We start from the raw sequence: 91377 nt of genomic DNA, 5'->3' as shown, positions 1-91377 counted from the left end.
CCCGAGCAGATCGCGGGCGAGTTGCGCACCCGCTACCCGGATGATGCGCTGATGCGGGTGTCGCACGAGACGATCTACCAGGCGATTTATGTGCAGAGCCGGGGCAACCTACGCGCGGAGCTGAAGCGTCAGGTGGCGCTGCGTTCCGGGCGCACCCGCCGCCGCCGCGCCGCCACCGCGGGCGGGGCGACCCGCTCGCGGCGGCCCTGGACCGAGGGGCTGCACATCTCGACCCGCCCGGCCGAGGCCACCGACCGGGCGGTGCCCGGGCACTGGGAAGGCGATCTGGTCATCGGGGTCCGCTCGGCCTCGGCGATGATCACCCTGGTGGAGCGGTCCACCCGCTACGTCATGCTCGGCGCGCTACCTGACGGGCGCACCTCCGAGGCGGTCATCGACGTGCTGTCCGGGCTGGCGCAGCGCCTACCCGAGCACCTGCGCCGGTCACTGGCCTGGGACTGCGGGATCGAGATGCGCCACCACGCCCGCTTCACCGTGGCCACCGGCTGCCCGGTGTTCTTCTGCGACCCGCACAGCCCCTGGCAGCGCGGGTCAAACGAGAACACCAACGGGCTGCTACGCCAGTACTTCCCCAAAACCAGCGCCGACTTCCGCGCCTACACCCAGGCCGACCTCGACACCGTCGCCCACGAACTCAACGGCCGCCCACGCAAGACCCTCGGATGGAAGAATCCCGCCCAGGCACTCGACGAGCTGCTCGTTGCAACAACCAGTTGAGACCGCCGATTCATCTAGCGACCTTTTCGGCCTTGATCGACGACCTGGGAGGCGTTCTAGACCCTCACCACGCCCATGATCAGGGAGTTGGCGCATTCCCGGGTTGAAAACGCCCGGGAACGCGCCAGACCCGTGATCATGCCCGCGGAACCGGCCTCCGGGGGCACCGCGCACCACGAGGGCAGGCCCCGGCCTGCCCACCTGTAGGCCCGGGTGGGGCCGCGGAGGCTCGCCTGTCAAGAGGCGCGCAGCGACGCCGCTGGCGCTCTTGACGGGTGAGGGCGGCCCCGCACGATGCGCGGCGCCACCGGAGACCCCAGGCCTGTGGTGATCACCGCGGCCGGGCCATGGCCTGCCCGACCCGAGCACTCGGCGTCGGTCAGCCGCCGCCGCAGCAGCTCGCGGGTGCCCGGGACATCCGCGGCTGGTGTGAAGCCTGCCGGCAGCGCTGGTCCTGCTCAGTTGTCCTGCTGGCGTTCGAGCATCAGCGCCCGCAGGGACTCCGGGATGTCATCGCCGAAGGTTTCCTCGAGGTGGTGGTTCATCACGTCGTCGGCCTGGCTCATGCGGGTGAACAGAGCCTGTTCGTAGGCGTCGAGGCCGGCCTCGAAGTCGTCGGGGTGAGCGGCGAGGGCGTCGGCGAGTTCGGCGCCGTCGCACATGGCCCAGTTGGCTCCCTCGCCGTCGGGGGCCTGCAGGTGTGCGGCGTCGCCGACCAGGGTCACTCCGGGCGTGCGCAGCCAGCGGTGCCCGTCGGGCAGGGCGAAGTGCGGGCGCAGGACGGGCGGGGTGTCGCTGTCGGTGATCAGCGAGGTGACCTCGGGAGCCCAGCCCTCGAATTCGGCGGCGACGCGGGTGGCAGCCGCGGCCGGGTCGGTGAAGTCGATCTGGTCGAACCAGTCCAGCGGCCTGGTGAGGGATGTGTAGGCGTGCAGGGTGTCGCCGCGTTCGCGGTGCGCGGTGATGGCACGGTCGGGTGCAGGGACGAACATCGAGCCGCCGCCGACCGCCTTCGCGGCGGCCGGGTGCCGCGTGTCGGCCTCGTACAGGTACGTCTCGACGAACGACGTGCCGGCGTACGCCGGGGTTGCCGCCGACAGCAGTGGGCGGATCTTCGACCAGGCGCCGTCCGCGCCGACGAGCAGGTCGGCGACGAGCGTGCGGCCGTCGGCGAAGGTGACCTCGTGGCGGCCCTCGTCGAGGCGGCGGGCACCGGCGACCTTGGTGCCCCAGCCCACCGTGCCAGGGGGGAGTGCGTCGAGCAGCATCCGCCGCAGGTCCGCGCGCTGGACTTCGGGCCTGCCGCCCTGTCCGTCGTCGGCCTTCTCGAACAGCACGGCTCCGTCCGGGCTCAGTGCCCGCATCGCCTGGCGGCCCTCCAGCACGATGGCGCGGAAGGCGTCACCGAGCCCGGCGGCTTCGATGGCGAGCTGGCCGTTGTAGTCGTGGATGTCGAGCATGCCGCCCTGCGCCCGCGCATCGGGCGAGGCTTCGGCTTCGTAGACCTGGACCGGTATGCGGTGCACGTGCAGGACGCGGGCCAGCGTGAGGCCGCCGAGCCCGGCGCCGATGATCGTGACAGCTTTCATGACGACTCCCTCTGACTGGCTGGATGCAGCCGCACACCCCGTTTGGTGCGACGCACCAAAATGGGACGCTACAACGTGGTGGTGCACTGCACCAAGTTGGCACAGCGCACCAAATATGTCACCATGGAGGCATGCCAACGCCGGCGCGCCGCCCTGCGCGGCGTAATCAGGTGCTCTCCAGGGAGCAGATCCTTGCCGCCGCCATCGAGCTGCTCGACCGGGGCGGGGAGGCTGCGTTGACCGTGCGGGCGCTCAGCGAGCGACTGTCGACGGGGGCCGGGGCGATCGCGTACCACGTGGGCAAGCGGGACGATCTGCTGGACGCGGCGACGGAGACGGTCGTGACGGCGGCGCTGGCCGCGGCGCCCGCTCCCGCGGCGTCCACGCCGGCCGAGGAGATCCGCGTGGCCGCCCTGGCCCTGTTCGATGCGATCACCGCTCACTCGTGGCTGGCCACGCGGCTGACCCTGCAGATCGTCCGCAACCCCGTCGGGCCGGTCACGGTCGGCATCTTCGAGCGGATCGGCCGGCAGGTGCAGGTCCTGGGGGTGCCGCAGGAGCGCTGGTTCGACGCGGCCTCCACGCTCGTGCACTACATCCTCGGCGCGGTCAGCCAGAAGGCCCGCATCCAAGGGGACACCTCCGGCGTCGACAGCGACGTCGACCGCGAGGAGTACATCGGCGCGGCCTCGGCGGGCTGGCGGCAACTCGCGCCCGAGGACTATCCGTTCATGCACGCCGTCGTCGGCCAGATGAGGGATCACGACGACCGCGAGCAGTTCCTCACGGGCATCGCCGTCATCCTCGACGGCCTCACCCGTCTGAATGCCCCGGAGCGCACTCCAGGCCCTTGATCACCACGTTGGAGCATTCCCGGGTCGAAAACGCCCGGGAACGCGCCGAACCCGTGACCATCGGCGTCGGACCGGTCTCCGGGGGCGCCGCGCGCCCACCGGGCAGGCCCCGCCTGCCCACGCGAACGCCCGCACGCTGCGCGGCGTCACCGGAGGCCCCGGACTCCAGCGTGCCGTGATCGCCGCGCCAGGTCAGGGAGCTGCCCAGCAGGCTTCGCGGGTGAGCCCGAAGCCTGCCCGACATGGGCGCGCAGCGCCACCAGGAGGCAGCCGCGGGAAGCAGCAGCTCGAGGCCGAGGCATCCGCGGCGGTCAGGACGCAGGGGCCGATTTCGCGGCGACCCATGGGCCGCAAATTTGGCCATGATCAGAGATTTGGCGCATTCCCGTGTCGAAAACGCCCGGGAATGCACCAAACCCGTGATCATGGCCGCGGAACCGGCCGGAGGTGGCTCCGCGCGCCAAGAGGGCAGGCCCCGGCCTGCCCGCGTGTATGCCCGGGAGGGCCGCAGGGGCTCAGGGGTCAAGGGGCGCACAGCGACGCCGAAGGCGCCCTTGACGCCTGAGAGGCAGCCCTGCACGATGCGCGGCACCACCGGAGGCCCCGGCCTGCCGGGGCGCGTGGGTCGAGCCGGGGCTCCCGTCAGCCTCCGCCGCAGCAGCCCCCACCGCAGCACCCGCCGCCCGCGGGCGCGGGAGCGGTGCCGCGCCCACCGACGGCGACCGTGCTGAGCAGCTTGACCGTGTCGTCGTGACCGTCGGGGCAGCGCGCCGGCTCGGAGGCGTCGGCCATGGGGCGGCTCACCTCGAAGGTGGAGCCGCACTCGCGGCAGCGGAAGTCGTAGCGGGGCACCCGCAGAGCTTACGTCCCGGCGGGGTGGCACCCCAGGGTTGCGCGCAAGTGAACGTTGCGTTCTCAAAGCGGGACCAGTATCGTCCTTAGAGAACGAGGCGTTCTCTAGAGGGGGTCGGGATGGTGCGTCGCGTGCTGCCGGGCCTGATGCTCGTGATGCTGCTCGGCGCCCTCGACCAGACGGTGATGGCGCCGGCCCTGCCCGTCGTGGCCGCCGACCTGGGCCGGTTCGACCTCATGCCCGCCGTGATCACGGCGTACCTCGCGGCCGCCACCGTCTCGATGCCGCTGCACGGCAAGCTCGGCGACCGGTTCGGACGCAAGCCCGTGCTGCTGGCCGCGATCGTGCTCTTCGTGCTCGGCGCGCTGCTCTGCGCCACGGCGGTGTCGATGCCCGCGCTCGTGGCGTGGCGGGTCGTGCAGGGCGCGGGTGGCGGGGGGCTCATGATCGGGGCGCAGGCCGTGCTCGGCGAGGTGGTGAGCCCCCGCGAGCGCGGGCGCTACCTCGGGCTGCTCGGCGGCGTCTACGTCGTCGCGGCGGTGGGCGGGCCGCTGCTGGGCGGGCTCGCCGTCGACCACCTCACGTGGCGCTGGATCTTCGCGCTCTACCCGCCGCTGGGCCTCGTGGCGCTGGTCGTCGTCGCCCGCACGCTGCGGCTGCCCGCTCCGGAGCGGCGCCCGCCGTTCGACGTGCTCGGCGCGCTGCTGCTCTCGCTGACGGTGACGGGGGTGGTGCTCCTCAGCAGCGGCGCGGGTGGTCTCACCCCGTTCCTCGCCGTGGCGACCGCCCTGGCCACGGCGGGCTGGTTCGCCACCGCCCGGCGGGCCGCCGACCCCGTGCTGCCGCTGCGCCTGTTCCACACGCGCGCGATCGCGATCCCGACGGCGATCAGCGCGCTCATCGGCTTCGCCCTGTTCGGCACGATCAGCTATCTGCCGGCGTACCTCCAGGTGGCGGGCGGCGCATCGGCCACCCAGGCCGGGCTCGTGGTCACCGCGCTGATGGCGGGCGTCCTCCTCACCACCACGGTCTCCGGCCGGATCATCACGCGCACCGGCCGCTACAAGGCGTTCCCCATCGCCGGCACGGCCACGGCGGCGGTCGGCCTCGGCCTGCTGGGCACCGTCGGACGCGCGACGCCGCTGCCGCTTGTGCTGGCCGTGCTGCTGCTGATCGGGCTGGGCGTGGGGATGGTCATGCAGGTGATGGTGCTGGTCGCGCAGAACGGCGCGGAGCACCGCGACCTCGGGGCGGCCACCTCCGCGGTGACGTTCCTGCGCCAGATCGGGGCAAGCACCGGGGTCGCCGCGCTCGGCGCCGTGATCACCGCCCGGTTCGCGGCGGCGCTTCCCCCGGGCGGCGACGCGCAGGTCGCCACCACCCTCGACCCGCAACAGCTCGCGCACCTGCCCGACGCCGTGCGCGACGCCTTCGGCACGGCCGTGCCCCCGGTGTTCGGTTCGGTCGCACCGCTGCTCGGGCTGGCCCTCCTGCTGGCGCTCGCACTGCCCTCCCAGCCGCTGCGCGACACCGCGCACGTCGGCGACAACTCGGAAAGGAGCGCTCGATGACCCACGCGCCCACCCGTCCCGCCACCGGGTTCGTGCTCCCGCTCTCCGCCGTCGGCCGCGACGACCTCGCGACCGCCGGTGGGAAGGGCGCCAACCTCGGCGAACTGGTCCGCGCCGGCTTCCCGGTGCCGGACGGCGCCGTGATCACCACGGACGCCTACGCGGCCGTCGTGGCGCACGCGGGCCTGGGTCCGGCGCTGGCCACGGCCACCGACGACGGGGGCGAGGCGCTGCGGGCGGCCTTCGCCGCGGCCGACGTGCCGGACGAGCTGCGCACGGCGATCCTGGACGCCTACGCGCTGCTCGGGAACGGTCCGGTGGCCGTGCGCTCGAGCGCCACCGCCGAGGACCTGCCCGGCGCCGCCTTCGCCGGGCAGCAGGACACCTACCTCAACGTGGTCGGCCCCGATGCGTTGATCGACGCGGTGCGCCGCTGCTGGGGGTCGCTGTGGACCGAGCGGGCGATCGCCTACCGCGCGCGCCGCGACGTCGACCCGGCGGGCGTGCGGATCGCGGTGGTGGTGCAGCGGATGGTGCCCGCAGCGTTCGCCGGGGTGCTGTTCACGGCCAACCCGGTGAGCGGCCGCCGCGACGAGGTCGTGGTCGACGCGAGCAGCGGGCTGGGTGAGGCCGTGGTGTCCGGGCTGGTCACGCCCGACCACTACGTGCTGGGCGGCGACGGCGCCGTGCGCGAGCGGCGGCGCGGGCTGCGCGAGGTCGTGGTGCGCGGGGTCGAGGGCGGCGGCGTCGAGCACAGCGCCGAACGGCACAGCACGCAAGAGGAGCACGACGAGCTCCCCGAGCCAGTGCTCGCGGAGCTGGCCGCGCTCGGCCGGAAGGTGGCCGAGCACTTCGGCCGGCCGCAGGACATCGAGTGGGCGTGGGCCGACGGGCGGGTCTGGCTCGTGCAGGCCCGTCCGATGACCGCGCTCCCGCCGCCGCCGATCCGCCTGTCCCGGTTCCAGCGCCGCCTCGGCCCGCAGATCGCCGAGTACCTGCCGGTGCGGCCGTACCCGATCGACATGAGCGGTTGGATCGAGCGGGGTATCGGCCGGATGGTCCGGCGGATGCTCGCGGAGATCCCCGGGTTGGCGCTCGACTTCGCCGACGTGCTGCCGGAGGTCGACGGTGTGGTGGACCGGTACGTCCCGCCGCACCCGCGGCCCACGCGGAAGGTGCTCAGCGCACCGGCCCGCATCCTGCCGCGTGCGCGGCGCTACCGACCGGCCGACTGGACGCGCGATCCCCGGTTCGTCCGGTTCGATCGCGAGGCGCGCGAGCTCAACGCCGTCGACGTGAGCGCGCTCGGCTGGGACGAGCTGCGCAGGGTGCCGCAGCGGGCGTTCGAGATCGTGGACGCCATCACCAATCTGCGGTTGGACTACCTGCCCCGGGCCGGGGTCGACCTGATCCGGTTGCAGGTGGTGAAGGTGCTGCTCGGCCACCGCGGGCTCTCCGGGCTGACGTTGGGCACCCGCACCCGCACCGAGGACGCCAACCGCGAGCTGCTGCGGCTCGCCGAGCGCGTGCGCGCCGAAGGGGCGTTGCGGGCCGTGTTCGGCCTCGAGCCGGAGGCCCTGGCGGAGCGGATCGCGCAGGATCCGGCGTTCACGGGCTTCCGGGCGGCGTTCACGGCGTTCCTCGACGAGTACGGCCACCGCGAGACGGCCAGCCCGCTGCTGATGTCCGCGCCGACGTGGAGTGATGCCCCCGCGTCCGTGCTCGGCATGGTGAAGGTGCTGGTGGAGGACGCCCGGCCGGCCGCAGCGGACGACCGTGGCGAGGAGGCCGAGCGCAGGCTGCTGGCACACCCGCTGCTGCGTCTGACCCGCTCCGAAGATCGGGTGCGGCGGCTGCTCGCGCAGGCCCGCGCCGGGATCGCCTTCCGCGAGGACAGCCACTTCCACGGCACCCGCACGCTCCCGCCACTGCGCCGCGCCGTGCTCGAGATGGGCCGCCGGCTGGCCGAGGCGGGGGTGCTGAACGACGCCGAGGACGTGCTGCACCTGCGCATCGAGGAGCTCGAGGCCCTCGGTGACCCGGCCACGCTGCCCCCGGCCGACGCGGAGCGGGTGCGCGCCGCGGTGCGCGCCCGGTCGGCACGGCGCGCCGAGCTGACGGGCGTGCCGCTCATCGCGCCCTCGGTCCTGTTCCCCGACCGCGGGCCTACGGGGGACGCGCTGGTCACCGGCACCCCGGCGAGCGGCGGGCGCGCCACCGGGCCGGTCCGGGTGATCCGCGAGGCCGCCGAGTTCGGGCGGCTGCGCAGCGGCGACGTCCTCGTCTGCCCGTACACCAACCCGTCGTGGACACCGCTGTTCCAGCGGGCCGTCGCCGTGGTGGTGGACGCGGGCGGCAGCGGATCGCACGCCGCGATCGTCGCGCGGGAGTACGGGATCCCGGCCGTGATGGGCTCGGCCACCGGCACGAGCGACCTCGTCGACGGCCAGGTGGTGACGGTGGACGGCGACACCGGCCGGGTCACGGGAGACTGAGTGCCGTGAGCTCCCCGGCCCGGACCACCACGGAAGCGGACGTCGACCACCGCAAGCGGCCCCGCAGGCGCGGGGCCGCCCTGGAGACCGCGATCCTCGAGGCCACGCTCGCCGAGCTCGGCGAGGTGGGGTACGCGCGGCTCTCGGTGGAGCGGGTGGCCGAGCGCGCCGGTGCGAGCAAGGCGTCGCTGTACCGGCGCTGGCCCAGCAAGGTGGAGCTGGTGATGGACGCGGTGTACCACGTCTTCCCCGACGCCACCTCGCCACCGGACACCGGTAGCCTGCGCGGGGATCTCGTCGCCACGATGCGGGCGGTCGCCCACCGCCTGTCCGGGCCGGCGGGTCAGGCGATGGGCGGGGTGCTGAGCGACGCGCTCGGCGACCCGGACAAGGCGCACCGGGTGCGCTCCTACGCGCGCGGCAACAGCCAGGCGTCGATGCGGGAGATCGTGCGGCGCGCGGTCGAGCGCGGCGAGGTCGACCCCTCGGCCGTCACGGAGCGCAGGCTGGAGACCGGGCACGCGCTGTTGCGGTACCACTTCATCACCCGTGGCGTCCCGATCCCGGACCAGGTCATCGACGAGATCGCCGACGAGGTCATGATCCCGCTCCTGCAGCGTCCCGGGGGTGCACCACGGTGAGCTGGAAGCGGCCGCCCCGGTCGGCGGCGTCGCGCACCGCCGTGTTCACGTCGTCGAGCGCGAACCCGGTCACCGCGAACCCGGTCAGGTCGAGCAGGCCCGCCCTCGCCAGCGCGATCACCCGGCCGACGGCGCCGCGCTGGTGCATCCACTGGCCGCGCACGGTCACGGAGTTGCGCATCAGCCACGGGTAGGGCAGCGCGAGGTCGTCGCCTCCCAGCATGCCGACCCCGCCCATCAGCGCGACCCGGCCGTACTCGCGCACGGCCAGCACCGCCGCGCGCACCGCGGAGGCCGGAGCCGACGGCGGGAGCAGGTCCAGCACGACGTCGACCGGCCCAGCGGCCGCGCGCATCCGCTCGGTGTCCCCGTCCCCGGTCAGCTCGACCGTGCGCACCCGGGACCCGAACCGCTTCTCCAGCTCGGCGAGCATCGCGGCGTTGCGCCCGGGAGCGACGACGACACCGGCGCCCATTGCGAGCGCCGTCGCCACGCCGGCGCTGCCGAAGTTGCCGGTGGCCCCGCTGACCAGCACGGACTCCCCCGGCTGCAGCCCGACGGCGTGCAGCCCGCCGTACGGCACCAGGCACACGTGCACCGCGCACCACCGGGCGGCGTCGGCGGGGCCGATCGGCCCGAGCGGATGCACGTTCTCGGTGGGCACGAGCAGCCGCTCCGCGAACGAGCCCCGCCCGTAGTGGCGCTCCAGCGCGAGACCGCCCTCGCCGCGGGCGCTCAGGCCCTGCAGGGTGATGTCCGGGGTGAGCGCGTCGTCGCGGGACCGGATCGCCGGGTCGCACAGCACCCAGTCGCCGGGGGCGAGCCGGGTGGCGTCCGGACCGACGGACCGGACCCGCCCGACCGCGCCCGCCCCCGGGATCGCGGGCAGGGTGAGCAGGTAGTTCCGCTCGCCGCCGAGCACCTCGCCGGTGTAGGGCAGCACACCCGCCGCCGCGACGTCGACGACCACCTCCCCGGCGCCGGGCACCGGATCGGGCACCTCGCGCACGGCGAGCGGGCTTCCGAAGGACTCCAGGACAGCAGCTCTCACGGTGCCGATGCTCGGCCGCGCCGCGGAGCGCATTCAGGACCGGCACCAACCTGGGACGGGGCGGTCCTACCCTGGTGAGGTGCCCGAGCAGCTCGGCGAGTTCCTGCGGTCGCGCCGCGAGCGGCTCTCCCCCGAGGCCGTCGGCCTGCCGCTGCGCAGGCGGCGGCGCACGCCGGGCCTGCGCCGCGAGGAGGTCGCCGAACTCGCCGGGATCGGCGTCGACTGGTACGTCCGGCTGGAGCAGGGCCGGCCCGTGCACCCCTCGCCGCAGACCGTCGAGGCGCTAGCCAGGGCGCTGCGGCTCGACGACACCGACCGGCGGCACCTGCGGGCCCTCGCCGATGCCGGCATGCCACCCGCGTTCCGCCGCGAGACCGTGCCTGACGGGCTGCGGGCCGTGGTGGAGACCCTGGAGCGGCCCGCGTACGTCACCGGGCGGCGGTGGGACCTCCTCGTCTGGAACGCCGCGGCCGCCGAGCTGTTCGGCGACTTCCACGCGAAGCCGGAGGACGACCGCAACATCCTCGTGTACCTGCTCCTCGACCCCGCGGCCCGCGCGCTGTTCGGCGCCGGGTGGGCCGAGGTGGCGCGCCACGCCGTGGCCCAGTTCCGAGCGGTCCACGACCTGGCCGCACCGGATCCGGCGTTCACGGACCTGTCCGCGCGCCTGCGCGACGGCTGCCCCGAGCTCGCGGGGTGGTGGGACGAGCACCGGGTGGCCGCCCCGGGATCGGGCCGCAAGCTGCTCCACCTGCCCGGCGGGCCCGTCGCGTACGAGTACGTCACCCTGCAGGCCACCGACGATCCCGCGCTGCGGCTGTCGGTCTACAGCAGGTCGGTGGCTCCGGTGCCCGGGGCCGACTCCTTCCGCACCCGCTCCGGGTAGGCCGCCGTGAACCTGATCATCCCCCAGAGCACCCCGATCGGGACGACCCAGTTGAGCAGCAGGTCGGCCATGTGCGGCTGGGAGGCGTCCACCGCGTGCGCGTCGAGCGCCGTCACCAGCAGTCCCGACGCGCCGATCACCATGATCGCGACGCCCCACGCAGCGGAGAGCACCCGGTTGATCTTGTGGAACGTCGGTGTGCCCCAGTACTCACGCGGGACGGTCTGCCGCGCGTACTCCTCGGTGAAGGGCATCACCGGCACCGTCACGAGCGCGTAGAGCCCGAGCAGCACACCGACGAGCGGGCGCCCCCACTCGAAGAGCCACTGGTCCACCGCGGGGCCGCCCACGAACCCGACGACGGCGATCACGGAGAACAGCACGAACGAGCCGAGCGTCAGGATCTTGGGGCCGTGGTGGCGGTGCGCGACGGCCAGCGCGACCAGGGTCATCACCACCGCGATCGTCGCGCTCCACGCCACGCCGTTGGCGTCGAGCCGCTGCGCGGCGAACGAGAAGACGATCCACGGGAGGAAGCCGAGCACGAACCTGAGGTTGTCCATGGGAGATCACTCCTGCGTCGGCAGCCACGAGCCGTGCAGGCCCAGCGGCACGCGCGTCGGGATCCGCGCCCGCGCCACCGGCCCGCGGCCCGGCTCGGCCGCGGAGAGCACGAGGAACCAGCTCTCACCGTTGGCCCGGTTCGTCGCGAACGTCACCCACCAGCCCTGGTCGACGTCGCGCGTGCCCGGCCGCGGGGCGAACACCGGCTCGCCCACGGCCAGCTCGCCCGCGTCCCACTGCACCCGCTCCCCGCTGCGGGTGTCGAAGAAGTTGAGCGCGTCGTGGTCGCCGCCCACCAGGGGGCGCCTGCCGGTCTTGGCCGCGAGCGCGATCCGCTCGTGGGGGCGCCCGATGAGCCGGTCGTCGATGCGCGGCAGCTCCATCGACCCCCGGTCCAGCTGCTCGCGGCGCACCTCACCGGTGCGCGGTTCGATCCGCATCCTGGTGAGCCCGCCCTCGGAGGGGCCCGGGACGATCCCACCCGGCCGGCTCCACTCGACGAGGTCGAGGACGACCTGCTCGTCCTCGTCGAAGGCGTTGGCGGTGTGCCAGCACCAGAACGTGTCCGTGTGCGACCAGAGGATCGGGCCGCCGCCGCGCGGGACGAGCGCGATCCGGGTGCCGTCCTCCGGTTGCCACGAGAGCAGCGAACCGCCGGACAGCGCGGCCCGGAGGTCGAAGTACAGCGGGGCGAGGACCAGCACGAGGAAACGCTCGGTCAGCGCCATGTCGTGGATCATCACCGGCCGGTCGACGCCGCTCACCGGCGTGGGCGGTCTGGTGACGACGCCGTCCGGCCCGATGGTCGCCCACGTCAGGTACGGGGCCTCCAGCAGGTAGCAGAAGACGGCCATCTCGCCCGTGCGCGGGTCGACCTTCGGGTGGGCGGTCATGCCGGCCGGCAGCGCGCCGCCGAAGGTCTCCCGGCCCAGCGTCTCCAGGCTCGGCGTGAGGCAGTACGGGCAGTCGGACTCGGCCAGCGCCAGCAACCGCCCCCCGTGGCGCACCACGTTGATGTCCGGCAGCGCCTTGGGCTGCCCGGCCAGCTCCGGGCCCACCTCGGACTCGCCGGGCGTGTACCCCGTCATGAGACCGCCCCACAGCGCGCGGCCCGCCTTCTCCTCCTCCCGCAGGGCCTCCGTCATCACGAACCGGTTCGCGTAGCGCGCCCGTCGGTCCGAGAGCCACATCCCGTGCACCATGCCGTCGCCCTCGAGCGGGTAGACGTAGGAGCCGAGCGGGGTGAAGCGCGGGTTCGGCCCGTTCCGGAGGTACACGCCGTCGAGGTCGGCCGGCAGCTCGCTGTGCACCGTGAGGTCGGTGGCGTCCGTCTCCTCGATCACGGGCGCGAACGGCCCCTGCAGCTGCGGGATCGTCGTGACGTCGACGGGCGGCGGAGCCGGCGGGGACGGATCGGCGGTCGTCATCGGGCCTCCTCGTACCGAGGAGGCCGAGGGTGACAGCGACCGAGCCGGGGCACATCCGCCGTACGCAGGGGAACCCGCTACGGCGTCAGCCGGGCAAGACGATCTTCGCGAGCTCCGCCGACGAGGCCAGCAACGGGTGGGACGGCAGCACGCGCACCGTGTACCCCGTGAGCCCGGCGTGGGGCAGCTTGACCACGGACTCGAACCGCTCGCCCATGCCGTCCGCCGCGCCGACGTGCTCCATCCCCACCCGGACCGCGTCGACGAGGTCGTCGGACTCCCCGACCCGCCCCACCACGGCCTCGACGCTCACGTCGGACGGGGCGAGCCCGGCGAGCTGCACCGACGCCCGCACGGTCATCGGCGCGCCGACCTCCGGGGTGTCCGGCAGCCCGGACGCGTCGACGCCGGTGATCTGCACCTGCGGCCAGGACTCGTTGAGGCGCGACCGGTACGCCGCCAGCTGCCGGGCCGGGCCGTAGTCGTCGCCGGAGATCCGGGCGGCCGCGCGGGCGGCCGGGGCGTACCAGTCCTCGACGTACTCGCGCACCATCCGACCGGCCTGCACCTGGGGGCGCAGCGTGGTGAGCGTGTGGCGCACCAGCTCCACCCAGCGCGGCGGCACGCCGTCGATCCGCTCGTAGAACGCGGGCGCCACCTGGGTGGCCAGCAGTTCGTAGAGCGCGTTGGCCTCCAGGTCGTCGCGCCGCGCCGGGTCCTCGATGCCGTCGGCGGTGGGGATCGCCCAGCCGTTGGCGCCGTCGTAGAACTCGTCCCACCACCCGTCGCGGATCGACAGGTTCAGCCCGCCGTTCAGCGCCGACTTCATGCCCGACGTGCCGCAGGCCTCCAGCGGCCGCAGCGGGTTGTTCAGCCAGACGTCGCAGCCCCAGTACAGGTACCGCGCCATCGACATGTCGTAGTCGGGCAGGAAGACGATGCGGTGGCGCACCGCGGGGTCGTCGGCGAACCGCACGATCTCCTGGATCAGCGCCTTGCCGCCGTCGTCGGCGGGGTGGCTCTTGCCCGCCACCACGAGCTGCACCGGGCGGTGCGGGTCGAGCAGCAGGTCGCGCAGGCGGTCCTTGTCGCGCAGCATCAGCGTGAGCCGTTTGTAGGTGGGCACGCGCCGGGCGAACCCGACGGTGAGCACCTCGGGGTCGAAGACGTGCTCGGTCCACGACAGCTCCGGTGTGGACGCGCCGCGCTGCAGCCAGGCTTCGCGCACCCGCCTGCGCACCTCCGACACCAGCCGCGACCGCAGCGCCCCGCGCAGGTTCCACAGCATCTCGTCGGAGACGGGCTCCCGCGGGTTCGCGGTGGCCTGCCCCGCGTCGCCGAGCAGCGCGGTGACCTCGCGCGCCTCCCAGGTGGCGCCGTGCACGCCGTTGGTGACCGACCCGATCGGCACCTCGTCGGCGTCGAAGCCATCCCAGAGCCGGCCGAACATCCCCCGCGAGACCGCGCCGTGCAGCTGCGAGACGCCGTTGGCGCGCTGGGCCAGCCGCAGGCCCATGTGCGCCATGTTGAACATGTTGGGGTTCTCCTCGGCGCCCAGCGCGAGCACCCGGTCCACGGGCACGCCCGGCAGCATCTCCGCGGAGAAGTAGTGGCGCACGAGGTCCACCGGGAACCGGTCGATCCCGGCGGGCACGGGAGTGTGCGTGGTGAACACGGTGCCCGCGCGGACCGCGGCCACGGCCTCGTCGAACGACAGGCCGTCGCGCTCCTGCAACTCGCGGATGCGCTCCAGCCCGAGGTAGCCCGCGTGGCCCTCGTTGGTGTGGAACACCTCCGGCGCCGGGTGCCCGGTGGCGGCGCAGAACGCGCGCACGGCCCGCACGCCGCCGATCCCGACGAGGATCTCCTGCTTGATGCGGTGGTCCTGGTCGCCGCCGTAGAGCCGGTCGGTGACGCCGCGCAGGTCGGGGTCGTTCTCCTCGATCTCGGAGTCGAGCAACAGCAGCGGGACGCGCCCGACGGTGGCCTGCCAGACGCGCGCCTTCAGCGTGCGCCCACCGGGCATCGCCACCTCGACGAGCACCGGGGCGCCGTCGGTGCCCAGGAGCAGCTGCAAGGGCAGGCCCTGCGGGTCGAGCACCGGGTAGTGCTCGAGCTGCCAGCCGTCGAGCGAGAGCGACTGGCGGAAGTACCCGGAGCGGTAGAGCAGCCCGACGCCGATCAGCGGCACCCCGAGGTCGGAGGCGGCCTTGAGGTGGTCGCCCGCGAGCACGCCGAGGCCACCGGAGTAGTTCGGGAGCACCTCGCTGACCCCGAACTCCATCGAGAAGTAGGCCACGGCCGCGGGCACCGACGGGTCGGTCTGCCGTTCCAGCTGGTACCAGCGCGGCTCCTGCAGGTAGCCCGCGAGGTCGTCGGCCAGGTCCTGCACGGCGACCACGGTGTCGGCGTCGGCGGCCAGCTCGGCGAACCGGGCGGAGGAGATCTCCCCGAGCAGCCGGACGGGGTCGTGCCCGGACCGCTCCCAGGCGTCGGGGTCGAGCGTCGCGAAGAGGTCCTGGGTGGGGGTGTGCCAGGTCCACCGCAGGTTGGTGGCCAGGGTCTGCAGCGGGGCGAGTGCCGAGGGCAGCTGGGCCCGGACGGTGAACCTGCGAAGCGCCTTCACCCGGCAGACCATAGCCGGATTCGATTCCGGGATCGGTCCAGTCGTCACGTCGGCGGGTTGACACCCCGTTCGAACTAGAACTAGCTTGGTTGCAGTTCGAAGGGGGGCGGGTGGGTCTCAGCAGCAGGAGCGCGGTGGCGATCCACGCGCTCACGATGCTCGGACGCTGGGACGACCGTTCGCTGACGTCCGCCGAGATCGCCGACAGCCTGGCGAGCAACCCGGTTCTCGTGCGCCGCATCCTCGGCAACCTGCGCGACGCCGGCCTCGTGTGGTCCACCGAGGGGCGCGGCGGCGGCTGGACCCTGGCCCGCAGCCCGCGCGAGATCACCCTCCACGACGCGTTCACGGCCGTGGAGGAGGGGCCGGTCCTGTCGCGGCACGCCCATCCGCCCAGCGAGGCGTGCGCGATCGGGCGACACATGGAGGCGTTGCTCGAGAAGGAGTTCCGCGCCGCGGAGCAGGCCATGGAGGAGCGGCTCAGCCGCACCACCATCGCCCACCTGGTGCAGGAGGCGGTCACCCGCGAACGGGAACTGTCGGAGCGCTAGAACGGCGGAGGCATGCCCTCCGCCGTTTTCACACCCGAACTGTAACTACAACAGTGGCAGTTCTGCCGCGCGGAGGAAGCACGGGATGACGTCCACGACCGCACGAACCGACCCCGGACCAGCACTGCTCGCCGTGCTGGTGCCGGCGATGCTCGCCACGGTCGTCGCGAGCGACATGGTCAACCTGATGCTCCCGTCGATCGGGGCCGAGTTCGGGGCGTCCGAGGCGGAGCTCGCCTGGGTCGTCACCGGATTCCTGCTTGTGTTCGCGGTCGGCGTGCCCTTCTACGGCCGCGTGTCCGACCGGGTGGGCCTGCGCAACCTCTTCGCGTTCGCCCTGCTGCCCTTCGCCGCCGGGAGCCTGGTCTGCGCGCTCGCCCCCGCCCTGCCCGTTCTCGTGCTCGGCCGGATCGTGATGGGGGTGGGCGCGGCCGCGATCCCCGTTCTCTCGATCATCGCGGTGACGAGGTTGCTGCCTGCCGCGCGGCGCGGAAGCGGGATCGGGACCGTCTCCGCGACCACGGGCGTCGGCACCGCCGCGGGGCCGGCCCTCGGCGGCGGGATCGGCCAGCTCATGGGCTGGCCCGCGCTGTTCTGGCTCATGGTCGCGGTGGCACTGGTGCTGCTCCCCGCGGCGTGGCGCGTGCTTCCCGGCGATCCCCCGGCCGGAGCGGGCCGGTTCGACGTCCTGGGCGGCATCTTCCTGGGCACGGGTGCCGGGCTGGCGCTCCACGGCACCACCCAGGCCCAGGTGGCGGGGTTCTCCGCCCCCTCGTCCTGGGGCAGCCTCGCCGTGGCCGCCGTGGCCCTCGCGCTGTTCACGTGGCGCACCGTCCGCGTCTCGCAGCCGTTCGTCCCGCCCGCGCTGTTCGTCAACCGGGTCTACCGGTCCGCGGTCGGGGTCGCCTTCCTCGCCATGACCGTGAACCTCGGCGCGCTGGTGTTCGTGCCGCTGCTGGTCGTCGACGTCAACGGTCTCGCCCCGGGGGCGGGCGCGCTCGTCATGATCCCGGCCGGGGCCGCGGTGGCCCTCCTCTCGCCGTTGATCGGCCGCATCGCCGACCGCATCGGCACCCGCCCGCTCGTACTGGCAGGCCTCGCGGGCATGGGGCTGTTCGCGCTGGTCCTCTCGACCTTCACGGGCGGCGCGTCCGTGGTGCCCGCGGGAATCGGGATGCTCGGCCTCGGCGCCGGCTTCATCCTGGTGATGACCCCGATCATCAGCGCCGCGGCGGGCGCGCTGCCGCCCGACCAGGTCGGTGTCGGCCTCGGGATCCTCCAGGGAGCCCAGTTCCTCGGGGCGGGCGCCGGCCCGGCCCTGCTCGGTGTGCTGGTCAGCGCGCGGGAGCACAGCGGGGCCGCCGTCAACCCGCTGTTCCTCGCCCCCCAGGGCGTCGCGTACTCCGACGCGTTCCTGGCCATGGCCGCGGTGACCGCCCTCGCGCTGGTCGTCGCGTTCCATGCGTCCCGGGGCGCCGCGATGAGGCCGATCGACACCTGACGGGCGCTACCGTCGTCCGATGGACCTCGACGAGGCGCGTGCGGTCCTCCGCGAGCAGCACCGGGCGGTGCTCGCCACGCTCCGGAGCGACGGCACGCCGCAGATGTCACCGGTGCTGGTCGCCCTGGACGACGAGGGGCGCGCGCTGGTGAGCACCCGGGAGACCGCCCTCAAGGTGCGCAACCTCCGCCGCGACCCGCGGATGTGGCTGTGCGTACTACCCGACGGCTTCTTCGGACGCTGGGTGCAGGTGGAGGGCCGGGCCGACATCGTCTCCCTGCCGGACGCCATGGACGGCCTCGTGGACTACTACCGGCGCGTGTCCGGTGAGCACGAGGACTGGGACGACTACCGCGAGGCCATGCGGCGCGAGCGGCGGGTGCTGCTGCGCGTCGAGCTCCTCCGGGCCGGCCCGGACCGCTCCGGCTGACCGGCTCTCGTCATCGCAGGTGGCGGGAGAACCAGTCGACGGCGAGCCCACCTCCGCGGCCGCCGGCAGCTGCGGCGCGGGCGCGATGCCGGATCTCGGCGAGCCCGTGCCCCATGCCCGGCACGCGCACGACCTCGGCCGCGACCGACCGCCGCGCGAGCGCCTCGTGCAGCCGCCCGGCCGGCCGGGCGAAGCCGTCCACGTCGTCCTGCTCCCCCCACCACGAGGGGGGTGGCGGGGCAGGCGGCCACCTCGCCCGCGCGCGACGAAGTCCATCCGCTCCGCGATCTCCTGCGCGGCTCCGGCCACGGGTAGCGCACACCGAACCGGCGCCCCAACGCTGCACGCTGATCGGCCCGTACAGGTTCTGCACGGCGTCCTCGAAGCCGAGGCGCATCAGCGCGTCGACGCCCCCCTCGGGGAAGCGGGCCCCGGGCAGGGGCAGCCCGAGGTAGATCCGCCACGCGTCCAGACCGGCGAGCGGCAGCGCCGCGGCGAACGCCGCCTCGGTGCGCGGCGGGTCCATCAGGTGCCACGCGACGGCCACGGGCGCCGTCGCCGGGTCGCCCGCCGCCGGGGGCAGAGCGAGGAACGGAACTTCGACCGCGGCCTGCGCTGGCTGATCGCGGCGATCCTCACCGACGCGGGCCGGTAGGTGTCGAGCCGCACCACCGTGTCGCGGCCTCCGCACGGAAGTACTTCTCGGTTCGATCAACAGGCCCGAGCAGTACGTCGCAGCTGCCCCGCGACCGCGTTGTGCGTCTCGAGCGCTCACCGCTCCCGGGACCGGCCGTTGCCACACCCCACCGCGAGCAGCACCACACCGCTGCGGCAACCGACCAGAGGTACTTCTCGGTCCAGTCAACGTGGTCAGCACCATCTCGGCTGCGAGCAGCACAGCCCTGTCGCACCGACCGCGCGGAGGTACTACTCGGTCCGGCCAATCGGTGCGAGCAGTACGTCGCAGCTGCCCCGGCGACCGCGTTGTGCGTCCGGCGGCGGGAAGATCCGCCCCTGCCGGCGCCGCCGTCGCGGCACGGCCGCGGGAACCGGCGAACTGGATCCGGGAACGGCTGACCATGACCGTGCGCACCTGCGCCCGTCCGCCGTCGGGGTGGCGTTCTGAATCGTTGCGTGACCATCGGGTGAACGCGCGCTCCCCGTTCTGATGCAGGCCGGATCGGGTAGGTAGGTTTGTGACTTACGTGACGGGCGTGCAGCTGGGGGTGTGCCGATGACGGGTCGGCTCGGGATCGATGACGTCACACCCACCGTGAGCGGCGGGCGTCATCCGAGCAAAGCCGTGGTCGGTGAGGTCGTGCCGATCACGGCGGCCGTGTGGCGGGAGGGCCACGACGCGGTCGCGGCCAACGTCGTCTGGCGCAAGGTCGGCAGCGACGGGATGGCCCACCACGCCCGCATGACCCCGATCGGCAGCGGCACCGACCGGTTCGCCGCCACCGTGGTGGCCGACGAGCCCGGCCTGTGGACCTTCCGGGTCGACGCGTGGAGCGACCCGTGGTCCACGTGGCGGCACGCGGTCACCGTCAAGCTTTCGGCGGGCCAGGGCCCCGAGGAGCTGGCCAACGACCTGGAGATCGGCGCCCGGCTCCTTCAGCGGGTGGGCCGCCGCCCCGGCGAGCGCGCCCACCGCGACCTGCTCTTCGGCGCTGCCAACGCGCTGCGCGACACCGCGCTCCCGCTGCACGCGCGCGTGGCACCCGCGCTGTTCCCGGCCGTCGAGAAGATCATGACGGAGCGGCCGGTGCGCGAGCTCATCACGCGCGGGCGCCCCCAGCAGATCCACGTCGACCGCAAGCGCGCGCTGTTCGGGTCCTGGTACGAGTTCTTCCCGCGCTCCACCGGCGGGGTCGACGAGCAGGGCCGCCCGATCCACGGCACGTTCGTCACCGCATCCAAGGAGCTCGACCGCATCTCCGCCATGGGCTTCGACGTCGTCTACCTCCCGCCGATCCACCCCATCGGCACGGTGCACCGCAAGGGCCGCAACAACAACGTCAACGCGGGCCCCGGCGACGTCGGCTCGCCGTGGGCGATCGGCTCGGCCGACGGCGGCCATGACGCCATCGAGCCGGAGCTGGGCACCATCGACGACTTCGATGCGTTCGTCGACCGCACCCGCGACCTGGGGATGGAGGTGGCCCTCGACTTCGCGCTGCAGTGCGCCCCCGACCACCCCTGGGTGGCCGAGCACCCCGAGTGGTTCACCGTGCGCCCCGACGGCACCATCGCCTACGCGGAGAACCCGCCGAAGAAGTACCAGGACATCTACCCGATCAACTTCGACAACGACCCCGAGGGCATCTACGCGGAGTCGCTGCGCGTGGTGCTGCACTGGGTCGAGCACGGGGTGCGGATCTTCCGGGTCGACAACCCGCACACCAAGCCACCGAACTTCTGGCACTGGCTGATCTGGCAGGTCAAGTCCCGCTACCCGGACGTTCTGTTCCTCGCCGAGGCATTCACCCGCCCGGCACGGCTGTTCGGGCTGGCCCGCCTGGGCTTCACGCAGTCCTACACCTACTTCACGTGGCGCACCACGAAGCAGGAGCTCACCGACTTCGCGCTCATGCACGCCGAGCGCGCCGACGAGTGCCGCCCCAACTTCTTCGTCAACACGCCGGACATCCTGCACGAGTCGCTGCAGACCGGCGGGCCCGCGATGTTCGCGATCCGCGCCACGCTCGCGGCCACCCTGTCGCCCACGTGGGGCATGTACTCGGGGTTCGAGCTGTTCGAGTCGGAGCCGGTGCGCCCCGGCAGCGAGGAGTACCTCAACTCCGAGAAGTACGAGCTGCGCCCGCGCGACTTCGCCACGGCCCTCAACAAGGGCCGCTCCCTCGAGCCCTACATCGGCAGGCTCAACGAGATCCGCCGCGCCCACCCCGCACTCCAGCAGCTGCGCGACCTGCACTTCCACCAGGTCGACAACGACTCGATCATCGCCTACTCCAAGACCGACCCGGCCACCGGCGACACCGTCATCGTGGTGTGCACGCTCGACTCGCACGCCGCGCAGGAGGGCACCGCCTCCCTCGACATGCCGACGCTCGGCCTCGGTTGGGACGACCGGTTCCTGGTGCACGACGAGATCACCGGCGAGTCGTACGAATGGGGCCGCGACAACTACGTGCGCCTGGAGCCGTGGCGCAACGTGGCCCACATCTTCCGCGTGGAGCGGTAGGAGCCGGCTCGGGCGGACGACGGGGACCTGCCGGCCCGGCATGATCACGGCTTCGGCGCATTGCCGGGCGTTTTCGACCCGGGAACGCGCCAACTCTCCGATCATGGGTGTGGCAGCGGCCCGTATTGCGTGCCGCGGAACCCGATAGGCCTGGGTCTCCGGTGGCGCCGCGCATCGTGCGGGGCCGCACCTCACGCCTCAAGGGCGCCTTCGGCGTCGCTGCGCGAGCGCTTCGCGCCCCGTGACCCGTGAGCCTCTGCGACCCCTCCCGGGCAAGCACGTGGGCAGGCAGGGCCTGCCCTCTTGGCGCGCGGCACCACCTCCGGCCGGTCCCGCGGCCATGATCACAGGTTTGGCGCGTTCCCGGGCGTTTTCGACACGGGAATGCGCCAACTCTCCGATCATGGGCCGAATTTGCGCTCCGAGGTCGTCGCTCAAGGGGAAATGGTCGCTAGATGATCTCTGGGAGCGACCATTTGCCCTTGATCGCCGTGAGATCCGCCGTTCGGCCCCAGATCGCCGCGCGGGCAGTCGTCTCCAGGAGGCTGCCTGGTGGCGCCGCGCGCCAACGGGGCAGGCCCTGGCCTGCCCGCGAAGCCTGCCGTAGGGGCCGCAGAGGCTCGCAGGTCCAGGGTCGCGGTAGCGATCGCGAAGCGACGCCGAAGGCGCCCTTGACCTGGGAGGGGCGGCCCCGCACGATGCGCGGCGCCACCAGGAGGCAGCTTACCGACAGTCCCGTCAGCCCATCACAGGCCGTGATCCTACGGATGCGGTGCGCGACTCGTCTGAGGCGCCTCCCCCGCGCTCCGGGACGCCGGGGAGCTACGCTCCGACACAGCCGCCGAGCCACGTCCTGCACCCGGGTTCGACCCCGGGTAAGACTGGCCGGATGCCCCCTCCGCCATCCGCCCCCGCCCGGTAGGAACGCACGCCCATGTCGACCGACACCTCGGCCTCAGAGACCCGGCACACCGACGACGAGCAGCTCGTCGAGACCTCGTCCGACGAGTTCGGCCATGCGCGCCAGTTGGACGTCGACCGCGACTGGTTCAAGCGGGCCGTCTTCTACGAGGTGCTGGTCCGGGCGTTCTCGGACTCGAACCGGGACGGCACGGGCGACCTGCGCGGCTTGACGGAGAAGCTCGACTACATCCAGTGGCTCGGGGTCGACTGCCTCTGGCTGCCGCCGTTCTACGACTCGCCGTTGCGGGACGGCGGCTACGACATCCGCGACTTCCGCGCGGTGCTGCCCGAGTTCGGCACGGTGGACGACTTCGTGGTGCTGCTCGACGAGGCGCACAAGCGCGGGATCCGGATCATCACCGACCTCGTCATGAACCACACCTCGGACACGCACCCGTGGTTCGAGGAGTCCCGCCGCAACCCCGACGGCCCGTACGGCGACTTCTACGTCTGGGCCGACGACGACTCCGGCTACCCGGACGCGCGGATCATCTTCGTCGACACCGAGCAGTCGAACTGGACCTACGACCCGGTCCGCGGGCAGTTCTACTGGCACCGGTTCTTCTCCCACCAGCCGGACCTGAACTACGACAACCCGGCCGTGCAGGACGCCATGATCGAGGTTCTGCGGTTCTGGCTGGACCTCGGCATCGACGGTTTCCGGCTCGACGCCGTGCCCTACCTGTTCGAGCGCGAGGGCACCAACTGCGAGAACCTGCGCGAGTCGCACGAGTTCCTCAAGCGCTGCCGCAAGGTGATGGACGTCGAGTACCCGGGCCGCGTGATGCTGGCCGAGGCGAACCAGTGGCCGTCCGACGTGGTGGAGTACTTCGGCGACCCCGACAGCGGTGGCGACGAGTGCCAGATGGCGTTCCACTTCCCGCTGATGCCGCGCATCTTCATGGCGGTGCGCCGGGAGAACCGCTTCCCGATCTCGGAGATCCTGGCCCAGACGCCCGCGATCCCGTCGGGCTGCCAGTGGGGCATCTTCCTGCGCAACCACGACGAGCTGACGCTCGAGATGGTCACCGACGAAGAGCGCGACTACATGTACGCGGAGTACGCCAAGGACCCGCGGATGAAGGCCAACATCGGCATCCGCCGCCGGCTGGCCCCGCTGCTCGACAACGACCGCAACCAGCTCGAGCTGTTCACGGCGCTGCTGCTGTCGCTGCCCGGTTCACCGGTCCTCTACTACGGCGACGAGATCGGGATGGGCGACAACATCTGGCTGGGCGACCGCGACGCCGTCCGCAGCCCGATGCAGTGGACCCCGGACCGCAACGCCGGGTTCTCCACGTGCGACCCGGGCCGGCTGTACCTGCCGTTGATCATGGACCCGTTGTACGGCTACCAGGCCGTCAACGTGGAGGCGCAGCTCAACAGCACCACGTCGCTGCTGCACTGGACGCGCCACATGATCGAGGTCCGCAAGCGCCACCCCGCGTTCGGCCTGGGCGAATACCACGAGCTGGGCGGGTCGAACCCGTCCGTGCTCGCCTACGTCCGCTCGTACGGGGACGACGTCGTGCTGTGCGTCAACAACATGTCGCGCTTCCCGCAGCCGGTGGAACTGGACCTCTCCGCATGGCAAGGTTGCTGCCCCCACGAGTTGACCGGTGGCGTGCCGTTCCCGAAGATCGGAGAACTTCCCTACCTGCTGACCCTCCCGGGGCACGGCTTCTACTGGTTCTCCATCACCCCTGCGGAGGAAACTGGATGAGGCTCGACGAGGAGCTCCCCGAGCTGCTGCGAGAGTGGCTGCCGAAGCAGCGCTGGTTCGCCGCGAAGGGCCGGCAGGTCCGGTCCGTCGCGATCGCGGCGGCCACACCGCTGTGCACGGAGGGGGAACCCCTCGTCGACCACGTGCTCCTCGCCGTCGACTTCGCCGACCACTCCCCGGTGCAGCACTACCAGCTCATCGTCGCCCGGCGCGCGCACCTGCGCGGCGAGCTGGAGCACGTCGTGATCGGTGTCGTGGACGGCCTGGTGGCCTACGACGGGCTGTGGGACCCCGGGGTCACGGAGTGGCTGCTCGACGCCATCCGCACGGGCCGCACCGTCGGCGACATCGGGTTCATCCCGGAGCCGGACGCGCAGATCGCCGAGGGCGTGCCGGGGCGCGTGCTCGGGGTGGAGCAGTCCAACACCTCGGTGTCGTGGGGCGAGCAGTCGATCCTCAAGCTGTTCCGCCGGGTGCTGCCCGGGGTCAACCCCGACCTGGAGCTGCACCGGGCGCTGCGGTCGGTCGGCAGCAACGAGGTGGCTGCCCTGCAGGGCGCCGTGGAGGGCGTCCTGCACGGGGAGCCGGTCACGTTCGCGATGCTGCAGGACTTCGCCGCCAACTCCGCCGACGGCTGGGCCATGGCCCAGGCCAGCGTGCGTGACCTCTTCGCCGAGGGCGACCTGCGGGCCGACGAGGTGGGCGGCGACTTCGCGGCCGAGTCGTCCCGGCTGGGCGAGACGATCGCCGTGGTGCACGCCGAGTTGCGCACCGCACTCGCCACCGGCGAGGTTCAGCCGCGTGCGCTGTCCACGGCGTGGCACGAGCGCCTCGCCGCCTCGGTGCACGAGGTGCCCGCGCTCACCGAGCACGCCGCGGCGATCCACGCGGTCTACGACGCCGTCGCGGCCCTGCCCGGTCCCCTGCCCACCCAGCGCGTGCACGGCGACCTGCACCTCGGGCAGACCCTGCGCACCCCGCAGGGCTGGCTGGTGATCGACTTCGAGGGTGAGCCCGCCGCCCCGCTCGCGGAGCGCGTGCGCCCGGACTCGGCGATGCGCGACGTCGCCGGGATGCTCCGCTCGTTCGACTACGCCGCGTTCCACCAGCTCTCGCAGTGGGAGCACTCGGCCGACTGGGCCGACCCGGACCAGGAGTCCCAGCTGGTGTGGCGGGCCCGGGAGTGGGCGGAGCGCAACCGCTCCGCGTTCTGCGACGGCTACGCGCTGCGCTCCGGCACCGACCCCCGCGACCAGGCGGTGGTGCTGCGGGCGTTCGAGCTGGACAAGGCCGTGTACGAGGCGGTGTACGAGTCCCGCTTCCGGCCGGCGTGGGCCGCGATCCCGCTGGCGTCGATCCGGCGGCTCACGGCCGAGGCCCAGTCCGGCGTCTGAGGTCACGCCTGCGGGCACTGTGCACATCGCACAGCCCGGCCGGTCTCATCCGGCAGTTCACCCAGGGCCGCGGATCGGTGCGGACCCCACGGTCGACCCATGCAGGACGACGCGTTCCCCGCTGCCGGTCTCGACGGGCAGACGGCCGTGATCATCGGTGGCACCTCCGGCATCGGCCTCGCGACGGCCCGGCTCGCCGCGGCGCGGGGAGCCCGGGTCGTGGTGGGCTCACGCAACCCGGAGAAGGTCGACCGCGCGGTCGCTGCCATCGGACCCGCCGCCACCGGCCACCGGGTCGACGCCGGTTCCTCCGAGTCGCTGGAGGAGTTCTTCGCCGCGGTCGGGGCGCTCCACCACCTCTTCGTGCCCGCCGCCGACTACCGGACCGGCCGCATCGGGGACCTCACGATCGAGGAGGCCGAGAGCCCCTTCCGGGCCAAGTTCTGGCTCCAGTACCGCGCGGTCAAGGCGGCCCTGCCCCACCTCGAACCCACCGGGTCCGTCGTGCTGATGTCCGGGGCGGCGAGCGCCCGGCCCGCCGCGCCCGCGGCGGCCTACGTCGCGGCGAACAGCGCCGTGGAGGGGCTCGGCCGCGGGCTCGCCATGGAGCTCGCGCCCGTGCGCGTCAACACCGTCTCGCCCGGCACCGTCGACGGTGCGCTCTGGCGTTCCCGGCCCGACGACGTGCGCGAGGCCGCCTACGCCGGTTACGCGCGCTCCTCGCTCCTCGGTCGCGTCGCCGCCGAGGAGGAGATCGCCCACGCGGTCGTCTTCCTCATGACCAACACCTTCACCACGGGCTCGACGCTGTACACCGACGGCGGCTACACCTACCGCTGAGCGCGCGGCAGGAGTTCCTGTCGGTGCGCTCGGGCACACTCGTCCCCGATGACCGAGACGACCGGCGGGGTGGCGGAGGCCGAGCTCCCGCGCGCGCGGGCGGGCGACCACGAGGCGTTCCGGCGCCTCGTCGGGCCGCTGCAGCGCGAGCTGCACGCCCACTGCTACCGCATGCTCGGTTCGGTCCACGACGCGGAGGACGCCCTGCAGGACGCCCTGCTGCGCGCGTGGCGGAACATCGACCGGTTCGAGGGGCGCAGCTCCGTGCGCGCGTGGCTCTACCGGATCGCCACCAACACCTGCCTCGACACGATCGCCCGCAGGGGCAGGCGTGCGCTGCCGGTCGACATCGGCCCGGCGCTCGACCGCGCGGCCGTCGGCGACCAGCCGCTCACCGACGTCGCCTGGCTCGGGCCCTACCCCGACTCCGGCATCGCCGAGGGGCCCGCGGCGCCCCACGCGCGCTACGAGCAGCGGGAGAGCGTGGAGCTGGCGTTCGTCGCCGCGCTGCAGCACCTGCCCGGCAACCAGCGGGCCGCGCTGATGCTGTTCGAGGTGCTGGGCTACTCGGCCAAGGAGGTGGCCGACACGCTCGACACCACCCCGGCGTCGGTCAACAGCGCCCTGCAGCGCGCCCGCGCGGTGGTGCGGGAGCTGCAGCCGGAGCAGAGCCAGCAGCAGACGCTGCGCGCGCTCGGCGACACCCGGCTGCGCGAGCTCGTCACCGCGTACGCGAGCGCCCTCGAACGCGGCGACACCGACACCCTCGTCTCCCTGCTCACGGCCGACGCCACGTGGTCGATGCCGCCCCTGCCGAGCTGGTACCGCGGCACGGAGGCCGTCACCGACTTCCTCCTCCGGCTGCCGCTGCGGCAACGCTGGCGCCACCTGCCCGTCACCGCCAACGGCCAGCAGGCCGTGGCCTGCTACCTCTGGGACGAGGAGGCGGGCGCGTTCGTCGGCCGCATCATCGACGTCCTCACCCTCCGCGACGACCGCATCGCCGCCGTCACGGCCTTCATCGACGAGAGCCTGTTCCCCCGCTTCGACCTGCCGGCCTCCCTGCCCCCGGACCACCCGACCTGGGCCTAGACGGGGAACGGCGCCCCCGCCGCCAGGTCGGCGACCACCCGGTGCACGTCGTGCGTGACCGTCCAGCGGCTCACGGCGCACGCCGCCTGCGCGTACACGCCTGCGTCCGCGCTCGCGGCGCGCAGCCAGCCGTCGAGCGTGTCCGGCAGCGGCCCGGTGGGCGCGACGAGGCAGCGGTCGCCCTCCCCCGCGGGGCGCAGGTAGCGCGGGTCGTCGGCGACGAGCACGGCGAGCCCCTCGTCGAACCACTGCGGCACCGCCGCGCCGTCCAGGCGGGCGTGCAGCTCGACGTGCGTGAGCTCGTGCGCAGCGATCACCGGGTCGATGCCGCGCGGCGACAGCATCACGGCCCGGTTCAGCACGGCGACGCCGCGCTCCCCGCCACCGCCCACCCGCTCGTAGCACCCGTCGGACACGCACGCGAGGAACTGCGGGTCGCTGCGCAGGTCACCGAAGAACCCCGCCACCCGCCGCGTGCCCTCCGCGACGGCGTCGGAGACCTGCCGGCGCCGCTCCTCGTCCAGCCCGGGTTCGACGTGCAACCCCGGCCGGAGCCGCTCGAGCCCGTAGCAACCGGGGCAGGCGGTGGCCGCCACCGCCGGGTACGCCACGACGATCCCGGTCCCGGCCGCGAGCAGCACGGCCGCGATCCCACCCGCCAGCCACCGCAGCCCTCTCCCCCGCAACGCGCCCACCACTACACCGTATGGCGGACGGTGATCGGTTCGTCGCGCCCAGGACCGGCAACGGCGGGTCAGGAGCACTAGGGTGCGCCCGTGGATCGTGAGGAGAACCGGACCCAGACGATCAGCGAGCGGATCGATCCGTGCCCGCCGGACCCGCACACGATCGACCGCCTGCTCGGCGGCACGCACCACGACCCGCACTCGGTGCTGGGCGCGCACCCCCACCCGGACGGCACGCTGATCCGGGTGCTGCGCCCCCACGCCGACCAGGTGGAGGTCGTGCGCGAGGGCGGGAAGAGGGTCGAGCTCGCGCGGGTGCACGACTCCGGCCTGTTCTCCGGAGTGGTGCCGGGCCTGCCCGGCGACTACCGGCTCGCCGTGCGCTACGGCGACCGCGTCGACGTCGTCGACGACCCGTACCGCTGGCTGCCCACCCTCGGCGAGATCGACCTGCACCTCATCGGTGAAGGGCGCCACGAGCGGCTGTGGGACGTGCTGGGGGCGCACGTGCGCCGCTACGACACCCCCTCGGGGCCGGTCACCGGCACGAGCTTCGCGGTGTGGGCGCCCACCGCCCAGGGCGTGCGCGTCACCGGCGACTTCGACGGGTGGTCCGGCTGGGCACACCCGATGCGCGTGCTCGGCAGCTCCGGGGTGTGGGAGCTGTTCGTCCCCGGCATCGAGCCCGGCACCCGCTACAAGTTCCGCATCCTGGGCCGCGACGGGCGCTGGCGCGACAAGGCCGACCCGCTCGCCTTCCGCACCGAGGTCCCGCCCGCCACGGCCTCCGTGGTGGACGCCTCCGAGCACGTGTGGGGCGACGAGGAGTGGATGGCCGCCCGCGCGCTGCGCCAGGCCCACGCCGAGCCGATGAGCGTCTACGAGGTGCACATCGGCTCGTGGCGCCAGGGGCTCGGCTACCGGGAGCTCGCCCACCAGCTCGCCGACTACCTCGACGAGACCGGCTTCACGCACGTGGAGCTGCTGCCGGTGGCGGAGCACCCGTTCGGCGGGTCGTGGGGCTACCAGGTCACGTCCTACTACGCGCCCACCGCGCGCTTCGGCACGCCCGACGACTTCCGCTACTTCGTCGACCACCTGCACCAGCGCGGCTACGGCGTGATCGTCGACTGGGTGCCGGCGCACTTCCCCCGCGACGAGTGGGCTCTCGCCCGGTTCGACGGCACCCCGCTCTACGAGCACGCCGACCCGCGCCGGGGCGAGCAGCCGGACTGGGGCACGCTCGTGTTCGACTTCGGTCGCCGCGAGGTGCGCAACTTCCTCGTGGCCAACGCCCTGTACTGGCTCGACGAGTTCCACATCGACGGCCTGCGCGTCGACGCCGTGGCCAGCATGCTCTACCTCGACTACTCCCGGCCCGAGGGCCAGTGGCTGCCCAACGTCCACGGCGGCCGGGAGAACCTCGACGCGGTGGCGTTCCTGCAGGAGATGAACGCCACCGTCTACCGCAACCACCCCGGCGTCGTCACGATCGCCGAGGAGTCCACGGCCTGGCCCGGCGTCACCCGCCCGACCCACCTCGGCGGTCTGGGGTTCGGCTTCAAGTGGAACATGGGCTGGATGCACGACACGCTCGACTACGCCGGGCGTGACCCGATCTACCGGGCCTACCACCACAACCAGATGACCTTCTCGCTCATGTACGCATTCAGCGAGAACTTCGTGCTGCCGCTCTCGCACGACGAGGTCGTGCACGGCAAGGGCTCGCTGTGGCAGCGCATGCCCGGCGACGCGTGGAACAAGTCGGCGCAGCTGCGGGCGCTGCTGGCCTACATGTGGGCCCACCCGGGCAAGCAGCTGCTGTTCCAGGGCGGCGAGTTCGGCCAGGAGCGGGAGTGGTCGGAGTCGCGCTCCATCGACTGGCACCTGCTCGAGGACCCGCTGCACGGCGGCGTGAAGACCCTCGTCGGCGACCTGAACCGCACCTACCGCAACACGCCCGCGCTGTGGACGAAGGACACCACGCCCGAGGGCTTCTCCTGGATCGACGCCAACGACGCCTCCGGCAACGTGCTGAGCTTCCTGCGCCACGGCGTCGACGCCGACGGCAGGCCCACCGTGCTCGCCTGCATCGCCAACTTCTCCGGCAGCCCCAAGCGCGACTACCGCGTCGGCCTGCCTTTCGCGGGCCAGTGGCGCGAGGTCCTCAACACCGACGCGCAGGTCTACGGCGGATCCGGCGTCGGCAACCTGGGCGCCGTCGAGGCCGAACGCACGATGTGGCACGGGCGGCCCGCGTCGGCCGTGCTGCAGCTGCCCCCGGCCGGGGTGCTGTGGCTGGTGCCCGACCCGGGCGCAGGTGCCGTGCGCCGCCGGGCCGCGGCCCCCGCCGCGACCCACGAACCTGCTCCTGCCGCCGGCCCCACCGGCGACGAGCCGGACCTCGTCGCGGAGGTCCCGGCCACCGACGCACCCGAGCGGCCCGCGCCGGAGGCACCGCCGGTCCCGGAGCCCGCTCCGACCGACAGCGCCCCCACCCCGGCCACCACTCCAGCAGCCACGGCTGAGGCCCCGACCGGCCGGCCGGAGACGGCGCCGACCCCGGAACCGGCTCCCGCCGACGGCCCCCTCACCCCGGCCGCCACCGCCGGGGGCACTGCCGCCGAGCAGGCGCTCGCCACCGAGGCCGCCGAAGCGGGCGAGCCGCACGCACCGCCGGCTGCCACCACCGCTGCACCGGCGCGCGGGGTCAGCGCTCACGACGCCGCCGATGACACGACCGACGACACCCCGGCGACGGCCCCCGGGCCACTGGCAACGCGCCGCCCGGAGCCGGCCTCCACCGGCGGCGCGCCCAGCCGGACGGTTCCCGCCGCCGAGGCCTCCGAGTCGGCACCCACGGGCAGCGCGGTCAACCCGGCCGACGCCGGCGCCGAGGACGCGGCCGGCGACACCCGAGAGCTGGCAGGCACGCCCACTCCGACCCCGGTCGCCGCCGAGGCCCTGGCCGCCGCGCCGGCCCTTTCGCCGAAGACGGCACCCGCTCCGGGGCCGGCCTCCGGCGGCAGCGTCCCCGTCCCGGGCGCCTCCGAGAGCCCGGCCACCGAACGGGCTGCCACGCCGACGACCACGCCGACACCCGAACCGGCAGCCGCCGACAGCGCACCCACCCCGAGCGTCTCCTCGGCCGGTGCGCCGTCCACCGAGCGCGCCCCCGCGCCCGAGGTTCCGAGCCGGGAGGCGGCGTTCACCGGCGGCGCACCGGACCCGGCCGCCGAGGCCCCGGCCACCCGCGCCCCGCAGCGGCCGTCGGCGGTCGCCGGGCCGCCCGGCGTCGGCGCGGGCACGAGCGCGCCCACCGTCGAGCGGCGCACCACCCCGTCCGGGGGCGCGCACGGTGCGGACGAGTCCGCCGCCGCGCCGTGGAGCCCCGCGCGGGCGGGCGGAGCCCCGTCACCGGAGCCGCGGCCGTTCGCGGGCGGGTCGGCCGGTCAGTCGGGCACCGAGGAGGACACCGGCGCCGGTGCCCCCGCGGCCGCGGACGAGCGGGCCGACCGCACCGACGACGACAGCAGCACCGCCCAGTAGCCCACCAGGATCAGGCAGTAGAGCGAGCGGGCGACGTCGGCGAGGGTGTTGTCGGGCGGCCACTCGGCGTTCCACGACACCGGGATGACGGCCAGCGCGAGTCCCGCGGCCGTGAGCGCGCCCAGCCCGAGTGGCACGAGCGCGAGCGCGCCGGGGAACAGCAGCAGGAGGTAGTTGTGCCAGGCGATCGGGGAGAACAGCAGCCCGGCCGCCAGCACCGCCCACGGCGCGGTGCCTGCCGGGTCGATCCGGTCGCGCCGCCTGCCGATCCAGACGAGCGTGCCGACGAGCACCACCAGGCCCGCCAGCGTGCCGACCACCGACGGCACCCCGAACCGCACGGCCAGCCCGGGCAGGGACGCGTTGTCGACGGTGTCCGGCACCGGCTCGGTGAAGGCGATCTTCAGCCACTCGATCGCGCTGGAGGGCCCGGCGACGAGCGCCCCCGCGATCGTCGCCACCGCGGCGGCGGCGACGCCCGCGCGCAGCGGCGCCCACCGGCGCTGGACCGCGAGCAGGAGCAGCACCGGCGCGAGCGACGGCTTGAGCGCCACCGTGACCCCGTACAGCACGGCGGCGAGCACCGGCCGCCCGCGGCGCTCGGCGATCCAGCCTGCGACGAGACCCGTGAGGAGCAGCGGGTAGATCTGCCCGAGCACGAGCGTGCCGTGCAGCGGGGAGGAGGCCAGCACAGCGAGCAGCGCCAGTGCCGTGGCGGTGCGGGACAGCCGCACCTCCCTGGCCACCGCGAGCACCGAGGCCACCACCAGGAGCAGCGTGAACACCGCGAACACCCGGTAGGCGGTGAGCGCGTCCAGCCAGGCGAACGGCACCAGCAGCACGGTCAGCAGCGGCGGGTTGAGGTTGGTCAGCTTCGCCGGCGTGTCGTAGATGTCCGCGCCCGAGACGAGGGCCACCGCGGAGTGCCAGAACGTGTCGAAGTCGACGTGCAGGTCGCGCATGTCGGCCCCGGGCAACAGCGTCACCAGCGCGTCGGGGTGCCGGACGTGCAGCACCACGGCGGCGACGAGCGAGGCCAGCACCAGCAGTCCGGACACCACCAGCGCCCGCCGGCCCGGCTCTCGGTTCAGCAGGGACACGGTGCCTGACGCTATCCCGCCGCCCCCTGTTCGTCCGAACCGCTCCCCCGCAGCGGCCCGGCACGCGATGATGGAGCGCGTGCGCGCACCGACCAGCCGGCTCACCGCCCTCGTCGTCGCGGCCCTCATCCTGTTCGCGGGAGGCTGCAGCGTCGCCGTGCCCGGCAGCGCGCGCCCCACGCCGCCGCCCACGCAGGCGGCCGCCGCGCTCGCGGTGGGGCCCGGGCCGGCCGGCCGGGTCGCGGAGGCCGCCACCGAGGCCCTGCAGGAGTTCTGGCGCGCCGAACTCCCGGCCGCGTTCGGTCGCGAGTGGAGCGACATCAGCGACTTCGTCCCGGTGGCCACGCAGGACCCGGACGCCCCGGTGCCGCCGTGCGTCAACCGCGCGGCCGACGTCGCCGACCAGGCCTTCTACTGCCCGTCCGCCGACATCGTGGCGTGGGACGCCGACGGGTTGATCCCGGCGCTGCACGATCGGTTCGGCCCGGTGGGCGTGGCGGTGGTGCTCGCCCACGAGGTGGGCCACGCCGTGCAGTCGCGGCTCGGGCTGGACGCCGCGCAGGCCGGCGACCCGGAGCGGTTCCCCACGATCCTGCTCGAGTCGATGGCCGACTGCTACGCGGGCGCCGCGCTGGCCCACTTCGCCGACGACCCCGTCGCCGGCCTCCCGCTGGGCGCCACCGAGCGCGACCAGGCGATGCAGGCGCTCGTCGGCTTCCGCGATCCGCTCGGGGTGGCCGCGGTCGACGAGTCCGCCCACGGCAACGCGTTCGACCGGGTCTCGGCGTTCCAGGACGGGTGGACCGAGGGCGCCACGCTGTGCGGCGGCATGACGCTGGAGAACCGCACGTTCACCCAGCGCCGGTTCGGCTCGGAGGCCGACCTGGCGCGGGGTGGCAACCTGCCGTTGCGCGAGCTGCTCGCGTTCGTCGAACGGGACGCGGCCGAGTTCTTCGGCGGGCTGGCTCCCGCGTGGACGCCACCGCCGCTCTCCAGCGGCGCGGCCTGCCCCGATCCCGACCTCGTCGCGCAGGGGCCCGCCGCGTACTGCCCGGACGACGGCGGGGTGGCCGTCGACATCGCCGCGCTCCAGCGGCTCCACGACCAGGTCGGCGACTTCGCGGGCGCCACCGTCCTGGCGAGCCGCTACGGCCTCGCGATGCGCGACGCCAGCGGGCTGTCGGCCGTCGGCCTGCCTGCCGGTGCCGCCGCCACCTGCCTCACCGGGGCCTACACGGGCCGGTTGTTCGGCGCCGACGACGGGTTCCAGCTCTCCCCGGGCGACCTCGACGAGGCCGTGCAGGTGCTGCTCGCCGCCGACTGGGTGGCCCGCGACGCCGCCGGTGCCTCCGACCCGGCCGACCACGGGTTCGAGCGCATCGGCCGCTTCCGCACCGGCCTGCTCGAGGGCCCGTCGGCCTGTTGAGCTGGGGTTGACGCCGGTGCGGCCGGCGGTGAAACTGGCGCTCGTGGATCTCCGGACGGCCGAGCTGCTGCGGCGGCCGCTGTACGGGCAGTGCTACGACCGGGGCGACGCCGACTGGTAGGAGCGCGCTCGCGCCCGCCGTCCGTCCCGTCCTCCCGAGAGGTTCCCGTGTCCCCGTCCCCCGTGGCGGCGTTCGTCGCTGCCCTGCCCAAGGTCGAGCTGCACCTGCACCTGGTGGGCTCTGCCTCCCTCGACACCGTGCTCGCCCTGGCCCGCCGCCACCCCGGCGGCGGGGTCCCCACCGACCGCGACGAGCTGCGCCGCTTCTACGGCTTCACCGACTTCCCGCACTTCCTCACCGTCTACCACCGGGTGAACCGGCTGGTCACCACGGGCGCCGACGTCGTCACGCTGCTCGACGGGCTCGCCGCCGAGCTGGCGCTGCGCAGCGTGCGCTACGCCGAGGTCCAGGTCACGCCGGTGCGCAACCACATGGCCGGGATCGGCTACGCCGACCTCGCCGCGGCGCTCGCCGACGGCCGCGCGCTGGCGCGGGAGCGGCACGGCGTGGAGCTGGGCTGGGTGTTCGACGCCGACGCCGCGCTCGGGCCCGCCGGCGCGGAGGAAACCGTCGACTTCGCGGTCCGCCACCGGCCGGAGGGCACGGTCGGCATCGGCCTGGGCGGGCCCGAGGCCGGTGTCCGCCGGGCGGACTTCGCACCCGCCTTCCGCCGCGCCGTCGCCGCCGGCCTGCACAGCCTTCCGCACGCCGGGGAGACCGTCGGGCCGGACGAGGTGTGGGCGGCGGTCACCGAGCTCGGCGCGGAGCGGGTCGGGCACGGGATCGGAGCCGCGGGCGACCCGCGGCTCCTCGAGCACCTCGCCGAGCACGGCATCGCGCTGGAGGTCTGCCCCGTCTCGAACCTGCGCACCGGCGCGGTGCGGGACGTCGCCGAGCACCCGCTGCCCGCGCTCGTGGCCGCCGGGGTTCCGGTCACCCTCGCCACCGACGACCCGGGCATGTTCCACACCGACCTCGACGCCGAGTACCTGCTCTGCCACGAGGCCTTCGGGATGGGGGTCGCCGAGCTGGCCGCCATCGCCCGCACGGGTGCCCGCGCCGCCTACTGCCCCACGCAGCTGCGTGACTCCCTGCTCGCGGAGATCGACCGGGTGGAGGCCGCCCACGCCCGCTGATCAGGGGTAGGAAGATCGCGAGTATCGGTTGTCCATGGCTGTCACCGCGACCATGGACAACCGATACCGCGGATCATGCCGGGCTCAGAAGAGCGCCCGGGCCAGCGCGCGGCGGGCCGCGGTGACCCGAGCGTCGTCGGCCGGGAACAGCTCGAACAGGCCCACCAGGTGCTGGCGGACGCGTTCGCGCTCGTCGCCCGCGGTGCGGGCCACGGTCTTCACGAGACGGTCGAAGGCCGCCTCGGCGCGATCGCCCGCCACCTCGGCGTCAGCGGCGGCGAGCTGCGCGTCGACGTCGTCGGGCGCGGCGTCGGCCCGGGCCACCGACGACGGGTCGGCCGACTCGGTGCGCGCGAGGAACCGCACCTGCGCCAGCGCGGCGGCGGCCTGCTCGTTGGCCGGCTCGGCCGCCAGGATCTGCTGGTAGGCGGCTTCGGCGGCGGCGTAGTCGCCGCGTTCGAGGGCGTCCTCGGCGGCCGTGAAGCGCGGGTCCTCCGGCTCCTCTGCGGGCTCGGCGCCGGTGGCGCCCGCCTCGGCCTGGGCGATGGCGGGCATCCGCTCGCGCAACGCGTCGAGCAGGGCGCCGATCCACTGCTTGACCTGCGGCTCCGGCAGCGCGCCCTGGAACGCGTCGATCGGCTGCCCGCCGGCCACCGCGACCACCATCGGGATGGACTGCACCCCGAAGGCCTGGGCGATCCGCGGGTTGGCGTCGACGTCGACCTTGGCGAGGATCCAGGCCCCGTTGCCGGCCTCCGCGAGGCGCTCCAGCACCGGGGAGAGCTGCTTGCAGGGCCCGCACCACTCGGCCCAGAGGTCGACGACGACCGGCACCTGCAGGGAGCGTTCCAGCACGTCGGCCTGGAAGCTCTGCTCCGAGACGTCGACGACGAACCGGCCACCACCTCCGGTGCCGCCGTCGGGCGGCGCCGCCTGCTGGCGGGCGGCCGCCTCGGACCGGGCCTTCAACGCGGAGAGGTCGACCGCACCGGCCATCGCGCGCGACAATGCGGCCGTCTGCGCCGCCTGACGAGGATCGGGTCGAGACACGCCGTTCATCCTGCCACCGGCGGCCGCCGGCGCGCGCAGCCGCCGAACATCAGCCGATCGGGTCGAGCCGGACGGGAACTCCTCACAGCCGGTGATCACGCGCTGAATTCGTCCGATCGCGCTGCGCCACCGATCACCGGACCGGGCGAGCACCAGACCAGCGGGCCACTCGTTGAGCATGTAGGAGTGACCGCACGGTCGCTCTGCGTAGACATCCGCTCGGCCGCACCCCGCGGCTTCCCTCACTCGAAGGAACCTGCATGAGCACGGAGAACACCGTCGCCGACCGCCTGCTCGAGGACGCCCGCAAGAAGACCGCCAAGAGCGAGAGCCCCGTGCTGGGCAAGGTGGCCCTGATCGTGGGGGCGATCGCCCTGCTCGTCAGCCCGATCTCGATCGTCGGCTGGATCGTGGGCGCCGTCGCCATCGGCCTCGGCGCGGCCGCGGTGCGCCGGCCCGCCGCCGCGAAGATGGCGAAGATCGCGATGCTGCTCGGCGGTGCGGCGATCCTGATCGGGGTCTTCTTCTTCACCCTGAACGTCGCCCTGGGCTGACGCCGGGGCACTCACCGAGGAGGGCCGCACGAGAACCGTGCGGCCCTCCTCGCGTTCTCAGCCCTCCTCGAGCGCGGCCTCGACGCGCTCGACCTTCGACCGCAGCTGCCCGGTGTACCCCGGCCTGATGTCGGCCTTGAGCACGAGGCTCACCCGCGGCGCGTGGGCCTGCACCGCTTCCACGGCGCGCTTGACGACCTCCATCCCCTCGTCCCACGTCTCGGACTCGATCGTGGTGAACATCGAGGTGGTCTCGTTGGGCAGGCCGGACTCCCGGACCACGCGGACGGCGTCGGCGACGGCCGCACTCACACTGTCACCGGGCGTGCCGGCAGGCGCGATGCTGAAGGCGAAGAGCATGCGATCACCCTGCCTCAGCAGCCCTCTTCGCCGCGAGCCGAGCGCGCGCCGGCCTGCTCGTGACAGCAACACTGCTAACGTCGCGAGTCATGGCCCGTCGGCAGCCGCTGCCCTTCGACCCGATTCTGCGCGCAGCCGAACTGTGGGACGAGCGGATCGGCCCGGCCCGCACCATGGCCGCCGTGACGAGCGTGATGCGGGTGCAGCAGATCCTCCTCTCCGCCGTGGACGGCGCGCTGAAGCCCCACGGCCTGACCTTCGCCCGCTACGAGGCACTGGTGCTCCTCACGTTCTCCCGCACCGGGCGCCTGCCCATGCGCGTGATGGGGGAACGGCTGCAGCTGCACCCCACGAGCGTGACGAACATCGTGGACCGGTTGCAGGCCGACGGCCTGGTGCGCCGCATCCCGCACCCCACCGACCGGCGCGCCACGCTCGTGGAGATCACCGAGGCCGGCTCGGCACTGCGCGAGGAGGCCACCAAGTCGGTGACCGCGATCGACTTCGGCCTGGGCGGCCTCACCCCGGACGAGGAGACGCAGCTGACCATCCTGCTCGGCCGTGTGCGGCAGGCGGCAGGCGACTTCGTGGAGGGCAACGAGCACACGCGCCGCTGAGGCGACCGGCGCGGGACTCAGCCCTTCTCCGCACCACCTCCGCTCCCGCCGTCGGCCGGAGGCGGCCCGCCGTGCCCGGCCCCACCCGGCCACGAGCGCATCGGCGCCCCGCCCCGCCTGCTGCTCCGGCGCCTGCTCCGCCGCCTCCCGGGCGCCCCGGGCCGGTTGTTCGGCCCTGCCGGCCCCCACTCCCGCCTGCGGCGGCTGCGCCGGCCCGCGCAGAAGCCGCCGAGCGCGCCACCCGCCGACCCGGCGAGCGCCCATACCGAGCACGTCGTGAGATCCACGGTGCCTCCCCCTCACAGGTGTTGCCGCCCTGTTGCGGCAACGCCGTTGACACTAAGCCGCATCCCCGACATCCTGGGATCGCCCGTCCCGGCGGCGAGGGGGAACCAGGGATGAAGGGTCGGCTGATGCTGCTGGCCACGGTGCTCGCGGCGATCGCGGTCACGGTGGCCACCACGGTGGTGCTCCTGCTCGTCGATCCCGGCGCACCGCGGTCCGAGGCCATCCGCACGGGCGCGTTGAGCGGCGGCGCGGTGGTGGCGCTCTACGCGTTGTGGCTCAACGACCGCAGGCGCCGGGTCGAGGAGGCCCGCCACGACCTGGAGGGCGAGAAGGTCGCCGACGAGCGCTTCGCCCGCTCCGTCGAGCTGCTCGGCGACGAGGCCGACCAGGTCCGGGTGGGCGCGCTGCACTCGCTGGCCTGGCTCGCCGGGTCCACGCCCCGGTACAAGCAGACGGTCCTCGACGTCCTGTGCGCCTACCTGCGGCGCCCGTTCGAGCACCCCGAGCTGAGCGACCACCCCGATCCGGCGGGTGCGCCCCCGGCGAGCGACCCGGAGGCCGACCGGGAGCGGGAGGTGCGGCGCACCGCGCAGCGCCTGATCGCCGACCTGCTCCCGTGGGGTGAAGATCCCGACGAGCGCCGGTACCACCTCGACCTGTCCGGGGCCCGGCTCGACTTCCTCCGCCTGGAGGACCGGCGGATCGGTCGCCTCACGGCGCGCCGCGCCCGCTTCCACGGCGCCACCAAGCTCGCACGCCTCGACGCGTCCAAGGTCGTCCACCTCACCGACGCCACCTTCCACGGCCGGCTCGACCTGCGCGGGGCGCGGCTGGCGGGCGGCGTCTCCTTCCAGCGCACGGCGTTCCACGGCGAGGTGGCGCTCGAGGGCACCGCCGTCTCCACGTTCCTCGACATCGAGACCACCGCCCCCGCCGCCCGGAAGGGCACGTTGCGCGTCGGGCCGGAGACCCGGATCGAGGGCACCGTCGAGGGCTGGGGGCTCGCCACCCCATGACCGGGCGTGGTGCGGCGGGCGGGCTGCGGGCGGCACGGTCCGCGCGCGGCTGGTCGCAGTCGCAGGCGGCGCGGGAGCTGGCCGAGCTCGCCCGGTCGAGCGGCGCCCCGGTGGCCGGGGCGGCGAGCCTCAAGACGCTGCTCTCACGCTGGGAGAACGGCCACGCGCTGCCCGAGCCGCAGTACCGCTCCCTGCTCGGCGAGCTCTACGGCCGCACGCCGGAGGAGCTCGGCATCGCGGGGCCGCCTGCCGACCCGGAGGCAGCAGGAGCGGCGGGCCGGCTCCGGTCGGCGCTCGCCGCCGCGGCGGCGGTCGACGGCGCGGCGCTGGCCCTGTGGCGCGAGCAGCTCGACGTCGCCGTCCGGCTCGACGACGAGCTCGGCACCACCGGCGCCGGGGAGGTCGTCCGCGCGCTGGTCGAGCGCCTGCACGACACGGCCCTCCACGCGCTCACCCCGGCCGGGCGGGCGGGCGTCGAGGCCGTGCTGGCCCCGGCGGCCGTCCTCGCGGGTGCCCAGGAGCTCGATCGCGGCCGTCCCGACCTCGCCTGGCAGCGCTACCAGCGAGCCCGGGCCGCTGCCCTCGAGGCGGAGCGGGCCGACGTGGCCGGCGACGCGTACGCGGGCCTCGCCACCGTGCTGCTCGACGTCCACGAGCCGGCCGCCGCCGAAGCCCTGCTGCAGGCGGCCGAGGCCGAGCTCCCGGGCCCGGCGCGCGCCCGCCTCGCCGGCGCGCGCGCCGCCACGGCCGCAGCGTTGGGCGACGCGTCCGAGGCGCGCCGCGCCATCGCCACAGCCGACGTCGCAACGGCCGCCGTCCCGGTCGAGCTCGCCGACCTCGACCGCTGGCACGGCCACGCGCTCGCCGTCCTCGGCCACCCGGGCGCCGTCCAGCCGCTGCGGCGCGCCCTCGCCGCGCCGCCCCGGTCGGTGCGCCACCTGGCAGCCGTCCACGCCGACCTCGCTCTGGCCCTGGCCGCCGAGCACCCCGAGGACGCCGCCGGGCACGCCCGCACCGCCCGCGAGCTCGCCGAGCGGATCGGCTCCACCCGCACGCAGGAGCGCCTGGCCGCGTTGCGCCTGTCCTGACGCGACCGGTCAGCCGGACTGCGGTGTGTCGCGGGCGAGCCGCGCGGTGAGCGCGTCGGCGGCCACGTACGCGTCGAGCTCGCCCGCGGCCACGCGCTCCGCGAGCCGGGGAAGGCCGGCCGCGCCGCGCAGATCGCCGATGCGGCTGCGGTGCTGTTCGAGCGCGATGGCCTCGATCTCCGCCGCGGCCCTGGCCCGGCGCCGCCTGGCCCGCTCGCCTGCCCGGTCGAGCCACGACCGGTGGTCGTCGAGCGCGGCCACGAGCTCGTCCACGCCTTCGCCGCGGGAGGCGACGGTGCGCACCACCGGCCGCCGCCACACCTCGCCCGCCTCCGGGTCGTCGGTCCCCTGCTCGCCGAACGCGAGCATCTGCCGCAGGTCGCGCACGGTCTGCCGGGCACCGTCGCGGTCGGCCTTGTTCACCACGAACACGTCGGCGATCTCGAGGATCCCCGCCTTCGCCGCCTGCACGCCGTCGCCCGCGCCGGGCGCGAGCAGCACCACGGTGGTGTCGGCGAGGGCCACGACCTCCACCTCGGACTGGCCCACGCCCACGGTCTCGACGAGCACCACGTCGCACCCGGCGGCGTCGAGCACGCGCAGCGCCTGCGGGGTGGCCCAGGCCAGCCCGCCGAGGTGGCCGCGGGTGGCCATCGAGCGGATGAACACGCCGTCATCCGTGGCGTGCTCCCCCATCCGCACCCGGTCGCCGAGCAGCGCACCGCCGGAGAACGGCGACGACGGGTCGACGGCGAGCACCCCCACCTTCCGGCCCTGGGCGCGCAGCCTGCCCACCAGCGCCGAGGTGGTGGTCGACTTCCCGACGCCGGGCGGGCCGGTGAGGCCCACGACGTGGGCGCGCCCGGTGTGCGGGCCGAGGGCGGCCGCGACCTCACGCAGCGCGCTCTCGGCCCCGTCCTCGACGAGAGAGATCAGCCGGGCCACCGCGAGCTGCTCGCCGCGCCGCGCGCGTTCGACCAGCTCGCGGACGTCGACCCGGCGGGGCAAGGCCCGCTCAGCTCGCCGCGGGAACGCGGATGATCAGCGCGTCGCCCTGCCCGCCACCGCCGCAGAGCGCGGCCGCACCGACTCCGCCGCCGTGGCGGCCGAGCTCCAGCGCGAGGTGCAGCGCGAGGCGCGCGCCCGACATGCCGATCGGGTGGCCGAGGGCGATCGCACCGCCGTTGACGTTGACCTTGTCGGCGTCGATACCAAGCTTCTTGGTGGACACGAGCCCGACGGCGGCGAACGCCTCGTTGATCTCCACGAGGTCGAGGTCGGTGGGGGCGATGCCCTCCTTGGCGCACGCCGCCGTGATGGCGTTGGCCGGCTGCTCGTGCAGGCTCGCGTCGGGGCCCGCCACCACGCCGTGCGCACCGATCTCGGCGATCCAGGTGAGACCGAGCTCCTCGGCCCTCGCACGGCTCATCACGACCACGGCCGCGGCGCCGTCGGAGATCTGGGAGGACGAGCCCGCGGTGATCGTGCCGTCGGACGAGAACGCGGGACGCAGCTTCGCGAGGCCCTCGGCGGTGGTGTCGCCGCGCACGCCCTCGTCGGTGGAGACGACGATCGGGTCGCCCTTGCGCTGCGGCACGCTGACGGGCGCGATCTCGGCCTCGAACGTGCCGTCGGCGGCGGCCGTGGCGGCCAGCTGGTGCGACCGCGCGGCGAAGGCGTCCTGGTCCTCGCGGGTGACGCCGTAGCGGGCGTTGAACTTCTCGGTGGCCGCGCCCATCGGCAGCTGGTCGAAGGCGCAGAAGAGACCGTCGTGCGACATGTGGTCGAGCAGTGTGACGTCGCCGAACTTGAAGCCGGCCCGCGACTTCGGCAGCAGGTGCGGGGCCTGCGTCATCGACTCCTGGCCACCCGCCACCACGATGTCGAACTCACCTGCCCGGATGAGCTGGTCGGCCAGGGCGATGGCGTCGAGCCCCGACAGGCAGACCTTGTTGATCGTGAGCGCCGGGACGTCCATGGGGATGCCCGCGCCCGCGGCCGCCTGGCGCGCCGGGATCTGGCCTGCGCCGGCCGTGAGCACCTGACCCATGATCACGTACTGGACCTGGCCGGGCGCCACACCGGCCCGCTCGAGCGCGGCCTTGATGGCGACGGAACCCAGCTGGGCGCCGCTGAAGTCCTTGAGCGCGCCGGACATCTTGCCCATCGGCGTGCGGGCCCCGGCGACGATCACGGATCCGGACACGACTGACCTCCATCGGCTGCACTGGCGAGCGACTCGACGATACCCGCGGGTAGCCACGATCGCGGCCGTGACGACCCGCACAGCGTCGACCGCCGTGAGCTGCGGCGGTTACATTCCGCCGATGAGCGAACACACGGTCCTCGCGGTCGACCACGTCGGCATCGCGGTGGCGGACCTCGACGCGGCGATCGAGTGGTACGCCTCCACCTTCGGGCTCGTGGCCACGCACGTGGAGACGAACGACGAGCAGGGGGTGCGCGAGGCGATGCTGTCCGCGCCCGGCGACGCGGGTGCCGCGGTCCAGTTGCTCGCGCCGCTGCGGGAGGACTCCGCGATCGCGAAGTTCCTCGACCGCAGCGGGCCGGGCATCCAGCAGCTGGCCTACCGGGTGGCCGACGTCGACGCGAGCTGCGCGGCGCTGCGGGAGAAGGGCCTGCGGTTGCTCTACGACGAGCCGCGGCGCGGCACGGCCGGGTCGCGCATCAACTTCGTGCACCCGAAGGACGCAGGCGGGGTGCTCGTGGAGCTCGTGGAGCCGGCAGCAGAGCACTGACGTGGGCCCCGACGTGGGCACTGTCACGCGCGGATTCCTGCACGTCATGGTTACCCTACCGCCCAGTAACCGGGTGTAGCCGGGAGCCGAGCCAACGGAGGCAGCCGTGCAGGAGATCCGCGACGCCATCCTCGCCGAGCAGTACGACGCCCTGGCCGGGCTCGAGGTGCCCGACCACTACCGGGGTGTCACGGTGCATGCCGACGAGGCCGAGATGTTCGCCGGCATCCCGACGCGGGAGAAGGACCCGCGCAAGAGCCTTCACCTGGACGACGTGGCGACCCCCGAGCTGGGGCCGGGTGAGGCGATCGTCGCGGTGATGGCCAGCGCGATCAACTACAACACCGTGTGGACGTCGATCTTCGAGCCGCTGCCGACGTTCGGGTTCCTGCGCCGCTACGGGCGGCTCTCGGAGCTGACGAAGCGCCACGACCTGCCCTACCACGTGGTGGGCTCGGACCTGTCGGGCGTCGTCCTGCGCACGGGGCCCGGCGTCACGCGCTGGAAGGCGGGCGACCGGGTGGTGGCGCACTGCCTGTCGGTGGAGCTGGAGAGCCCCGACGGGCACGACGACACCATGCTCGACCCCGAGCAGCGCATCTGGGGCTTCGAGACGAACTTCGGCGGGCTCGCCGAGCTCGCGCTGGTGAAGTCCAACCAGCTCATGCCCAAGCCGGCCCACCTCACCTGGGAGGAGGCCGCCTGCCCCGGCCTGGTCAACTCCACCGCCTACCGCCAGCTCGTGTCCCGGCACGGCGCCGACATGAAGCAGGGCGACACGGTGCTGATCTGGGGCGCGTCGGGCGGGCTGGGCTCCTACGCCACCCAGTACGCGCTGAACGGCGGCGCGATCCCGGTGTGCGTGGTGTCGTCCCCGCAGAAGGCCGAGATCTGCCGCCGGATGGGCGCGGAGCTGATCATCGACCGGAGCGCGGAGGGCTACCGGTTCTGGAAGGACGAGCACACCCAGGACCAGCAGGAGTGGAAGCGGTTCGGCGCCCGGATCCGCGAGCTCACCGGCGGCGACGACCCGGACATCGTCTTCGAGCACCCGGGGCGGGAGACGTTCGGCGCGAGCGTGTACGTCACGCGCAAGGGCGGGACGATCGTGACCTGCGCGTCCACATCGGGCTACGAGCACAGCTACGACAACCGCTACCTGTGGATGAACCTCAAGCGGATCGTCGGCTCGCACTTCGCGAACTACCGCGAGTCGTTCGAAGCGAACCGGTTGATCGACAAGGGTCTGATCCACCCGACGCTGTCGAAGGTCTACCCGCTCGCGGAGACCGGGCAGGCGGCCCTCGACGTCCACACGAACAGCCACCAGGGGAAGGTCGGCGTGCTCGCGCTCGCCCCGCAGGAGGGACTCGGCGTCACTGATCCGGACAAGCGGGAGCGCCATCTGGACGCGATCAACCGCTTCCGGGGAGTCTGATCGAACCAGGTCCCACCCGTACGGGTGAGGCTGTTCACCCTCCGAACGCGCAGCCGACCACCGTCCGAGGCGCGCCCGGTACGGTGACACCATGGCCGGGAACGCCGCACCACCCCCGTCCGACGCCGGCTTCGAGATCGTGCGCAGGGGCTACGACCAGGGACAGGTCGATGCACACCTGCGCCGGCTCGACGCCGAGGTGAGCATCCTCGTCACCGATCGCGATGCGGCACTCGCGCAGGCGGTGCAGCTGGCGAGGGAGCTGGACGAGGCCCGGGTGCGGGCGGAGAAGCTGCGGGCGCAGGTCCGCACGCTGGCGAGCCCGAGCCAGAGCCCGCAGGGCACCACCGAGCGGATCCGCTCCATGCTGCGGCTCGCCGAGGACGAGGTCGCCGACATGCTCGCGCGCGCCGAGGCGGAGGCGAACCGGCGCACCCAGGAGGCCGACGCGCAGGCGGCGCAGACGCTCGCGGCCGCCCAGGCCGACGCCGAGGCGGTCCGCGAGGAGGGGCGCACCGACGCGGAGAAGATGCGCCAGGAGCTCGCGGAGGAGCGGGAGGCGTTCCGGCTGGAGCGCGATGCCGCCCTGGAACGGCTGGCCGCCGAACGCACGTCCACCGAGGCCGATCTCGCGGCCCGGAAAGAGGCGGCCGAGGAGGCGCAGGCCCGGGCGTGGGCGGAGTCGGAGGCCCGCCGCAAGACGGTGGAGGAGGACTTCCGCATCGCCATGGACCAGCGGCGCGCGGAATCGCTCGCCGCCCTCGCCGCCGCCCACTCCGCAGCGCTGCGCGATGCCGCCGAGCTGCGCCAGTCCGCGGCCGCCGAGGCACGCGAGATCGTCGCGAAGGCGGAGGAGCAGGCGCGTCAGCGCATCGACGAGGCCGAGCGCCGCGTCGAGGAGCTGGTCGCCGTGCGCGCCCGCATGGCCGAGCAGCTCGGGCGCACGCGCATGATGCTCGACGACACCCTCGGGTCCCTGCACATCGCGCCGGAGCAGCTCATCCCGGCCGCGCGTCCCGCAGCCGACGACCCGGACCCGTCACCCGCCGCCCCTGCACCGTCGGCCGATGCCGACGACCGGGCGGCCGACACGCCCGCGGGCGACGACGGGGTGGACGACGAGCGCGCCGAGGAGCCGGCCGCAGCCCACCAGCCGTCGCGCCGCAGGCGCCGCCGCTCCCGGGCCGGCTCGAGCCGCTGAACGCTGCTGGCTAGCCCGGCCGCCTGCGCGCCCGCGCGGCCCAGCAGGACGCGTGCCAGTGCCTGCGGTCGGCCACCGAGCCGAGCTCGCCGGCGGGCCAGGTGACGACGTGCCCGGTGCCCGCGCGGATCACCTGCTGGCAGCCGGGGCAGCGGTAGTCCTTGCCCGCGGCCGACCCGGGCACGGTGCGCACCACCCAGTCGCCGTCGCCGGCCGACTCGCGACGCGTGAGCGCGGCCGACCGCAGCGGCACGTGCTCCGGGCGGCGGTGACGGCGGGAACGAGCCACTACCGCGAGTTGTAGTCCCGGAACCCGTGGCCGGTCTTGCGGCCCAGCCTGCCCGCCGTGACCAGGTGCTCCAGCAGCGGCGCCGGGGCGAACCCGGAGAGCCGGAACTCCTGGTAGAGGGTGCGCTCGATGGCCAGCGAGACGTCCAGGCCCACCACGTCGAGCAGCTCGAACGGCCCCATCGGGAGCGCGCAGCCGGTCTTCATCGCGGCGTCGATGTCGTCGGCCGTGGCGTAGTGCGCCTCCAGCATCTTGACCGCGTCGTTGAGGTACGGGAAGAGCAGCGCGTTGACGATGAACCCGGCCCGGTCCCCGCAGGAGACGGGCACCTTGCCGAGGCGCTCGCAGAGCGCGATCCCGGTGGCGATGACGTCGGCGCCGGTCGTGATCGTGGAGACCACCTCGACGAGCTTCATCACGGGCGCCGGGTTGAAGAAGTGCAGGCCCACCACGTCCTGCTGGCGCGAGGTGGCCGCGGCGCACTCGACGACGGGCAGCGACGACGTGGTGGTGGCGAGGATCACGCCCGGCTTGCAGATCTCGTCGAGCGCGGCGAACACGGCGCGCTTGACGTCGAGCTCCTCGGCCACGGCCTCGACCACGAGGTCGACGTCGGCGAGGTCCTCCAGGCGCGTGGTGGGGGTGATGCGGCCGAGAGCCGCGTCGCGCTCGGCCTCCTCGAGCTTGCCGCGCACCACGGCCTTGTCCAGCGACTTGCGGATGGTCGCGATCGCCCCGTCGGCCTTCGACGCGGTGCGCCCGCGCACGACCACGTCGAAGCCCGCCTTGGCGAAGACCTCGACGATGCCTGACGCCATGGTGCCGGTGCCGACCACGCCGACCCGCTGCACCTCGCGCACCTGCGCGTCGGCCGGGATCTTCGAGGCCGGGGTGAGCGCGTCGGGCACCACCTCGGAGCTGTGCGGCTTGGCGTAGGTGTAGAAGCCGCGCCCGGTCTTGCGCCCGAGCAGGCCCGCGGTGGTCATCTGCTTCAGGATCGGTGCCGGCGCGTGCAGCGGGTTGCGCGACTGCCGGTACATCGTGTCGAGGATCTCGTAGGACGTGTCCAGCCCGATGAGGTCGAGCAGGGCGAGCGGGCCCATCGGGTAGCCGCAGCCGTAGCGCATCGCGGCGTCGAGGTCCTCGCGGGTGGCGTAGCGCTCCTCGTACATCCGCGCGGCGTGGTTGAGGTAGCCGAAGAGCAGCGCGTTGGCGATGAACCCGGCCCGGTCGCCGATCACGACGGGCACCTTGTCGAGCGAAGCCGCGAACGCGCGGGCGTCCTCGATGACGTCCGGCTCGGTGACGACCGTGCGGACGAGCTCCACGAGCTTCTGCACCGGCGCCGGGTTGAAGAAGTGCATCCCGACGACCTTGCCGGGGCGGCCGGTGCGCACGGCCAGCTCCGTGACCGACAGCGAGGAGGTGTTGGACGCGAGGATCGTGTCGGGGCGGCACACGCGGTCGAGCTCGGCGAGCACCTGGGTCTTGAGGTCCAGGTGCTCGGGCACCGCCTCCACCACGAGGTCGGCGTCGGCGAGGTCGGCGAGCGACGTGGTGGTGGTGACCCGGCCGATCAGCTCGTCGGCGGCCTCCTGGGTGAGCTTGCCGCGGCCCACCGCCCGCGCGGTGGACGTCTGCAGGTGCACCCGGCCGCGTTCCACGGCCTCGGCGTCGACCTCGGCGGCGAGCACGTGCAGCCCGTTGCGGGCGAACACCTCGACGATGCCCGCTCCCATCGTGCCCAGGCCGACGACACCGACCGTCCGGAACTCCCGCACGCCAACCTCCGCTTCGAGCGACGAACCGCCGCGATCCTCCCACCCGGCCCCGGATCCGGCTGCCCAGTGTGACCGCTACCTCCCGTGGCGTGCCCGCACGAGCCCGACAACGGCCTTCATGGTTCCCGCGCTGCGGGAGAAGCTCGTGACGGGCACGGGCAGCGGGAAGCGCCTGCGGGCCACCGCCTGCGGGCGGGCGAACTCGCGCAGCCCCTCCTCGCCGTGGATGCGCCCGAACCCGGAGTCGCCCACTCCCCCGAACGGGAGGCCGGGGATGCCGGCGAACGAGATCACCCCGTTGACGGCCACCATCCCGCACCGCAGCCGCGCGGCGATCTCCTCGCCGGCGGCCCGGGAGAAGACGGCAGCGCCGAGGCCGTAGGCGGTGGCGTTGGCGCGGCGCACCGCCTCGTCGACGTCCGGTACCCGGTTCACCACGAGCAGCGGGCCGAACGTCTCCTCGGTGACCGCGCAGCTGTCCTCCGGCACGTCGACGATCACGATCGGCTCCACGAACGGCGGCTGCACCGACTCCGGACCGCCCACCACCGCGCGCCCGCCACGCGCCAGCGCGTCCTCGACGTGGCGGCGCACGACGTCGACCTGCCCCGCCATCGTCATCGGCCCGTACGCTCCGCCGGACCCGGCCCGCAGCCCACGGGACTTCGCCACGACCTTGGCGATGAACTCCTCGGCCACCGCGTCGAGCACGTAGACCCGCTCCACCCCGGCGCACGTCTGCCCGGCGTTCGACATCCCGCCCCACACGGCCGCGTCGGCCGCGGCGTCGAGGTCCGCGTCGGCGTCGACGATCATCGGGTCCTTGCCGCCACACTCGACGAGCACCGGGACGAGGTTCTCCGCGCATGCGGCCATCACGCGCTTGCCGGTGGCCGTCGAGCCGGTGAAGGCGATCTTGCCGATGCCGGGGGCGCGGCAGAGCGCAGCACCCGTGTCGCCGAACCCGGTGACGACCTGCAGCACCGGCCGCCCGTCCACGATCTCGGTGAACGTGTCGGCGAGCGCGACGCCGACACCCGGGGTGAGCTCGCTGGGCTTGAACACCACGGCGTTGCCCGCGGCCAGCGCGTAGGCGATCGAGCCCATCGGTGTGAAGACCGGGTAGTTCCAGGGCCCGATCACGCCGATCACGCCGTAGGGCCGGTAGGTGACGCTGGCCGCCTGGTTGCCCATCAGCAGGCCGGGCGCCACCTTCCGGCGGCCGAGCACCTTCTCCGCGTGCGTGGTGGCCCAGTCGAGGTGGTCGATCGCGAGGACGAGCTCGAGGCGCGCGTCGTCGAGCGGCTTGCCGGTCTCCTCCACCACGACGGCGGCGAGATCCTCGAGCTTGCGCACCAGCGCCGTGCGCCACGACGTGAGCAGGTCGCGGCGCTCGGCGGCGTCGAGCCCGCCCCACCACTCGGCGCCCGAGGCGGCGCGGGCCACCGCCGCGCGCACCGCTGCCTCGTCGTGCACCGGGTGTGTGCCCACGACGTCGCCGGTGCGCGGGTCGAGGGACTCGAAGGTCACCGGCGCTTCGGTGGCGGTCATCAACCAAGGGTAGGGCGCGCGCCCCCCTCGTACGAACGGCACCTTCGTACCGCTCTATCGGACGAGGGTGCCGCTCGTACGGTGGGTGGGGCTCAGAACAGCAGCAGGTCGTCGCGCTGCATACCCCGCAGCGCGTCGTAGTCCACCGTGACGCAGCGGATGCCGCGGTCCTCGGCCAGCGTCCGGGCCTGCGGCTTGATCTGCTGCGCCGCGAACACCCCCGCCACGGGAGCCAGCAACGGGTCCCGGTTCATGAGCTCCAGGTAGCGGGTGAGCTGCTCGACGCCGTCGATCTCCCCGCGCCGCTTCACCTCCACAGCCACCGAGCCGCCGTCGGCGTCGCGGCAGAGCAGGTCCACCGGGCCGATCGCCGTCATGTACTCGCGACGCACGAGCGTGTAGCCCTCGCCGAGGGTCGCCGGGTGCGCGGCGAGCAGCTCCTGCAGGTGCGCCTCGACCCCGTCCTTGACCAGCCCCGGGTCGACGCCCAGCTCGTGCTTCGAGTCGTGCAGCACCTCGTCGATCGTGATCACGAGCGACTCGTCGGCCTTGTTGCGCACCGTCCACACGCCGGGCTGCTCCTCGAGCCAGCACGGTGGGCTCATCCAGTTCAGCGGCTTGTAGGCCCGGTCGTCGGCGTGCACGCTGACCGAACCGTCGGCCTTCACCAGCAGCAACCGCGGCGCCATGGGCAGGTGGGCGGTGAGCCGCCCGACGTAGTCGACCTGGCACCGAGCGATGACGAGACGCACGGGGTGGAGCGTAGGGCAGGCCCCCGAGCCCGGTGCCCCGGCGCGCGCCGGCGAGCCCCGACGCCGGCCCCCACGCCGGCGCGGACGCCAGCAAGGTGGCTTTGCTGGCCGATTACGCCAGTAAAGCCACCTTGCTGGCATTCGGCGCCGGCATTCGGGGCCGGCATTCGGGGCGCCCTCAGCGGCGGGGCGCGTTCCTTGCTGCCAGCGCCTCGCCCGCGGCGGCCAGGGCCGTCCGCAGCTCGTCCGGCTCGAGCGCTTCGACCTCGCCGCCCAGCGCGGTGAGCTGGCCCGCGGCGACGTCGATGCTCTCGACCTCCAGTTCGAGCTCGCGCCAGCCCTCGGCGTCCGGCGGCGCGGCCTGGGCGATCGCCTTGAGCGCCGCGTCGTGGTCGGCGGCGTGCGGGAGGATCTTGAGCCCGCGCGGGCCGACCCGCAGCCGCACGGTGGCGTGCAGCATCTGGCTCTCGAACCGCCCGGCCGCCGCCTCCCACCACTCGGCGAGGTCGAAGCCGTAGGGCCGGTCGAATCGCTCGCCGGTCGGCTCGGCGGCCGTGATGCGGTCGACGCGGTACGTGCGGGTCGTCGATCCGTCGACCCCCGCGGCCAGATACCAGGTGCCCGCCTTGAGCACGAGCCCCAGCGGGTCGATCGTGCGCTCCACCTCGTCCTGCCTGCGCCGGTAGCGGATCCGCAGCCTGCACTGCTCCCAGACGGCCTCTGCGACCGCCGCCAGCTGCGTCACCTGCTGCGGGGTGTGGAACCAGCCGGGCGCGTCCAGGTGGAACCGCTCCGCCACGGCCCGGGCGTGGTCCTGCAGCTGCGCGGGCAACGTCGCGAGCAGCTTGGCCTGCGCGCCGGCCAGCGCGGCGCTCATCCCGAGCTCGGCGAGCACCTGCGGGGCGCCGACGGCGAAGATCGCCGCCGCTTCGCGGGCGGTCAGCCCGTCGAGGCGGGTGCGCCAGCCGTCGAGCAGCCGGATCCCGCCGCCGCGGCCGGGTTCGGTCCACAGCGGCACGCCCGCGGCCGACAGCGCCGCCACGTCGCGGTAGATCGTGCGCTCGGACACCTCCAGCTCACGGGCGAGCTCGGCCGCGGTCGCCCCCCGGAGGCGCTGGAGGGTGAACAGCAGGGTGACGAGCCGGGACGCGCGCACCCCGGGATCGTGCCCGATCCGGGCGCGGGGCACCGTAGGAGGCGTGCGCAGGATCAGCAGTCGGCAGGTGTACGCCAACAACTGGATGACCGTCCGCGAGGACACCGTGCGGCGCGCGGACGGGAGCGAGGGGATCTACGGGGTCGTCGACAAGCCGACGGCGGCGATCATCATCCCGCGGGACGGGGACCGCCTGCACCTGGTGGAACAGTTCCGCTACCCCGTGGAGCAGCGGCGCTGGGAGTTCCCGATGGGCACCGCCCCGGACCGCGCAGAGGTCGACCCCGCCGAGCTGGCGGCCCGCGAGCTGGCCGAGGAGACCGGGCTCGTGGCGGGGCACATGGAGTTCCTCGGCGACCTCGACCTCGCCCCGGGCACGTCCAGCCAGCGCGAGCACGTCTTCCTCGCCACCGACCTGCGCGAGGGCCCGGTGAGCCGTGAGGAGAGCGAGCAGGACATGCAGGCCCGCTGGTTCACCGTCGCGGAGTTCGAGGCGATGGTGCGGGGGTCCGAGGTGGTCGACGCGCAGACGCTCGCCGCGTACCTGCTGTTGCTGCTGCACGAACGCCGGTGACGCCGGCTCAGCCTGCCGTCACCGTGACGCAAAGCTCGCCGCCGCCCCGCTGGACGGTGATGGGCTCGTTGACCGAGTCGTCCGGCCCGAACTCCTCCCGGTCCTGCAGGACGTAGTAGGTGCCCGGGCGGAGCCGGATCGGGCTCGACGGCTTGCCCGCGGCGCCGGGGCAGGAGTCGCTGCCCGCGACGTAGGACCGGGGGCAGCCGGGGCAGGCCGGCAGGGTGATCTCCTGCGCGGTGGGGCCCGCGACGAGCACGCGCACCTCGGTGGCCGCGGCGTTGTAGAGCACCACCGGCTCGCTCGCGGGCGCGCCGAGCGGCGCCGGGAGGGGCAGCGCCACCCCGGCGGCCCGCCCCACCTCCGCCGTGATCACGGCAGAGCGGGCCTGCGGCACGTCCGGGTCGTTCGGGTAGTCGACCATCAACGTCTGGAAGCGGTCGGTGGCGCCGGTGTAGTCGCCCGAGCCGAAGTTGGCCAGCGCGCACCCCGACAGCGAGCGGGCGCGGTCGCCGTTGGCCACCGCGGCGACGCCTGCGGACTCGGGAAGCGTGATGGCGTAGTCGAGCACCGGGAGCGCGTCGCAGAACCGCCCTTCGGCGAACGCCGAGTTGGCCTCGGTGAACGTGTCGAGCACGGCCTGGGGCACGCCGGCGGCGGACGTGGTGTCGGCGAGGTCGCGTCCCACCAGGAGCAGGTCGTCCATCGCGGCGCGCATCGCGTCGACCCTGGCCTGGCCGGCGGCCGCGGCCATCGCGGTGCGCGACGCCGTGGCGCGCTCGACGTGCGTGGCGGCGAGGTCCTCGCGCACCTGGGCGGCAGCGGGCTCGGTGCCGAGCTCCCCGAGCAGTTCGCCGTACCGGGCGATGGCGCCGTCCAGGTCGCCCGCACCGCGCAGGGCCACCGCCCACACCTGCAGGACGCGCCGCACGCCGTCGCGGGCGAACGGCTCGAGCACGCTGCCCGCGTGGTCGCGCCGGAACGTCTGGTAGGCGGCCACGGCGCCGGCGAGGGTCCCGGCCCGCTCCGCCTGCTCGGCGTCGAGGAACTGCGTGCACTCGGCCCGGCGCAGCGCCGCGGCCGGCACGTCGCGGCTCAGCGTGAGCTCGTATGGCCCGGTGACCAGCGAGAAGGAGCGGTTCGCCGCGGTGCAGTCGGCCGTGGCCTGCGCCGCGACCCCGGTGGCGTAGGTGGCGCGGGCCGCCTCCGCGTAGCCGATGTGGCCGCCGACCACCACGAGCAGGGCGACGATCCCGAGGGCGGCCGGGCGCAGGCGCGCGGCCGACGTGGCCGGCCGCGGACGCAGGCGGGCCACCGCCCAGGCGTCGAGCGCGGTGGCCGCCACCCACGAGGCGAAGAGGATCCGCCACAGCCACGGTGTACCGGAGGCGTCGTTGGTGAACGCGACCGCGATCATCGCGGCGACGATGACGAGGCACGCGGTGGCCCGCAGCCAGCAGCGCAGGTGGAGGTACCCGAGCCCGAGCCCGGTGAGGTTGAGCAGCACGGCCGCCACCACCGACCGTCCGGGCTCGGCGGGCTTCTCGGCGGGCTTCTCGGCGGGTTCTGCCGCCCGCGGCTCCTCGGCCCCCTGCGCTTCGGCCCCCTCGATGATCGTGGCCTCGTCGCGTTCGGCATCGCCGGTGCCGTCGCCGCCCATCGCCCCTCACCCCTCTCCGACCCCCTGAACGGAGAGAGTTGACCAAGCCGGGCCCGGGATCAATCCCCGGATCCCGATTCGGACCGACGGACGGCGACGGCACCCAGCCCGTGGGGCTACCGCAGCCGCACCGGGAGCCGGGCGAGACGCCGCATCCCCGGAACGTGCACCCACTCCGGCTCCACCGAGGCGAGCGCGAGCCGCGGGTACCGCTCGACGAGCGCCCGCAGCGCCAGCTCGCCCTCCTGCCGGGCCAGTGCCGCGCCGAGGCAGTAGTGGAACCCGTGGCCGAACCCGACGTGGCCCTCCCCGCGGCCGGCCGGGCGCCGCGTGACGTCGAGCCGGTCGGCGTCCTGGTACTCGCGCGGGTCGTGGTTGGAGGACACGATCACCGGCTGTACGACCTCTCCACGGCGGATCGTCACGCCACCGAGCTCCACGTCCTCGGCGGCGTAGCGCATGCGGGCGATCTGCACGGGCCCGCAGAACCGCATGAGCTCGTGGATGGCCCCGGGCCACAGAGCCGGGTCGGCGCGCAGGAGTTCGAGCTGGTCGGGATGGGTGAGCAGCGCGCGCGTGGCGTTGCCGATGAGGTGCGCCGTGGTCTCGTGACCCGCGATGACGAGCGTGATGATCATCGTCACGAGCTCGTCGGCGCTGAGGCGGTCGCCGTCCTCCTCCTGCACGTGCACGAGGGCCGTGAGCAGGTCGTCGGCGGGCTCCGCTCGACGGCGGGCGATCTGCTCGAGGACGTGGTCGACCATCTCGCGGGTGGCCGTGGCCACCGCGCCCGGCTGCATCCGCATGAGCGCGGTGCTCCACCGGTGCCAGGCGGGCCGGTCCTCCTCGGCCACGCCCACAAGCTCGCAGATCACCGTGATCGGCAGCGGGTAGGCGTACTCGGCGACGAGGTCGACGGGTTCCGGGAGCTCGCCCATGCGGTCGAGCAGGCCCGTGGTGATCTCCTCGACGCGCGGGCGCAGCGCCGCGACCCGGCGCACGGTGAACGCGCGGGACACGAGCTTGCGCAGCCGCGTGTGGTCCTCGCCGTCGTAGTCGAGGATGGAGTCGGCGAGGTAGTGCGCGAGGTCGGCCGGCACGCCGATCTGCTCGATGAGTTTGTCCCGCACGCTGTCGACCTCGACCCCCGGCACCGAGCGGGCGCTGTTGACGAAGCGCGGGTCGGACAGGACGGTGCGCACCTCGGCCTGCCTGGTGGCGAACCACGCCGGTGTGCCGTCGGGCGCCGTGCCGCGCACCACGGGCGCCTGCTCCCGCAACCGGCCGTAGCCGGCGACCGGATCGGCGATCAGCCCCGGGTCCATGATGTTCGGCACGACGGGTGGTGTCGCGGTCATCGCTGCCTCCGTTCCGGCGCAGCCCGTCCGGATCAGCGGACGCGGCGGCGCCACTCGTGGTCGAGGTGGACGAGCAGGTCGCGGTAGCGCTGGGCGATCCCAGGCGCCACGCGCTCGAGCGCGGCCGCCGGTGGGTCCGGCACCTCGATGGCCGCGGCGATGGTGCGCTGGAGGAGGTCGGCACGGGCCTCGGCGTCCAGCTGCGGGAGCGTGTCGCTGAGGCCGTCGACAGCCAGGAATCCCGTGCTGATGGCGGCGAACGCGTAGAGCGCCGAATCGGGGTCGAGGCCGGGGCGCAGGCAGCCGCCGTCGGCCAGGAGGCGCATGTGCTCCTCGACGGCGCGCATGCGGCGCACGCTGAGCTCGCCGAGGGTGTCGGTGGCTTCGTGGGCGAGGCGGCCGAGCACCTCCGGATCCCCCAGGTAGAGCCTGCGTGCGACCGGCTCGGCCATCAGCTCCTCGTAGAGGCTGCGCATCGTGCGGCTGGGCAGCACCTCCTGCGGGTCGGCCGCCATCCGGTCGGCCATGCGCTCGACGATCTGGCGGTGCACCCGCATCAGCACGGTGAGGAACAGGGCGTCCTTGGACCGGAAGTGCAGGTAGACGGTGCCCTTGCCGATCCCGGCGTCGCGGGCGACGTCCTCGATCGTCACGCGCTGGTAGCCCCAGCGCACCAGCAGCTCGGCCGCGCTGTCGAGCACCCGCCCGACCCGCGGTTCCGGCGCGTCCGGTGCGGCCACACGCCCCCCTCAGAACTCCATGACCAGATTTGCGTTTCCAGTCATGCGGTCACAGTAGACCCGGGCCGACGCGCGGGCAACTCCCGATCGGAGGACGGGCGGGCTACCGTCGGGCCATGGGCGACTACGAGCACCTGCTGGTGAAGCAGGACGGTCCGACCGTCCGGATCACGATGAACCGACCCGAGCGGCGCAACACGCTCACCGAGGCCCACCTGCGCGAGCTGCTGGACGCCTTCGAGACCGTGGGGCGCTCCGACGCCACCGGCATCGTGCTGGCCGGCGAAGGCAAGGCCTTCTCCGCGGGCCACGACTTCGGTGACGTCGCCACCCGAGACCTCGCGGGCGTGCGCGACCTGCTGCAGCTGTGCACCAACGTGATGCGCACGATCGAGTCGGTGCCGCAGGTCGTGATCGCCCGCGTCCACGCGATCGCGACGGCCGCCGGGTGCCAGCTGGTGGCCTCCTGCGACCTGGCCGTGGCCGCGGAGTCGGCGAGCTTCGCCCTCCCGGGCGGCAAGGGCGGCTGGTTCTGCCACACCCCCGCCGTGCCCGTCGCCCGCAACATCGGGCGCAAGCGGCTGATGGAGATGGCGTTCACCGGCGACCCGATCGACGCGCGGACGGCCGCCGAGTGGGGCCTGATCAACTACGCCGTCCCGGACGACGAGCTGGACGCCCGCGTGGACGAGCTGCTCGCCCGCGCCACCCGCGGCAGCCGGTTCGGGAAGGGCGTCGGCAAGCAGACGCTGTACGCGCAGCTCGACCGCCCGGAGGCCGACGCCTACGCGATCGCGGTGGAGGTCATGGCCTCGCTGTCGCAGTCGCCGGGCGCGAAGGAGGGAATGGCGGCGTTCCTGGAGAAGCGCTCGCCGAACTGGCCGGACTGACGTCGAGCGCGCCGACCGGCCCGGCGCCGCCTACGCTGACCGCGATGATCTCCCGACGGCGGCTCCTCGCGCTCACGGCACTCGCCGGGGCGGCCGCGGGGTGCTCCCAGCCGTCGGGCACCAGCCTGGAACGGGCCCGTGCGGTCGGCGCGATCCGCATCGGGATCTCGGGAGAGCAGCCGTACTCCTACACCGCACCCGACGGGAGCGTGACGGGCGCGCAGCCGGAGGTTGCCCGCGCGGTGCTCGCGCGCATCGGGGTGCCCGGGATCGAGGCCGTGCAGGTGCCGTTCCACGACCTGGTCCCGCGCCTGCGCGACGGCCAGTTCGACCTGATCGCCGCCGGCACGACGATCACCCCCGAACGCTGCCGCGCGGTGGCGTTCACCCGCCCGGACTTCGTGGCCCCGTCCGCGTTCCTGGTGCGCCGCGGCAACCCGCACCGGATCGACTCCTTCCGCGACGTCGCCCGCACCGGCATCCGGCTCGCCGTGCTCGCAGGCGCCACCGAGATCGACTACGCCCGCGCCGCCGGCGTGCCCGACGACCGACTGGTGATCGTCGACACCCAGATGAACCTGTTCCGCCAGGTGGCCGAGGACCGGGTCCCCGCAGGCGCCCTCACCCGGATCTCGCTGCTCGACGTGCTGCGGCGCAACCCCGGCTCGGGGCTCGCGGTCACCGAGGGCGTCGAACCCCGCATCGGCGGCCGCCCCGTCGTCCCCGCCGCGGCCTTCGCCGTTCGCATCGGGGAGGACGACCTGCTGGCCGCGTTCAACCCGGCCCTCGCGGAGCTGCAGGCCTCGGGCGAGTGGCTGCGGATCACCGAACCCTTCGGCTTCGGCCCCGAGAACCTGCCGCCGCGGGACCTGACGACGGACGAACTCTGCCGGGCCTGACAGCCTGCTCGAGATCGTGCCGATCAAGGGCAGGAGGTCGCGGTTCGATCTCCGGGAGCGACCATCTGCCCTTGGTCGCCGAGCAGGAACGGGTCGAGCTCAGCCGCCGAGCCCCAACCGAGGCGTGAACGCACCGAGCCGCACACCAGTGTCGCCGCAAAAGCCGTGACGGCCTGCTCGGACCCGCTGATCGATCCGAGAAGCGCGATCCGGTCGGCACCACGACAGCTCAGTACGGCTCGACGCCCGAGGGGTGCCGATCAAGGGCAGATGGTCGTAGTTCGATCTCCGGGAGCGACCATCTGCCCTTGGTCAACAAGCCAGAGCCTTCGAGCCGCACACCAGTGTCGCCGGGTGCATCTAGTGCGAGAGCACGGCCTTCAGGAACTCCTTCGTCCGCGGGTTGTCCGGCTCGGAGAAGAGCTTGTCCGGCGGCGCGTCCTCGATCACCTGCCCGCCGTCGAACATCATCACCCGGTGCGAGAAGTCGCGGGCGAAGCCCATCTCGTGCGTGACGCAGAGGATGGTGATGTCGGTGCTCTCGCCGATGTCGCGCAGGAGGGCCAGGACGCCGGCGACCAGCTCGGGGTCGAGCGCCGAGGTCACCTCGTCGAGCAGCAGGACGTCGGGCTGCATGGCGAGCGCACGCGCGATCGCCACCCGCTGCTGCTGCCCGCCCGAGAGCCGGGACGGGTGCTCGTCGATCTTCTCGCCCAGGCCGACGAGGTCGAGCAGTTCCTTCGCCCGCGCGTTGGCCTCGTCCTTGGACAGGCCGAGGACGCGGGTGGGCGCCTCGATCAGGTTGCCGCGCACGGTCATGTTCGGGAACAGGTTGAACTGCTGGAACACCATCCCGATGCGCTTGCGCACCTCACGGGAGTGCTTCTCGTCGGCGGGGATGAGCTTGCCGCCCTTCTCCATGTGGGAGAGGTAGTCCCCCGCGACCCGGATCGTGCCTCTGGTGACGGACTCAAGGCACATCAGCAGGCGCAGGATCGTGGTCTTGCCCGACCCGGACGGCCCGATCAGCGTGACGTGCTCGCCCGGGGCCACGGTGAAGTTGAGGTCCGAGAGGACGACGTTGTCCCCGAACCGCTTCTCCACGCCGTCGAACACGATCATCGGCTCGCCGGCACCGTTAGATTGCTCCGACACGACGCTCCAATCTGCGCATCAGCAGCGACGCGGGATAGCTCAGCAGCAGGAAGAACAGGCCCGCCATGGTGTAGGGCTCGACGTAGCGGAAGTACGTGTCACCGGCCTCCTCCGCCCGCCCGACGACGTCGAGGATGCCGATCCCGACCAGCAGCGGGACCTCCTTGAACATCGAGATCACGTAGTTGCCCAGCGCCGGGATCACCCGCGGGACGGCCTGCGGCAGCACGACGCCCGTCCAGATCCGGGACGGTGGCAGCGACAGCGCCGTCGCGGCCTCCCACTGCCCGCGCGGGACGGCCTCGATGCCGGCCCGGTACACCTCAGAGGTGTAGCAGGCGTAGTGCACGCCGAGCGCGATCACGCCGACCACCAGCGCGGGCAGCACGATCCCGAGCGTCGGAAGCCCGAAGAACAGGAAGAAGATCTGCACCAGCAGCGGGGTGCTGCGGACGAACTCGACGAAACCCCGCACGATGATCGCGATAACCCGCGGCCCGCGCTGCAGCACCGCGAACACGAGACCGAGCAGCATCGCGATGATCGAGCCGAGCACCGTCGCCACGAGCGTGAGCCCGAGCCCCTGGACCAGGGCGGGCAGGATCGAGAACGCGTAGTTCCAGTCCCAGACGGCCATCAGTGGGTCCCCGCCAGCGCTCGGGCCGCGCCGCGGGACGGCCGACGGCCGAGGCGCACGGCGGTGGCCCGCTCCAGCGCCCGCATCACCGCGGTGATGACCAGTGACAAGATCAGGTAGTAGAGCAGCAACAGCAGGTAGATCTGGATGACCCAGGGGTTGAAGTTCGGGACGAGTACGTCCTGCGCCTGGCGGGTGAGCTCGTGGATGAACACGAACGACAAGATCGACGTGCTCTTGAGCAGCTGGATGAACAGGTTGTTGAACGGCGGGATCATCTCGGCCACCGCCTGCGGCAGGATCACCCGGCGCATCCGCTGGGCGGGCGAGAGGCTCAGCGCCAACGCACCCTCGTACTGCGCCCGCGGCACCGACTGCACGGCGCCGCGGACGATCTCGGCGCCGTACGCCCCGTGGTTGAGGCCCAGCACGGCCACGCCGCCCCAGATCGGGATGAACTCGAAGCCGACCAGCACCGGGAGCGCGAAGAAGATCCAGAACAGCTGCACGACCTCGGACGTGCCGCGCAGCCCTTCCACGTAGATCCGGCTGATCACCCGCACCCAGCGCCACGGCGACAGGAGGGCCAGGCCGGCCCCGAACGACAGCACGATCGTGAGCGCGATGCCCCCGATCGTCGCGATCAGAGTGTTCGGCAGGCCCTGGTTGAGGATCGATATCCAGGTGCCGAGGTTTTCCATGGCCGGCTCAGGCGGCGCAGAGCTTCTCGGTGGTCAGGTCGGCCGCAGGCAGGTTGGCCTCCGAGAACCCGAAGGGGCTCGCCGCGGTGAGCCACCGCCCGTCCTCGTGGGCCTTCTGCAGCTCCGCGTTGAACGCCTCGCGCAGGTCGTTGTCGGCCTGCCGGAACACGAAGCCACCCGCCGAGACGACCGGCTCCCCGTTCTCGGTGGGGGTGAAGCCCTCGGTGACCTCGACCCCGGCGTCCGGGTTCTTGCCGGCCAGCCACTTGAGCGAGATGTCCGTGAGCGCGGCGGCGTAGGCCCGGCCCGAGGTGACGGCCTGCAGGAGCGCGTTCTGGTCGTCGAACGCGCTGATGTTGCCGGCGGGCACCCCGGCGGACTCCGCGTAGCCCTGCTCCACCGCGGCGCTCAGCACCGCAAGCGGCAGGCCCTTGGACGCGATGTCCTCGAAGGTCGCGACCTGCTCGGGGTTGCCGGTGGGCACGAGGAAGGCCGTCAGCGCCGAGTAGTCCGGGATCGAGAACGCGGCCTGGCCACAACGCTCGGGCGTGATGTTCATGCCGGCGCACACCATGTCGTAACGGTTGGCGTTCAGCGCGGGAATGAGCGAGCCGAAGTCGACCTGCTCGGCCTGCACCTCGGCGATACCGATGGCCTGCAGCACGACCTTGGCGACCGAGGGTGCCTCACCGGTGACGGCGCCGCCGGCGTCGGTGAAGCCGTACGGCTCCTCGCCCGCGATACCGATCCTGATGCTGCCGTTGCTCCTTGCCTGCTCCAGCACGCTGCCGCCCTCGGCGCCACCGCCGCCACCGCCCGTCGCCTGGCACGCGCCGAGCAGCGTCCCGCCGCCCAGCGCGACCGCGCCGGCCGTGGCCGTGCGGCGGATGAAGTCGCGTCGACTCCAGCCTCGCTGCGTCATCTGGTTCTCCTTCCCGTCGTACCGCGGCCCCCCGCCGGCCACAGCCGTTCGTCGTACGAACGTAGGTGAACAGGTTCGGCTCGCCCGCATCCGGGCTCGTCAGAGCGGTACTCGTTACGGGACCGCAATGACCTGCACATCCACGCCCGTAATTCACCCGATCGGACGCCATGAACGATGAAGGAGCTGGGTATTTCATTGGGTTTCTCCGCATGATCGGCTCGGCGGGCCCGCCGAGCCGATGAGGCGCGGATGCGTCAGGATCGGGGCATGCTGCGCATCGCCGGGCTCCCGGTCTGGGTGGGGCCGACCGACGTCATCGCCGGGGCGCGCGCCGTCGCCGGGTGGGGCGACGAGGCCGTCCAGGTCGTGGCCGGACTCCCCGCGCGGGTGTCCGGGCTCCTCGACGAGGCCGACGGGCTGGTCCGGCGGATCGGCGCGGTGGCCGACCGCGCCGAGGCCATGGTGGACCGCACCGACGGGATCATGCGGTCCGTCGACGAGCTGCTGGCCGCCGTCCGCGTGGCGGTGGGGCGGGTCGACGAGGTGCTCGGAGACGCCGACGCGATGGTCCGCACCGTCGACGCCCTCCTGACGGAGGTCCGCTCGGTATCCGACGCCGCGAATGCGCTGGTCAGCCGGGCCGGTGGAGTGGCCGACGACGCCGCTGTCCTCGTCGGGAAGGCGGGCACGGTGGCCGACGACGCGCGCGCGATCGTCGCCACCGCGGGCGGGGTCGCCGACGGCGCGGGTGAGGTGATCGGCAAGGCCGCCGCGGTGGCCGACCGGGCGGGCGGCGTGGTCGACGAGGCGGCGGACGCCGCCGGGGGTGCCTCCGAGCTGCTCGCCGTCTACCAGCCGATCGCGCGCCAGGCGGCTCCGCTGGCGCAACGGTTCGTCGCGGAGTTCACCGAGGAGGAGGTGCACGCCGCGATCCGGCTGGTGGACCAGCTCCCGCAGCTCACCGAGCACATGGAGCGCGACATCATGCCGATCCTCGCCACCCTCGACCGCGTCGGCCCGGACGTCCACGAGCTGCTCGAGCAGCTCAAGGAGGTGCGCCAGGCGATCCAGGGCATCCCGGGCCTCGGGTTCTTCCGCCGCCGTGGCGAGCGGGCCAACGGCGAGGAGAACGGCGGCGAGTGACCCCGCCCGCGCTCAGGCGCGCGCGGCCAGGATCAGGTCGACGATCTTGTCCATCATGGCCGTGAGCTGGTAGTCCTTCGGCGTGAACACGGCCGCCACACCGCGCTCGCGCAGCGCGGCGGCGTCCTCGGCCGGGATGATCCCGCCCACGACGACCGGCACGTCGTCGGCGCCCGCGGCACGCAGCCCGTCGACGACGGCGGGCACCACCTCGAGGTGCGACCCGGACAGCACCGAGAGCCCCACCACGTGCACGCCTTCCTGCACAGCCGCGGCCACGATCTGCGCGGGCGTGAGCCTGATGCCCTGGTAGACGACCTCGAACCCGACGTCGCGGGCCCGCACGGCCACCTGCTCGGCGCCGTTCGAGTGCCCGTCGAGGCCCGGCTTGCCCACCAGCATCCGCAGGCGCGACCCGATCGTCTCGCCCGCCGCGCGCACCCGCTCGCGCACCTCCGCGATCTCGGCGGCGGCCGCGCCTCCGACCGCCACCGCCGACACCCCGGTGGGCGCCCGGAACTCGCCGAACACCTCGCGCAGCACGCCGGCCCACTCGCCGGTGGTGACGCCGGCCTTCGCGCAGGCGATCGAGGGCTCCATCAGGTTGGCGTCGGTCTTGGCCGCGTCGCGCAGCGCGGCGAGGGCGGCCTCGACCGCGCCGCGATCCCGCCCGGCCCGCCAGGCGCGGATCGCCTCCACCGCGGCGGCCTCCGTGGCCGGGTCCACCGTCTCGATCGCCGCGGCCCCCTCGGCCTGCAACGGGCTGGGCTCCGTGCTCTGGAACCGGTTGACGCCCACGACCACGTCCTCGCCGGTCTCGATGCGCCGGCGCCGCTCGGCGAGGGAGCTCACGAGCTTGCCCTTGATGTAGCCGGACTCGACGGCCGCGACCGCGCCGCCCATCTCCTGCACCCGGTCGATCTCGGCTCGGGCGCCCTCGACCAGCTCGGACACCTTCGCCTCGACCACGCGGCTGCCGTCGAACAGGTCCTCGTACTCGAGCAGGTCGGTCTCGTAGGCCAGCACCTGCTGCATCCGCAGCGCCCACTGCTGGTCCCACGGCCGGGGCAGCCCGAGCGCCTCGTTCCACGCGGGCAGCTGGATCGCGCGGGCCCGCGCGTCGCGCGAGAGCGTGACGGCGAGCATCTCCAACACGATGCGCTGCACGTTGTTCTCCGGCTGCGCCTCGGTGAGCCCGAGCGAGTTGACCTGCACGCCGTAGCGCAACCTGCGCTGCTTGGGGTCCTGCACGCCGTAGCGCTCGCGCGTGATCTCGTCCCAGAGCCGGGCGAGGGCGCGCATCTTGCACATCTCCTCGACGAACCGCAGCCCGGCGTTCACGAAGAACGAGATGCGCCCGACGACGTCGCCGAACCGCTCCTGCGGCACCTGCCCCGCGTCGCGCACGGAGTCCAGCACGGCGATCGCCGTGGACAGCGCGTACGCCAGCTCCTGCGGCGGCGTGGCCCCGGCTTCCTGCAGGTGGTAGCTGCAAATGTTGATCGGGTTCCACTTGGGCAGGTTCGGCACCGACCAGGCGATCATGTCCGAGATCAGGCGCATGCTCGGCGCGGGCGGGAACACGTACGTGCCCCGCGACAGGTACTCCTTGACGATGTCGTTCTGCGTGGTGCCCGCGAGCGTCGCGCGGTCGGCGCCGTGCTCGTCGGCCACCGCCACGTAGAGCGCGAGCAGCCACATCGCCGGGGCGTTGATCGTCATCGAGGTGTTGGCCTCGGACATCGGGATGCCGTCGAACAGCGCGCGCATGTCCCCGATGTGGCTCACCGGCACCCCGACCTTGCCGACCTCGCCCTTCGCGAGCTCGTCGTCGGGGTCGTAACCGGTCTGTGTGGGAAGGTCGAACGCCACGGAGAGGCCGGTCTGCCCCTTCTCGAGGTTGCGCCGGTAGAGGGCGTTCGACTTCGTGGCCGACGAGTGGCCCGCGTACGTGCGGATCACCCAGGGGCGATCGCGCTCGCCGTCGGTGGGGTACGGCACCGGGCACCTCCGCCTCGAGATGAACTGCACGGCGGATGCTACTGGCGCGTAGCCCCCGCGGCGCCGGATGACGAGCGGCGTCACACCGACGGATCGATCCAGGTGGTGGGACGGATCCCGGCCCCGCGGCGGACAATCGTGCTGTGCCTGACGCCCGGCTCACCATGGTCCTCGGCGCTGTCCTGATGCTCGGGATCGTGCTGCTCGCGCTGCGCTGGACGTTCGGCACCGGGCGCGACCATCCCGCCCCCTACCTTCCCGATCCGGACGACCCCACCGGCGACGGCCTGCTCACCGAGGTCTCGCGGGTGCCGACGGAGGCGGCGGCGCAGGTGCTGCGCTCGCGGCTGACCGACGCCGGGATCCGGGCCACCGTCGGGCGGGCCGACGGCGGCTTCCGATTGCTCGTGTTCCGCGCCGACCTGGCCGACGCCCGGGTCGTGGTGCACGAGGACGGCCCGCGCGAATGACGAAGGTGGCCGTGCCCCGCGTCGCCGGAGCACGACCACCTCCCCCGCTCGAGCCGGGCGCCGCCCCCCGACGGCCGCCCGGCCCCTCATCACCTCCCGGGCGATCCCGGCGCCCCGTCCCCCGACGGAGCGCCTCCCCCCACGGTGATCGCGGCGGACGGTGAGTCGCAGGCGGCCGGCTCCCCAGCTGCCCGCCTGCGCTTGCGCACCGCCCGCACGACCAGCGTGACCGCCACCGCCGCGACCACCACGGTGGTGACCGTGGGGCCGAGCAGGTGAGCGGACTTGCGGATCGCGATCGACGCGGCACTGCCGAGCCCGACGTAGACCAGGCCCCACACCAACGCGCCGAGCGCGGTGTACCGCGCGTACCGCCCCCACGGCATGCGCAGCGTGCCGGCGATCACGGGCACCAGCGAGTGGGCCACGGCGAGGAACCGCGACCCGACCACCGCGCGGCCCGTGCCCCCTCGCAGCACGGACTCGGCCCGCGCCCAGTTGGCCTCGCCGATCTTGCGACCGCCCCAGCTCGCCCGGATCCGCCCCCCGTACGTGCGGCCGAGCAGGTACCCCCCGGTCTGCCCGATCATGCTCGCCCCCGCCGCGACGGCCGCCAGCGCCACGTACTCCCCGGCTGTGGTCACCGTGGTGGCCGCGGCGAGCAGGACGACCTCCCCCGGTGTGACGAGCCCGACCAGCACGGTGGTCTCGAGCACCAGCAGCACGCCGACGGCGGCGTACAGCTGCCACGCGGGCACCGCGTCGAGCATCGCGAAGAAGGAGGCGATCCATTCACCGGGCACTCGTCCACCCTGACGTGATCGCGGCGCCCAGCCCATCGGGGCAGCCCCTGAACCGGGGTGGGGATCTCCCCCGTATCGCCTCGGGGCTTGCACGGCGGGTGTGACATGCCTACGTTCCCACCCCGGGGGATGGAATCGATTTCTCGACCGCGACGGGGGTGGCGGGTGCCGGGGGACGCAGCTGCGCTGGTCGCCATGAGTGGGATCACCAAGCGCTTCGGCGGCGTCTGGCCTGCGACGACGTGGAGCTCTCCGTGCGGGCGGGCGAGGTCCGCGCCCTGCTCGGGGAGAACGGCGCGGGCAAGTCCACCCTGATGAACGTGCTGGCCGGGGTGATCGCCGACCACGAGGACACGATCACCATGGCGGGCGAGCCGTGCCGGTTCCGCAGCCCGGCCGACGCGCAGGCCGCCGGGATCGCGATGATCCACCAGGTGGCGCCGTCGGCCCGCGGCGTCGGGGTTGAGCTCGTAGCCGATGCCGTCGTTGGGCCGAGAACGCGGCGCAGGTCTACACGCAGCTGGGTGGGCAGGCCTAGCCGACCCTCCGGAACGCCGGCAAGGTGGCTTTGCTGGCCCATTACGCCAGTAAAGCCACCTTGCCGGCACAACGGGGCAGCGGCAACGGGGCCGCTAGCGCCGGGGCTGCGACTGCACCCGCGCGACGTCGGCGCCGAGGGCGCACAGGTTCTCCACGAACCGCGGGTAGCCGCGGTCGATGTGCTCGACGTCCCACACCTCGGTCTGGCCGTCGGCGCACAGCCCGGCCAGCACGAGGCCTGCGCCCGCGCGGATGTCACTCGCCCACACCGGGGCGCTGGACAGACGCTCCACTCCCCGCACCACGGCGTGGTGGCCGTCGGTGCGGGCGTCGGCGCCCAGGCGCACCATCTCGTCGACGAACCGGAACCTCGCCTCGAACACGTTCTCCGTGATCATCGACGTGCCGTCGGACACCGCGGACAGCGCGATGGCCATCGGCTGCAGATCGGTGGCGAAACCCGGGTAGGGCAGCGTCACGAAGTCGACGGCGCGCGGGCGGCCGTCCATCCGAACCGTGAACTCCTGGGTGCCGATCTCGGTCTCGGCGCCCGCCGACCGCAGCTTGTCGAGCACGAGGTCGATGTGGTGGGGGTCGACGCCGCGCACCGTGACCTCGCCGCGCGTCATCGCGGCGGCGAACGCCCACGTGGCGCCGACGATGCGGTCGCCGATGACGCGGTGCTCGGTGGGCTGCAGACCGGGGACGCCGTGCACCGTGAGCGTGGAGCTGCCGACGCCGTCGATCTTCGCGCCCATCTGCTGGAGCATCGTGCAGAGGTCGACGATCTCCGGTTCCCGCGCCGCGTTGTCGATCACCGTGGTGCCCTCGGCCAGCACGGCGGCCATCAGGATGTTCTCGGTGGCCCCGACGCTGGGGAAGTCGAGCCAGATCTGCGCCCCGCGCAGCTCGTCGGCCTGCGCCACCACGCGGCCGTGCTCGATCTCGGTGGTGGCGCCGAGCTTGCGCAGGCCGGCCTGGTGCATGTCGAGCGGGCGCGAGCCGATCGCGTCGCCGCCGGGCAGCGGCACCACGGCGCGGCGGCAGCGCGCCACGAGCGGCCCGAGCACGCACACCGACGCGCGCAGCCGCGACACGGACGCGTAGTCGGCCTGCGCCCCGGGCTGCGCGGGCACGTCGATCGTGACCGTGCCCTGGTCGACCTCGACCGTGCAGCCGAGGCTGCGCAACACGTCGGCCATCAGCGGGACGTCCAGGATCTCCGGGCAGTTCGTGATCGTCGTGGTGCCCTCGGCCAGCAGCGCCGCCGCCATCAGCTTCAGCACGCTGTTCTTCGCCCCGACCACGTCGACGGCGCCGACGAGCCGGGCGCCACCGTTCACCGCGAAGTGCTCCGCCACGGAGGCGACGCTATCCGGTGCCCGCCGCGGTGACGCGGGCGGCCACCACCCCGTCCCACCCCGCCAGCACGCAGTCCACCACCGCGTCGAGCTCGTCGCGCCCGGCTCCGTCGCGCGCCTGCAGCGAAAGGCCGTACTGCACGGACATGACGTACGCGGCCAAGGCACCGATGTCGGCGCCGGGTGGCACATCACCGTCGTCCTGCCCGCGCGCCAGCCGCTCCCGCACGGCCCCCGTGCCGCCCCGGCGTTGCTCCGCGAGGAAGTCGCGGATGCCCTCGGTGCTCGGCGTGTACGTGGTGGCGGCCAGCACGACCATGCACCCCGTGGGCCGGCCGGGCGCGGTGTAGGAGCGGACGTTCGCCCGCAGCATCGCCTCGATGCCGGCGAGGGCCGTGGGCGCCTCGCGCAGCGCCTGGAGGGGAGGCTCCCCCTCCAGGCCCTCGTAGAGCGCCACGGCCTCCCGGAAGAGCTGCTCCTTGCTGCCGAACGCCGCGTACAGGCTGGGCGGGCGGATGCCCATCCGGGCGGTGAGGTCGCCGATGGAGGTGCCCTCGTAGCCGTGCTCCCAGAACGCCTCCATGGCGAGCCGCAGCGCCGCGTCGCGGTCGAAGCCGCGTGGACGCCCGCGTTCCGCCACGATCCCACCCTTCTGTAGCGCGCCCTCAAGATACCCCCGTGACCGATAGTAGCCATGTACTTAGTAGCCATGTACCGTATTTCGCATGAGCTCCGAACCGCAGGGAACGGCCGCAGGCGCCCTCGTCTGGCGCCTGGCGACGAGGTGGCGGGTCTCGGTCGACCGAGCGCTGGCCCCACTGGATCTCACCCACGCCCAGTACGTCCTGCTCGCCGCCCTGCACGGCCTGGAGCGCGCGGGACGGCAGCCGAGCCAGCGAGAGCTGGCCGACGAGACGGGTCTCGAAGCGCTGTACGTCTCGAAGCTGGCGCGCACGCTCGAGGCGAAGGGCCTCGTCACCCGCCGCCGCGACACGCACGACACCCGCGCCGTCCAGCTCACGCTCACCGACCACGGCCGCACCGGCGTGCGAGCCGCCATGCAGACCGTCCAGGAACTGCTCGAACGCCTCCTGGAGCCGCTCGGGGGCAGGCACAGCGCCCGCACCACCGCCTTCGTCCGCGACCTCGCCACGCTGCTCGACGCACCACTCGCTTAGGGAAGGGAACACCGCCATGCCCAACACGCCCGTCCTCAACTCGACCATCCACCACACGGAGACCGGATCAGGGAGGACGTTCGTCTTCCTGCACGGCAACCCCGCCTCGTCGCACATGTGGCGCAAGGTCCTCCCCCGGGTCGGGCCGGGACGACTCCTCGCTCCCGACCTCATCGGGATGGGCCGGTCCGGGAAGCCCGACATCCCGTACCTGTTCGACGATCACGCGCGCCACCTCGACGCCTGGTTCGACGCCCTCGAGATCGACGACGTCGCGCTCGTCGGCCACGACTGGGGCGGCGCGCTCGCGTGCGACTGGGCCGCCCGGCACCCGGAGCGGGTGCGCGGCCTCGCGCTGTTCGAGGCGATCATCAAGCCGATCGACAGCGCCACGCTCACACCGCAGGCCCGGGCCCGTGCCGAGATGGTCCGCACCCGCGGCGAGGAGCTGCTGCACACCGACGAGCTGATCCGGATGGCCTACACGCGCGCCGTGCAGACCCCGGTCGCCCCGGAGGTGCTGGCCGAGTACCTGCGCCCGTTCCCGACACCGCAGGCACGGCGCCCGGCCCTCGCCTGGGCCCAGCAGATGCCGATCGACGGCGAACCGGCCGAGCTCATCACGCGGATCGAGGCGTTCGACGCGTGGCTCGCGAAGAGCACGGACGTGCCGAAGCTGCTGCTGACGTTCGAGGGCTCGCCCACCGTCCAAGGCCCGGAGATGGCCGCGTGGTGCGCCGAGAACATCGCAGGCCTCGAGATCGTGCCGTGCGGGCAGGCCGGGCACCACGCCGCGGAGGACCGTCACGCGGAGATCGGGGATGCCATCGCCACCTGGGCCGACCGCCACCTTTTGTAGCGGTCACTCAAAATAACCCTTGACGGGCTGCCCGCCGCGCCACAGACTTCCTTAGTGATCACTATAGAAAGGAAGCTCGGATGACAGACCCCAGAGGCCGGGTGGCCCTCGTGACGGGCGGCAGCCGCGGCATCGGAGCGGCCATCGCTGTGCGGCTGGCCCGCGAGGGCACCGACGTGGCGCTCACCTACCGCGATGCGGAGGACGACGCCGCGAAGGTGGTCCGGGAGGTCGAAGGCCTCGGACGGCGCGCCCTCGCGCTGCGGGCGGACAGCGCCGACCCGGACGCCGTGCGGGCCGCCGTCGACCGCACGGTGGCCGAGCTCGGCCGCCTCGACGTGCTCGTCAACAACGCGGGCGTGTTCCCGTACGGCCCGTTCGAGCAGGTCAGCCCGGAGGAGCTGGACCGCACCATCGCCATCCACGTGCGCGCGGCGTTCGTGGCGGCACAGGCCGCGTCCCCGCACCTCGGCGCGAACGGGCGGATCATCAGCATCGGCAGCAACCTCGCCGACCGCGTCCCGCGCGGCGGCATCGCCCTCTACGCGATGACGAAGTCGGCACTCACCGGCCTCAGCCGCGCGCTGGCCCGCGAACTCGGGCCCCGCGGCATCACCGTCAACGTCGTGCACCCCGGCTCGACCGACACGGACATGAACCCCGCCGACGGACCGTCCGCCGACGATCAGCGCGCCCTCTCCGCCCTGGGCCGCTACCAGAGCGCCGACGACGTCGCCGCCACCGTGGCCCACCTCGCCGGCCCGGGCGGCCGGACGATCACCGGCACCGCCCTGCTCGTCGACTCGGGGGCGAACGCGTGACGGCATAGGCTGCCCCCATGGCGGTGCACCTCACCAGGATCTACACCCGTACCGGCGACGACGGCACCACGGCGCTCGGCGACTTCAGCCGCGTCCGCAAGACCGACCCCCGGCTCGCGGCCTACGCCGACACCGACGAGTGCAACGCCGCGCTCGGGGTGGCCGTCACCGTCGGCGGGCTGTCCGCGGAGGTGGTCGGCCCGCTCCGGCAGGTGCAGAACGACCTGTTCGACGTCGGCGCCGACCTGTGCGCACCCATCGTCGACGACCCGCAGTACCCGCCGCTGCGGATCACCGAGGAGTACGTCACCCGCCTCGAGGGCTGGTGCGACGAGTTCAACGAGGGCCTCCCCAAGCTCGACTCGTTCATCCTGCCGGGCGGCACGCCGGGGGCGGCCTACCTGCACGTGGCCCGCACCGTCGCCCGCCGGGCGGAGCGCTCGGTGTGGGCGCTGCTGGAGGTCGACGCCGAGCGCACCAACCCGCTCACGGCGAAGTACCTCAACCGCCTCTCCGACCTGCTGTTCATCCTCGGCCGGGTGGCCAACCCCGACGGCGACGTCCTCTGGCGCCCCGGCGGCCCGGACACCCCCTGACCAGCGAGTCCCTCACCCGAGCACGCGAGTCTCCCGTTTGGCCGGCCGAGTTCCGCGTTCGCTCAGCCGAGTCCCCCATCTCACGAGCCGAGTCCCCCAGCCACTCCCCCCGCGAGTCCCGCACCCGAGCACGCGAGTCTCCCGTCTCGGGAGCCGAGATACGCATGTCGCCGCGGCCGCCGCAGACAGCACGAGGCCACAAAACGCGAGTCTCGCGTTCGCGGAGCCGAGATGCGCATGTGGCGCGGACGGCGCGGGGATCTCAGGCCGCGAGACGGGAGACTCGCCGACGCAGGACGCGGAACTCGGCTGCGCAAACGGGAGACTCGCCGACAACAGAACGCGGGACTCGGCTGCGCACGGGAGACTCGCCGACATCGAACGCGGGATTCGGCCCGCGGGGTGGGGGACTCGCGGTCAGGAGGCCTGGCGGTCAGGAGGCCTGGCGGTAGCCGGTCCGGCCGGGTGGGGTGGCCTCGACCCACGAGAGGAAGCCGGTGAGGACGCCGGGGGACATCGCGAGTTCCAGGTCCACACCCCGGACGCGGCAGTTCAGCACCGACGCGCCCTGCGGGATGACGTAGGCCTCGGGGTTCACGGGTGTGCGGCGGTCGACGATCTCCAGCTCCGTGCGGTTGACGACGACGGTGGGGCCGGGCCACAGGGAGGTGAGCCGGAACCAGGCCAGCTCGTCGCCGCGGTAGCGGCCCACCCCGAAGTGCCAGCCCGCGGTGCCGTCCTGGGCGCGGAACCGGGAAAGACGAGCGGGGCGGCGGCGCAGACAGACGTCCACACCACCGCCCCGCATGAGGCGTACTCGCCGAATGGCGAGGTATCCGAGACAGAGACAGGCGAGCAGCAACAGGATGCTGACGAGCAGCGCTGTCGCTCCCACCCCGGCCCCGGCTACTCGGACGCGCCGGCGGCTTTCAACCGCACATGGGCCCTCGCCGCGGCGGCGGCACCGGCCGGGTCCGAGGCGTCGGCGCGTTGGAGGGCGTTGCGGGCCCGCGACACGTCGATCTCGTCGGCCAGCTCGGCGTACTCCGCCAGCACCGTGACGGTCTCCGGGGTGATCGACAGGAACCCGCCGTGCACGGCCAGCGTGGTGGACGTGCCGTCGGAGCCGTCGACGCGGACGACCGCCGTGTCCTCGAGCTGTGCGAGCGTGGGCTCGTGACCGGGCAGCACGCCGATCTCGCCCACCGTGGTGCGGGCGAGGACGAAGCTGGCCGATCCCGACCAGATCCGTCGCTCGACCGCGACCAGCTCCACCGTCATATCTGCCACGGCGATCAGGCCTCGAGCTTCTTGCGGTTCTTGTCGAGGTCCTCGAGGCCGCCGCAGAGGAAGAAGGCCTGCTCGGGCACGTCGTCGAACTCGCCCTTGGCGATCTTGTCGAACGCCTCGATGGTCTCCTTGAGCGGAACCGTGGAGCCGGGCTGGCCGGTGAACTGCTCGGCCACCAGGAGGTTCTGCGACAGGAAGCGCTCGATGCGGCGGGCCCGCCCGACGAGCTGGCGGTCCTCCTCGGAGAGCTCGTCGATACCCATGATCGCGATGATGTCCTGCAGGTCGTTGTACTTCTGCAGGATCCGCTTGACCTCGTTGGCGACGCGGAAGTGCTCGTCGCCGACGTACTGCGGGTCGAGGATCCGCGACGTCGACGACAGCGGGTCCACCGCCGGGTAGATCCCCTTCTGGGAGATCGGGCGGGAGAGCTCCGTGGTGGCGTCGAGGTGGGCGAACGTGGTGGCCGGCGCGGGGTCGGTGTAGTCGTCCGCCGGCACGTAGATCGCCTGCATCGAGGTGATCGAGCGGCCGCGGGTGGAGGTGATCCGCTCCTGCAGCTCACCCATCTCGTCGGCCAAGGTGGGCTGGTAGCCCACCGCGGACGGCATGCGGCCGAGCAGCGTGGAGACCTCCGAGCCGGCCTGGGTGAACCGGAAGATGTTGTCGATGAAGAGCAGCACGTCCTGGTTCAGCTCGTCGCGGAAGTACTCGGCCATCGTGAGCGCCGACAGGGCGACCCGCATACGCGTGCCGGGCGGCTCGTCCATCTGGCCGAACACCAGCGCGGTGTCGTTGATGACGCCCGACTCGGTCATCTCCGTGATCAGGTCGTTGCCCTCACGGGTGCGCTCGCCGACGCCGGCGAACACCGAGGTGCCACCGAAGTTCTTGGCGACACGGGTGATCATCTCCTGGATGAGCACCGTCTTGCCGACGCCCGCGCCGCCGAACAGCCCGATCTTCCCACCCTGGACGTACGGGGTGAGCAGGTCGATGACCTTGATGCCGGTCTCCAGCATCTCGGTGCGGCCCTCGAGCTGGTCGAACGACGGGGCCTGCCGGTGGATGCCCCACAGGTCGCCCGTCGGCTTGAACTCCGGGTCGTCGAGGCAGTCGCCGAGGGCGTTGAAGACGTGGCCCTTGACCTGGTCGCCGACGGGCACCGAGATCGGGCGTCCCAGCGAGGTGACCGCCTGGCCGCGCACGAGGCCGTCGGTGGGCTGCATCGAGATCGCGCGCACCATGTTGTCGCCCAGGTGCTGCGCGATCTCGAGGGTGAGCTTCTTGGCGAGGTCGCCGAACTCCACGTCGACCGTGAGCGCCGTGTAGAGCTCCGGCACGGCGTTGCGGGGGAACTCGACGTCGACGACCGGGCCGGTGACGCGGACGACCCGGCCGGTCGTGGTCTGGGTATCTGCGGTGGCGGTCATCTCAGCTCTCACTCCCTGCGCTGACGAGAGCGTCGGCCCCACCGACGATCTCACTGATCTCCTGGGTGATCTGCGCCTGACGGGCCTGGTTGGCCTCGAGTGTCAGGGTACGGATCAGCTCGTTGGCGTTGTCGGTGGCGGCCTTCATCGCCCGCTGGCGGGCGGCCGACTCCGAGGCAGCGGCCTCGAGCAGCGCGGCGTAGAGCCGCGCCCCGATGTACTTGGGCAGCAGCGCGTCGAACAGCGAGTCGGGGTTGGGCTCGAACTCGTAGAGCGGCTTGACCTCGCCCGCCGACTGCTGCGCGGCCTCGCGCCGCTCCTCGATCTCGCCGCCTGGGGTGCCGACGGTGTCGGTCTCGTACTCGACCTCGAGCGGAGCCATCCGGCGGGCCTGCGGCACCTGGGTGACCATGTTCTTGAACTGGGTGTACACCAGGTGCAGCTCGTCGACGCCGTTGGCGCCGTCGTCGGCGGTGCCCTCCATGAACGCATTGACGAGCACGGTGGCCGCCTCGGCGGCGTCGGCGTAGGAGGGCTGCTCGGAGAAGCCGGTCCAGGACTGCTCCACCTCGCGGTGCCGGAACTTGTAGTAGCTCACGCCCTTGCGGCCGATGACGTAGAGCACCGGCTGCTTGCCCTGCTCGCGGAGCAGCTGCTGCAGCTGCTCCGCCTCCTTGAGGACGTTGACGTTGTAGCCGCCGCACTGGCCGCGGTCGCTCGTGACCACCAGCACGGCGGCGCGCTTGGGCTGCTCCCGCTCGACGAGCAGCGGGTGGTCCAGCGCCGAGTTGTTGGCCAGCTCGGTGAGGACCGCCGTGATCTGCTCGGCGTAGGGCCGGGAGGCGTCGACCCGAGCGCGCGCCTTCATGATCCGCGACGTCGCGATGAGCTCCATCGCGCGCGTGATCTTCTTGATGGACTGCGTCGACCGGATCCGCCGCCGCAGCACGCGAATCTGTGCCGCCATGCGCTACTCCTCAGCTCCCGGCCGACTAGCTCGAGGCCGGAGCGGGCTTGTTGACCTTGACGGAGTCCTTGTCGACCTCGTCCTCGTCGAGGGCCTCGGCCGGGGCCTCCTTCGGCACGACCGACGAGCCGTCCGACGCGGTGAACTCCTGCTTGAAGCCCTTCACGACCTCCGCGATCCGGTCGGCGAGCTCGTCGGAGAGCTTCCCGGTGTCGCGGATCTCCGCGAGGATCCCCTCGTGGTTGCGGCGGACGTGCTCGAGGAACTCGGACTCGAACCGGCGCACGTCGCCCACCGGCACGGAGTCGAGGTGGCCACGGGTGCCGAGGAAGATCGACACGACCTGCTCGTCGACCGGCTGCGGCTGGTACTGGGCCTGCTTGAGCAGCTCGACGAGCCGGGCGCCACGCCCGAGGGCGGCGGCGGAGGCGGCGTCCAGGTCGGAACCGAACGCGGCGAACGCCTCCAGCTCGCGGTACTGCGACAGGTCGAGGCGCAGCGAGCCGGAGACCGACCGCATCGCCCGCACCTGGGCCGAACCACCGACGCGGGACACCGAGATACCGACGTTGATCGCCGGGCGCACGCCCTGGTTGAACAGGTCGGACTCGAGGAAGCACTGGCCGTCGGTGATGGAGATGACGTTGGTCGGGATGTACGCCGACACGTCGTTGGCCTTGGTCTCGATGATCGGCAGACCGGTCATCGAGCCGGCGCCGAGGTCGTCGGACAGCTTGGCGCAGCGCTCCAGCAGGCGGGAGTGCAAGTAGAAGACGTCGCCAGGGTACGCCTCACGGCCCGGCGGGCGGCGCAGCAGCAGCGAGATGGCGCGGTAGGCCTCGGCCTGCTTGGACAGGTCGTCGAAGACGATCAGGACGTGCTTGCCCTGGTACATCCAGTGCTGGCCGAGCGCGGAGCCGGTGTAGGGCGCGATCCACTTGTAGCCGGCCGGGTCGGAGGCCGGGGCGGCAACGATGGTGGTGTACTCCAGCGCGCCCGCGTCCTCCAGCGACTGCCGGATGCCGGCGATCGTGGAGCCCTTCTGCCCGACCGCGACGTAGATGCAGCGCACCTGCTGCTTCGGGTCGCCGGTGGCCCAGTTCTGCTTCTGGTTGATGATCGTGTCGACGCAGACCGCGGTCTTGCCGGTCTTGCGGTCACCGATGATCAGCTGGCGCTGGCCGCGGCCGATCGGCGTCATCGAGTCGATGGCCTTGATGCCGGTCTGCAGCGGCTCGCGGACCTCCTGCCGCTGCACCACCGAGGCCGCCTGCAGCTCCAGCACGCGGTTGGTCTCGGCCTCGATGTCGCCGAGGCCGTCGATCGGCTTGCCCAGCGGGTCGACGACGCGGCCGAGGAAGGCGTCGCCGACGGGCACCGAGAGGATGTTCCCGGTGCGCTTGACCTGCTGGCCCTCCTCGATGTGGGCGTACTCGCCCAGGATGACGGCACCGATCTCGTGCACGTCGAGGTTCAGCGCGACACCCTGCACGCCGCCCTCGAACTCGAGGAGCTCGTTGGTCATGGTCGAGGGCAGGCCCTCGACGTGGGCGATGCCGTCGCCGGTGTCGGAGACGGTGCCGACTTCCTCACGCGAAGTGTCGGTCTCCAGCGACGAGACGTAGCTGGAGATCGCACTCCGGATCTCTTCTGCGGAGATCGTCAACTCTGTCATGACAGTCGTGGAGTCCTTCTCTTCGAACGTTCGGTGGTCAGCGGGGTAGGGCGCGGCGCGCGGCGGCGAGCTTGCTCGCCACGCTGCCGTCGATGACCTCGCCGCCGACCCGCACGACCAGGCCGCCCAGCAGGCTGGGGTCCAGCTCGATCTGCAGCGACATCGGCCGCCCGTAGAGGCGGGTCAGGGAGTCGGTGAGCTTCTGCTCCTGCTCCGGGGTGAGGGCGACCGGCGTGGTGACGCGCGCGACCGACCGGTCGCGGCGGGCCGCCGCCAGCTCGGCCAGCTCCTCGCTCACGACGTCGAGGTGCCGGCCCCGCGGGAGCCGGACGCTCTCCTGCAGCAGCGCGGCGGTGACCGGCGAGACCTTGCTCCCGACCAGCTGGTCGAGGAGCGCGACCCGCCCGTCGGCCGGGCGGCCGGTGTCGGTGAGCAGCGTGGCGAGCTCCGGCTCGCGGTCGAGCACCCGGCCGAAGCGGAACAGCTCGTCCTCGACGTCGTCGAGGCTGCCGTCCTTCTCGGCGACGGCGAGCAGCGCCTGCCGTGCGAGCGACTCGAACGCGGTGACCAGGTCACCGGGCCGCGACCAGCGGGCGGCCACGAGCGCCTTCGCGATGTCGAGCGCCTGCGCCGAGAGCTGCTGCCCGAGCAGCCGCTCGAGAAGACCGGCCCGGGCCTCCTCCGGAGACGACGGGTCGGCGAGCAGCCGCCGCAGCGACCGCTCCCCGTCGAGCAGGCGGGTGACCGAGAACAGGTCGTCGCCGAGCCGGCGCAGGTCGGCGGCCGCGGCCGAGTCGGCGTAGGCGTCCAGCCGGGCCGTGGCCGACGCCAACGACTCCCGGCTGGCTGCCTGGAGGACCTCCGCCATCAGCTCGCTCCGCCGGCCGGGGCGCTCTCGCGGCGCTCGGCCAGGCCGTCGAGCTCGGCGAGGAACGCGTCGACGGTGGCCGACCGGCGCGCGTCATCGGCGAGCGATTCGCCGATCAGGCGCTCGGCCAGCTGGACGGACAGCCCGCCGACCTCGCCGCGGAGCTGGCGCACGGCCTGCTCGCGGGCCGCGGCGATCTGCTCCTCGCCGCGCTGCCGGATCCGGGCGGCCTCCTCCTCGGCCTGGGCCCGCAGCTCCGCCTTGATCTGCTGGCCCTCGGCACGGGCGTCGTCGCGGATCCGGGCGGCCTCGGCCCGCAGGCCGGCGAGCTGCTCCTCGTACTGCCGCTTGAGCTCGTCGGCCTCCTGCTGCGCCTCCTCGGCCCGCTTGAGCCCGCCCTCGATCTTGTCCGTGCGCTCTGCGTAGATCTTCTCGAACTGCGGGAAGACCGTGCGGCGCAGCAGCAGGAACAGCAGCGCGAACGCGATCAGACCGACGATGATCTCGACGGTGTGCGGGACGAGAGGGTTGAGCTCCTCGGCCGCGAGAAGGGTGGTGGTCATTGTCGTCTCCTCCGCCTACCCGGCGTACGGCCAGTGGTGGTCAGAGCGCGAACGCCATGACGAGGCCCAGGATGGCGAGGGCCTCGGAGAGGGCGAACCCGATGAACGCGATGCCCTGCAGCTGGCCGCGGGCCTCCGGCTGGCGGGCGACGCCGTTGATGAACGCGGCGAAGACGATGCCCACGCCGATACCGGGGCCGATCGCGGACAGGCCGTAGCCGATGACGTTCAGGTTGCCGCTGATCATTTCTACGCTTCTTCCTTTCCTTCGGTCCGCGGAGCCTCCGGCGGACCCGTCAGGTCGTGGGGGGTGGGGCAGACCTAGTGGTCCTCGGCGAGCACCGCGCCGAGATATGAGGCCGTGAGGATCGTGAAGATGTAGGCCTGCACGACCTGCACGAACGCCTCGAAGAACGTGAAGACGATCCCGAATCCGAACGCGAACGGCGAGAGGACGCCGAGCAGGATCGACTGGGAGTGCAGCAGCATGTACTCGCCGCCGAGGATGAACACCAGCAGCAGCAGGTGGCCGGCGAACATGTTGCCGAAGAGCCGCAGCGACAGCGTGACCGGCCGCAGCAGGATGTTCGAGATGAACTCGATCGGGGTCAGGATGATCCGCACCCACCACGGCACGTCCGGCGGCCAGGTGGACACCCGCAGGTAGCCGACGAGGCCGTGCCTGCGGATCCCGACGACGTTGTAGAGCAGCCACACCAGGATGGCGAGCGCGTAGGGCACGCCGGGGTGGGAGAACGTCGGGAACTGCAGGAACGGGATGATCCCGAACAGGTTGTTCACCAGGATGAACGCGAACAAGGTGGTCAGGAACGGGACGTACTTGAGGAACTCCGGCCCGATGTTGTCGCGGGCGATCGAGTTGCGCACGATCCCGTGGAAGGACTCTCCGAGGAACTGCCCCTTGCTCGGGACGAGCGCCGGCCGCCGCACCGTCCACGCGAAGAAGGCGTAGATGATGATGGCAGCGAGCACCAACTGCAGCACCGGCTTGGTGAGCCCCTCGATGCCGGCGATGGGCGGCAGCTGGAAGTCCTCGGTGCCCGGTGCTTCGAAGCCCGGGGCGGGGGCGGTGGCCAGGATGGTCACCCAGTGCTCCTTCCGGTTCCGCCGTTCGGGGGAGCCGAACCGGCAGAATCGTGACGATCAGGACTTAACGTACCTGATATAGATCAAGTACAAGGAGGCAGCCCCGCCGAACAGCAAGCCGACCGGCGTGAGCACCCCCGTGCCCAGCAGTGCGTCCAACCCCCAGCCGATTCCCCCGAAGAGGAGGAACCCGGACAGCAGGTAGGACAGAGCGGTCCACGCGTCGCTCGGCGGTGGAGGCGGCTTGGCCCCGCCGCCGGTCGACTGGTCCGGCTCCATCAGGACGGACCATATCAGGCGTGTTAGCAGCTCTTTACCTGGGATGACCTCGGCGGACGTGGATCACGGCCGCGGCAGGCCCTGATGTGGGCCCAGACCGCCCCCCACTTGGCTCTATCGCATGTAGAACACGTGTGCGCGCGTGACGCGGCTCCCATGGAGGCGCTCGTCACACCGGGCCGGGTGCACCCGATCGGGGGTCGCCTCAGACGTCCACGGCCGGTATCCGGGTGCGCACGAAACCCACCACCTCGCCGATGATCCACGCCGCGGTGACCGCCAGCATGGAGAACGCGAAGGACCGGTTGTCGAACAGCGTGGTGCCCTGGAACAGCAGCAGGAACACCAGCATGAACAGCAGTTTCGCGCCGAACGTGGTCATCGCGCCGATCATGACGCCCGCCGGGGTGGCCCGCGCCGTGCGCGCCATCACCCAGGTGCCCAGCCATCCGAGGCCGCCCGCGATCGCGGCGCCCACGAGCGCCCCGATCAGCCCGGGCACACCGCGCAGCACGTAGCCGGCGACGAGCGCGAGCGCGGTGACGACCGCCGTGACGACCACGGCGTTGCGCTGCATCGCGGAGGCGAGCCGGAGCACCGTGGCGACGTGCGGGGCGTCCTTCTGTTCGGGTTCGGTCATCTCGGGGCCCTCACTCTCGGGATGGCGGAGGCGAGCACGGCCACGACCAGGCCGATCCCCACCGTCCACAGCACGATGAACGGGTCGTCGATCAGCGCCAGCGCCACCGCGCCGAACGCCAGCAGGCCGGCCCACAGGTAGATCAGCAGCACCGCGCGCCGCTGGCTGTGGCCGATCTCGAGCAGCCGGTGGTGCAGGTGCATCTTGTCCGGTGCGAACGGCGAGAGGCCCTTGCGGGTGCGGCGCACCACGGCCATCAGCAGGTCCAACAGCGGCACGAACACCACGGCGGCCAGCACGATGAGCGGGGCGAACAGCGCGAGCACGTCGGTGCCGTCGGCGCCGATGATCGAGATCTTGCCGGACGCGCTGGTGGTGGCGGCGGCCAGCAGCACGCCGATGAGCATCGAGCCGGAGTCGCCCATGAATATGCGGGCCGGGTTGAAGTTGTGCGGCAGGAAGCCCAGGCACGCCCCGGCCAGCACGGCGGCGATGAGCGCGGGCGAGTACACGGAGGGGTCGTTGCCCACCCGCCCCACCAGCCCGATCGCGAACAGCCCCACCGCCGCCGCGGCGATCATCCCGACGCCCGCGGCGAGCCCGTCCAGGCCGTCGACGAAGTTCATCGCGTTGACCAGCGCCACCGTGAGCAGCACCGTGAGCAGCACACCCTGCTCCTGCCCGAGCACCAGCAGCGAACCGGACTCGCCTGAGGCGTCGCCGCCCCACGGCACGAAGAACACCGTCCACTGCACGCCGAAGATCACCAGGATGCCCGCGGCCGTGGTCTGGCCCGCGAACTTCGTGAGCGCGTCGAGGTCGTAGCGGTCGTCCAGGGCGCCGACGGCGGCGAGCAGCAGCGCCGCGCCCAGCACCCCGACCACCTCGCTGGCGTTGTTGTCGAACGCCAGGCGCAGTGCGGGGAGCTGGTAGGCCATTCCGACGCCGGCGAGCACCCCGCCGAGCATGGCCAGGCCGCCCCAGCGGGGCGTGGGCGTGACGTGCACGTCGCGCTTGCGCGGCCACGCCACCGCGCCGAGCCGCAACGCCAACACCCGTACCGGCCCGACCAGCAGGAACGTCACGACCGTGGCCGTCAGACCCGAGAGCAGGAACTCCCGGATCGGCAGGACGAGCGTGGGGACCGCCACGGCGACGAGCGGCTAGGGCCGGGGGTAGGCGGGGGCCCGGGAGACCAGCGCCGACACGGCGGCGGCCACCTCGGCCAGCTCGGCGTCGCCCGCCGGGGTGCCGTGCTCGGCCCGCACCGCGCGGCCGAGCAGGGTGCCGACCTCGGCCATGTCGGTCTCCGTCATGCCCTGCGTGGTGACGCTCGGCGAGCCGACGCGCAGGCCCGACGGCTTGAGCGGTGGTGCCGGGTCGTACGGGATGGCGTTCTTGTTCAGGGTGATGCGCGCCGCGTCGCACCTGGTCTCGGCCTGGTCGCCGGTGACGCCGATCGGGCGCAGGTCCACGAGGGCGAGGTGGGTGTCGGTGCCGCCGGAGACGGGCCGCATGCCCTCGGACTCCAGCGCCTTCGCGAGCGCCTGCGCGTTGGCGATCACCTGACCCGCGTAGGCCTGGTACTCCGGCTGCGCGGCCTCCCGCATCGCCACCGCCTTGGCGGCCACCGAGTGCATGAGCGGGCCACCCTGCGAGAACGGGAACACGGCCTTGTCGACGGCCTTGGCGTGCTCTGCCTTCGCCAGGATCATCCCGCCGCGCGGGCCGCGCAGCACCTTGTGCGTGGTGGCCGTGACGACGTCGGCGAACGGCACCGGCGACGGGATCGCCTTGCCCGCCACCAGGCCGATGAAGTGGGCCGCGTCGACCATCAGCTTGGCGCCGACCTCGTCGGCGATCTCGCGGAACAGGGCGAAGTCGATGAGCCGCGGGTACGCCGTGGCGCCCGCGATGATCAGCTTGGGGCGGTGCTCGAGCGCCAGGTCGCGCACCTGGTCGTAGTCGATGAGCTCGCTGTCCTCGCGCACCGTGTAGGACACGGCGTTGAACCACTTGCCCGAGAAGCTGACCTTGCTGCCGTGGGTGAGGTGCCCGCCCTGCTTGAGGTCCATGGCGAGCACGGTGTCGCCGGGCGCGGTGAACGCGGCGTAGACGGCGAAGTTGGCCGAGGCACCCGAGTGCGGCTGCAGGTTGACGTGCTCGGCCTCGAACAGCGCCTTCGCCCTGGCGTTGCCGATCTCCTCGGCGCGGTCGACGACCTCGCAGCCGCCGTAGTAGCGCCGCCCCGGGTAGCCCTCGGCGTACTTGTTGGACAGCGTGGACCCCAACGCGGCCAGCACGGCCGGGCTGGTGAGGTTCTCGCTGGCGATGAGCTGGAGCCCGCCCCGCAGCCGGTCCAGCTCGTCGAGCACCACTCCGGCGATCTCCGGGTCCTGGTGCTGCAGGGCGTCGAAGTCCGGTCCCCAGAACGGGGTGCTCTGCTCGCTCACGGTTGAACGGTACCCGCTGCGCCCCGGCCCACGAGCGGGCCTGCGCGGAGCATCGATCGCATTTGTTGCCACTGCTCTCGTAACATGGCAGTCTGCTGCGCGTGACCGCCGCCGGAGCGCGTGCCCGGGTCCGCGCCGAACTGACCCGCGAGATCGTCGAGTCCGCCCGACGGCAGCTCGCCACCGAGGGCGCCGCGGGGCTCTCGCTGCGCGCCGTGGCCCGCGAGCTGGGCATGGCCTCCTCGGCCGTGTACCGCTACTTCTCCAGCCGCGACGAATTGCTCACGGCCCTCATCATCGACGCGTACGACGCGCTCGGGGCCGCCGCCGAGAAGGCCGAGTCGGCCGTGCCCCGCGACGACCTGCGCGGGCGCTGGCGAGCCGCCTGCGTGGCCGCGCGGGAGTGGGCGCTGGCCCACCCGCACGAGTACGCGCTGGTCTACGGCTCCCCGGTGCCCGGCTACGCCGCGCCCCAGGACACGATCGGTCCCGCGTCCCGCGTGGCCGTGCTCCTGTGCCGCGTGGTGTCCGACGCCGCCGCGGCGGGCGCGATCGACCCGGAACCCGACGGAGCGGCCGCCGCTGCCCTGATCGAGCCGGGCGTCGCCGAGGGCCTCGGGCTGCCACCCGGGCTCGGCCCCCGCGTGGTGGCGGCGTGGAGCGGGCTCTACGGGGCGATCGGATTCGAGCTGTTCGGGCAGACCCACGGCGTCGTGGCCGACCACGCCCGCTACTTCGACGCCACGGTCGAGCGCCTCGCCGACCTCGTGCTGCTCCCCTGACCGGCCCGGTCAGGCGGGGAGCACCTCGCGGCCCAGCACCTCGGACACCTCGGCCGTGGTGACCGCGCCCTCGCGCAGCACCCGCGGCGCGTCACCGGTCAGGTCCACGATCGTGGACGCCACCGGCTCCCCCGACGGCCCGCCGTCGAGGTAGACCGCCACCTTCTCCCCGAGCTGCTCCTCCGCCTCCGCCACCGACGCCGCGGGCGGGCGGCCGGAGACGTTGGCGCTGGACACGGCCATCGGGCCGACGTCGCGCAGCAACTCCAGCGCCACCGGGTGCAGCGGCATCCGCAGCATCACGGTGCCCTTCGTGGCGCCCAGGTCCCACTTCAACGACGGCGCGTGCGGCAGCACCAGCGACAACCCGCCCGGCCAGAACGCCTCGATCAGGTCGCGCGCCGACTTCGGGACGCCGAGCACGAGGCCGTCGATCGTGGTCCAGGAGCCGACCAGCACCGGGACCGGCATGTCCGGCCCGCGCTGCTTCGCGCCGAGGAGGTTGCGCACCGCGGGCGAGCTGAACGCGTCGCAGCCGATGCCGTACACGGTGTCGGTGGGCAGCACCACGAGCCGCCCGGCCTTCACCGCGCGGGCCGCAGCCGCGAGCCCCTCCGCGCGCTGGTCGGGGAGGGCGCAGTCGTACGTGGAAGCCACGGGCGGAGCCTACCCAGCGACCTCAGGGCCGGAGCGGGCGGCGGCGCGCGGTGGCGAATCGGGGCCGGCCCGCCAGGTCGAGGTGTTCCTCCACATCGGTGAGCACGCGGCGGCGGCGCAGCAGCGCGGGCACGGCCTCTCCGTGGGTGTCGTCGTGCTCGATCGCCAGGCCGCCGCCGTAGCGCAGCAGCGCGGCCGACGCCGACACGACCGCGCGGATGACCTCCAGCCCGTCCGGGCCGCCGTAGAGCGCGATCGGCGGGTCCCAGCCGGTGACCTCCGGCGGCAGCGGGGTGCCGTCGGGCACGTACGGCGGGTTGCAGAGCACGAGGTCGACGCGCGTCTCGAGCTCCACCAGCAGGTCCGGGGTGCGGACGTCCGCCGCGTGCAGGGTGATCGGGGTGCCCCCGGCGGCGACGTGCTCGTCGACGTTGCGGTGTGCCCAGGTCAGCGCGTCGGGGTGGAGCTCGACGGCGTGCACCGCGGCGTCCGGGCGGCTCTTCGCCACGGCGATGGCGAGCGCGGCCGTGCCCGTGCAGAGGTCGACGACCACCGGCGAGGCGACGTCGGCGATCTCCCGCAGCCCCCACTCCAGCAGGAGTTCCGTCTCGGGGCGCGGGGTGAACACACCCGGGCCGACCGCCACCTCGGCCGGGCCCAGCACCGCCGTACCGAGCAGGTGCTGCAACGGCTCGTGGGCGGCCCGGCGGCCGACGAGGGCGCGCAGCGCGTCCAGCACCGGGGGATCGACGAGCGGGTGCATCATCAGCTTCCCCCGGTCGACGCCGATGACGTGGGCCGCGAGCAGCTCCGCGTCGACGCGAGGCGAGGCGATCCCGGCTCCGGCGAGCGCCCGCTCGGCCTCGAGGATGGCGAGCCGGAGGGGCTTGCGGCTCACGGGTGGGCCTCCTCCAAGTTCAGGAACGCCACGTTCCTGAACTGCAGGTTCATGAACGTGGCGTTCCTGAACCTCCGGGGGCGGCGGGGCCGGGTCATGAACCCACGGCCTCCGCGCGGTCCGCCGCCTGCAGCGCCTCGACCACGCCGTCCAGGTCGCCGTCGAGCACGGCGGACAGGTTGTGGGCCTTGTAGCCCACGCGGTGGTCGGAGATGCGGTTCTCCGGGAAGTTGTAGGTGCGGATGCGCTCGGAGCGGTCGACGGTGCGCACCTGGGAGCGGCGCTGGTCGGACGCCTTCGCGGCCGCCTCCTCCTCGGCGAGGGCCTGCAGCCGCGCGCGCAGCACCTCCATGGCGCGCGCCCGGTTCTGCAGCTGCGAGCGCTCGTTCTGGCAGCTCACGACGATGCCGGTGGGCAGGTGCGTGATGCGGACGGCCGAGTCGGTGGTGTTGACGCTCTGCCCGCCGTGGCCGGAGGAGCGGAAGACGTCGATGCGCAGGTCGTTCTCGTCGATCTCGACGTCGGCGTCCTCGCCGGTGTCCGGGTAGACGAACACCCCGGCGGCGGAGGTGTGGATGCGGCCCTGCGACTCGGTGACGGGCACCCGCTGCACGCGGTGCACCCCGCCCTCGAACTTGAGCGCCGACCAGACACCGTCGGCGGCCGGCTCGCGGGAGCGCACGGAGATCGTGACGTCCTTGTAACCGCCGAGGTCGGACGGCACCGAGTCGATGATCTGGGTGACCCAGCCGCGGCGCTCGGCGTAGCGCAGGTACATGCGGGCGAGGTCGCCCGCGAAGAGGGCCGACTCCTCGCCGCCCTCCCCCGACTTGATCTCGAGGATGGCGTCGTCGCCGTCGTGCGGGTCGCGGGGCACGAGCAGCTCGGCGAGCCGCCGTTCCAGCACGGGGATCCGCGCGGTGAGCTCCTCGGCCTCCGCGGCGAACGACGCGTCCTCCGCGGCGAGCTCGCGGGCGGTGCCGAGGTCGGCGCGCGCGGCGGCGAGCTCCCGCGCGACCGCGACGATCGGGCCGATCTGGGAGTAGCGCCGGCCGAGCTTCCGCGCGGTGGCGGGGTCGGCGTGCACGGAGGGGTCGGCGAGCCGCAGCTCCAGCTCGGCGTGCTCGGCGAGCACAGCCTCAACCGCTGGTGCTGTCATGTGACTCCTCCTCCCCCGCTCCGGACACGACAAACCCCCATCGCGGGACCGCCGAGAACGATCAGCCACCGGGATGGGGGTCCGGGGGCTTGCCCCCGGCTGGGGGTGTGGGGGGCTCGGCCCCCCACACCGACGACGATGATCGGCCGACGGCGAGCGCGTTCCGCGAGCAGACCGCGCCCGCCCGATCGAGCTACTTCTTGCCGGGCCGCTTGCCGTAGCGCGCCTCGAAGCGGGCGACGCGCCCACCGGAGTCGAGGATCCGCTGCTTGCCGGTGTAGAACGGGTGGCACGCCGAGCAGGTCTCAACGGTCATCTTGCCGCTGGTCTTGGTGCTGCGGGTGGTGAACGAGTTGCCGCAACCGCAGACGACCTGCGTCTCGACGTACTCGGGGTGGATGCCTGAACGCACGGTGGTTCCTCTCGAAGTGGCGCCGGGTCCCCGCGCGCGGGGTGAACCGGAGCCGGAGCGTGACAACCCCATTCAACCACCCGGGCCGCCTGCGGATTCCCGCGGGCGGCCCGGGTGAGAGCGTGAGGTCCGGTCAGTCGTTGTCGGCGCCGGGGGTGCTCTTGGCGACCTGCATCAGGAACTCGATGTTGGTGCGCGTCTTGCGGAGCTGGGTGAGCAGCAGGTCGATGGCCTGCTGGTCGTCCAGCGCCGCGAGCACCCGGCGGAGCTTGACCATGACGGCGTACTCGTCCGGCGACATGATCAGCTCTTCCTTGCGGGTGCCGGAGTCGCCCACGTCGATGGCCGGGAAGACCCGCTTGTCGGCGATCTTGCGGTCCAGCTTGAGCTCGGCGTTGCCGGTGCCCTTGAACTCCTCGAAGATCACGGTGTCCATCGTGGACCCGGTCTCGACGAGCGCCGTGGCGAAGATCGTGAGCGAGCCGCCGTCCTCGATGTTGCGCGCCGCGCCGAGGAAGCGCTTCGGCGGGTACAGCGCGGTGGAGTCGACACCACCGGACAGGATCCGGCCCGACGCAGGCGCCGCCAGGTTGTAGGCCCGGCCCAGCCGCGTGATGTTGTCGAGGAGCACGACCACGTCGTGGCCGAGCTCGACCAGGCGCTTCGCCCGCTCGATCGACAGCTCCGCGACCGTGGTGTGGTCTGTCGGCGGCCGGTCGAACGTGGACGCGATGACCTCGCCCTTCACCGACCGCTGCATGTCGGTGACCTCCTCGGGCCGCTCGTCGACGAGGACGACCATGAGGTGGCATTCGGGGTTGTTCGTGGTGATCGCGTTGGCGATGTTCTGCATGATCGTGGTCTTGCCCGCCTTCGGCGGGGACACGATCAACGCGCGCTGGCCCTTGCCCACCGGCATGACCAGGTCGATCACGCGCGTGGTGAGCTTGTGCGGCTCCGTCTCCAGGCGCAGCCGCTCGTTCGGGTAGAGCGGGGTGAGCTTGGTGAACTCGGGCCGCAGCTTCGACGTCTCCGGGTCCTGCCCGTTGATCGTGTCGACGCGGACCAGCGGGTTGAACTTCTGCCGCGACTGCTCACCCTCGCGGGGCTCGCGCACGGCGCCGGTGATCGCGTCGCCGCGGCGCAGGCCGTACTTGCGCACCATCGACAGCGACACGTAGACGTCCGTCGGGCCGGACAGGTAGCCGGTGGTGCGGACGAACGCGTAGTTGTCGAGGATGTCGACGATGCCGGCCACGGGCAGCAGCACATCGCCGTCGCGCACCTCGGTGTCGACGTTGCCCTGGCCGCCGCCACCGCTGCGGTCGCGGTCACGGCCCCGGCGGCGGTCGCGGAACCGGCGGCCGCGCCGGCCCCGGCCCTCACCGTCGTCACCGTCGTCGTCGTCCGGCCGGTTGTCGCGCGGCCCGCGGGAGTCGGAGCGGTTGTCGGCCCGGTTGTCGGGCCGGTCGCCTCGGTTGTCACGGCCGTCGCGGCCGTCACGGTCGCGGTTGTTGTCGCGGCCGTCCCGGTTGTTGTCCCGGTTGTTGTCCCGGTCGCCACGGCTGTCACGGTCGCCACGGCCCTCGCGGTCGCCACGGCCGCCGCGCTCGCGCCGGCCCTCGGTGCGGGCGTCGGCGTTGTCGCGGTTGCTGTCGCGCTGATCGGCCGCCGGTGCGGCGTCGGTGGTGGCCTCGGCCTGCTGAGGGGCCTGCTGGGAGGCCTGCTGCGGGGCCTGCTCGGCCTGCTGCTCGGCGCGGTTGCGCCGGCTCTGGCGGGTGCGCCGGGTGGGCGCGGGGGCCTCGGCGGCGGCCGGGGCGTCGCCGCTGCCCGCACCGGTGGCGGGAGCGGCCTCCGCGGCGGGCGCCGGGTCGGCGGCGGGCTTCGACTCGGCCGGCTCCGGCTTCGGCTCGGCGGCCTTCGGGTCGGCCGCGGGCGCGGCCTCGGCCACGGCGGCGCGGATCTCGGCGGCCGCGCTCGCGGCGGTGGGGGGCGCGCCGGCCGGCCGGGACGCGGCCCGGCGACGCCGGGTGGGGCGCGCGGGCTCGGCCGCGGGCGCGGCCTCGGCGGCCGGGGCGGCGCCGTTGACGGCGGGCGCCTCGGTGTTCGCCCCGGTGTTCGCCTCGGCGGCGGGCGCGTCACCGGTGCCCGGGAGGGTGGGCTGGGCGGCGGCGGAGCGCTTGCGGCTCGGCGGCGCACCCTGCTTCTCCTTGATGGCGGCGATCAGATCGCCCTTCCGCATTCCCGAGATTCCCGGGATGTTCAGCTCGCCGGCCAGCTGGCGGAGCTCCGCCAGCACCATGCCGGACAGGCCGCCGCGCTTGCGAGGTGCGGGAGCAGCCTCAGTGCTGACGAGATCGGTCTCGCTCACAGATGTCCTTCCTGACCGACCGGGCTTCCAGCCCTGGTCAGCGGGATTCACACACTCGCCCGGACGGTGTGCCGGACGACATGTCGGTCAACGGGTCGCGGGAAGAGCGTCCGCCCCGACAGCAATGGTGGCGATCGTCGCGACGTTCCTGGGAAGAGGCCGCTCGGGTCGGAACCGGGTGAGGCGCTGTGGATCTTGGCGGATTCCGGCTCGAGTGGCCACGCGGATGCCGCGTGGATCGCCGTTGCGGTGCCGAGCGTAGACGGTCTGCCCTGATCGCGGCAACAACCCCCTGTCATGGCGCGCCGACGGACGACGATCAGCCGATCTCGACCGACGCACCCGCCGCGTCGACGGGGAGCGCCAGGGCCGTGAAGCCGTTCAGCTCCAGGTCCGGCGGTAGGTCGCCGTTGCCGGTGAGGGCGAGGACGGTGGGGCCCGCTCCGGAGATCGCGGCCGGGATGCCGCGCTCACGCAGCGTGTCGACCAGGTCTGCCGACCCCGGGTAGGCCGGGCGCCGGTAGTTCTGGTGGAGCCGGTCCTCGGTGGCGGGCAGCAGCAGCTCGGGGCGCTGGGTGAACGCCAGCACGGAGAGCGCGGTGCGGCTGCCGGTGAAGGCCGCGTCGGCCAGCGGGACGCGTTCGGGCAGAAGCCCTCGCGTGGTGCTGGTGAGAGATTCGATTCCCGCGACGAGCGCAACCGGGTGGATGCCCGGGTGCGTCTCGAGGCGTACAGCGTTGAACCGCGGCGAGGTATTCCCGCCGTTGTCCCATGCGATGACGAATCCGCCGAGCAGGCTGGCCGCCGCGTTGTCGGCGTGCCCCTCCATGCCGGCCGCCACCTGCAGGATCGTGTCCCGCTCCAGCTCCACGTCACGGCCGGCGAGCACCACGGCCGCCGTGGCCCCCGCCACGGCCGCCGCCGCGGAGCTGCCCAGCCCCCGCGAGTGCGGGATCGCGTTGCGGCACCGCATCCGGATACCGGGCGGGGCGTCCCCGACCACGTCCCAGGCCGCGCGCATCGCCCGGACCACCAGGTGGGCCTCGTCGCACGGCACGCGGCCCGCACCCTCGCCCGCGACCTCGACCGCGACGCCCTCGGCCGCCACGGACACCTCGACCGAGTCGTACAGGCCGAGGGCGAGCCCGAGCGAGTCGAAGCCCGGCCCGAGGTTCGCCGAGGAACCCGGCACGCGCACCCGGACCTCGCGTGGCCGCCCCATCAGCGCAGCCCTCCCACGGGCCGGACTCCTGCCGGCATGCGGGTCACGACAGCTCCAGCGCCGCCGCGACCGCGCCCGGGTCGATGGGGACGACCGTGGGTTCGGGCGCGGTGAGCAGTGCGCTGTCGGGGTCCTTGAGCCCGTGGCCGGTGACGGTGCACACCACCAGCGACCCGCGGGGCAGCGTGCCGTCCTCCGCGGACTGCAGCAGCCCGGCCACGCTCGCCGCCGACGCCGGTTCGACGAACACGCCCTCCCGCGACGAGAGCAGCCGGTAGGCGGAGAGGATCTCGTCGTCGGTGACGGCGGCGAACCTGCCGCCGGACTCGTCGCGGGCGGTCATCGCGCCCGCCCACGAGGCCGGCGCGCCGATGCGGATCGCGGTGGCGATCGTCTCCGGCGCCACCACCGGCTCACCGTGCACGAGCGGCGCGGCGCCCGCGGCCTGGTACCCGAACATCCGCGGCGTGGCGTGGATCAGCCCGTCGGCGAGGTAGGCCCGGTAGCCCTTCCAGTACGCGGTGATGTTGCCCGCGTTGCCCACCGGGAGACAGTGGACGTCGGGGGCGCGGCCCAGCTCGTCGCAGATCTCGTAGGCGGCGCTCGCCTGGCCCGCGATCCGGGTGGGGTTCACCGAGTTGACGAGCGCGGCCACCGGGTAGTCGGCGGTGGTCTTGCGCGCGAGCTCGAGGCAGTCGTCGAAGTTGCCGTCGATCTGCAGGATCCGGGCCCCGTGGGCCACGGCCTGCGCCAGCTTGCCGAGCGCGATCTTGCCCCGCGGCACGAGGACGGCGCAGGTCATCCCGGCGCGGGCGGCGTAGGCGGCGGCCGACGCCGAGGTGTTGCCGGTGGACGCGCACAGCACGCCCCGCTTGCCCTCGGCGAGCGCGTGGGTGACCGCCATGGTCATGCCGCGGTCCTTGAACGAGCCCGTGGGGTTGGCGCCGTCGACCTTGAGGAACACCTCGCAGCCCGTGGCCGCGGACAGGTGCGGGGCGGGCAGCAGCGGGGTGCCGCCCTCGCCGAGCGTGACGACCGTCCAGCCCTCCTGCACCGGCATCCGGTCGCGGTAGGCCTCGATCACCCCCGGCCAGCGGGTGAGCTTCTGCGCCGCGGTCATCCCGCAACCCCCTTCCGGCCCAGGTCCTCGACCCGGAGCACGCTGTGGACGCCGTGCACGACGTCGAGCCCGGCCAGCACGTCGACCGTGGCCGCGAGCGCCGCCTCCGCCGCCCGGTGCGTGACCACGACGATCCGCGCGGAGCCGTTGTTGCCGTCGCCCTCGCCGGTCTGGCGGGCCGCGGCGATGCTCACCCCGTGGCGGGCGAACTCGCCGGTGATCGTCGAGAGGACGCCCGCGCGGTCGACCACCTCGAGGCTCACGTGGTAGCGCGTGCGCAGGGTGCCCATCGGCCGCACCGGCAGGCTCGCGTAGGCCGACTCCCGCGGCCCGCGCCCGCCGAGCACCCGGTTGCGGGCCACGGCGACGAGGTCGCCCAGCACGGCGCTCGCCGTGGGCGCCCCGCCCGCGCCCTGCCCGTAGAACATCAGCTGGCCCGCGGCCTCGGCCTCGACGAACACGGCGTTGAAGGCCCCGTCGACGGCCGCGAGCGGGTGGGTGGCGGGGATCATCGCCGGGTACACGCGCGCCGACACCGACTCGGGCATCGACTCGTCGGCAGGGGTCCGTTCGCAGATCGCGAGCAGTTTGATCACGCAGCCCATCGCCGACGCGGCCGCGATGTCGCCCGCGGTGACCGCGCGGATCCCCTCGCAGTGCACGTCGGCGGCCGTGACGCGGGTGTGGAACGCGAGCGAGGCGAGGATCGCGGCCTTGGACGCCGCGTCGTAGCCGTCGACGTCGGCGCTCGGGTCGGCCTCGGCGTAGCCCAGGCGCGTGGCCTCCTCGAGGGCGTCGGCGTAGCTCGCACCGGACGCGGACATCGAGGACAGGATGAAGTTGGTGGTGCCGTTGACGATGCCGGCCACGCGCATGATCCGGTCGCCCGCGAGCGACTCGCGCAGTGGGCGCAGCAGCGGGATCGCCCCGGCCACGGCGGCCTCGTAGTAGAGGTCCACGCCCGAGGCGTCGGCCGCCTCGGCGAGCGCGGGCCCGTCCTCGGCGAGCAGCGCCTTGTTGGCCGTGACCACCGACTTGCCCGCCTTGAGCGCCTCCAGCAGCAGCGCGCGGGCCGGCTCGATGCCGCCGATCACCTCGACGACGACGTCCACGTCGTCGCGCGTGACCAGCCCCGTGGCGTCGCTCGTCAGCAGGTCGCCGAGGTCGGCGTGCTTGTGCGGGCGGCGCACGGCCACCCCGGCCACCTCGAGGGGCGCGCCGGCGCGGGCGGCCAGCTCGTCGGCCTGTTCACGCAGCAGCCGCACGACCTCGCGGCCGACGGTGCCGCAGCCCAGCAGGGCCACGCGGATCGGTTTCA

84 protein-coding genes and 3 pseudogenes (1 of these 87 only partly in view) are annotated in these 91377 nt (G+C 73.2%); 36 read left to right on the top strand and 51 right to left on the bottom strand.

The features are described from left to right. The coding region (locus ACFPL3_RS04225; RefSeq protein ID WP_379588380.1) for an IS30 family transposase at nucleotides 1–738 on the top strand (738 nt) is incomplete at its 5' end. A 458-nt stretch (nucleotides 739–1196) separates the two neighbouring features. Here the strand turns inward: ACFPL3_RS04225 and ACFPL3_RS04220 are convergent. Beyond that, a complete protein-coding gene (locus tag ACFPL3_RS04220; protein ID WP_343938353.1) occupies nucleotides 1197–2327 on the bottom strand; it encodes an FAD-dependent oxidoreductase in 1131 nt (376 codons plus the stop codon). A gap of 23 nt (nucleotides 2328–2350) precedes the next feature. On the opposite strand from ACFPL3_RS04220, the gene ACFPL3_RS04215 reads away from it, so the two are divergent. Further along, nucleotides 2351–3181 (top strand): TetR/AcrR family transcriptional regulator, encoded by an 831-nt coding sequence (locus ACFPL3_RS04215; RefSeq protein ID WP_343938351.1) that lies wholly within the window; start codon nucleotides 2351–2353, stop codon nucleotides 3179–3181. A 642-nt stretch (nucleotides 3182–3823) separates the two neighbouring features. Here the strand turns inward: ACFPL3_RS04215 and ACFPL3_RS04210 are convergent. Then, nucleotides 3824–4033 (bottom strand): FmdB family zinc ribbon protein, encoded by a 210-nt coding sequence (locus tag ACFPL3_RS04210; RefSeq protein WP_343938349.1) that lies wholly within the window; start codon nucleotides 4031–4033, stop codon nucleotides 3824–3826. A 120-nt stretch (nucleotides 4034–4153) separates the two neighbouring features. Here ACFPL3_RS04210 and ACFPL3_RS04205 point away from each other — a divergent pair, with 120 nt between their 5' ends. From ACFPL3_RS04205 to ACFPL3_RS04195, 3 genes are read left to right on the top strand one after another with little or no spacing between them, the layout of a single operon-like run. Beyond that, nucleotides 4154–5605, top strand: a complete 1452-nt coding sequence (locus ACFPL3_RS04205; protein WP_343938347.1) for an MDR family MFS transporter — start codon at nucleotides 4154–4156, stop codon at nucleotides 5603–5605. Continuing rightward, nucleotides 5602–8100 carry a PEP/pyruvate-binding domain-containing protein gene (locus ACFPL3_RS04200; protein ID WP_343938345.1) on the top strand — a complete coding sequence of 833 codons (2499 nt, stop codon included), beginning with the start codon at nucleotides 5602–5604 and terminating at the stop codon, nucleotides 8098–8100. The genes ACFPL3_RS04205 and ACFPL3_RS04200 overlap by 4 nt, the downstream gene beginning before the upstream one ends. A gap of 5 nt (nucleotides 8101–8105) precedes the next feature. After that, entirely contained in the window at nucleotides 8106–8741 is a 636-nt protein-coding gene (locus ACFPL3_RS04195) for a TetR/AcrR family transcriptional regulator (RefSeq protein WP_343938343.1), read from the top strand. Here ACFPL3_RS04195 and ACFPL3_RS04190 read toward each other — a convergent pair. Next, the gene (locus tag ACFPL3_RS04190; protein ID WP_343938341.1) at nucleotides 8698–9792 is read right to left on the bottom strand and encodes a zinc-binding alcohol dehydrogenase family protein; all 1095 of its coding nucleotides are present in this window, start codon (nucleotides 9790–9792) and stop codon (nucleotides 8698–8700) included. The two genes, ACFPL3_RS04195 and ACFPL3_RS04190, sit on opposite strands and share 44 nt — an antisense overlap. A 79-nt stretch (nucleotides 9793–9871) precedes the next feature. Here ACFPL3_RS04190 and ACFPL3_RS04185 point away from each other — a divergent pair, with 79 nt between their 5' ends. Continuing rightward, nucleotides 9872–10678 carry a helix-turn-helix transcriptional regulator gene (locus ACFPL3_RS04185; RefSeq protein ID WP_343938339.1) on the top strand — a complete coding sequence of 269 codons (807 nt, stop codon included), beginning with the start codon at nucleotides 9872–9874 and terminating at the stop codon, nucleotides 10676–10678. On the opposite strand, the gene ACFPL3_RS04180 is transcribed toward ACFPL3_RS04185, so the two are convergent. From ACFPL3_RS04180 to glgP, 3 genes are all read right to left on the bottom strand, one after another. Beyond that, on the bottom strand, nucleotides 10618–11241 hold the full coding sequence (locus tag ACFPL3_RS04180) for a hypothetical protein (protein WP_343938337.1): 624 nt from the start codon (nucleotides 11239–11241) through the stop codon (nucleotides 10618–10620). The genes ACFPL3_RS04185 and ACFPL3_RS04180 overlap by 61 nt on opposite strands. 6 nt (nucleotides 11242–11247) lie before the next feature. Beyond that, a complete protein-coding gene (locus ACFPL3_RS04175; RefSeq protein WP_343938335.1) occupies nucleotides 11248–12669 on the bottom strand; it encodes a carotenoid oxygenase family protein in 1422 nt (473 codons plus the stop codon). Nucleotides 12670–12754: 85 nt separating this feature from the next. Further along, nucleotides 12755–15295: an alpha-glucan family phosphorylase gene (gene glgP, locus ACFPL3_RS04170; RefSeq protein WP_343938333.1), complete on the bottom strand. Its 2541-nt coding sequence runs from the start codon at nucleotides 15293–15295 to the stop codon at nucleotides 12755–12757. Nucleotides 15296–15405: 110 nt separating this feature from the next. On the opposite strand from glgP, the gene ACFPL3_RS04165 reads away from it, so the two are divergent. The 3 genes from ACFPL3_RS04165 (at nucleotide 15406) to ACFPL3_RS04155 (ending at nucleotide 17777) form a co-directional block, all read left to right on the top strand. Then, a complete protein-coding gene (locus ACFPL3_RS04165) occupies nucleotides 15406–15846 on the top strand; it encodes an RrF2 family transcriptional regulator (protein ID WP_343938331.1) in 441 nt (146 codons plus the stop codon). An 85-nt stretch (nucleotides 15847–15931) separates the two neighbouring features. Then, entirely contained in the window at nucleotides 15932–17347 is a 1416-nt protein-coding gene (locus tag ACFPL3_RS04160) for an MFS transporter (protein WP_343938329.1), read from the top strand. Between the two features lie 19 nt (nucleotides 17348–17366). Beyond that, nucleotides 17367–17777: a PPOX class F420-dependent oxidoreductase gene (locus tag ACFPL3_RS04155; protein ID WP_343938327.1), complete on the top strand. Its 411-nt coding sequence runs from the start codon at nucleotides 17367–17369 to the stop codon at nucleotides 17775–17777. 10 nt (nucleotides 17778–17787) lie between these two features. On the opposite strand, the gene ACFPL3_RS04150 is transcribed toward ACFPL3_RS04155, so the two are convergent. Then, nucleotides 17788–18303 (bottom strand): hypothetical protein, encoded by a 516-nt coding sequence (locus tag ACFPL3_RS04150; protein WP_343938325.1) that lies wholly within the window; start codon nucleotides 18301–18303, stop codon nucleotides 17788–17790. 3 nt (nucleotides 18304–18306) lie between these two features. Between ACFPL3_RS04150 and ACFPL3_RS04145 the strand changes: the two genes are divergently transcribed. The 6 genes from ACFPL3_RS04145 to ACFPL3_RS04120 all read left to right on the top strand — a co-directional run bounded on the left by ACFPL3_RS04145 (nucleotide 18307) and on the right by ACFPL3_RS04120 (nucleotide 26994). Then, on the top strand, nucleotides 18307–18432 hold the full coding sequence (locus ACFPL3_RS04145; protein ID WP_343938323.1) for a hypothetical protein: 126 nt from the start codon (nucleotides 18307–18309) through the stop codon (nucleotides 18430–18432). A 579-nt stretch (nucleotides 18433–19011) separates the two neighbouring features. Next, nucleotides 19012–20982, top strand: a complete 1971-nt coding sequence (locus ACFPL3_RS04140; RefSeq protein ID WP_343938321.1) for an alpha-1,4-glucan--maltose-1-phosphate maltosyltransferase — start codon at nucleotides 19012–19014, stop codon at nucleotides 20980–20982. Nucleotides 20983–21916: 934 nt separating this feature from the next. Further along, on the top strand, nucleotides 21917–23668 hold the full coding sequence (gene treS, locus ACFPL3_RS04135) for a maltose alpha-D-glucosyltransferase (protein WP_343938319.1): 1752 nt from the start codon (nucleotides 21917–21919) through the stop codon (nucleotides 23666–23668). Next, a complete protein-coding gene (locus ACFPL3_RS04130; RefSeq protein WP_343938317.1) occupies nucleotides 23665–25062 on the top strand; it encodes a maltokinase N-terminal cap-like domain-containing protein in 1398 nt (465 codons plus the stop codon). The genes treS and ACFPL3_RS04130 overlap by 4 nt, the downstream gene beginning before the upstream one ends. A gap of 99 nt (nucleotides 25063–25161) precedes the next feature. After that, the gene (locus ACFPL3_RS04125; protein ID WP_343938315.1) at nucleotides 25162–25902 is read left to right on the top strand and encodes an SDR family oxidoreductase; all 741 of its coding nucleotides are present in this window, start codon (nucleotides 25162–25164) and stop codon (nucleotides 25900–25902) included. Between the two features lie 48 nt (nucleotides 25903–25950). Next, nucleotides 25951–26994, top strand: a complete 1044-nt coding sequence (locus ACFPL3_RS04120; RefSeq protein WP_343938313.1) for a sigma-70 family RNA polymerase sigma factor — start codon at nucleotides 25951–25953, stop codon at nucleotides 26992–26994. On the opposite strand, the gene ACFPL3_RS04115 is transcribed toward ACFPL3_RS04120, so the two are convergent. Further along, complete coding sequence (locus tag ACFPL3_RS04115; protein ID WP_343938311.1) at nucleotides 26991–27689, bottom strand: hypothetical protein; 699 nt, start codon at nucleotides 27687–27689, stop codon at nucleotides 26991–26993. The genes ACFPL3_RS04120 and ACFPL3_RS04115 overlap by 4 nt on opposite strands. A gap of 111 nt (nucleotides 27690–27800) precedes the next feature. Here ACFPL3_RS04115 and glgB point away from each other — a divergent pair. Beyond that, a pseudogene (gene glgB, locus ACFPL3_RS04110) lies at nucleotides 27801–29990 on the top strand (1,4-alpha-glucan branching protein GlgB); the annotation flags it as partial. A 1142-nt stretch (nucleotides 29991–31132) separates the two neighbouring features. Here the strand turns inward: glgB and ACFPL3_RS04105 are convergent. Then, a complete protein-coding gene (locus ACFPL3_RS04105; protein WP_343945209.1) occupies nucleotides 31133–32329 on the bottom strand; it encodes a glycosyltransferase family 87 protein in 1197 nt (398 codons plus the stop codon). Between the two features lie 79 nt (nucleotides 32330–32408). On the opposite strand from ACFPL3_RS04105, the gene ACFPL3_RS04100 reads away from it, so the two are divergent. After that, nucleotides 32409–33755, top strand: a complete 1347-nt coding sequence (locus ACFPL3_RS04100; RefSeq protein WP_379588379.1) for a neutral zinc metallopeptidase — start codon at nucleotides 32409–32411, stop codon at nucleotides 33753–33755. 168 nt (nucleotides 33756–33923) lie between these two features. Continuing rightward, nucleotides 33924–34952: an adenosine deaminase gene (add, locus tag ACFPL3_RS04095; RefSeq protein ID WP_343938074.1), complete on the top strand. Its 1029-nt coding sequence runs from the start codon at nucleotides 33924–33926 to the stop codon at nucleotides 34950–34952. A gap of 84 nt (nucleotides 34953–35036) precedes the next feature. Here the strand turns inward: add and ACFPL3_RS04090 are convergent, their stop codons facing one another. Then, nucleotides 35037–35948, bottom strand: coding sequence for a tetratricopeptide repeat protein (locus tag ACFPL3_RS04090; RefSeq protein WP_343938075.1), 912 nt, complete (start codon nucleotides 35946–35948; stop codon nucleotides 35037–35039). A gap of 314 nt (nucleotides 35949–36262) precedes the next feature. On the opposite strand from ACFPL3_RS04090, the gene ACFPL3_RS04085 reads away from it, so the two are divergent. Further along, nucleotides 36263–36556 carry a hypothetical protein gene (locus tag ACFPL3_RS04085; RefSeq protein ID WP_343938076.1) on the top strand — a complete coding sequence of 98 codons (294 nt, stop codon included), beginning with the start codon at nucleotides 36263–36265 and terminating at the stop codon, nucleotides 36554–36556. 57 nt (nucleotides 36557–36613) lie between these two features. Here the strand turns inward: ACFPL3_RS04085 and ACFPL3_RS04080 are convergent, their stop codons facing one another. Then, nucleotides 36614–36916, bottom strand: coding sequence for an MTH1187 family thiamine-binding protein (locus ACFPL3_RS04080; RefSeq protein WP_343938078.1), 303 nt, complete (start codon nucleotides 36914–36916; stop codon nucleotides 36614–36616). Between the two features lie 89 nt (nucleotides 36917–37005). Between ACFPL3_RS04080 and ACFPL3_RS04075 the strand changes: the two genes are divergently transcribed. Continuing rightward, entirely contained in the window at nucleotides 37006–37533 is a 528-nt protein-coding gene (locus tag ACFPL3_RS04075) for a MarR family winged helix-turn-helix transcriptional regulator (protein WP_343938080.1), read from the top strand. 17 nt (nucleotides 37534–37550) lie between these two features. On the opposite strand, the gene ACFPL3_RS04070 is transcribed toward ACFPL3_RS04075, so the two are convergent. Next, complete coding sequence (locus ACFPL3_RS04070; RefSeq protein WP_343938083.1) at nucleotides 37551–37820, bottom strand: hypothetical protein; 270 nt, start codon at nucleotides 37818–37820, stop codon at nucleotides 37551–37553. A gap of 111 nt (nucleotides 37821–37931) precedes the next feature. On the opposite strand from ACFPL3_RS04070, the gene ACFPL3_RS04065 reads away from it, so the two are divergent. Both ACFPL3_RS04065 and ACFPL3_RS04060 read left to right on the top strand, forming a co-directional pair. Then, nucleotides 37932–38837: a pentapeptide repeat-containing protein gene (locus tag ACFPL3_RS04065; RefSeq protein WP_343938085.1), complete on the top strand. Its 906-nt coding sequence runs from the start codon at nucleotides 37932–37934 to the stop codon at nucleotides 38835–38837. Then, nucleotides 38834–39925 (top strand): hypothetical protein, encoded by a 1092-nt coding sequence (locus tag ACFPL3_RS04060; RefSeq protein WP_379588378.1) that lies wholly within the window; start codon nucleotides 38834–38836, stop codon nucleotides 39923–39925. The genes ACFPL3_RS04065 and ACFPL3_RS04060 overlap by 4 nt, the downstream gene beginning before the upstream one ends. A gap of 9 nt (nucleotides 39926–39934) precedes the next feature. Here ACFPL3_RS04060 and meaB read toward each other — a convergent pair whose 3' ends face one another. Together meaB and ACFPL3_RS04050 are read right to left on the bottom strand one after the other, a co-directional pair. Continuing rightward, nucleotides 39935–40933, bottom strand: coding sequence for a methylmalonyl Co-A mutase-associated GTPase MeaB (gene meaB, locus ACFPL3_RS04055; protein WP_343942357.1), 999 nt, complete (start codon nucleotides 40931–40933; stop codon nucleotides 39935–39937). A 7-nt stretch (nucleotides 40934–40940) separates the two neighbouring features. Further along, a complete protein-coding gene (locus tag ACFPL3_RS04050) occupies nucleotides 40941–42131 on the bottom strand; it encodes an acetyl-CoA C-acetyltransferase (protein ID WP_343942358.1) in 1191 nt (396 codons plus the stop codon). Between the two features lie 121 nt (nucleotides 42132–42252). Here ACFPL3_RS04050 and mce point away from each other — a divergent pair, with 121 nt between their 5' ends. The 3 genes from mce (at nucleotide 42253) to ACFPL3_RS04035 (ending at nucleotide 45323) form a co-directional block, all read left to right on the top strand. Then, complete coding sequence (gene mce / locus ACFPL3_RS04045) at nucleotides 42253–42684, top strand: methylmalonyl-CoA epimerase (RefSeq protein WP_343942359.1); 432 nt, start codon at nucleotides 42253–42255, stop codon at nucleotides 42682–42684. Between the two features lie 106 nt (nucleotides 42685–42790). Then, a complete protein-coding gene (gene ccrA / locus ACFPL3_RS04040) occupies nucleotides 42791–44122 on the top strand; it encodes a crotonyl-CoA carboxylase/reductase (protein WP_343942360.1) in 1332 nt (443 codons plus the stop codon). Nucleotides 44123–44213: 91 nt separating this feature from the next. Next, nucleotides 44214–45323, top strand: coding sequence for a coiled-coil domain-containing protein (locus ACFPL3_RS04035; protein ID WP_379588377.1), 1110 nt, complete (start codon nucleotides 44214–44216; stop codon nucleotides 45321–45323). A gap of 10 nt (nucleotides 45324–45333) precedes the next feature. Here ACFPL3_RS04035 and ACFPL3_RS04030 read toward each other — a convergent pair whose 3' ends face one another. The 5 genes from ACFPL3_RS04030 to ACFPL3_RS04010 all read right to left on the bottom strand — a co-directional run bounded on the left by ACFPL3_RS04030 (nucleotide 45334) and on the right by ACFPL3_RS04010 (nucleotide 50852). Continuing rightward, entirely contained in the window at nucleotides 45334–45576 is a 243-nt protein-coding gene (locus tag ACFPL3_RS04030) for a hypothetical protein (protein WP_343942362.1), read from the bottom strand. Nucleotides 45577–45611: 35 nt separating this feature from the next. Beyond that, complete coding sequence (locus ACFPL3_RS04025; RefSeq protein ID WP_343942363.1) at nucleotides 45612–47393, bottom strand: 3-hydroxyacyl-CoA dehydrogenase family protein; 1782 nt, start codon at nucleotides 47391–47393, stop codon at nucleotides 45612–45614. A 75-nt stretch (nucleotides 47394–47468) separates the two neighbouring features. Then, nucleotides 47469–48944 (bottom strand): aldehyde dehydrogenase family protein, encoded by a 1476-nt coding sequence (locus ACFPL3_RS04020; RefSeq protein WP_343942364.1) that lies wholly within the window; start codon nucleotides 48942–48944, stop codon nucleotides 47469–47471. Nucleotides 48945–49036: 92 nt separating this feature from the next. Then, entirely contained in the window at nucleotides 49037–49696 is a 660-nt protein-coding gene (nucS, locus tag ACFPL3_RS04015) for an endonuclease NucS (protein WP_343942365.1), read from the bottom strand. Between the two features lie 178 nt (nucleotides 49697–49874). Beyond that, the gene (locus tag ACFPL3_RS04010; protein WP_343942366.1) at nucleotides 49875–50852 is read right to left on the bottom strand and encodes a helix-turn-helix transcriptional regulator; all 978 of its coding nucleotides are present in this window, start codon (nucleotides 50850–50852) and stop codon (nucleotides 49875–49877) included. 85 nt (nucleotides 50853–50937) lie between these two features. Between ACFPL3_RS04010 and ACFPL3_RS04005 the strand changes: the two genes are divergently transcribed. Then, nucleotides 50938–51426, top strand: a complete 489-nt coding sequence (locus tag ACFPL3_RS04005; protein ID WP_379588388.1) for an NUDIX domain-containing protein — start codon at nucleotides 50938–50940, stop codon at nucleotides 51424–51426. Between the two features lie 7 nt (nucleotides 51427–51433). Here ACFPL3_RS04005 and ACFPL3_RS04000 read toward each other — a convergent pair whose 3' ends face one another. From ACFPL3_RS04000 to ACFPL3_RS03990, 3 genes are all read right to left on the bottom strand, one after another. Beyond that, on the bottom strand, nucleotides 51434–53086 hold the full coding sequence (locus tag ACFPL3_RS04000) for a hypothetical protein (RefSeq protein WP_343942368.1): 1653 nt from the start codon (nucleotides 53084–53086) through the stop codon (nucleotides 51434–51436). A 116-nt stretch (nucleotides 53087–53202) separates the two neighbouring features. Then, on the bottom strand, nucleotides 53203–54444 hold the full coding sequence (locus tag ACFPL3_RS03995; protein ID WP_343942369.1) for a cytochrome P450 family protein: 1242 nt from the start codon (nucleotides 54442–54444) through the stop codon (nucleotides 53203–53205). A 32-nt stretch (nucleotides 54445–54476) separates the two neighbouring features. Then, the gene (locus ACFPL3_RS03990) at nucleotides 54477–55184 is read right to left on the bottom strand and encodes a TetR/AcrR family transcriptional regulator (protein WP_343942370.1); all 708 of its coding nucleotides are present in this window, start codon (nucleotides 55182–55184) and stop codon (nucleotides 54477–54479) included. 116 nt (nucleotides 55185–55300) lie between these two features. Here ACFPL3_RS03990 and ACFPL3_RS03985 point away from each other — a divergent pair, with 116 nt between their 5' ends. Together ACFPL3_RS03985 and ehuB (ACFPL3_RS03980) are read left to right on the top strand one after the other, a co-directional pair. Continuing rightward, nucleotides 55301–56074 carry an enoyl-CoA hydratase-related protein gene (locus tag ACFPL3_RS03985; RefSeq protein ID WP_343942371.1) on the top strand — a complete coding sequence of 258 codons (774 nt, stop codon included), beginning with the start codon at nucleotides 55301–55303 and terminating at the stop codon, nucleotides 56072–56074. A gap of 44 nt (nucleotides 56075–56118) precedes the next feature. Next, a complete protein-coding gene (gene ehuB / locus ACFPL3_RS03980) occupies nucleotides 56119–56973 on the top strand; it encodes an ectoine/hydroxyectoine ABC transporter substrate-binding protein EhuB (protein WP_343942372.1) in 855 nt (284 codons plus the stop codon). Nucleotides 56974–57333: 360 nt separating this feature from the next. On the opposite strand, the gene ehuA is transcribed toward ehuB (ACFPL3_RS03980), so the two are convergent. Genes ehuA through ehuB (ACFPL3_RS03960) form a run of 4 tightly spaced genes read right to left on the bottom strand, consistent with a single transcriptional unit; the run spans nucleotide 57334 to nucleotide 60388 of the window. Next, nucleotides 57334–58095, bottom strand: coding sequence for an ectoine/hydroxyectoine ABC transporter ATP-binding protein EhuA (gene ehuA, locus ACFPL3_RS03975; RefSeq protein ID WP_343942401.1), 762 nt, complete (start codon nucleotides 58093–58095; stop codon nucleotides 57334–57336). 16 nt (nucleotides 58096–58111) lie between these two features. Beyond that, on the bottom strand, nucleotides 58112–58765 hold the full coding sequence (gene ehuD / locus ACFPL3_RS03970) for an ectoine/hydroxyectoine ABC transporter permease subunit EhuD (protein ID WP_379588376.1): 654 nt from the start codon (nucleotides 58763–58765) through the stop codon (nucleotides 58112–58114). Next, nucleotides 58765–59466, bottom strand: coding sequence for an ectoine/hydroxyectoine ABC transporter permease subunit EhuC (gene ehuC, locus ACFPL3_RS03965; RefSeq protein WP_343942373.1), 702 nt, complete (start codon nucleotides 59464–59466; stop codon nucleotides 58765–58767). The genes ehuD and ehuC overlap by 1 nt, the downstream gene beginning before the upstream one ends. Before the next feature lie 7 nt (nucleotides 59467–59473). Next, nucleotides 59474–60388, bottom strand: a complete 915-nt coding sequence (gene ehuB, locus ACFPL3_RS03960; RefSeq protein ID WP_343942374.1) for an ectoine/hydroxyectoine ABC transporter substrate-binding protein EhuB — start codon at nucleotides 60386–60388, stop codon at nucleotides 59474–59476. 252 nt (nucleotides 60389–60640) lie between these two features. On the opposite strand from ehuB (ACFPL3_RS03960), the gene ACFPL3_RS03955 reads away from it, so the two are divergent. After that, nucleotides 60641–61534: a hypothetical protein gene (locus ACFPL3_RS03955; protein ID WP_343942375.1), complete on the top strand. Its 894-nt coding sequence runs from the start codon at nucleotides 60641–60643 to the stop codon at nucleotides 61532–61534. A gap of 12 nt (nucleotides 61535–61546) precedes the next feature. Here the strand turns inward: ACFPL3_RS03955 and ACFPL3_RS03950 are convergent, their stop codons facing one another. Beyond that, on the bottom strand, nucleotides 61547–63535 hold the full coding sequence (locus tag ACFPL3_RS03950; protein ID WP_343942376.1) for a protein meaA: 1989 nt from the start codon (nucleotides 63533–63535) through the stop codon (nucleotides 61547–61549). 143 nt (nucleotides 63536–63678) lie between these two features. Between ACFPL3_RS03950 and ACFPL3_RS03945 the strand changes: the two genes are divergently transcribed. Beyond that, entirely contained in the window at nucleotides 63679–64005 is a 327-nt protein-coding gene (locus tag ACFPL3_RS03945) for a hypothetical protein (RefSeq protein WP_343942377.1), read from the top strand. Nucleotides 64006–64094: 89 nt separating this feature from the next. On the opposite strand, the gene ACFPL3_RS03940 is transcribed toward ACFPL3_RS03945, so the two are convergent. Beyond that, a complete protein-coding gene (locus ACFPL3_RS03940) occupies nucleotides 64095–64808 on the bottom strand; it encodes a DedA family protein (protein WP_343942378.1) in 714 nt (237 codons plus the stop codon). A gap of 129 nt (nucleotides 64809–64937) precedes the next feature. Between ACFPL3_RS03940 and ACFPL3_RS03935 the strand changes: the two are divergent. Further along, nucleotides 64938–65242, top strand: a pseudogene (locus tag ACFPL3_RS03935) (ATP-binding cassette domain-containing protein); the annotation flags it as partial. 198 nt (nucleotides 65243–65440) lie between these two features. On the opposite strand, the gene murA reads toward ACFPL3_RS03935, so the two are convergent. Next, nucleotides 65441–66709 (bottom strand): UDP-N-acetylglucosamine 1-carboxyvinyltransferase, encoded by a 1269-nt coding sequence (gene murA, locus ACFPL3_RS03930; RefSeq protein WP_343942379.1) that lies wholly within the window; start codon nucleotides 66707–66709, stop codon nucleotides 65441–65443. 10 nt (nucleotides 66710–66719) lie between these two features. Further along, nucleotides 66720–67349 carry a TetR/AcrR family transcriptional regulator gene (locus tag ACFPL3_RS03925; protein WP_343942380.1) on the bottom strand — a complete coding sequence of 210 codons (630 nt, stop codon included), beginning with the start codon at nucleotides 67347–67349 and terminating at the stop codon, nucleotides 66720–66722. A gap of 85 nt (nucleotides 67350–67434) precedes the next feature. Between ACFPL3_RS03925 and ACFPL3_RS03920 the strand changes: the two genes are divergently transcribed. From ACFPL3_RS03920 to ACFPL3_RS03905, 4 genes and pseudogenes are all read left to right on the top strand, one after another. Next, nucleotides 67435–67887, top strand: coding sequence for a MarR family winged helix-turn-helix transcriptional regulator (locus tag ACFPL3_RS03920; protein WP_343942381.1), 453 nt, complete (start codon nucleotides 67435–67437; stop codon nucleotides 67885–67887). Between the two features lie 13 nt (nucleotides 67888–67900). Then, nucleotides 67901–68746: pseudogene (locus ACFPL3_RS03915) on the top strand (haloalkane dehalogenase); the annotation flags it as partial. 80 nt (nucleotides 68747–68826) lie between these two features. Continuing rightward, nucleotides 68827–69567 (top strand): SDR family NAD(P)-dependent oxidoreductase, encoded by a 741-nt coding sequence (locus ACFPL3_RS03910; protein WP_343942382.1) that lies wholly within the window; start codon nucleotides 68827–68829, stop codon nucleotides 69565–69567. A 17-nt stretch (nucleotides 69568–69584) separates the two neighbouring features. Continuing rightward, a complete protein-coding gene (locus ACFPL3_RS03905; protein ID WP_343942383.1) occupies nucleotides 69585–70163 on the top strand; it encodes a cob(I)yrinic acid a,c-diamide adenosyltransferase in 579 nt (192 codons plus the stop codon). Nucleotides 70164–70596: 433 nt separating this feature from the next. Here ACFPL3_RS03905 and ACFPL3_RS03900 read toward each other — a convergent pair whose 3' ends face one another. The 13 genes from ACFPL3_RS03900 to ACFPL3_RS03840 all read right to left on the bottom strand — a co-directional run bounded on the left by ACFPL3_RS03900 (nucleotide 70597) and on the right by ACFPL3_RS03840 (nucleotide 81438). Next, the gene (locus tag ACFPL3_RS03900; RefSeq protein ID WP_343942384.1) at nucleotides 70597–71058 is read right to left on the bottom strand and encodes a DUF2550 domain-containing protein; all 462 of its coding nucleotides are present in this window, start codon (nucleotides 71056–71058) and stop codon (nucleotides 70597–70599) included. Nucleotides 71059–71069: 11 nt separating this feature from the next. Next, a complete protein-coding gene (locus tag ACFPL3_RS03895; RefSeq protein ID WP_343942403.1) occupies nucleotides 71070–71444 on the bottom strand; it encodes a F0F1 ATP synthase subunit epsilon in 375 nt (124 codons plus the stop codon). Between the two features lie 14 nt (nucleotides 71445–71458). Then, on the bottom strand, nucleotides 71459–72886 hold the full coding sequence (atpD, locus tag ACFPL3_RS03890; RefSeq protein WP_343942385.1) for a F0F1 ATP synthase subunit beta: 1428 nt from the start codon (nucleotides 72884–72886) through the stop codon (nucleotides 71459–71461). A 1-nt stretch (nucleotide 72887) separates the two neighbouring features. Further along, entirely contained in the window at nucleotides 72888–73853 is a 966-nt protein-coding gene (locus tag ACFPL3_RS03885; protein ID WP_343942386.1) for a F0F1 ATP synthase subunit gamma, read from the bottom strand. Nucleotides 73854–73878: 25 nt separating this feature from the next. Next, entirely contained in the window at nucleotides 73879–75528 is a 1650-nt protein-coding gene (atpA, locus tag ACFPL3_RS03880) for a F0F1 ATP synthase subunit alpha (protein WP_343942387.1), read from the bottom strand. Nucleotides 75529–75565: 37 nt separating this feature from the next. Beyond that, nucleotides 75566–76396 carry a F0F1 ATP synthase subunit delta gene (locus ACFPL3_RS03875; RefSeq protein ID WP_343942388.1) on the bottom strand — a complete coding sequence of 277 codons (831 nt, stop codon included), beginning with the start codon at nucleotides 76394–76396 and terminating at the stop codon, nucleotides 75566–75568. Beyond that, nucleotides 76396–76959 carry a F0F1 ATP synthase subunit B gene (locus tag ACFPL3_RS03870; protein WP_343942389.1) on the bottom strand — a complete coding sequence of 188 codons (564 nt, stop codon included), beginning with the start codon at nucleotides 76957–76959 and terminating at the stop codon, nucleotides 76396–76398. Before ACFPL3_RS03870 ends, ACFPL3_RS03875 begins: the two co-directional genes overlap by 1 nt. Before the next feature lie 40 nt (nucleotides 76960–76999). Beyond that, on the bottom strand, nucleotides 77000–77206 hold the full coding sequence (atpE, locus tag ACFPL3_RS03865; protein ID WP_324241927.1) for an ATP synthase F0 subunit C: 207 nt from the start codon (nucleotides 77204–77206) through the stop codon (nucleotides 77000–77002). 74 nt (nucleotides 77207–77280) lie between these two features. After that, nucleotides 77281–78066 (bottom strand): F0F1 ATP synthase subunit A, encoded by a 786-nt coding sequence (gene atpB / locus ACFPL3_RS03860; RefSeq protein WP_343942390.1) that lies wholly within the window; start codon nucleotides 78064–78066, stop codon nucleotides 77281–77283. A 57-nt stretch (nucleotides 78067–78123) separates the two neighbouring features. Continuing rightward, the gene (locus ACFPL3_RS03855) at nucleotides 78124–78345 is read right to left on the bottom strand and encodes an AtpZ/AtpI family protein (RefSeq protein WP_343942391.1); all 222 of its coding nucleotides are present in this window, start codon (nucleotides 78343–78345) and stop codon (nucleotides 78124–78126) included. 205 nt (nucleotides 78346–78550) lie between these two features. After that, the gene (locus ACFPL3_RS03850; protein WP_343942392.1) at nucleotides 78551–78985 is read right to left on the bottom strand and encodes a hypothetical protein; all 435 of its coding nucleotides are present in this window, start codon (nucleotides 78983–78985) and stop codon (nucleotides 78551–78553) included. Then, nucleotides 78982–80136, bottom strand: a complete 1155-nt coding sequence (locus ACFPL3_RS03845; protein ID WP_343942393.1) for a glycosyltransferase family 4 protein — start codon at nucleotides 80134–80136, stop codon at nucleotides 78982–78984. The genes ACFPL3_RS03850 and ACFPL3_RS03845 overlap by 4 nt, the downstream gene beginning before the upstream one ends. A gap of 12 nt (nucleotides 80137–80148) precedes the next feature. Further along, nucleotides 80149–81438: a serine hydroxymethyltransferase gene (locus tag ACFPL3_RS03840; protein WP_343942394.1), complete on the bottom strand. Its 1290-nt coding sequence runs from the start codon at nucleotides 81436–81438 to the stop codon at nucleotides 80149–80151. A 101-nt stretch (nucleotides 81439–81539) separates the two neighbouring features. Between ACFPL3_RS03840 and ACFPL3_RS03835 the strand changes: the two genes are divergently transcribed. Further along, nucleotides 81540–82220, top strand: a complete 681-nt coding sequence (locus ACFPL3_RS03835) for a TetR/AcrR family transcriptional regulator (protein ID WP_343942395.1) — start codon at nucleotides 81540–81542, stop codon at nucleotides 82218–82220. Nucleotides 82221–82229: 9 nt separating this feature from the next. Here the strand turns inward: ACFPL3_RS03835 and ACFPL3_RS03830 are convergent, their stop codons facing one another. The 8 genes from ACFPL3_RS03830 to ACFPL3_RS03795 form a co-directional block, all read right to left on the bottom strand. Next, complete coding sequence (locus tag ACFPL3_RS03830) at nucleotides 82230–82877, bottom strand: L-threonylcarbamoyladenylate synthase (protein WP_343942396.1); 648 nt, start codon at nucleotides 82875–82877, stop codon at nucleotides 82230–82232. A gap of 22 nt (nucleotides 82878–82899) precedes the next feature. Continuing rightward, on the bottom strand, nucleotides 82900–83775 hold the full coding sequence (gene prmC / locus ACFPL3_RS03825) for a peptide chain release factor N(5)-glutamine methyltransferase (RefSeq protein ID WP_343942397.1): 876 nt from the start codon (nucleotides 83773–83775) through the stop codon (nucleotides 82900–82902). Nucleotides 83776–83869: 94 nt separating this feature from the next. Continuing rightward, nucleotides 83870–84934: a peptide chain release factor 1 gene (gene prfA, locus ACFPL3_RS03820; protein ID WP_343942398.1), complete on the bottom strand. Its 1065-nt coding sequence runs from the start codon at nucleotides 84932–84934 to the stop codon at nucleotides 83870–83872. 193 nt (nucleotides 84935–85127) lie between these two features. Then, on the bottom strand, nucleotides 85128–85346 hold the full coding sequence (rpmE, locus tag ACFPL3_RS03815) for a 50S ribosomal protein L31 (protein WP_343942399.1): 219 nt from the start codon (nucleotides 85344–85346) through the stop codon (nucleotides 85128–85130). A 133-nt stretch (nucleotides 85347–85479) separates the two neighbouring features. Then, nucleotides 85480–87648 (bottom strand): transcription termination factor Rho, encoded by a 2169-nt coding sequence (rho, locus tag ACFPL3_RS03810; protein ID WP_417715106.1) that lies wholly within the window; start codon nucleotides 87646–87648, stop codon nucleotides 85480–85482. A 388-nt stretch (nucleotides 87649–88036) separates the two neighbouring features. Beyond that, on the bottom strand, nucleotides 88037–88939 hold the full coding sequence (gene thrB / locus ACFPL3_RS03805) for a homoserine kinase (RefSeq protein ID WP_343941114.1): 903 nt from the start codon (nucleotides 88937–88939) through the stop codon (nucleotides 88037–88039). A gap of 43 nt (nucleotides 88940–88982) precedes the next feature. After that, nucleotides 88983–90059 (bottom strand): threonine synthase, encoded by a 1077-nt coding sequence (gene thrC, locus ACFPL3_RS03800; protein WP_343941115.1) that lies wholly within the window; start codon nucleotides 90057–90059, stop codon nucleotides 88983–88985. Continuing rightward, nucleotides 90056–91377, bottom strand: the 3' portion of a protein-coding gene (locus ACFPL3_RS03795; RefSeq protein ID WP_343941116.1) for a homoserine dehydrogenase. The gene runs 1 nt beyond the window's last position; 1322 of the gene's 1323 nt are visible here — the last part of the coding sequence; the start codon is cut by the window's right edge — 2 of its three bases fall inside, at nucleotides 91376–91377; its stop codon occupies nucleotides 90056–90058. The genes thrC and ACFPL3_RS03795 overlap by 4 nt, the downstream gene beginning before the upstream one ends.

It is taken from the genome of Pseudonocardia zijingensis, assembly GCF_042657305.1.
GTDB lineage: Bacteria > Actinomycetota > Actinomycetes > Mycobacteriales > Pseudonocardiaceae > Pseudonocardia > Pseudonocardia zijingensis.
This window is presented reverse-complemented; position numbering and strand designations above follow the sequence as displayed.

Excerpts from the sequence above, each read along its gene's own strand:
- ACFPL3_RS04160 (WP_343938329.1), top strand. The coding sequence starts at position 15,932 with ATGACGTCCACGACCGCACGAACCGACCCCGGACCAGCACTGCTCGCC.
- ehuB (WP_343942372.1), top strand. The coding sequence starts at position 56,119 with ATGATCTCCCGACGGCGGCTCCTCGCGCTCACGGCACTCGCCGGGGCG.
- ACFPL3_RS04150 (WP_343938325.1), bottom strand. The coding sequence starts at position 18,303 with ATGGACCCGCCGCGCACCGAGGCGGCGTTCGCCGCGGCGCTGCCGCTC.
- ACFPL3_RS04130 (WP_343938317.1), top strand. The coding sequence starts at position 23,665 with ATGAGGCTCGACGAGGAGCTCCCCGAGCTGCTGCGAGAGTGGCTGCCG.
- ACFPL3_RS04215 (WP_343938351.1), top strand. The coding sequence starts at position 2,351 with ATGCAGCCGCACACCCCGTTTGGTGCGACGCACCAAAATGGGACGCTA.
- ehuB (WP_343942374.1), bottom strand. The coding sequence starts at position 60,388 with ATGACGCAGCGAGGCTGGAGTCGACGCGACTTCATCCGCCGCACGGCC.
- prfA (WP_343942398.1), bottom strand. The coding sequence starts at position 84,934 with ATGACAGCACCAGCGGTTGAGGCTGTGCTCGCCGAGCACGCCGAGCTG.
- ACFPL3_RS04060 (WP_379588378.1), top strand. The coding sequence starts at position 38,834 with ATGACCGGGCGTGGTGCGGCGGGCGGGCTGCGGGCGGCACGGTCCGCG.
- ACFPL3_RS04140 (WP_343938321.1), top strand. The coding sequence starts at position 19,012 with ATGACGGGTCGGCTCGGGATCGATGACGTCACACCCACCGTGAGCGGC.
- atpA (WP_343942387.1), bottom strand. The coding sequence starts at position 75,528 with ATGACAGAGTTGACGATCTCCGCAGAAGAGATCCGGAGTGCGATCTCC.
- ACFPL3_RS03850 (WP_343942392.1), bottom strand. The coding sequence starts at position 78,985 with ATGACCGAACCCGAACAGAAGGACGCCCCGCACGTCGCCACGGTGCTC.
- ehuC (WP_343942373.1), bottom strand. The coding sequence starts at position 59,466 with ATGGAAAACCTCGGCACCTGGATATCGATCCTCAACCAGGGCCTGCCG.
- rho (WP_417715106.1), bottom strand. The coding sequence starts at position 87,648 with ATGGTGCTGGCGGAGCTCCGCCAGCTGGCCGGCGAGCTGAACATCCCG.
- ACFPL3_RS04205 (WP_343938347.1), top strand. The coding sequence starts at position 4,154 with ATGGTGCGTCGCGTGCTGCCGGGCCTGATGCTCGTGATGCTGCTCGGC.
- ACFPL3_RS03855 (WP_343942391.1), bottom strand. The coding sequence starts at position 78,345 with ATGGAGCCGGACCAGTCGACCGGCGGCGGGGCCAAGCCGCCTCCACCG.
- ACFPL3_RS04085 (WP_343938076.1), top strand. The coding sequence starts at position 36,263 with ATGAGCACGGAGAACACCGTCGCCGACCGCCTGCTCGAGGACGCCCGC.
- ACFPL3_RS03910 (WP_343942382.1), top strand. The coding sequence starts at position 68,827 with ATGACAGACCCCAGAGGCCGGGTGGCCCTCGTGACGGGCGGCAGCCGC.
- thrC (WP_343941115.1), bottom strand. The coding sequence starts at position 90,059 with ATGACCGCGGCGCAGAAGCTCACCCGCTGGCCGGGGGTGATCGAGGCC.
- ACFPL3_RS04065 (WP_343938085.1), top strand. The coding sequence starts at position 37,932 with ATGAAGGGTCGGCTGATGCTGCTGGCCACGGTGCTCGCGGCGATCGCG.
- ehuD (WP_379588376.1), bottom strand. The coding sequence starts at position 58,765 with ATGGCCGTCTGGGACTGGAACTACGCGTTCTCGATCCTGCCCGCCCTG.
- treS (WP_343938319.1), top strand. The coding sequence starts at position 21,917 with ATGTCGACCGACACCTCGGCCTCAGAGACCCGGCACACCGACGACGAG.
- ehuA (WP_343942401.1), bottom strand. The coding sequence starts at position 58,095 with ATGATCGTGTTCGACGGCGTGGAGAAGCGGTTCGGGGACAACGTCGTC.
- ACFPL3_RS04090 (WP_343938075.1), bottom strand. The coding sequence starts at position 35,948 with ATGGCCGGTGCGGTCGACCTCTCCGCGTTGAAGGCCCGGTCCGAGGCG.
- ACFPL3_RS04180 (WP_343938337.1), bottom strand. The coding sequence starts at position 11,241 with ATGGACAACCTCAGGTTCGTGCTCGGCTTCCTCCCGTGGATCGTCTTC.
- ACFPL3_RS04020 (WP_343942364.1), bottom strand. The coding sequence starts at position 48,944 with ATGACCGCCACCGAAGCGCCGGTGACCTTCGAGTCCCTCGACCCGCGC.
- ACFPL3_RS03870 (WP_343942389.1), bottom strand. The coding sequence starts at position 76,959 with ATGACCACCACCCTTCTCGCGGCCGAGGAGCTCAACCCTCTCGTCCCG.
- mce (WP_343942359.1), top strand. The coding sequence starts at position 42,253 with ATGAGCGAACACACGGTCCTCGCGGTCGACCACGTCGGCATCGCGGTG.
- atpE (WP_324241927.1), bottom strand. The coding sequence starts at position 77,206 with ATGATCAGCGGCAACCTGAACGTCATCGGCTACGGCCTGTCCGCGATC.
- ACFPL3_RS04120 (WP_343938313.1), top strand. The coding sequence starts at position 25,951 with ATGACCGAGACGACCGGCGGGGTGGCGGAGGCCGAGCTCCCGCGCGCG.
- ACFPL3_RS03995 (WP_343942369.1), bottom strand. The coding sequence starts at position 54,444 with ATGACCGCGACACCACCCGTCGTGCCGAACATCATGGACCCGGGGCTG.
- thrB (WP_343941114.1), bottom strand. The coding sequence starts at position 88,939 with ATGGGGCGGCCACGCGAGGTCCGGGTGCGCGTGCCGGGTTCCTCGGCG.
- ACFPL3_RS03920 (WP_343942381.1), top strand. The coding sequence starts at position 67,435 with ATGAGCTCCGAACCGCAGGGAACGGCCGCAGGCGCCCTCGTCTGGCGC.
- ACFPL3_RS04125 (WP_343938315.1), top strand. The coding sequence starts at position 25,162 with ATGCAGGACGACGCGTTCCCCGCTGCCGGTCTCGACGGGCAGACGGCC.
- ACFPL3_RS04175 (WP_343938335.1), bottom strand. The coding sequence starts at position 12,669 with ATGACGACCGCCGATCCGTCCCCGCCGGCTCCGCCGCCCGTCGACGTC.
- ACFPL3_RS03885 (WP_343942386.1), bottom strand. The coding sequence starts at position 73,853 with ATGGCGGCACAGATTCGCGTGCTGCGGCGGCGGATCCGGTCGACGCAG.
- ACFPL3_RS04080 (WP_343938078.1), bottom strand. The coding sequence starts at position 36,916 with ATGCTCTTCGCCTTCAGCATCGCGCCTGCCGGCACGCCCGGTGACAGT.
- ACFPL3_RS03875 (WP_343942388.1), bottom strand. The coding sequence starts at position 76,396 with ATGGCGGAGGTCCTCCAGGCAGCCAGCCGGGAGTCGTTGGCGTCGGCC.
- ACFPL3_RS03895 (WP_343942403.1), bottom strand. The coding sequence starts at position 71,444 with ATGACGGTGGAGCTGGTCGCGGTCGAGCGACGGATCTGGTCGGGATCG.
- ACFPL3_RS04200 (WP_343938345.1), top strand. The coding sequence starts at position 5,602 with ATGACCCACGCGCCCACCCGTCCCGCCACCGGGTTCGTGCTCCCGCTC.
- atpD (WP_343942385.1), bottom strand. The coding sequence starts at position 72,886 with ATGACCGCCACCGCAGATACCCAGACCACGACCGGCCGGGTCGTCCGC.
- ACFPL3_RS03955 (WP_343942375.1), top strand. The coding sequence starts at position 60,641 with ATGCGTCAGGATCGGGGCATGCTGCGCATCGCCGGGCTCCCGGTCTGG.
- ACFPL3_RS04035 (WP_379588377.1), top strand. The coding sequence starts at position 44,214 with ATGGCCGGGAACGCCGCACCACCCCCGTCCGACGCCGGCTTCGAGATC.
- ACFPL3_RS04000 (WP_343942368.1), bottom strand. The coding sequence starts at position 53,086 with ATGGGCGGCGACGGCACCGGCGATGCCGAACGCGACGAGGCCACGATC.
- ACFPL3_RS03905 (WP_343942383.1), top strand. The coding sequence starts at position 69,585 with ATGGCGGTGCACCTCACCAGGATCTACACCCGTACCGGCGACGACGGC.
- ACFPL3_RS04220 (WP_343938353.1), bottom strand. The coding sequence starts at position 2,327 with ATGAAAGCTGTCACGATCATCGGCGCCGGGCTCGGCGGCCTCACGCTG.
- ACFPL3_RS04075 (WP_343938080.1), top strand. The coding sequence starts at position 37,006 with ATGGCCCGTCGGCAGCCGCTGCCCTTCGACCCGATTCTGCGCGCAGCC.
- ACFPL3_RS04005 (WP_379588388.1), top strand. The coding sequence starts at position 50,938 with ATGACCGTCCGCGAGGACACCGTGCGGCGCGCGGACGGGAGCGAGGGG.
- ACFPL3_RS03985 (WP_343942371.1), top strand. The coding sequence starts at position 55,301 with ATGGGCGACTACGAGCACCTGCTGGTGAAGCAGGACGGTCCGACCGTC.
- ACFPL3_RS04155 (WP_343938327.1), top strand. The coding sequence starts at position 17,367 with ATGGACCTCGACGAGGCGCGTGCGGTCCTCCGCGAGCAGCACCGGGCG.